The organism is Pectobacterium aroidearum (assembly GCF_015689195.1).
Classification (GTDB): Bacteria; Pseudomonadota; Gammaproteobacteria; order Enterobacterales; family Enterobacteriaceae; genus Pectobacterium; species Pectobacterium aroidearum.
In genome coordinates, this window is record NZ_CP065044.1 from 4,840,759 (window position 1) to 4,956,101 (window position 115,343).

The following is a 115,343-nucleotide window of genomic DNA, read 5'->3' on the forward strand; positions in this document are numbered from 1 at the left end:
GAAAATGTTAATCAGGATACACAAGCCACGGCGCTGATCATGCAGTGGGCGAATGAGGGAGCCGTAAATGCCGCTCCCTCCGATTCCGTCGATCACCGCTGAGTCAGCGACTCAGCGCAATATCAGAACGTTGTCCAGTTATCGCTGCCGTTATCCCGCGATGCGAGCGTTGGCAGACGAGCCGTTGTCTTATTGCCCGAGTTGCTATTACCGGTGCCCGAGCCTTGCAGTCGTGGCAGACCGGCAACATCCGTATCGGATATGCGGAAAACTGACATCAGTTTTGCCAGCTTCGAGGCCTGTTCCTGCAATGAGTTCGCCGCCACGGAGGATTCGCTCACCATAGCGGCATTCTGCTGAATGGTCGTGTCCATTTCAGCAACAGCACTGCCGATTTGTGCAATCCCGCGGCTCTGTTCATCCGATGCCGAAGAGATTTCCCCCATGATGTCATTCACGCGGCTCACGGAAGCCACAATGTCATCCATCGTCGTTCCCGCCTGAGAAACCAGATCCGTTCCGGCACCCACGCGAGAAACCGACTCTGAAATCAGGCTTTCGATTTCTTTTGCCGCCTGAGAGCTGCGCTGGGCAAGACTGCGCACCTCACTGGCAACCACCGCAAATCCCCGTCCTTGCTCTCCGGCACGCGCCGCTTCTACTGCCGCATTCAATGCCAAAATATTGGTCTGGAAAGCGATGCTATTAATGACGCTCGTAATATCAGAGATTTTCTTCGAACTCCCCGAAATATCGCTCATAGTGTTAATTACGCGGTTAATAATATCCCCACCGCGATTGGCATTGGTTGAGGCTTCTCCGGCAATCTGGCTGGCATGTCGGGCATTATCGGCGTTGTTCTTCACCGTAGCCGTTAACTCTTCCATACTGGCTGCGGTTTCTACAATCGCCGCCGATTGCTGCTCGGTACGTGATGACAAATCATTATTGCCTACGGCAATGTCAGAAGCAGCACTTTCAACGCTGTACACGCTTTGACGAATATCAGTCATTAAATGACGTAGTTTCTCCGTCATCACCATCATCGCCGTCGTGAGTTGCCCCAGTTCATCATGCCGTTCTATCGTGACATTGGCGGACAGATCACCACTCGCAATGCGTTCCGCCAGCTTCAGGTTGGTAATAATGGGTCGGGTAATTTGTCGCGTGACAGACCAGGCGATCAATAACCCGAATACGATGGCTATCGCCCCTAAAACCAGCGTTTGCAGTACGGAGCTATTGATAATGTCATCATTCTTCGCGCCGAGCTTTTGCAGAATATTGCCGATATCACTCGTCATTTTGTCTCCGGTTGCCCGGAATTTAACATCGGTGGTCTTTAGCTGCCCGAGTTGTACGTAATACTGCTCTGCCGTTTGATGATAATTTTCAAATGCTTGCCAAAACGAATCCACGACGCGACGACGATCGCCACTAACCGACGATGCCAGCGCATCGTAGGATGCCTTCGAGGCAGCATAGACCTGTTTCTGTGCATTAAACGCGGCTTCGCTGTTCTCTTTTTGTAAGATATAAGTGCTGTTGACCAGTTTCAGAAACAGCAGTGAGAACGCATCTTTCTGCATCGCCAACGCATCTTCATCCGCGCTGATGGGAAAGTTGGTCATAAATGCCGTTAATGCATCAGAGGCATTCATCTGGCCGATTTTTTTTGCTGTCGCGACGACCGCATTGGCGGCGGCTTTCAGGGTATTCAGATCGGTATCATAATCTTTAAAATCTTGATCAAGATTATTAAAATCAGAGAGGTAACCCTCTTCCCACGTTAGCGCTTTCGCTTTTTCTTTTTGCTGATTTGCCTGACTAATATAGGTATTCAGATTCTTGATATTGTCATCCGCAAAGGTGAATGAATATTTCACTCTCGCCATTTTTGACTGATCGAGATAGTGATTCATTTCATTCAAAATAGTCGTTTTAACATACAGATCGTGAATGATAAAAAACCGTACAGCGCCAACACCAGACGCCATCATCACTAACAGCAGGACAATACCAAACCCGCCATACAGCTTATGAGAAACCTTAAGGTTTCTCATAACTCTGGTAAAAAAATGCATTTCCGCCCCCGTAACAGCACCATTTCTAAAACATCCCCGTAAATAGGGTTATCGGTTTTTCACGGTAAGGCTTTATCTGAAAATGAGTGACAGCAATCACAAAGGAAATATATTAATCAAAAAATGAAAATCTCACGCTAAGCATCGGTCTGCGATCGTTCATCCTATCCATCGTGCAAATCCCCCATTAATTGCGATTAACCTTGGGCAGATGCAGGGGCGGTATCGCTTGCAGTCTCTCGCCAGCTACGCGATTATTCGAGGAGCTATTTCTACGTTAACTTCCTTAATCTGCTGGAGTTTGTGATGAAACCTAGCGTTATCCTGTATAAAAAAATTGCTGACGACCTACGCGCTCGTTTAGATCAACACTTCATCGTCACTGAACTTGACGCCTTTCCTTCACTCGACCACCCGGCTCTGGCAACGGCCGAAGGCATCATTGGTTCCGGTGGTAAAGTCGATAAAGACTTCCTGCAACACGCCCCACGCTTACGTGCGGCCTCCACCATTTCTGTCGGTTACGACACCTTTAACGTCGACGCACTGAATGAAAAAGGGGTGATTCTCATGCATACCCCAACCGTGCTGACAGAAACCGTGGCGGATACGGTTCTGGCGCTGATGCTCGCCAGTGCACGACGGGTCGTGGAAGTGGCCGAACGCGTTAAAGCAGGCGAATGGAAAGGTGGCGTTGACAGCGACTGGTTTGGCACTGACGTTCACCATAAGACCATCGGCATTCTGGGGATGGGGCGCATCGGTCTGGCCGTCGCACAACGCGCCCACTTTGGTTTTAGCATGCCGGTTCTGTACAACGCTCGCCGCCATCACGCCGAAGCAGAGCAGCGCTTTAATGCTCGCCATTGCGATCTCGATACGCTCCTGGCCGAGTCTGACTTCCTCTGTATTACGCTGCCACTCACGGCGGAAACGCATCATCTGATTGGGCGTGAGCAGCTGGCAAAAATGAAACCCAGCGCCATTTTGATTAATATCGGTCGTGGTGCTGTCGTGGATGAAGACGCGCTGACGGAAGCGCTGGTGAAAGGAACCATTCAGGGCGCAGGCTTGGACGTGTTTGTCAAAGAACCGCTGCCCGTCGATTCTCCGCTGCTGGATTTACCTAACGTCGTGGCGCTGCCACATATCGGTTCTGCCACGCACGAAACACGCTACGATATGGCCGCCTGTGCCGTTGACAACCTGATTGCCGCCCTAAGCGGCCAGGTGAAAGAAAACTGCGTGAATCCACAGGTTTTGAAATAGTCCCTAGGCGATCTTAGCGCTGCGGCAACATGCTCGCAGCGCTGCTGCCCTCCCACTCAATAAACCCGCCATCACACGCGAAACGCAGCTATTTTCCGCAAAAAACCGCTCTTTTCCCTACCTAAAAACTGGATAACCAATGCCAGTTTTGTTCTTTGCTGTTTCCTACTGCCTATGGAAGTATCGGCTGTAACGAACGGTTAACGTCCCCGCCATATTTCCCCGTTTCAGGACGCAACCGATCCGCACATTCACCTGATAAAACAGAACGTTAATAAAAACCATTACCTGTAGGAACAACCATCGTGGCGACTTTTTTGCATCCTCATCAGAAACTCACTATTTTTGCCTCGTTGCTCCTTCTGGGCGGTGCACTGAGCGCACAGGCAGCGAACGACACACCAAAAATCGGCGGCACGCTGATTTATCTGGAACAGCAAGCACACACCAATCTCTATACGCCCGCAGGCGGGTTTTACCCGAACGGCGGCATTCTCAACCAGATTACCGACAAACTGACGTACCAGAACCCGGAAACGCTGGAGATCGAGCCGTGGGTTGCGGAATCCTGGACCGTCAACGCGGATAACACCGAATACACGTTCAAGATTCGTCCCGGCATCAGCTTCTCTGATGGCACTCCACTGGATGCCAACGCGGTAGCGAAAAACTTTGATACCTACGGATTGGGGAACACAGCGCTCAACCAGCCGGTTTCAGAAGTCATCAATAACTACCTGCGCAGTGAAGTCATCGATCCGCTCACGGTGAAGTTTTACTTTAAGAAGCCCTCTCCAGGCTTTCTGCAAGGCACCTCAGCAATTGGTTCCGGTTTGGTATCTCTCAGTACGCTTGATCGCAATTTCAATCAGTTAGGCAATGCCAAAAACATTATTGGTTCCGGTCCATTCGTCGTGAGCAGTGAGAAACTGGGACGCGAACTAAAACTGACCGCCCGTAAGGATTACAACTGGGCACCGGTTAAATCGAAGCATCAGGGGCGCGCCTACCTGGACGGCATTACCTATCTGGTAACCCCGGAAGACAGCGTGCGTATTGGCGCGTTGGTATCCGGTCAGGCGGATTTCATTCGTCAGATTCAGGCCTACGATGAAAAGCGGGTGCAAAGTCAGAACTTCAATCTTTATGCCCCGCCTACGCGCGGCGTCAATAACAGCGTGGTTTTCCGCCCGGACAACCCGCTGGTCGCCGATATCCGCGTGCGTAAAGCGCTGCTGCACGCCACCAACACCAAAGAGATCATCAATACGCTGTTCTCTGACAACTACCCACAGGCTACGTCACCGCTGGCCAAAACCGCTGCAGGCTATGTCGATCTCTCTAGCAAGCTCACCTTCGATCCCGCGCAGGCTAACAAACTGTTAGATGAAGCGGGGTGGAAAACCGGTTCGCAGGGATTGCGGCAAAAAGACGGCAAAACACTGGAACTGACCGCTTATGAATCGCTGCCGCAGCCGCAGAACAAAGAAACCTTACAGTTGGTTTCCCAGCAGTGGGCAAAAGTCGGCGTGAAGCTGAACGTGTTGGCGGGCGATGCGGGCAGTAAAACCGTCGATAGCCTCGATCCGCTGAAAACCGGCGTTGCACCAGCGATGGTAGGCCGCGCCGACCCGGATGTGATGAAAAGCCAATATTACCCGACGGTACGTAACGTCCTGCTGCAAAAAGGTGGCTCCAGCGACAAGGTGAAGGACTTTGTTGATCCGCATCTGAATACGCTGCTGGATGGCATCGCCGCTGAAACCGACCGCAGCAAGCGGCTGGCGCTGGTCGGGGAGGTACAGAACTACCTGATCGATCAGGCCTACGTCATTCCCATTTTTGAAGAACCGCAGGTGTTTGCCGGCGCGCCCACGACAAAAGGCATCTCGTTTGAAGCCGTCGGTCGCCCGAGTTTCTACAACGCCTGGCTGGATAAGTAACGCGAAAGAAAGAGGGAAGCGATCATCATGAACCGATATCTGGCACTGCGCATCGGTCAGGCACTGCTCGTCTTGTGGGCGGCATTTACCCTGTCTTTTATCCTGCTTCAGGCGATGCCGGGTGATGCTGTACTGATCAAGTTCCAAAACCCGGAGCTCGGCCTGAGTGCCGAGCAGATCGCACAGTTGCGTTTGTCTTACGGTGCCGATACGCCGGTACTCACGCAATATTTTCATGCGATAGCCCAGATACTGCGTGGCGATCTCGGCCTCTCTCTTCAGGCGGGCGTGCCAGTCACCGAATTGATTGCCGCGAATCTGCCGCCCACGCTGCTGCTCGCGGTGCTGGGCTTCATCGCTGCTGGCCTGCTGGCGTTTGCTCTGGCGTTCTTATCGACGCTGACACCATTTCAGTGGCTGCGAAGCACGCTGCAATCGTTGCCGTCGCTGTTTATTTCCGTCCCGACCTTTTGGCTCGGTATCGTACTGATTCAGATTTTCTCTTTCCGTCTGGGGCTGATCCCGGTGATTAACCCAGGCGAATGGGAAGGGCTGATTTTACCGGTTCTCACACTGGCGCTACCGATCTCCGCCCCGCTGGCTCAGGTGCTGATGCGCAGCATCGATCAAGTACAAACCCAGCCGTTTGTTGCCGTCGCCCGCGCCAAAGGAGCCAGCCGCAGCGGCGTGCTGTGGCGACATATCGCCCGCAACGCGATGCTGCCCACGCTGACCATCGCTGGCCTGCTGTTGGGCGAACTGATTGCGGGAGCGCTGATTACCGAAACCGTGTTTGGCCGTAACGGACTCGGTCAGTTGACGCAGGAAGCTGTGAACTATCAGGACAGCAGCGTATTGCAGGCCATCGTACTGATTTCCGCTGCCGCCTTTGTTGTCGTCAATCTGGCCGTCGACCTGCTCTATCCCCTTCTCGATCCGCGCCTGAAAAAAACGCCAGGAGCCACGCTATGACTACCGTACAGCTGGAAAAAATCACCTTTCCTCTTCTGCGCAAGCGGCCTCTACTGCGTCGCTACGCCTTCCAACCGGGGCTATTGCTGGCCTGGCTGGTGATGCTGACCGTCGCGCTTTGGGCGCTGTTCCCCGGCTGGTTTACTGGCTATAGCCCGACAGAGGGCATCGCGGGCGCACAGCGGCTGGCACCCGACGCCGACTACTGGCTCGGCACCGACCAACTGGGACGTGATCTCTACGCGCGCATCGTTTATGGCGCCGTGCACTCGCTTTCCGGGGCCGTTATCGCCGTCGGACTGGGTCTGGTGCTCGGTAGCCTGTTCGGTCTCTTGGCGGGCGCGGTGGGCGGCTGGCTGGATAGCGTCGTGATGCGCAGCATTGATGTGTTACTGGCTATTCCCGGCCTGCTGCTGGCGCTGAGCGTCATCATTCTGTTGGGTTTCGGCACGGTTAATGCCGCGATTGCCGTGGGCGTCACCTCCGTCGCCAGCTTCACACGGCTGGTACGTTCAGAAGTGTTGCGCGTGCGCCACAGCGACTACGTCGAAGCCGCCTATGGCAGCGGCGGCACCTTTTTCAGCGTGTTATGGCGGCACATCCTGCCGAACTCACTGACCACCGTTTTCGCCTTTGCCGCGCTGCAATTCGGCAGTGCGATTCTGGCCATCTCCACGCTGAGCTTCCTCGGCTACGGCGCACCACCGCCCACGCCGGAATGGGGACTGCTGATCGCCGAAGGCCGCAACTACATTGCCACCGCGTGGTGGTTAACCACCTTCCCCGGTCTGGTTGTCGTACTCGTTGTGTTGTCCGCCAACCGCATCAGCCAATCGATCAGAAGGACGGAACGATGAGCCTGTCAGCCAGCTTACAAACCAGCGCGGCGGTGCCCGTACTGGCTCTGGAAAACGTCACGATTGCCTACCGCAGTGACGATCGCGAGCAGACCGTCGTGGAAGGCGTCTCTTTTCATATTCAGCCAGGTGAAGTCGTCGCACTGGTGGGGGAATCCGGTTCAGGGAAAACCACCACCGCACAGGCGGTTATCGGTTTGCTGGCCGAGAACGGACGGTTAACACGCGGTGCCATTCGGCTCAACGGCGTGGATATCAGCGACTGGTCGCAGAAGCGGTTGGACAGCGTGCGCGGTGCGCAGATCAGCCTGATCCCGCAGGATCCCACCAGTTCCCTGAATCCGGTGCAGACCATCGGCGAGCAAGTGGACGAAATTCTGCGTATTCATCAGCGGGAAGATCGCCAGACTATCCGCCAGAAAACGCTGGCGCTGCTGGAACGCGTGGGGCTAAACCAGCCGGAGCTGCGAGCGAAACAGTATCCGCACGAGCTGTCCGGCGGCATGAAACAGCGCGTCCTGATCGCGATTGCCATTGCGCTAAAACCTGCGCTGATTATTGCTGATGAGCCCACCAGCGCGCTGGATGTCACCGTGCAGAAACGTATTCTCGATCTGCTTGATGAACTGCGACGCGAAAATGGGACGGCGGTGCTGTTCGTTACGCACGACCTGGGGGTCGCGGCCGAGCGTGCCGATCGGCTGCTGGTCTTCCAGAATGGCTACATTCAGGAACAGGGGCCAACGCTTGAGGTGCTAAGCGCGCCCTCAAGCCACTATGCCCGCACACTGCTGGCGAACGTGCCGTCGCTTAACCCAACGCCGCGTCCACCGCGCAACCATGCATCCGACATCATTGTCTCGGTCGAAAATCTGGTACAGACCTTCCCCTTATCGGGCCGTAAAGGGGAACATTTTCGGGCCGTGGATGACGTCTCTTTCAGCGTGGCACGCGGCACAACGCACGCCATTGTCGGCGAATCCGGCTCGGGTAAAACCACCACAGCGCGTAGCCTGCTCGGGTTTCATCACCCCAGCGCCGGGCGCATTCTGATCGACGGCACCGATATCACTCACCTGAAAGGCGAAGCGCTACGGCAGTTCCGGCAGAAAATTCAGTTGGTCTACCAAAATCCCTTTGGTTCACTCGATCCCTCACAGCGGTTATACGACATCGTCGAGGAACCGCTGCGCAATTTTAATCGCCATACCGCCGCGCAGCGGGAGCGAAAAATTCATGAGATGTTCGAGCGCGTCGCCCTGCCCGCCGCGTTGCTGTCACGCAAGCCGCGTGAGCTGTCCGGCGGCCAGCGACAACGTGTCGCCATCGCCCGGGCGCTGGTGCTGGAACCGCAGGTACTGGTGCTGGACGAGGCTGTCTCAGCGCTGGATGTCACCGTGCAGGCGCAGATTCTACGTTTGCTGGCTGAATTACAGGAATCACTTGGGCTGACATACCTGTTCATTTCGCACGATTTGGCGGTCGTACGCCAGATCGCCGACACCGTTTCCGTGCTGTACCACGGCAAGCAGCTTGAATCCGGCCCGGTAGAGCAGATCTTCGCCCATCCCGAACATCGCTACACCCGTGAACTCATCGAGGCCATTCCCGGGCAGCAACACCCGGCTTTTGCCCGCCCGCATCACTCTGAAACCAAAGTGGCACTAAACCAAGGACAGTAGAATGACAACGAAACGTCTGGGATTTTTCACGCGGCTGCTGGATGACACCTCCGCCCAGCAGCGCTATCGGCTGGCGACGGAACAGATCGTCAAAGCCGAACAACTCGGATTCGACAGCGCCTGGGTCGCGCAGCACCACTTTCACGCTGATGAAGGCGGGCTACCTTCACCGCTGGTGTTTCTGGCGCTGGTCGCCGCGCGCACTCAGCGCATCCAACTCGGTACTGGCGTTATTACGCTGCCAATGGAAGAGCCGCTGCGCGTGGCGGAAGATACCGCCGTGCTTGATTTACTCAGCAACGGCAGACTGGAAATCGGCGTAGGTTCCGGCGGTACACCGTCCTCATTTGCCGCGTTTGGCCATGACAGCGCGCAACGCGGGCAGATCCTCGGGCGCTATCTGGAGAAACTGCGCGCCGCGTGGCGAGGAGAAGCCTTGAGCGAAGACGGTAATCAGCTTTACCCTGCCGCCCCACATTTGGATAAGCGCGTCTGGCAGGCCACGTTTTCTATCGAAGGCGCGGAGCGAGCCGGTAAAGCAGGTGATGGCCTGATGCTCTCTCGTACCCAGCCGCGCCCAGACCATTTCCCGGACGCCACGCTGGCTGACCTGCAAAACCCGATGATCGACGCCTACCTGGCCGCACTGCCTACGGGCGTCATACCGCGCATTCTCAGCTCACGCAGCGTTTTTGTGGCTGACGATCGTCAATTAGCGCTGAGTCTGGCAGAGAAAGGGCTTACTCGTTCCGCCGCCCGTTCCGGCACGTTCCGTGCGATCTCTCACGACTCGATAGAAGCGCTGATCGCCTCCTTTGATAGCCATGTCGGCACCGCGCAGGATGTCATCGCGTCACTTCGGGCAGACAGCTCGCTGGAGCGTGCGACCGATGTGACATTCCAGGTGCACTCCATCGATCCGCCGCATGCGCTAATTCTGCGCTCGCTTGAACTGATTGCCACTCAGGTGGCTCCCGCGTTGGGCTGGAGACCCGCCGTCAAACAGAAAAGCCCGATCGGGCAGGAGATTGCATGACGCACGCTAACACGTTACACACTCAGGACATCCTGGATACGCTGGCCGAAATTAGCCCGGACTCCGCCCTCGCGGCAGCCAGAAAAACCCGTGATGCGGCGACACGCCACACTCAGGGCAGCTACGAGGCGCTGTTTAACGCCAACGCCGTAGACGACGCGACGTTGCCGCTATCGCTGCGCTTCTGGTTCGCGACCAAGATCAGCGGCTGGCAGCAGGATGAGCAATTGCAGCGTTTTTATGCCGAGCGGCTGTCGGACTTCCCGGAACCCGCGTTGACACCCGCGCTACAGCTGGCGCTAGATCATGCCGAACGCCTGACGAAAACCCCCGTACACGCCTCGGCGTCCCACGTCAGCGCGCTGGAGCATGCGGGCTGGTCGGTAGACGATATCGTGACGCTGTCGCAGCTCATCGCGTTTGTGAATTTTCAAAGTCGGCTACTGCGTGGCTATCGCCTGATTGCCAGCCACCGCGTCGGCCAGCCGCATTCACAGGCTGCTGTTGCGGGTCAGTGGCATACCCAGCCGCAGACGCACAGCGGAAAATCCGCGCCGCAGGCGTTTACTCAGGCAGAACTGGGTTGGGAACCGTGGATCGCCCCCAAACCGCTGGCCGAATTCAATGCCGATGAGCAGGCGATTCTGGCGCGCTTCGGCCACACCGATTCCGACTATTTCCGTCTGCTAAGCCGCAATCTTCCGGTGCTGGAACAGCGCACGCTGACGGATAAAGGGATTTTCTATACCGCTGGTGGCCTGCCGCGCAAAGAACGCGAACTGATCGCCGCCGTCACCAGCAAGGTCAACGGCTGCATCTACTGCGCCTCTGTACACGCGCGTAAAGCCAGCCAGCTTTCCAAACAGGACAGCGATGTGCAGCGGCTGCTGGATGTCGTTCCCGGCGGTGATTTGAGTATCGGTCAAAGCCCACGCTGGCAGGCAATCATCGATTTCTCGGCTCGCCTTTCCGCCACGCCCGCGCAGGTCAACGCAAACGATCTGAAGCAACTGCAAGAGCAGGGGTTAGATACGCTGGAGATCGTCGATGTGGTGCAGTCAGCCGCCTTCTTCTCATGGGCCAACCGACTGATGCTGACGCTAGGCGAACCCTTCTGGCCAGAGCATTAATCCTCAGGCGGTCTGTTTTATTATGCTAGTAAACAGGCCGCCCTATCGCCGGGACAAAGCCAGACGCGCGGCGAATGCCAGAAAGAGAACGCCCGTCGTTCGGTCCATCCATTTCACGACCGCGCCGCGCCGTAGAAAACGCGACAGCGGGCGCGTAGCCGCAATCAGCGTAGACGACCACAGCGTGCCGATAACGACATGAATAAGAACGAGCAGGTAAGTCCACAACACGACCGAATGGCCGGCAGGGATAAATTGCGGCAGGAATGAAACATAGAACACGCCGATTTTCGGATTGAGTACGTTACCCAACATGCCACGGAGAAACCAGTTCTGATGCTTCGGTGCGTCTTGTGACGTCGCCATCACCAGCTCGGTTCTGGGCTTCAGGAGCATTTGCAAACCCAGCCAGCAGAGGTATGCCGCACCGCACCATTTCAGGATGTTATAGGCCAGCTCCGACGCCGCAATCAGCGTTCCCAGACCAAACGCCACCATCGCGCCCCAAATCAGGCAGCCGACTTGAATACCAAACGCGGCATGGAAGGCTTTTTTACTGCCTTCAACGGTCGCGGTGCGTAAAATCAAGGCCGTGTCCAAACCCGGCGTCAGGGTTAATATCGTCGCGGCAAACGTAAAAGCAATCAGCGATTCGGTCAACGTCACGGTAATTCATCACTCCAGCAGGGAAAACCACAAAACGCCTCATCCTTATCGAGAATGAGGCAAGTGAGCGGACGCGCTATCTTATAGTAATCTCTACCTCATAGACGATAGGGCATGGTTATATCCATCTCTTCAGTCAGGCCATGCAACTCAACATCACCCCACGACAGCGAAAAATGAGATGCACAGACTCGATGATCTAGAAAGCTGGTTAATCAATCAGTTACCTGAAGTAGTAGAAGACCTAAACCCCGGCGCAACGCAAAACGAGCTCGACGCGTTTATACAACACATCGGCGTGGCAGTGCCGGATGACTTTCTCGCGCTGTACCGCTGGCACAACGGGCAGCGTATGGAACAAAATACCGGCCTGTGGTATGGCATGAGCTTTTTACCGCTGGCTAGTGTCATGCAAGAAGTCGATGGATGGCGAGAAATTGTGAATACATCAAGCGATGACGATCTCACCAGCTTGAATTACGGTATGTCATCTACGCCTCCTCACTACGTGAAGCCCGTCTATGCCAATCCACTGTGGATTCCCTTCGCCTATGACTGGGGCGGCAACTATCTGGCGGTCGATCTGGATCCCGATGTACAAGGTACGCGTGGACAGGTAATCAACTGTGGACGCGACGAAGAAAGAAAAATAGCCATCGCCCCCAGCCTCAATGCCTTTCTCCAGTGGATGATGGGGGAACTCAACGCTGGCAACGTCAATATTCGTCTTGAGGATGACGGAGGCCGGAGTTTCAACACGCTGCGTCCAGAGAAATACCATTTCCTCGATGCATTGGCCGCCATTTTTGACGATGCGCCATCGCCAGCAAGCCCCCCAGCAACATCAGGAAAATCAATCTGGTCCTGGTTCAAGAAGCGTAAATAAGCTCCCTCAGTCGGTTACCTTCCGCTACGCTATCCGGCAGGCAATGATTCACGATACAGGTGCAATACCATGATAAAACGCGTCTTCCTCACGCTCTCCTTATTGACGCTTTCCGCATCGTCACTGGCGCAGGATGCCCTGCCGGACGCGGTGAAGAGTATCGAAAAACAGGGCATTACGATCATCAAACCGTTCACCGCACCCGGCGGCGTGCAAGGTTGGTTGGGCAGCTATCAGGGCGTGGGGGTGACCATCTACTTAACGCCGGATGGTAAGCATGCTATTTCGGGCTATATGTACGACGAACACGGCAACAACCTGAGCGAAGCGCTCATTCAGCAGGAAGTGTATGTGCCTGCCGGTCGGGAGATGTGGCAGAAATTACAGCAGGCGCCGTTTATCACCGAAGGCTCAAAGGATGCACCGCGTAAAATCATCGTCTTTGCCGACCCATTTTGCCCGTACTGCAAACAGTTCTGGCAGCAGGCACAGCCGTGGGTGAAAGCAGGAAAAGTGCAGTTGCAAACGCTGCTGGTCGGCGTCATCAAACCGGAAAGCGGACGTTATGCCGCAGCCATTCTTGCCGCCAGCGATCCAGCCAAAGCTTGGCATGAGTATGAACTATCGAATGGTAAAACGCTGCCTCCATTCCCCGAATCCTCATCACGCGACACCTGGAATAACATTCAGCACAATCAGCGGTTGATGGATGAACTAGGCGCAAACGTCACGCCCGCTATCTATTACCTGAATGATAAGAGTGAACTACAGCAGGTCGTCGGGCTACCAGATGAAAAGCAACTGGCGGAGATGATGGGGAAATAAACACAGGAGGGAATCTCCCTCCTGCCGTTGTCTCTTAACGATGCGACCAGTACGCCATAAAGTTGATCGTCTCTTTATCAAGGTGGCGCTCGTCGAGCAGATAGCGACGCAGCCGTTTGATAGCAGAAGACTCTCCCGCCACCCAAGCGTAAAACGGGCGATGCGCTGTTGCTCTTTCCCACAGCAGCTCGTCTTCCGGCGTCTCCTGCGCGATTTCATCGTGGTTGGTACAGGCGCTGGCGGGGATTTTCACGTCCTGTTGCACCGCTGCCAGCAGGCGTTCACCCCATACTGTACTGCCGGTTTCCTCACGCGGCAGCCAGTGAATCTGCGCAAACGGGAAATCGCCCGACGTTACGCAGTCAGCCGCTTTCGGCACTTCAAAAAAAGCCTGCACCGACGGTGGAGAAGACTGACTCGCCAATTGTTCAAGAATCCCCATCGCCGCTGGTAGCGCCGTTTCATCCGCAATCAGCAGTACCTGCTCAACGCCATCGTGCGGTGCCCATTCATAGCCGCCGCTGTCGCCATCAGCTTCCGCATTAGGCGCGACAATCTGTAGCGTATCGCCCGGCTTAGCGTGATTCGCCCAGCTTGAGGCAGGCCCGGCATCGCCGTGCAGCACAAAATCGATCGCCGCCTGCTGTGATTCCTGTGAGACGGAACGCAGCGTATAGGTACGCAAAATCGGGCGACGCTCACGCGGCAGCGCCAGATAGTCCTGATACCAGGTGTCGCTCACGGCCATCGGCGTCAGTTCCCCGCTTTCACTGGCGAACAGCAGCTTGATGCGCTGATCCGGCGCATCCAGTTTCATCTGGCGCACTTCCGGGCCGGTGAACACACAGCGAGCTAATGAAGGCGAGAGCAACGTCTTACTCTCGAGGCGTAAGTTGAACAATCGATAGGCTGAAGACGTTGTGCGGTTAGCTAAAGACATAGTGAGAAAGCCATATGTTTTGTAAGGGAAATTCGGTCAGCGGGATAAACCCCATTACCGCAACTTACCATAAACAAAATACTAACGATAATCATTATCACTATTCAGGTGAATGGCGTGATAAAAGCAGCATTTTCTCCCTTGCGTAGGCAGGAGGCCATGCTGTGCGAGCATAAAAAATTATCAAAAGACTTGTTAACAGGTCTTTGATTGATTAATTTAAAGACCTGTTAATCGGTCATAAAGGGTCTACCATGCCGAATATTATATTGAGTGATACCAGTGCCAGCGTCAGTGAATTGAAAAAGAACCCGATGGCGACGGTCAATGCTGGCGACGGTCTACCTGTCGCTATTTTGAACCGCAACCAGCCTGCGTTTTATTGCATTCCTGCGGATCTTTACGAAAAAATGCTGGATGCGCTGGACGACCAGGAACTGGTTAAGCTAATCGGTGAACGCAAAAACCAGCCGCTGGTTGACGTGGATTTGGATAGTTTCCTATGAGCTATAGCGTCAAATTCAGGGAAGATGCGCTGAAAGAATGGCTCAAGCTCGATAAAACCATCCAACAGCAATTTGCCAAAAAACTAAAAAAATGCTGCGAAAATCCTCATATTCCTTCGGCAAAGTTACGGGGGATGAAGGACTGCTACAAAATAAAGCTCCGAGCATCAGGCTTTCGTTTGGTTTATGAAGTCATTGACGACATCTTGATTATTGCCGTGGTGGCGGTAGGTAAACGTGAACGCAGCGGTGTTTATCATCTGGCGAGTGAGCGAATGAGATAACCGCATTAACCTGAGAATAAAAAATGCCGGCAAAATAGTTCACTATTCAGCCAGCATGTTTCCACTTTCCAGAAAAGCCGTCAGGCTCGCTTTCCTTCCCTACACCATTACCGCATTGTCACAAACTCTTCCGACGCAGTCGGATGGATGGCGACGGTGTTGTCGAAGTCTTTTTTAGTCGCGCCCATTTTGACGGCAACCGCGAAGCCTTGCAGCATCTCGTCCATACCAAAACCGATGCCGTGGATGCCGACGATTTTTTCTTCTTTGCCCACGCAGACCAGCTTCATGCGGCACGGCTGACGGTGCTGTGTGACGGCGGTGTACATCGCAGTAAAGGCAGATTTATACACTTTCACCTGATCGTCACCGTACTGCTCACGCGCCTGCGGTTCGGTCAGCCCAACGGTGCCAATCGGCGGATGGCTGAAGACGACGGTCGGGATATTGCTGTAGTCCAGATGCTCGTCCGGTTTGTTATTAAACAAACGTTCGGACAAACGACGCCCCGCCGCGACGGCAACCGGCGTAAGCTCGACGGCACCAGTGTTATCGCCAACAGCGTAAATACCAGGGACATTGGTGTTCTGGAACTTATCGACGTTGATGTAGCCTTTGTCGTTCAGCTCTACGCCGATGACGCTCAGGTTCAGGTTATCCGTCGCTGGTTCACGACCAATCGCCCAAATCAGGCAATCGACGGTTTGTGACTGACCGTTTTCCAGCTCCAGCGTCAGGCTACCATCCGTATTCTTCACAATCGCTTTCGGGATCGACTCGGTATGCAACGTCGGCCCTTCGGTGTTCATCACTTCCACAAGCGTGTCGACAATCAACGGATCAAAGCTGCGCAGCGGCGCGTGTTTGCGTACAAACAGGTGGGTTTCAGAACCCAGTCCGTTCAGCACGCCTGCAATTTCCACCGCGATATAGCCTGCACCGACAATCGCGGTACGCTTCGGCAACGCATCCAACTCAAAGAAGCCGTCGGAATCAATACCGTACTCCGCACCGGGAATATCAGGATGAACCGGACGACCACCCGTTGCGATCAGGATATGGTCAGCCGTAATTTTTTCGCCGTTCACTTCCACCGTGTGCGCATCGACAAAGCGGGCAAAACCGTGGATGACATCGACCTTATTCTTGCCCAGCACGTTATCATACGACTGGTGGATGCGATCGATGTAGGCGCTACGGTTCTTGACCAACGTGCCCCAGTTGAACTGGTTCACCGTGGTATCGAACCCGTAATCCGGCCCATACTGATGGATCGCTTCGGCAATCTGCGCCGCATGCCACATCACTTTCTTCGGCACGCAGCCGACATTGACGCAGGTGCCGCCCAGATATTTCGCTTCGATCAACGCACATTTTTGTCCATACATCGCCGCGCGGTTGATAGATGCGATACCGCCGCTGCCGCCGCCAATAGCAAGATAGTCATAGTGTTTGGTCATCAGTGTATCCATGCTTAAGTGAATAAAATTTGCCTAGAGTGTAACGCCAGAGCCCTATGCCGAATAAAGGTTATGCCTATGGTTGCGATAGGAAAAACCGACCGCGTCCCCCACCACAACCGTGTGCATTACTCCGGTACGATTTGCTCCACCAGCGTATGTCCGGTGCCTTCCGGTACCAGCACGCTATGCAGCCACGGCAGCACGCTTTTCATCTGCGATGCCAGCTTCCACGGCGGGTTAATCACAATCATGCCCGACGCCGTCATACCGTAGCGATCGCTATCCGGCAGCACCGCCAGCTCAATTTGCAGAATGTTGCGAATGCCCGTGGCTTCCAGCTCTTTCAGCATACGTTTGATATTCTGACGCAGCACCACCGGATACCACAGCGCAAAGACGCCAGTGGCAAAACGCTTATGCCCTTCCTGAATACCTTTCACCACAGCTTGATAGTCCGTTTTCAACTCATACGGTGGATCGATCAGTACGAAACCGCGACGAGAAAGCGGCGGCAACTGTGATTTCAACTGCTGGTAGCCATCGTCGCGCAGCACTTTGGTACGCGAATCTTTCTGGAACTCATTGCGCAGCAGCGGGAAATCGCTGGGGTGCAGCTCGGTCAGGTGAAGCTTGTCCTGCTCACGCAGCAATTGGCGCGCAATCAGCGGGGAACCGGGGTAATAGCGCAGTTGGCCGTTGTGGTTATAGGTGTGTACGGCCTGCATGTAAGGTTCGAGTTCAGCCGGAATGTCGTCACGTTGCCAGATTTTCGCGATGCCATCCAGATACTCGCCCGTGCGCTCGGCGTGTTCGCCGCTGAGCTGGTAGCGGCCGGCACCCGCGTGGGTATCCAGATACAGGAAAGGTTTTTCTTTCTCTTTCAGGGCAGTGATGATCAGGCTCTGAACGGTGTGCTTCAGCACGTCGGCGTGATTGCCGGCATGGAAACTGTGGCGGTAACTTAACATACTTGCTTTCCGGTGAAGTTTTTATAAATAACGTCGATTAGCTGACAGTATATACTCTAAATAATTCAAGTTTCAGGCAGGCGGCAAGAGAAGGAATCCCGATGAGCTTACTTAAGTAAGTGATTCGGGTGAGTGAACGCAGCCAACGTACATGCAACTTGAAGTATGACGAGTATAACCGTCTGAAGCGGAAAATATCCCCTCAATACCGAAACAACACCTCCCCCTGCGAACCGCTCCGCAAACTCGCCATTTTTATCGTATGAAATCAGTAAATTGTGAAACATGGCCATTTTTCGTTCGATTGAAAGCTACCGATATTCAGGTACATAAAGTACGATCGCAGGCTAACCATGATGGAATTGGACATTATTCTGATGGAACCTGAATATCAGCGCTGGCTGATGGCGCTTTCCGCCCCAATGGTCGCCCTCAATATCAAGTACGGCGCCCGCTTCTTCGACCCGACCTTTTATGAGCCCGGTGAAACCATCAGTCTGAGCAACAGCTGGGGTATCACTTCCCGCGAGGGGCTGATCTCAATGATTAACGATATGACAGACGGCGGCCATGCCGAGCGTCTGGCGTATTACTACCACCTTTGGCACCACCTGACGGCATCCGAATGGCAACAGCATTGCGCCAATCAATCTGAAGAAGCACAAGGTGCGCTCATGCTGGTGACCGAAACGGCCGCGCTATGCGGCGAAGGTGGAATACGCGCCTGGGATCTGGGGCGCATGAGTTTCCTGAGCCGCGTCGGGTTACTCAACGGCTGGATTAGTGAAAAAGAGAACCTGTGGATTCACACCCGTCTGGCCGACAGGGCGCGTTACTATTACCGCAGTTGGGAAAATTATTACGCCGCATTCTTGATCGGCCGCACCTACTGGCTTTCTTCGGATGAGGAAGACCCGGAATGCCAGCGCTACATTTTCAGCAACGCTAGCCAGAATCCTGACTACATTGACCAGATCGGCACGCTCTACACTCACCCAGACTGCCCGATTCATGACCTCGACTGGGATGTTGATCCGATAGAAATGGATAAGCCCGAGTCCTTACCAGAAGCGGAAATATAATGGACACACTGTGCTGGCAGCGATTAGGCATTGAGCCGACTCAGGATCTGGATGTTATCCGTCAGGCCTATCGTCAAAAAATACCGCAGTTTCACCCGGAAACCGACCCCGAGGGCTTTAAGCAGTTGCGCGAGGCGTACGATACCGCCTGCAAACTGGCGAAAAATCCTGTGTCGTTAGGTGATGAAGAACAGACCGCAACAGAATCGTGCGACACTCCCCAGACAACCGAGAATGCCTCTGCCGAACACGCCGATCCCCAGGCAGAAGCGCTGGTTAACGCGTTTGATCAGCTGCTAGGCAATCCGGCCGAACGCGTCGTTCCGCTGTACTGGGAACGTTACATTCAGCGACTGAACCAACACACTTTCGATGTGATCGATCGCATTCGCTGGCCGCTGCTCCAGCGCCTGATGAGCGAACCTTGCATCTCCATCCGCTGTGTTCGCACACTGGCCGAACGCCTGCGCTGGCAGCAGCGGCAGGGTGAACTGTCTGGCGACGGGGTGGAAGATGTCCGTCACTTCCTCGACTCGCTCGACTATGAAGATCTGTTCGATTTCTCCCTGCTCTCACACCTGAACCGGCCCGCACAGTTGGAAACCATCTTCTATTTCCAGCAGGCTAACGGAACGTACTGGAACCGTCCGGCATTTATGTTGGGCACGCTGCTGCGTAATCCGACCGCGATTTATTGGCCTGACAGCCCGGCGCTGATGCAAAAACTGGCGCGCTGGCACAGCCATGCCGGTGTCCCTAACGCCATACTGCGCGATTACTGTCTGCAGCAGTTGGACACAACACCGAACGACGCGGAATGGCTTGCGCTCAGTGCCAGCCTCTGTGCCCTGAGCGGAGAAGACGAACGCGCCTTCACGCTGTGGCTGACACTTTATCAGCACACTCACCATGCACAGGCGGAGCAATGGCTGATCGACTGGTGTAAACAGCACCAGCCGGATGCCCTTCCCTTACTGATTCAGTCGTTCAACTACACGCCAGCACCGGATCTGACGGGGTTAGCGCTGGACGATCCGCGCCAACGCTTCTTCATTTCACAGCACAACACCCAGATGCTGATACGCTGGGGAGAGGCGCTGAAACTGCCGCTGTCGCCGATGGCGGAAAGCTACGCCCGCTGGAAGCTGGGCAAGCAGGAGCTACGGGATATCTACCGACACCTGCTGCTACACAGCGGGGAGGCCATTCAGGATCGCCTGTATTGGCACGCCAGCATGTTAACCGTGGGTAATGAGCGCCTGTTGCAGGACATTCTGGCGCAACCGTTGCCCGACGAACCACTGTATGCGTTGATCTTACAGGGATTACAGTTTCAGGCAGCACAGCGCCTGTCCTGGCTGAATACCTCCGGCGCGATCCATGCTTTCACGGAATGGCTGTATTCGCCGTCAGAAGCGGAGTTGCCCAGTGTGTTCACCAACCAGAAATCATTCGCCTGGCTGCAAGCGCAAACCTGGCTGCGGCAATGGCGTCCGCTGTCGCTGAATCAGCTAAACAAACTGTATAGCAGCGGCATACACACGGAGGAAATCGACCCGATCAATGATTGTCTGGTCGAACTGTCCGCACGCTACGAGTGCGATGCGTCTCTGGCACCGCAAGGGGTGGAAAAGCCGCAGGATCTCAGCGCCAGAGAGGAACTGAGACAGGCAATTTTGATCGCATTAATGATGACCGATCCAACCTCGTGTCTGGGGTTACCGCGCCAGTCGGTGCTGCCTGAACTGGCCTTAACCCACCCAGCGCATTCACTCTCTCGACTCTTTCGCAAGGCGGAATGCCGTCATGACGATGCAGTAACACCGCTGAAAAAGCAGTTGGTGCTCAGCGACCCGCTGCACTATCACTGCTGGATGAACTTCCCCGTTTCTATTGAGGAGTATCTCAACAGCAGCGAGATGTACAGCGCGTCTGCGGCGAGCCATTTTTATCTTGCCGATGCGCGCTGGCAGGCAGAGTTGGCGACATCGCCCATTATCTACCAGATCTTTTTCCACACGTTCTATGCACTCATGGGGGAAGAAGAACAGACATCGCAGCACCTTGAACGGCTGGCCGCGCTCCCCGTAGAAATGGAACAGGAGGAAGCGATACGCACCGCCTTTACCGAAGGGTCGGACGAGTTGGAGAAACAGCTAAAACAGTTCTCCGATGACAAGCGGGTCACCCTCATCGGCAAGCTGATTCAGAGCTGTGCAAAAGATGACACATTCCTGTTCGATAACAGCGATCAGGGTTTCTTAGCCGAGCATGTGTCCTATCCGCACGAAGACGTCACGCTGCGGCTGGTCGCAAAAGTCCTGCTGCAATGTGCCGATCGGCGTGAACGCCTGTTCAAAGCCGCACCGGCTAAAAAGAGCTACTGGTGGCAGTTCTGGCGCACAAACGCCCGCATTGGCCGTCTCGGTTTTCTGATACAGGGCGGGTTGGGAAGCTATTTTCTCTATCGCGCGAGTGACTGGATAGGGTCGCCGCCGCCGTATATTGAAGGGCTGCTGATAGTGCTCATCGTGCTCAATCTGCTGGTTGCCACACGCCGACGCTATAACGACATCGGCTACAGTAAGCCGTGGGGGATGAGTTTCTTTAGCCTACTCATCCCGATATTTCTGCTGCTCCCCTTATTGGCACCGAGCATTAACCGCTGGAACCAATTCGGGCCGCCACCGGCTGGCAAGAAGACCGACACCGGCACCACATCGGCCTGACGAAAATAATTTGGGCGGCGTAGCCATTACACGCCGCCCAAACATCAGCGATAGACCTCATCCAGATACTGCTCAATACGCTGCCGCGTTTCGTCAATGGCGGGGGCATATTGCCCCGCCAGCACCTGTTCAAAATCCCGCAGCCAGAAGCCGATCTGCTCCCGCTCTTCCAGACGCGTCTGCGCCCAGGCTTTTTCCAGCCGCGCCAGCAGGTTGCGGTTCATCAGATTATCTCTGGGGTGAATCTTCAGCGCTTGCAGCTTATGGTGGCTTTTCTGTTGCTGCTCGGCACTTAGCCCCGTCGGACTGCGATCGATCACTTTCGTGAAGTTATCGCCGCTGTCCGGCAGGTTAACATCCACTTCCAGCAGCCCATTGATGTCATAACTGAAACGTACCTCAATAGATTGCTTATATGATTTCGCTTTTATCGGCATGGTGAATTCATCGATAAACACGTTGTTATCGACGTAAGGGCTTTCTCCCTGATAAATCGCGATGCAGATACTGTCCTGCCCAGGTGACCCAGTGGAAAACGTTTCAACCCTTGAGGTCGGCACCACCGTATTGCGCTCCAGTATGGGAGAAAACAGGCCGTTTTGTTTATCGTTGGCGGTCTTAATCCCGAGGGTATACGGACAAACGTCCGTCAGGATCACTTCTTCGATATCCTGCTCGCGTAGCCGGCAAGCGGCCTGCACCGCCGCACCTTTGGCGACAACGGTATCTGCATCCAGATGCTGGTAAGGTAATTTGCCAAACAGCCTGACCACCAGCTTCTGGATAATCGACATCTTTGATGCCCCGCCGACCAGCACCACATGGTCTAACTGCTCTGGTTTCAGGCGAGCATCATGCAGCGCCTGCTCTATCGGGGCTCGAATGCGGTTCATCAACGGCAGCCACGCTGCTTCGATATCTTCATCATTCAACACAATACGCCAGTCTTCCTCGCGCCAGTGCCACACCAGCTCATTCGATTGGGAAGGAAAACCGGGCTGACATTTCAGCGCTTCAGCCTGACTGTAAAGACGTGCCAGATCCGTCGCTGGAATCACCGTATCCTCAAGCTTCCACGCTTTCAGACAGCTTTTTACCATCGCCTGCGTGAAATCTTCGCCACCCAGATAGTTGTCACCCGCCGAACTGTGTACCTCGATCAGCGGAAACGCATACTCCAGCACGCTGACGTCGAAAGTGCCGCCGCCTAAGTCGAAGACCAGCGTACGCCCCAGCTCCTGTGTGTGTAAGCCGTAAGCCATAGAGGCGGCGGTAGGCTCATTGATTAAGCGAACCGCATTTAGCTCCGCCAGTTCCGCCGCAAAACGCGTCTGCTTGCGCTGTTCATCGCTGAAATAGGCTGGCACGGAAATCACGACATCCTTGATGGGATGCCCGAGATAACTTTCCGCATCGGCTTTGAGCGATTTCAGCACCATGGCTGACAGTTCGGCAGGAGAGAACGTTTTGTCCCCAAGTCTGAAGGTTTTCTTGCTCCCCATATAACGCTTAAACAGCGATGCCGACACCTGTGGATGCGTCGTTAAACGGGAAATCGCGGGTTTACCTACCAGAATGCTGCCGTCGTCATCAAGGCTGACGGCCGAGGGCGTGAAGTTATCATTTAGCGCATTCGGTATCAGGCGTGCCTCGCCATGTTGCCAAACGCTAATCAGGCTGTTTGTCGTGCCCAGATCGATACCAATCGCCGGAGAAGCGTCTTGCGGGTGCATCATGCTGTTATTCCTTGTTAACTATTCCGTATTCCCAGAGTGCCCATCAGGCGCAGACAACCAGCCCGTTCAGCAAGCAGGGCAATAGTATATGACCGCGTATGACGGATTCAGGAATATTTTTCAACAGATCTGGTGAGTGATAAATAAGCGTTATATCATTAAATATATAACGATCATTCACGGAGCATTATTATGGGAAACCATTTTGAGCGGGGTGTCCTCGCCGGGCTGAGATCCGCCAGCCCAAAATCCACCAACGACATCCACCCTTACTGCTACGATTATCGGCGCGGCTATATCTGCGGCTATGCTCACAATCTGGCGGAAACCAAAGGCGACCGTCAGCAGGCCGCCTTCGAAGCAGGGTTGTTGTCACGCCGCTACGGGCTGGAACGGGAGAGAATCGCAGAATTCTTTACTGAACAAGGCAACCCTTATGCGATTCGGTTTTTTTATGCGGGCTATGACGCCAACACGGCAAGCTAGCTGATGCCGACTAGCGGCGCACTTCCCGTAAATCGAAGCTAATGGGGATCGTGATGGCGAGCTGCGCATTATCCCCAATGACCTCTGCTGGTGGCGCCGGAAGCGGCTGAGCACGCTGCGGCAAGGCAACAGACTCCTTATCCAGCGGCATCACACCGCTGCTGCTGGCTAACGAGACGGCCAGCACCTTCCCCGTCCGATCCAACGTCACGCGAATCTGGGCGATGCCCTGCAACTGCTGCCGAACCGCCTGTGCCGGATACCGTTTATAGCGGCTCAGGTGCGCCAGTAGTTGGCTGCTCCAGTCAGCAACCCCTTTACGCATTTGCGCAGCATCGCTGTTATACGGTGCAGCAACCTGCTGGCTGCTACCCGGCAGCGGGGCGCTGGTGACGGGAGCTGGCGGTTTTTCCGACGGCGCAATCGGTTCCTGCGGCGTCGTCTCCTGCACCGGCTTTTCCATTTTTTTCTGTACTTTTTTCTGCGGCTGCGATTTTTCCTTTTGCGCCGCCGTAATCACCGGCTTCGGCGCAGGCGCGAGCGACGGCGCATCCTGCGTCATTTTTTCCGGTTGAGTCATCGCTTCCTGCGGCGTGGACAGCGTCTGTTGCGGGCCAACAGGCGCATCCTGAGGGCTGGGAGTCGACTGCACGCTATCCGCCACCATTAACATCATGGCGGGCGGCGGCGCTTCAATGGAGGAATCAAGCGCATGGTAGCTAATCCAGACGATCAGCCCCGCGTGTAGCGCCAGCGCCAGCAACGAGCCGCTCCCCCAGCGAACCGTTGTGGCGGGTCGAATCGTATTGTCTTTCAGCGTCTGTGCAATCATTAGCATACCGCCCCGCGCCATAGAGGCAGAGGAAACATGCTCAATGAATGGGGTTCCGGGAAGATCATCATGCGTTCTTCATCACATCGTTAGGCATAAAAAAGCAACTGATAATGGTAGGTCGCTTAGCCATGAGGATCGGGCAGAAAAAAAGTGAAAACAGCATAAATAGTAATGTTATTGGTTTTTGACAGGATATTTTATCGCGCAGCAATCTGAACCCAGTAGCGAGAGAAATAACGCACTTGCACAGGAAGCGCCTCCACCAGCGCAGCTAAGATATTATCGGTATCCGACAGCGGAAAGACACCGGAAAACCGCAGACTCTCAACCTCCGGCTGGCAACGAATCACACCGCTGCGATAGCGGCTCAGTTCATCAACAAAATCCACCAGACGCTGATTATCCGCCAGCAGCTGTCCTTTCACCCACGCGGGCTCGGCCTTCGCCGTCTCTATCTGACCACAGCGCTGCGTGGTGAACGTCGCGGTCTGCCCGCTTTTTACCACTTGTACGTCCTGACCGTTCTGTTGCGGATGAAGTTTCACCGCGCCGTCATACACCGTCACCCGCGTGTGTTCGTCCTGCACTCGCAGGCTAAAGCGCGTACCCAGCGCCTGCATCTTTCCCTGTGCCGTCGTCACAATGAAAGGGCGCGGATACAGCGCGGCCTTCTCCGCCTGGCCGGTTTCGATCATGACTTCACCGCTAATCAGCGTGAGATGGCGTAGATCGTCACCGTAGGCCACATTCAGCGCCGTCTGCGTATTCAGCAGCAGCGTGGTGCCATCGTCCAAAACGGCATGCTGCTGTTCGCCTACCTGCGTCTGGTAATCTGCCGTCAACGACTGCCAGAGATCGGTGCGCGATCCGGCCACGCCAGCGCCGCCGGTCAGGCAGAGGATCGCCAGCGCTTTAAGAACGCTGCGGCGCTGCATACCGTTCAGCGTCGACAGGCTCTGATGTGCCGCCCGTGCGTTAAGCTGGCTAAGATTGGCACACACGGATTCAATATGCTGCCATGCCTGTTCGTTATCCGACGAGGCTTCCCGCCAACGCTGCCACTCGCGGCGATCCTGCTCCGTCACGCTGTCGGACATCAGTTGCGTCAGCCACGCCACCGCTTCATGCGCACTGTCCGGCTGAATCGGCTGACCCTGTCTGTCACGATAAAAAGTGCGATCGTTCATAGCGGCAGCGCAAAGAAACACTGAAGGTTGGCGCGTTGCAGATACTGTTTCACCGAACTGCTGGAAACGCGTAAACGTTCGGCAATATCGCTGTAGCGCATGCCGTGGAGATGTGCCAGCAAAAACGCTTCCCTGACCGGCGCTGGCAGGCCGTCCAGCGCAGCGTCAAGCTGTTCAAGAATTTCGAGGGTAAGGAGACGCGTTTCCGGGGAGGGCATACAGGCATCCGGCTGTGAACTCAACACGTCCAGATAGGCATCTTCAATCTTTTTACGGCGGTAGTGATTGGCGACCAGACGGCGAGCCACAGTGGCCAGAAACGGGCGCGGTTGGCGAATTGTGAGCAACTCCGGGTTCATCAGCACGCTAAGGAACGTGTCCTGTGCCAAATCTTCCGCATGCTGGGCGCAGTCCAGTTTATGGCGCAGCCAGTTATACAACCAGCGATGGTGATCGAAATAGAGCTGCTGAGCAAAGTCATTAACGCTGGCCGTCGCTTTCCTCACCATCGAACTTTACTCCAGAGCGCCATTTAAATATAAGAATGATAATCGTTCTTATTTATGTTTTTTCCCTCTGACTGTCAAGTTCCTAAACGAAAATTATTCAAATTTGCTGAATTTGCATTACGCCCTTGCAACATCCTCTACTAACGGGGCGGAATCCTCTCCGCCCCGAACGCCGCGATCAGAAGCGTTGTAACACGCTGATTTTCACGTTACGCCCCACGCCGGAGACCGATTCGCCCAGATACGGGTAATAATCGGTATTCAGCAGGTTATCAACCGTCACACGGGCTTCAAATCCTTTTATCGCCTGTGGCTGCCAACTGGCGAACAGACCATGCAGCACATATCCCTTACTCTTCGGTAACGCCCAGATATCAGCCAGCGGGTCGCCATCAGCAGGTGAACGATCCTGTTTGCGCACAAAATCGCCCGTCCAGCCTACCGCCATGTCCAGACTCGGTATTTTGGTGCCCAACGTAGCGTGTGCGGTCGTCGGTGGGATTTCAGCAATCCAGGTTTTATTGCCCCACGGGTTACGCGGTGACGCATCGCGCTCGCCGCGAATCGAGGAGAAAGACAGGCTGCCAAACAGCCAGCGGCTGTCGTAGAAGGATTCAATTTCGACCCCTTCAATCGTATAGCCTGGCAGATTACGGTAGTTAGAGAGCGGCTGTCCGCAAGATGATGAAGTTCCGCTCTGGGTCTGCGCCTCACACAAGATACCGCGACGGTAGAAGATTTCGTTTTTCCCGCGGTTGCGGAACAGCGTGGTGCGGATTTGCAGGCTGTCCTCTTCCAGCATCAGGTTGTTGAAATCGAGTATCGCCCCCAGACGAAATGCTTTGATGCTTTCCACCTGCAGATTACGGCTGGTTCCCGGCACGCTGGATGCGGCAGACTGCACTTCATACTGTTCATCGACAACAGGTGCGCGCCAGGTGCGGCTGACATCGGCAAACAGCGACAGATTGTCCGTCGCCTTCCACAACGCCCCAATGCGCGGCGACCAGCCGGTGTAGGTCACGCTGCTGTAGTCATGCCCTGCAGCCGGGATGCTGCTGTTATAACGCGGCGCGAGGTTAGGTTTCCCTGTATTGGTAACATGGTCATAACGAACGCCCGGCGTGATCGTCACGCTACCCAGCGTCACCGCATCCTGTACATACAGGCTACGGGTTTCCTGTTCCCCAGCCGGCATATAGTAAGGCTGGAAATAGCCGTAGTTATACTCGGCGTTATTCTTACCGGATGGGTAGTAGATCAGCGTATCGCGCTTATGCTGGTGCCAGCGCATCCCCACCAGCAGCTTATGATCGAGCGGGCCGGTGGTGAACTGGCTTTCGTTACTGACCTCCGCCAACTGATCTTTATAGCTCACCCAGCTTTCATTCCCCAGCGATCCCAGATAGCTACTCTGTGAAGCCGAATCAGGGCGTCGGTCATGCTGTTCGGTTTTTGAGGTGGCAAATGACGCCGTCAGATTCAGCCACGGCTGATCCGCTGGCGCGATATTCCATTTCAGCGAGTAGTTCTTATCTACCTGATCGCGATAAACCAGCTTACGCCGCCAGGCCTCTTCCCAGCCGTAGAGGTCAACTTCCCTTTGTGTGGGGGACGCCATATCGTCACGCTTCGCGGCAAACGGCTGCCAGCCGTCAGATTCAGAACGCATCGCGGAGAGCGTCAGCGTCTGAGCATCCGTCAGATAGATGTTGGTCTTCAGTAAGTAGGACGCCATGTCGCTGGTCGAGTAAACAAAGCGTGTACCGTCAGGACGTTCGATGTTGTCGCCATCGCGCTTGCTCATGTAGAGCAGGCCGTCAGCCATCCCTTCTTCCGTTCGGCCATACAGCGCGCCGCTGTATATATTTTGTCGATCGTTAGTGTGATAGCTGTATTTGACCATCCCGCCGAAGTTTTCTCCCGGCAGCAGCAGATCGCTGGCGTCTTTGGTATCAACATGAATGGTGCCACCGAAGCCGCCGTTGCCGCTGCGAATATCATGTGGCCCTTTATCGACATCGATACGCTTAATCAGCTCAGGTTCAATAAACACCGAGCCCTGGCGGTATTTCTCAAAGCCTTTTGGCGCGCCGTCCAGCACGACTTTGACGTCTTCCATATCGCCCATGCCCCAGATGTTCAGGCTCTGGCCCCCCGGACGGGGAGAACCCGCCATCGACACGCCGGGAAGTTTATCGAGCAGGCTGGCAATATTATCGGCCTGCACGCGGTCAACGTCGGCCTGACGCAACACGGAACGTCCGGCGGCGGCGCTGTCCGACGTACCGCCAACGACCGAAAGCGTCGGGATCAGCAGGCTGCCGTCGCTTCCCTCAGCAGCAAGCATGGATTCCAGCCGATAGCCTGTGGCCGTCTGTACCGCACTCAGCCCCGTTCCCGCCAACGCGGCGGCAAAGGCTTCCTGAACGGTGTAGGTTCCCTGCACACTCCCGCTGGTTTTATTCTGTGTTTGATCGGGAGAAAACGTGAGAATGACATTGGCGCGGCTGGCAACGGCCTGCAACGTGGTTCCTAGCGGCCCAGCGGGGATAGAAAACGTCACTGTCGGCGCCGCGACAGCTGTCGTCGTTTCCGCCGCCAGCGCCGAACTGACCGTTCCGGCACTCAAGATCAATACGCCGGACAGTGCTAACTGCACCGCCCGCGTTACCGCCAAGGTAGGTTTATGTGCGATGCACCCACCCTTATGATTGTTTATCGCCATTGTCATTCCCCTGAAATATTGAAAAAAAAGACACATCAGGTAGGTCACGCGAAAAACAAAATCGGGCAGGAAAAGTGCAAAAATTTTCGGGAAAACCTCTTCAACGTGACGTTAGCTATCGTGTTCAGATGATAAACGAAGCTTTTCCGCTACCCAAAAACACACCTTTGGTCACGAACGGTCCTCCCTTCACCATTGATTTTCACGACGCTTGACCTCATCTTAGTTATTAATCTGCAGTCAATATCCGCCTTGCCGGCCTATATTCAACAGATTCCACTTACCGGCAACGAGATCACCTACAATTATCAGGACGGCACCATGACGAATCCATTACTGACTTCATTTACCCTGCCCCCGTTCTCCAGCATCAAAACGGAAGATATTGTCCCAGCGGTAAAATCCGCATTGGATGAATGCCGCGAGACGGTAGAACGTGTGGTGGCGCAAGCGGGGCCGTTTACATGGGATAATCTGTGTCAGCCGCTGGCGGACAGCGACGATCGTCTTAGCCGCATTTTTTCCCCCATCAGCCATTTGAACGCCGTGAAGAACAGCCCAGAGCTGCGCGGTGCTTATGAGCAATGTCTGCCGCTGCTGTCTGAACACAGCACCTGGGTCGGCCAACATGCTGGTCTCTATCAGGCCTATCGCAGCCTGCGCGACGGCGAGCACTACACCGCGCTGAGCGTAGCGCAGAAGAAATCCGTTGATAACGCGCTACGCGATTTTGAACTGTCCGGTATCGGCCTGTCGCCGGAAAAACAGAAACGCTACGGCGAAATTTCCGCCCGCCTGTCCGAACTTGGCTCGCAGTACAGCAACAACGTGCTGGATGCCACAATGGGCTGGAGCAAGCTGATTACCGACGTCACCGAACTGGATGGCATGCCGGAAAGCGCACTGGCGGCAGCCAAAGCGCAGGCTGAGGCCAAAGAACAAGATGGCTGGCTGCTGACGCTGGATATCCCAAGCTACCTGCCGGTAATGACCTACTGCACCAATCAGGCGCTGCGTGAAGAGATGTACCGCGCCTTTGGTACCCGTGCCTCCGATCAGGGGCCGAACGCGGGTAAATGGGACAACAGCGAGATCATGGCGGAGGAGTTGGCGCTGCGTCACGAGCTGGCACAGCTGCTGGGCTTCGATAGCTATGCGCACAAGTCGCTGGCGACCAAAATGGCGGAAAACCCGCAGCAGGTACTCGACTTCCTGACCGATCTGGCGAAGCGCGCCCGTCCACAGGCGGAAGAAGAACTCGCGCAGCTGCGCGCTTTCGCCAAAGAACACTACGGTGTGGAGGAGTTGCAGGCCTGGGATATCACCTATTACAGCGAGCAGCAAAAGCAGCACCTGTATTCCATCAGCGATGAGCAGCTTCGCCCATACTTCCCGGAAAACCGTGCGGTAAACGGCCTGTTTGAAGTGGTTAAACGCATCTACGGCATCACCGCGAAAGAACGTAAAGACGTCGATATCTGGCACCCGGATGTTCGCTTCTTCGATCTGTTCGATGAAAGCGGTGAGCTGCGCGGCAGCTTCTACCTCGATTTGTACGCTCGCGAGCACAAACGCGGCGGAGCCTGGATGGATGACTGCGCGGGTAAACTGCGTAAAGGCAACGGCGAACTGCAAAAACCGGTCGCCTATCTGGTGTGTAACTTCAACCGTCCGGTCAACGGCAAACCAGCTCTGTTTACCCACGACGAAGTCACCACGCTGTTCCACGAATTCGGCCACGGCCTGCACCACATGCTGACCCAGATCGATACCGCCGGTGTGGCGGGCATTAACGGCGTACCGTGGGATGCAGTCGAACTGCCGAGCCAGTTCATGGAAAACTGGTGCTGGGAACCGGAAGCGCTGGCCTTTATCTCCGGCCATCACGAAACCGGCGAACCGCTGCCGCAGGAACTGCTGGATAAAATGCTGGCGGCGAAGAACTATCAGGCCGCACTGTTCATTCTGCGTCAGCTGGAATTCGGCCTGTTCGATTTCCGTCTGCACGCCGAGTTTGACCCCGCGAAAGGCGCTCAGATTCTGCCAACACTGGCCGAAATCAAAGCACAGGTGGCCGTGGTGCCAAGCCCGAGCTGGGGCCGCTTCCCGCACGCATTCAGCCATATCTTCGCGGGCGGCTATGCCGCAGGCTATTACAGCTATCTGTGGGCCGACGTGCTGGCAGCCGATGCCTATTCCCGCTTTGAGGAAGAAGGGATCTTCAACCGTGAAACCGGCCAGTCGTTCCTGGACAACATCCTGACCCGCGGCGGTTCCGAAGAACCAATGGAGTTGTTCAAACGCTTCCGTGGCCGCGAACCGCAGTTGGACGCCATGCTCGCGCATTACGGCATCAAAGGATGAGCATCTGCTTAATCGCAGAAGAAGGCGCCGATAGTGGCGCCTTATCTTCTCTGGCCGCACGCTGGGGGCTGGTTTCCGATCCCGATGCGGTAATGGCGCTGGTGCTGACCGCGGAACGACTGGAATTGCGCAAGCAGGATGAACCGAAACTCGGGGCTATCTTCGTGGATTTCGTCGCCGGAACCATGGCGCACCGTCGTCGCTTTGGCGGCGGACGCGGCGAGGCGGTCGCTAAAGCGGTGGGTATCAAAAAAGATTACCTGCCGGATGTCGTGGATGCGACGGCCGGGCTGGGGCGTGATGCCTTTGTGCTGGCAGCATTAGGCTGTCGGGTACGCATGGTGGAACGCAATCCGGTGGTTGCGGCATTGCTGGACGACGGATTGCAGCGTGGCTATCGGGATGCGGAAATTGGCCCGTGGCTACAAGCGCGGCTCACGCTGCTGCACGCATCGAGCATGACCGCGCTACGCGACATCACGCCGCCGCCGGATGTGGTTTATCTCGATCCGATGTTTCCGCACAAACAAAAAAGCGCGCTGGTGAAGAAAGAGATGCGCGTGTTTCAATCGCTGGTCGGCGCGGATGACGACGCCGATGCGTTGCTGGAGCCCGCACGCGCGCTGGCGAAAAAACGCGTCGTGGTAAAACGACCAGACTATGCACCGCCGCTGGCCGGCGTACCGGCACAGTCCATGCTGGAAACCAAAAGCCACCGCTTCGATTTCTACCTCCCCGCCTGACACACCTCGCCGCTGCGCCGTTACACGCATCAGCGGCTAAAAACTTAGCCTGCTTCGCATTTCCTATGCTGTATTTGCAAAGTCTGTAGCACAAATGCGAAGCAAATCGCATAATTTCGCGCTATCCCCTTTTATGACACTAAGATGACATAATGAAAAAAACGCTTTTGTCACTTCTGCTTTGTTTGAGTACTTCTGCTATGGCCACTCAAGAACCGATAAATATTACGATTCTGGGGACATCCGACCTGCACGGCACCTTTGTTCCCTGGGATTACGCCACCGATACCGCCAACATGGCGGGCAGCCTGAGCCAGATCGCCACGCAGGTGCATAAAGTCCGCGCACAGCAGCCGAATGTCATTCTGGTTGATGCGGGCGACACGATTCAGGGCAACTTTGTCGAAACCTTCAAAAATGACAAAACCAGCCCGATGATCCTCGGTTTCAACGCCCTGAATTATGACGTTTGGGTAATGGGCAACCACGAGTTCGATTTCGGCCTGAACGTGCTCAACACCTCGCTTGACCAGTTCAAAGGCACCGCGCTGGCAGGCAACATTTTTTGGGAAAGCGGTAAACCTTACTTACCCGCCTATAAAATTGTCGAACGGCAGGGAGTGAAAATTGGCATCATCGGGATGGATACGCCGATGACCGCTGAATTCGCCAAAGGCACTGACCGCGTGAAAGGACTGAACTTCACCGATCCCGTCGGGGCGGTAAAAACCGTGATCCAGCAAATTCACGATAAGGTCGACGCCATCGTGCTGGTCGCCCATATGGGCATCGATAACGAGAACCAGCGGCCGGGCACTGGCGTGGGCGACATTGCTCGCGCGAACCCAGAACTAGCTGCAATTGTCGCGGGCCATATGCACGTAAAAGTGGATAAAGAGGTGATAAATGGTGTGATCGTCACCGAACCAGACAAATATGGCCGCGCACTGTCGCGCATCGATTTGCAGTTTGAACAGCAGAACGGCAAATACGTACTGATCAACAAAGACAGCTATACCTATTCAATTAAGGACGTGGATTCTGACCGCAAGATGGAAGATATCTACGAACCTTATCACAATACCCTGCGTGCCAACGCCAACCGTCCGATTGCTCAGCTCCTCGGGCACGATCTGGTACCGCAAGATGCCGTGAAAGGCATTCCTCAGGTACACGTACAGGACACGGGTATCAGCGCCCTGTTCCAGGAAGCCAGCCGCCATTACGCCCCCAAAGCGCAGGTTATCGCACTGCAAATTGATAACGATCGGCCCAAGCTGAACGTCGGCACCATCTCCGCAAAGGACATTGCCTTTAACTATCAATATGCTGGCGGTGAAATCACGGTTTATCAGCTCACAGGAAAAGAACTGAAGAAATATATGGAATGGTCAGCGGGTTATTTCAACCAGCAACAAGACGGCGATGTGACTTACAGTTTCAATCCACAGCGCCGCGCGTCCAAATATTCCACCAATGATTTCTTCGACGGCGTGACGTACACCATCGACCTGACAAAACCTGCCGGGCAACGCATTACCGACCTGAAAATGAATAACGGCACGCCGGTTACCGACGACATGCCGATTCGTCTGGGTATGAATAGCTACCGTATGGGCCACCTGACGCAAAAAGGCGGTGTGCTGGAAGGTAGGCAGTTCCCGGTACTGTCGGACACCAAAGCGGAATATGGCGAAGAAGCGGGCACAATTCGTAACCTGACCATCCGCTATCTGACCGAGGTGAAAAAAGGCCAATACGAAGGCACTGTGCCGCAGCGCTGGAAGCTGGCTGGATTGCAGGGCTATGAACGCGAACGCCACATCGTCGAATCGCTGCTCAACAGCGGAAAAATCAGCGTGCCAACCTCAGACGATGGCCGCTATAGCAATGTGCAATCCATCAACGTGAAGTCGCTGCTGCTGCCGGATACCGCGCAGAGGGAGAAACACGTGGCGGAGCTGACGCAACAGCGCGACAGCGCCACCAACGCGTTGACCAAACAGCGGCTGAACGATCAACTGACGATAATCGCGGCCATAAACTAACCGACGCTTCGCGGGAAGCCGAAATGGCTGACCGCGTGTGTCGAGCGGTGATAATGGAGAGATCGTAGAGATACTGCCTGCCAATGGCTGGCAGTATTATCTCTCGCTGCGGGCTTTCCAGCGTTCGCTCGTCAGGTAACCGTTCACCCCCACATCCAGGAAAGGGCGTGGCGGCAGGTAGTTCGCCTGCCCGAGCGATTGCATATCGCCAATCAGCGGGTTGTCTTCACCCAGTGCCAAATCCGCCAGAATATGTCCGGCAGCGGTTTGCTTCGACAGACCTGCCCCGTTACAGCCTGCTGACGCGTACACATTGTCGCTTAGCTGTCCCCAAATTGGTGCCCCGTTGCGTGTGACGCTAATCAGCCCTGACCAGGTATGCGCCATTTTCACATCACTCAACTGTGGGAACATGCGGGCAAAAATAGCCGCATGACGCCGCGCGTGGCGTCCGGTTTCTACCGCACTATTGACCAGCTCCGGGGCAAATTTCACATGCTCCCGAATCAGGAAACGATGGTCACGCGTATAGCGTAGTGTGGCACTGGCTAGCGCATTGACCGGCGTTAGCCCCCAGTCCGGCATGTCGCCCATACGTGCTATCTGTTCCGCATTCAGCGGTTCCGTCAGCGTCGCGAAAGTCGCCACGGCAAACACCCGACCATTGAACAACGGCAAGCCACGCGCCGCGCCGTTAATCGCCATCATCAGCTTATCCGCCTGAATCTCGCCATAGGGCGTTTCCACGCGAATGCGCGAACCTGTCTCGATATTCAGAGCCGGAGAATGGGCGTAAACCGTCACGTTCTTCGGCAGGTTCGCCACCAACCCGACCACTAGCGCCGCCGGGTTTAGCAGAATGCAATTGGGGGTATACACGGCGCGATGATAGAAAGATGTGCCGAGGCGACGAGCAAGCTCGTCTTTTTCCACCACCTGATAGGATTCACCCAGATCGTCCAATTCACGGACATAGGTATCGATCAGGCCGTTGAACGTCGAACTGACCGCGCAGTGATATTTACCCGCCACGCTCCAGTCGCACGCGATAGCATGGCGATCCACCTTCTCTTTCAGATGCGCCACGCCGGACTGCAACAGACGGCGATAAGCCGCCGCTTTTTCCAGCTCGGCCGTCGAGCTGCCGATATTGTGCGGCAAATCGATGACGAAACCAGAATTACGCCCAGAGGCATTGTCGCCAATCTCGCCCGCATCCAGCAGGATAATGTGTTTATCCGGGCGCTGTTCAGCCAGACGCTGTGCAAAGGCGATCCCCGCATAGCCTGCGCCGATCACCAGCCAGTCCGCGGTTATTTTTCCACGCTGCTGTGGGTAATTCGGTTTATCGATAAGATCTACCGACCAGCCATTACGATTCTGATCGAAAGGAAGGTGTTTGATTTTCACAATGGTGTAAGCCTTGAGGAGAACGGGTTGTACCGGAAGTCAGGAACAGAAACCCGACGATACGCAATGCTGATTAAGATAAAGAAAGGCAGGAAGCGGTGTCCAGCAAGAAATGTATATATTTTAAATAATTGGCGTGTACATACCCTAAATAATTCGAGTTACAGGAAGGCGGCAAGAGAGGAAATCCCGATGAGCTTACTCAAGTAAGTGATTCGGGTGACTGACAAACCTGCTAGAGGCTGGTTTGAACGCTGCTTGCAGCGGCTCCAACGGAGCGAGACACACGCAAGTGTGTCGAGTAGCGCAGCCAACACACCTGTAACTTGAAGTATGACGGGTAAGAGCGCCTGCGAATACAGGCGCTAAGAAGGACTAAGGCGTTACACCACACCCTGCGCCAGCATCGCGTCGGCCACTTTTACAAAGCCCGCCACGTTGGCACCGCGCACGTAGTTAGTCTGGTTGCCTTCGCCGCCGTACTGCACACATGCAGTGTGAATATCCAGCATAATGTGATGCAGACGCGCATCCACCTTCTCGGCTTTCCAGCCCAAACGCGCCGCGTTCTGCGCCATTTCCAGCCCGGATGTCGCTACGCCGCCCGCGTTAGCCGCTTTGCCCGGTGCAAACAGCACGCCCGCATCCAGGAACGCATCGGTCGCCGGGATCGTCGTTGGCATGTTCGCGCCTTCTGCCACGGCTTTCACTCCGTTAGCAATCAGGGTCTGCGCCGCTGGCAGGTCCAGCTCATTCTGCGTGGCGCACGGCAGTGCGATGTCTACCGGCACTTCCCACGGCGTTTTACCTGCAAGGTAAGTCAGCTTCGCTTCACGCGCATAATCTTCCACGCGGCCATAGCGTTTATTTTTGATCTCTTCCAGCAGCGCCAGTTTCTCTGGGGTAAACCCGTTCTCATCCACCACCGTGCCGTTGGAATCCGATGCCGTGACCACACGCGCACCCAGCTCCATCGCTTTTTCAATCGCATACTGCGCCACATTACCGGAGCCGGACACCGCAACGCGCATGCCTTCAAAGCTCAGACCGTGGCGTTTCAGCATCGCTTCCGTGAAGTAAATCAGGCCGTAGCCCGTCGCTTCAGGACGGATCAGACTGCCGCCGAACGACAGCCCTTTACCGGTGAATACACACGCGGTGTTGTTGGTCAGCTTCTTCATCATACCGGTCATGAAACCGACTTCGCGGCCACCCACGCCGATATCGCCCGCCGGAACGTCCGTATCCGCGCCCAGATGACGATACAGTTCCGTCATCAGCGCCTGACAGAAACGCATGATTTCGCCCTGGCTTTTCCCTTTCGGGTTAAAGTCCGAACCGCCTTTACCGCCGCCCATTGGCAGCGTCGTCAGCGCATTCTTGAACGTCTGTTCGAAGCCGAGGAATTTCAGAATCGACAGGTTAACGGACGGATGGAAACGCATGCCACCTTTGTACGGCCCGATCGCGGAGCTGAACTGGACACGCCAGGCGCGGTTCACCTGTACCTGACCTTTGTCGTCCGTCCACGCGACGCGAAACTGAATCACACGTTCCGGTTCTACCAATCGCTCCAGCAGGCTGTAATCCGCATAGTGAGGGTTCTGCTCCAGAAAAGGCCACAGAGTCGAAAGCACTTCATTAACGGCCTGTAGAAATTCAGGCTGATGCGGATCGCGTTGTTGAACAGAATCAAGAAAACTCGCCAGAGATACGATTTGTGCCATGAACAGCTCCTGATTGAACGAATAAGCTCCCTTCTGCTTCTTTATTTTTAGACACGCAGAAGCTTGTGGGATCGATGAAAATGATGTTGTGTCCTCTGGACTATAACACTGGCGATGGATATTTAAGCAAGCGTTTTCTTTTCAGATAAACGTTAGAATCCAATGAGATAGGAAGGGTTTTTCGGCAATTTAGGAAAGGAAATTTGACATAAGTTTTTGTTATATAACAAAAGGCACAGCCTGGAAGCCGTGCCTTTCGTCACTGAAAAAAAATGCAAAAAAAGCTAATTTTTATTCGTCTTCATCATCACGCAGCGGCACGATGAGCATGTCGACATGCACGGTATTAATCAGCTGGCGCGCCGAAGACATCAGTTTGCTCCAGAAGTCCTGATGGTGGCCGCACAGCACCAGATCGGCGTCGTATTTCTTAATCGCATCAACCAATACTTGTCCTAAATCGCCGCTGCCGCTCAGCGTCTCGCTGATGGGGTAGCCCGCGTTCTGTGACAGCTCGGTTAACGCGTTCTGGGTTTCTTCGGAGATACGCTGTTGCATGTCGCCCAGATTGACGTCGATAAGCCCCGTGTAGAGATCGGAGTAGTTCACATCAACGTGGATTAACGAAACTTTCGCATTGTACGGTCTCGCCATTGAAACGGCTTTTTCCACTAACACTTTGCTTTCTGGAGAAAGGTCAACAGCAATAAGGATGTGTTTGTAAGCCATAATAAGACTCCTTCCGTAAAGACTAATTAAGGGTTAGCAGCTATTTCTCCTGCCAATCTGATACTTAACAGCGGATTATAGGATAGCACTCATCCGCAGTATCGGACTGTTCAGTTGATCACAACCCGTTTTCAAACCTGTTAATTCTATTGATAAGTGTAGTAGAAACCGCTCCTTTTCACAGCTAAATCGCGCAGCTTCTCCTTTCAGAAAGGGTATTATCTCGCCGAAAATCGTCCTTCATGCCGATTGCGCCTGCCTCTCTGGCACAAAAGAACATTCTTCTTCTACACTACAAGTAGGGGGCGGTGCGCCTGTCCGCCGTCCTCTGGGATGAAAAACGAGAACGGGGCTAGCCGTGATGCTGTTGGCTATCCAAAATGACAATAAAATCGTGCGTAAGCACGTGGCATAACTATTCGTCGTCGAAAAACATCGCAGAAAAATGTCGTAGATAAGCGTCGCAGGTCATCGTAACGCTTGTCATCGGTCACAGGTGGGCAACGGGAATGTGTGGCTATCGTATCTGACGAATAGAACGACCGGGAGGGAAGCATGATTAGTACATTTGCGCTTTTCTGGGCTTTATGTATCGTCTGCATCATTAATATGGCGAGATACTACTCTTCATTGCGCGTGTTACTGCTGGTTTTGCGTGACTGTGACCCGCTACTTTACCAATACGTTGACGGAGGGGGATTCTTTACCTCGCACGGCCAGCCAAGCAAGCAAATCAGGCTGGTAGGCTATATCTACGCACAACGCTATCTTGATCATCACGACCCTGAGTTTATTCGCCGCTGCGAGCGGGTGCGGGGACAATTCCTGCTCACGACCGCCCTGTGTGGCCTTATTGTCATCAGCTTGATTGCCATGACGATATGGTATTAAAACATCGTACTTATATAATTATTGGTACTTACACACTCTCTGGTATTAACACCATGAACGTCGATAAAAAGTAAAAAGGCGATTCCCCACAGAATCGCCTTTTTTTATGACGAACATCCTTGTCCGTCCCCCTGTGGGCCGCCGCAAGCGGCGTTGAAAAACGTTCCCTACGTTTTTTTATGCGTGATGAATGACCGCAGTTAAATCAGCTTCAACGCCAGCCAGTACAGCGTCCCAGACATCAGCATCGAGATAGGCAACGTCAGCACCCAGGCCAGCAGGATACTTCTTATCGTTTTACCCTGTACGCCACCACCGTCAGCAATCATCGTCCCGGCAACCGCCGAAGACAATACGTGCGTGGTGGAAACCGGCATACCGGTGTAGCTGGCAACGCCAATCGACAGAGCCGCCGTCACCTGCGCCGAAACGCCCTGTGCGTAGGTCATGCCTTTCTTGCCAATCTTCTCGCCAATGGTCACAGCCACGCGTTTCCAGCCCACCATCGTGCCCAGAGACAGCGCCAGTGCGACAGCGACGATAATCCAGAGAGGCGCATACTCAACTGTCTGCAGCATGTCTTTACGCAGGTTGCTCAGGTAGCGTTTATCTTCACCCGACGTTTCTGGCAGCTTGATCACCCGATCCATCGTATCCGAGATACACATCAGCAGGCGACGCACTCTGCTACGATCGTCAGGGTTCAACTGGTCGTAACTTTTCAGGTTATTCAGCAGGCCCTGTGTACGTTCAATCGCAATCATCACGCGTGAACTGTCACAGTGAAACTCTTTCTGGCCGTTGCCGGGAATCGTGTTTTCCGGTGCAGGAATAACAGGCGGAGACAGATCGATAACGTGCGTCAACGCGTCGCCGTGCTGCTTGTAATATTCCTGCAAATTGACAACGGCATCGCGGGTACGACTGATGTCATAGCCAGATGCGTTCATGTTGACAATGAATCCGGCTGGCGCGACGCCAATCAGTACCAGCATAATCAAACCGATACCTTTCTGACCGTCGTTTGCCCCGTGAGAAAAGCTCACCCCAATCGCCGATAGAATCAGCGCGGTACGCGTCCAGAATGGCGGCTTGCGTTTGCCATCCTGCTTCTCGCGATCGACAGGCGTCAGGTGCACACGTTTACGCTTTTTACTGTTGTTCCAGAACCGACGCAGCACCAGCAGCATCAGACCCGCAACCACCATCCCCACAATCGGCGATAGCAACAGCGACAGGAAAATGCTGATCATTTTCGGCACATTCAACGCATCCACGACGGAAGTATTCGTCAGCAGCGCGTTGGTCAAACCAATACCGATAATAGAACCGATCAGCGTGTGAGAACTGGAGGCAGGAATACCGAAATACCAGGTACCCAGGTTCCAGATAATGGCGGCCAGCAGCATGGAAAACACCATTGCCAAGCCGTGCGCCGAACTCACGTTCAGCAGTAAATCCGTGGGGAGAAGGTGAACAATCGCATAGGCTACGCTCAGGCCGCCCAGCAGTACACCGAAGAAGTTAAAGATACCCGCCATAACAACGGCAAACTCTGCGCGCATAGCGCGGGTATAAATAACAGTGGCAACGGCATTCGCAGTATCGTGAAAACCGTTAATGGCTTCATACATGAGTACAAACAACAAAGCCAATATCAACATCAGGCCGGTGTAGTAATCCAGTCCGGCAAATAAATGTAGCATAAACGTTAGGCCATTTAGTGGTCATGAACGCGGCGCATTATCGGCGACAAGCAGGGGTCGGGAAAAGCAAAATATGACATTTTTTTGACTTAATATGTGATGGGGATCGACGGATAAATCACTTAATCAATAAAAATCAAATAATTATATATTATTACTAAAATACGCAAATTGTTACGCTGGTATCGAACAAAAACCAACACTACAATTTGCCGCCCCGTGGCTTATGCTTGCGGCCATCCAAGAAAATCTATTCACTCATCGGAGAAATGCATTGTGGAACAGTTTGACGCTGTCATCATCGGTGCCGGTGCAGCAGGCATGTTTTGCGCAGCGCAGGCGGGACAACGCGGACTGCGTGTGCTATTGCTCGATAACGGCAAGAAGGCTGGCCGGAAAATATTGATGTCCGGCGGCGGTCGCTGCAACTTTACCAATATGTATGCAGAACCAGCGGCGTACCTGTCCCACAATCCTCACTTTTGCAAATCGGCACTAGCGCGTTATACCCAATGGGATTTCATCAGTCTGGTCAACAGCCACCGCATCGCTTACCACGAGAAAACGCTCGGCCAGCTATTCTGCGATGATTCCGCACAGCAAATCGTGGACATGCTGGTAACAGAGTGCGAACGAGCTAACGTCACTCTCCGTCTGCGTAGTGAAGTCACCTCGGTAGAGAAATCAGACGATCTATTCACCATCCAGCTAAACAACGGCACATCATTCCAAAGCGCATCGCTGATTGTTGCCTGCGGCGGCCTGTCGATGCCGGGCCTGGGCGCGACGCCGTTCGGCTACCAGCTTGCTGCACAGTTCGATATCAACGTGCTCCCCACTCGCGCCGCGTTAGTGCCTTTCACATTGCATAAGCCGCTGCTCGAACAGCTGCAAACGCTCTCCGGCGTCTCTGTGCCTACCGTTGTCACCGCAGAAAATGGCGTGACGTTCCGTGAAAACATTCTGTTCACGCACCGTGGGCTCTCTGGCCCCGCTATTTTGCAGATCTCCAGCTACTGGCAGGCCGGGGAATTCGTCACCATCAATCTGCTGCCCGACCGCGATCTCACCCAGCTCATTAATGACGAACGCACCGCTCACCCAAACCAAAGTCTGAAAAACACGCTGGCGCAGTGGCTGCCTAAACGACTGGTTGAATGTCTGCAAGCGTTAGGACAACTGCCGGACGTCACATTGAAACAGCTCAACAGCGCACAGCAAACACAGATGGAACAGAGCCTGCAACAGTGGCGCGTACAGCCAAACGGCACGGAGGGCTACCGCACTGCCGAAGTCACCATCGGCGGCGTTGACACCCGCGCGCTGTCCTCCAAAACCATGGAAGCCAACGCGGTGCCGGGGCTGTATTTCATCGGTGAAGTGGTCGATGTGACCGGCTGGCTCGGCGGCTATAATTTCCAATGGGCATGGAGCTCCGCATGGGCGTGTGCGCAGGCGCTGCCTTTTAGTAAATAGGCACTATAATAACCATTCAGTGATCTCCTTTAATGCATGGACATGGAGAAAAGGACGTCTCTACATAGGCCTCCGCTGCCAGAAAGGAAATGTGGATGAGTCCCAGACTTAACAAACATAAAATCAACCTCTTGCAGCTACTGGTTGCTGGCATACTGCCGCTGCTGCTTGGGTTGTTGTTCACTTTTGTTGAGTCCAGATTAATGGTAAAGCGGGATTTGGAATCCACTGCGCAAATCGCGATGAATCATGCCGAGAATATTTCGGCACAGGCATGGAAGATGGTAGATCGTCTCCAGCGCTTCCATGGTCAGCCCTGCAACATTATCGGCGATGAATTGCAGCGCCTCGGTTCGGTCTTTTCTTACTTTCGTGCCATTGGCGTTATCCATAATACCAATGTCTATTGCTCTTCAACGTTTGGCAGCACACTGACGCCAATCAGCCGCGTCATTCAACAACCGCTGCCAGAGACGTATTCTGAACGCTGGAGCCTGTCGATTGCTGGTTCAGACAACGTGAAAGAACGGCCGGCGCTGATTTTCGTCCAGATGCCTCTTACGGGTGACGGCGCTTATGCCATGGTCGATGCGCAATATCTGATCGACCTCATGATTGCGATTAGCAAAATACGCGGCTACCAACTTACCCTGAAAATGGATAACGGCCATCCGATTCAAACTGGCCCGGCGATTACGCCCCGCATCGGCCTATTTTCTACCTCTGCGCTTGAAATCAGGTCGAGCCGATTCCCGATTACGCTCAATATCACCGCCCCAGCTTCTCAGGAAATAGCGAACTGGAAGCAGGCTTTCTTCACGTTTCTGCCACTGGCGATTATTCTCTCTCTGCTTTTCACTACAGCGATCTGGTACTGGCAAAAACGTAAATTATTATTCCGCGACGAAATCCGCAAAGGCATCGCTAACGGCGAGTTTTCCGTCTATTACCAGCCCATCTATGATGCAGAATCGCAAACCTGCACCGGCGTTGAGACGTTACTGCGCTGGCGACGTAGCAACGGGAAGTGGATCAGACCTGATATATTTATCTCTGCCGCCGAAGCTGAAAGTATGATTATTCCCATCACTCGGCACTTATTTGATCTGGTGGCATCAGATATTGCCAGTTGGCAGGTAAAGCCGGGGTTTCATCTGGGGCTCAACGTTGCAGCCGAACACTTGCATCATCCCGGTTTTGTATCAGACGTACACCGTTTCGCAGAGAAGGTCGCTTCTCATTCATTAAGCATTTCTCTGGAACTGACGGAACGTAACCTCATCAGCAACGGTCCTGAAATCATACAGCGCCTGCATCAGCTACGTGAAGATGGCTTTATGATTACCATTGATGACTTTGGTACCGGACACTGTTCACTCTCTTATCTGCAAAACTTTCCGCTAGATTGCCTGAAAATAGACCAGGGATTCGTTAGCGCAATTTCATCACCAGATGAAGAAGCGCCAATTCTTGATGCCATTATTAATTTGAGCCATCGCATCAATCTTCAATCCGTCGCGGAAGGCGTAGAAACCAAACAGCAGCTCATGTATTTACAACAGCACGGCGTCAAATATATACAGGGATTCCTTTACGCTAAGCCGATGGATAATGAATCGTTTCTCGTCTGGCTTCACTACAATGGCAATAAATCGATAGAGAGCTTTATGATGAAAAATGAAGAAGGGAAGAAGAACGACTAACCGGCGGAAACGTGTCCACCGGTTTTCGATATCAGATAAATCAGAAACGATAGCCGACGCCAATATTAAAGGCATCGACACGCGTTTCATAAATTTTCGTGCCTTCGTAGCCAATATCAATCGCCCAGTTTGCTACTGGCGTAATTTGAATACCGGCACCGTAAGCAAAGCGGGTTTCTTTCTCGCTGCCTGAATCGACAAAATTGCCGTAATCGTATTTCCAATCTGCTTTTCCATGACCAACACCCGCTAGACCATAAACACTAACGACATCGTTAAAACGGTAGGATGGTCCAGCCATTAAGGAATAGTATTTAAGTTTGGTCGTATCATTGGAATTGAAGTCACGATCATAATAATCTTCTTTTGCCCCCAGGTAAGTGAAAGAGCCAATAATGCCGAGATCGGAATCACCTTGATAATGGTATTTTGCGGTAATCCCTTTTGGATCTTTAAAGTCATCGACTTTCGCCTGAGCATAACCCAAAGATACCGTTTGTGTTGCCTGAGCAACAGACATTCCCATGGCACAAGCAATTAAAGTGGAAAGCAGCAGTGTTGTTTTTTTCATGATCGAAACATCTTCCATGTTTGAATAAAAAAGACGATTCCAACAAAGCGAATATATAACTATCGCGAATGTTGACCGCACATAAACTTACATTTAAATACGGTTAGGTAAAGTCAGCCTTATTTTTAAACAACGAGGATAATTCTGAATTTAATTATTAAAAAACAAAAAGATAAATAACGAAGAGGATAATTAACCCACTATTTATCGTTCGGTTTTTGGGAACATTCTGAACTAAAAACACGGAAAATATAGCAATGCATGACATCAGAAAGCGCCAGAATAAAACCCTATTTTTATAAAGGATTAGTATGGCAAAGGGCAATTCTTATAATCGAACAGTTTTATAAACGAACGGTCTTATAAACGAATAGTGTGAATAGACGATATCGAACAGGGGAAAAATTGAGAATGGCTTACGGAGGAAGAAAGGTGGTCGGCGAGAGAGGATTCGAACCTCCGACCCACTGGTCCCAAACCAGTTGCGCTACCAAGCTGCGCTACTCGCCGAATGCGGGCGCATCTTACTGCTACCCTATTGGAGCGTCAATACCTTTTTAGCAAAAGGATTTCGGCTGCCGCTAAAGTGTCCATCTCTTGCATTGGCAGCCTGAAACCGACGTCCTTGTCCGTGATTCATGTCAATTATACCCGTCATACTTCAAGTTGCATGTGCGTTGGCGACGTTCAGTCACCCGAATCACTTACCTGAGTAAGCTCATCGGGATTCCTTCCCTTGCCGCCTTCCTGAAACTCGAATTATTTAGGGTATAGCAGGTTTCTGACACCAGTTATTTTTAGGGTTAATACCGCCGTCAGGCGATGTGTATCCCAGGCATCCAAGAATCGTATCAAACAGCTCTTCATGGCGATGTGTTTTACCAACGCGCTGCTGAGCTTTCAACTGCTCAAACGCTTGCAGATTATCGGTATCAGCCAGAAACTTATCCGACGTCCACACCATCATCGGTGAACGGAACTGCTCAGGCGGCGCCATCTGACGCGGCGTGCCGTGCAGATGATAGTTTTCATCAATCGATTCACCGTGATCGGAAGCATAAAACACGATCGCTTTCTTATCCCGAACCTGATCGATCACGCTATCAATAAAGCTATCGGTATAGAGCACGCTATTATCGAAAGCATTAATCAACTGCTCACGCGAACAGGAGGCATCAACGCCCATACACTCCGGCTGATAACGCGCATAGCTGCGAGGATAGCGCATGGAATACAGATAATGGGAACCTTTGGTATGCAGCACGATCAGGTGTTTCCCCTTTGGATAGCGCTCTAGTGAATTTTTGACTTCATCAACCAACAGCATGTCATCGACAGGCTTCCCATCATTACGCTTCTCAGAGGCAATCATTTCTCGGAAAGCGTAGTTATTGGCCTCAATACTATTGTAAAACCAGACTTCACTTTGCATGGCGAACAGCTCTGAGGTAAAGCCCAGCTCTTTCAATACCGCGAAGATGTTCTGCTCTTTCAGCGTCCTCTGTGGGTTATCTTCCGTGCCCCCCTCACGCACAAACATACAACGCATGGACAGCTTGGTAGAGGTATCACACGACTGGCCACGCAATGCGATCAGGTTTTTCTCTTTTGATAATTTGGGTGTCGTGTCTCGTTCATAACCCATTAATCCCATATGATCCCAACGTGTTGTTTCTCCGATGATAAAAACCACGTAGGTATCATCAATACTTTTTGGTGCCTCGTAGGTAAATGCCTTAGCAGGGTCAAAAAGGTTTGAAGAATCCTGACTTTCATCGTATTTCGTGTAAGCAAACAAGCCGAGAGCGGATAACCAGTTAGAGGGGAGATAAGAATGGGCAACCAATCCGCCATAACTTGGCAAGTCGATATTCGAGGCTTTTTCGGACAATGATTGAATATTATCCATGTACCGAATCGGCAACCAGACGATCCCCACAACCACGGCTAAGGTCAGCAGGGGCATGAGACGTTGACCTGATGATTTTACCTGTTCAAGTAACGTTCCACGTAACGCACTCATCCAGATCAAAAACAAAGGCAAAACACTTATACCCACAACCCATAAGATAAAGTCAGCACCCACAACTTCTTTGGATAAATCGATATCGGTAGTCATGACCGCAGCAATAATGCCGTAACCAATCACGACATTAAAAAATGTCATGTAATAACTCGCCGCTACGGATATCAAGACCAATAACGACGAAATGATTCGGAAGAATAAACGCCCACCAAGTGAGAAAATCCGCAATAAGAGAAAGGTTAACAATATACTTGCGACAGATTCAATAATCGCAGGAATAAACCACGGGATCTGATCGCCAGTAGAGAGAGATAGGTTACCAATACGGCGATAAAAGATCGGTATGTTGAGTAAAAAACCGACATAAAACGCAATGAGTAAAGAAACTTTAGTGTGAGAAAGCGTGGATACATACTTCATTACGACAAATGCTCCGGTGTTCTGTTTTATTATCTGAAGCTATACGACACTCCGAGTATTACGGAGTTCATGCCGTAAAACAGGACGGGAGCGGCTCTGGTTTCATCAGATTACGCGATTCGCATTAGCTATACCGGAAAACATAAATTAAAATTATCAAAAATGTAAAAAATCTTTATTTTTCTCCGCCAAACCAAAGAAAAACGCAGAAATTCATAAATGTTACGAATCAGGCAGTATAGCGCAAAGAACTGTAAATCATTCACGAATTCCCACCTTACGTAATCTGACCACCCATTCGACAACGATGGGGTGGCGCAAAAAGGCCATAATTTCTTGCGCGCGTTTCGCACCTATCCCTGTAAATTGAGTCCACTGCTCGGCAGTTCGTCGTTGTAACGTCATCCAATCCGTTTTATCCAATGCATTAAGCGCTGAACGAGGGATGGGAATCCCCAAGGCAAGTAGCCAGCGGGATAACGGCATCTGTCGTGCCGACTGCAAGCTCTTATAGATATCTCGCGCCCGTTTATCGCCCATGCCAGTGACTGCATTAAGCTGTGCCTCCGTCAGAGATAACCACGACAGCACGTCTTCCAGCAAACCATGTTGCATCAAGCGCAGCCACATTCCGTCACGCACTCCCGTCAGGTTTAACCCATGTTCTCCACTCAACCAGACCAAGCGCGCCAGAAATTGCTGTTGGCAAACCGTACTATACCGAAAACAGCTAAAAGCATGGAAATCATGTTCACTGGGGGAAACGATGGCAAGCCGCTCAGTGCTACGCCATACCACGTTATCCAGACGTGGGATCCCCTGACCCGCCAGACTGACGCTCACCCGATCGCCGGGCAACACGTCCCACTGTTTCCAACGAGACAGCGAACCCACATTCACCCTGCTGACCGATTTATCATCCAGTTTCATAGGATTAAGTTTTAACACCACGGCGAGCTTACCCGTCCGCCCGACAGAAAATACAACATCAATGACTTCCGCAACCTGATGAACAGGCGGATATTTCCACGCTATCGCCCAGTCGGCGGATGTATTACGCCAATAGCGCCCCTGCGGCTCTTTAGTCTGACGGAGAACCACGCCATCCGTCACGAAGGGCAGCGGGTTGTGATACCAATAATGGCGCCATTTTTCCGCGTCGGCGAATGACCCAATAGCATGGGTATAGTCCGCCGTCATGGTAAACCCCATTTCCGTTAATTTCTCCAGGCGTTCAGGCATCGTCTTTGGGCCATCCGGCCATTCCCAGATAAACAGGCCAATCTGCGACAACACGGGAGATGGCTGATGACGGCGCATTTCACCTGCCACCACCGAGCGCGCATTCACACCGCCCTGAATATGCTGGCGATGATCGGTCATCTTCAGGAAAAGCTCTCCCTGTAATACCAATAAGGAAGGTACATTGGTTAATAAATGAGGGATTCCTGGAATCAGACGAACTTTTTCCGTCCAGTCTTCGCCTTGCAGGCCGTTACCCCGGCTAACCGCAGATTCGAGCTTGCCGTGCTGATAGACCAGCGTAACGGCCACACCATCAACTTTTGGCTGAATCCATACATCCTCACGCTGAGTGATCCATTGCACCAATTGCTCGCGATCGGACAATTTCTTCAAGCCCGTATGAGCAACGGGATGAAGCTGCTTGCCATGATCGGGTAACTGAACAGGAGCAACGCTTTGGGGCTGAAAACAGCCTAGCCACTGGTTTAACTGCTCTCGCAGTTGATCATAAACATCATCTGCTACCGGGCTTTTCCCTTCGGTGTAGTACACGTCATCCCACTGTTCTAACTGCTGACGTAATGCATCCATTTCTTTGCTGGAGCGGGTATTATCCCAATCGGGGCAGACCCCGGCCGCAGCCGAAAAACCGCTGATTCCCCCAACAATGATGATCAAAAATGCGCAAACCCTGAGCCACATAATCCCTCCAGCCATCCAGTAGCGAATGGCCGCAGTACATAGCAACAAAGGGGAGAATACGAGGTGAAAAAAGGAGAATTGCCAAACGCGCCGCAAGATGATTTATCGTTTGCAGAACCAGTAAAAAAGACAGGAACACGCGTCGCAATCTCAAAAAGACACGTTGGCAAAAGATTTATCCGATGACATAACGAAAAAACAGTCAGCGGAGAATTTATCGCAGCGCGACTGATGACATATTGGCGTGTATAATGCGGGGATATGCGCATTCTCCTGCCGCATATCTACATTCACCATCGTAACCATGAATAAAACTTCATTATGGCTCAAGGCACGTTATATATCGTTTCTGCTCCCAGTGGAGCCGGGAAATCCAGCCTGATTCAGGCGTTATTAAAAACCCAGCCGCTTTACGACACTCAGGTATCGATTTCGCATACCACTCGGGCTAAACGACCGGGAGAAAACCACGGCGAACACTATTTCTTCGTCGAAGTCGATGAATTTAAGCGTATGATTCAGGATAACGAGTTTCTGGAACACGCTGAAGTCTTTGGCAATTACTACGGTACATCCCGACCAGCCATTGAGCAGGTATTAGCGACGGGTGTTGATGTCTTTCTGGATATCGACTGGCAAGGCGCTCAGCAAATCCGTGCACAGATGCCGCACGCGCGCAGTATTTTCATTCTGCCGCCGTCAAAAGAAGAACTGGCTCGCCGCCTGCGTGGCCGTGGACAAGACAGCGATGACGTCATTGCCCGCCGTATGTCTCAGGCTGTGGCTGAAATGACGCACTACGGCGAGTATGATTACCTAATTGTGAATGATGATTTCGATTTGGCGTTGCTCGATCTGAAAACCATTATTCGCGCCGAACGTCTGCGTTTGAGCAGACAACAGGTTCGGCATGATGCATTAATCACCAAACTATTGGCAGACTGACGCCTCTTTCAGTATGATGCCCAGTCATTTTATTTCCTGTGGAGTAGCACATTATGGCACGCGTAACTGTTCAAGACGCTGTAGAGAAAATTGGTAACCGTTTTGACCTGGTGTTGGTCGCTGCTCGTCGCGCCCGTCAAATCCAGACTGGCGGCAAAGATCCGCTGGTTCCTGAAGAAAACGATAAGTACACCGTGATCGCACTGCGTGAAATCGAAGAAGGTCTGATCAACAACCAGATTCTGGATGTTCGTGACCGTCAGGAACAGCAAGAGCAGGAAGCCGCAGAGATTCAGGCGGTTACCGCGATTGCTGAAGGCCGTCGTTAATCACACCACGAGTCGCCCTTGTACATTTTTGAAAGCCTTAATCTGCTGATTCAACGTTATCTGCCAGAAGATCAGATCAAACGTTTACAGCAGGCTTACTTAGTTGCACGTGATGCTCACGAGGGGCAGACTCGCTCCAGCGGTGAACCCTATATCACACACCCTGTTGCCGTCGCCTGTATTCTGGCGGAGATGCGTCTCGATTACGAAACGCTGATGGCAGCACTGCTGCATGATGTCATAGAAGACACCCCCGCCACCTATCAGGACATGGAACAGCTTTTTGGTAAAAGCGTTGCTGAACTGGTAGAGGGCGTGTCCAAGCTGGATAAACTGAAGTTCCGCGATAAGAAAGAAGCGCAGGCTGAAAACTTTCGCAAAATGATCATGGCGATGGTGCAGGACATTCGCGTCATCCTGATCAAACTCGCAGACCGTACCCATAACATGCGTACATTGGGCTCATTACGCCCAGACAAACGTCGCCGCATTGCCCGCGAAACACTGGAAATATACAGTCCGCTGGCACACCGACTGGGTATCCATCACCTCAAAACCGAGTTGGAAGAACTGGGTTTTGAGGCGCTGTATCCGAACCGTTATCGCGTCATTAAAGAGGTCGTCAAGGCCGCGCGCGGTAACCGCAAGGAAATGATCCAGAAAATCCTGTCGGAAATCGAAGGGCGTTTGACGGAAGCCGGGATTGCCTGCCGCGTCAGCGGCCGCGAAAAACACCTGTACTCCATCTACTGCAAAATGCACCTGAAAGAGCAGCGTTTTCATTCCATCATGGATATCTACGCGTTTCGGGTCATCGTCAAAGAGCTGGACACCTGCTATCGCGTGCTCGGTCAGGTTCACAGCCTGTATAAGCCGCGCCCGGGTCGGGTGAAAGACTATATCGCTATTCCCAAAGCCAACGGTTATCAATCGCTGCACACGTCGCTGATTGGTCCGCACGGCGTGCCGGTTGAAGTACAAATCCGCACCGACGACATGGATCAAATGGCGGAAATGGGTGTCGCCGCGCACTGGGCTTATAAAGAAGGCGAGAGCAGTACTACTGCTCAAGTACGCGCCCAACGCTGGATGCAGAGCCTGCTGGAACTTCAGCAGAGCGCCGGTAGCTCATTCGAATTTATCGAAAGCGTGAAGTCCGATCTCTTCCCTGACGAGATGTACGTCTTCACGCCGGAAGGCCGTATTGTGGAACTCCCCGCAGGTGCGACGCCCGTCGATTTCGCCTACGCGGTACACACCGATATCGGCCATGCGTGCGTCGGCGCACGCGTCGATCGTCAGCCTTACCCGCTATCACAGTCGCTCACCAGCGGCCAAACCGTTGAAATCATCACCGCACCAGGCGCCAGACCCAACGCCGCATGGCTTAACTTTGTCGTGAGCTCCAGAGCGCGTTCTAAAATCCGCCAGATGCTGAAAAACCTCAAGCGTGATGATTCCGTGAGCCTCGGCCGCCGTTTACTGAACCACGCGTTGGGCAATGGTCGTAAACTTTCCGATATCCCTGAGAAATCTATTCAGCTTGAGCTCGATCGCATGAAGCTCGCTACGCTGGACGATCTGATGGCGGAAATTGGTATGGGTAATGCCATGAGCGTCGTGGTGGCGAAAAATCTGCTGAACGAACAGTCTGAGCTGGGAACCACCGGGCTGCGCAAGTTGCCGATCAAAGGCGCAGATGGCGTCATGATCTCATTTGCCAAATGCTGCCGCCCTATCCCCGGCGACCCGATCATCGCCCACGTCAGCCCCGGTAAAGGGCTGGTTATCCACCATGAATCCTGTCGCAACATTCGCGGCTATCAGAAAGAACCTGAAAAATTCATGGCAGTAGAGTGGGATAAGGTGACGGAACAAGAGTTCATCGCTGAAATCAAAGTCGATATGTTCAACCATCAGGGCGCATTGGCGAACCTGACGGCAGCGATCAATGCCGCGAATTCCAATATTCAGAGCATCAACACGGAAGAGAGAGACGGCCGCGTATACAGCGCCTTTATCCGTCTCACTACCCTCGATCGCGTTCATCTGGCCAATATTATGCGTAAAATTCGCGTGATGCCGGATGTCATCAAAGTTAACCGTAACCGAAATTAATCGTCATGACCCCTCAACGTTATGCACGCATAAAAGAAATGCTCAACTGCCGTCAGCCCGATCTGACGATTTGCATGGAGCAGGTGCATAAGCCCCACAACATTTCTGCCGTTATCCGTACCGCAGATGCCGTCGGCGTGCATCAGGTTCATGCGATTTGGCCCACCAGCCGGATGAAAACGCTGGTTTCCTCCGCCGCAGGCAGCAATAGCTGGGTTCAGGTGAAAACTCATCGCAATATCGGTGATGCAGTCGGCCACCTGAAAGCAGAAGGCATGCAGGTTCTGGCGACCAATTTGTCTGAACACGCGGTCGATTTTCGGGAAATTGATTACACCCGCCCGACCTGCATTCTGCTCGGACAAGAAAAAACCGGGATTACTGCCGAAGCGCTCAAGCTGGCCGATCGGGACATCATTATTCCGATGACCGGCATGGTGCAATCGCTGAATGTCTCCGTAGCCTCGGCGTTGATCCTGTATGAAGCGCAACGTCAGCGCCAGATCGCCGGCATGTACCAGCGTGAAGACAGCCCGCTGGATGAAGAAGAGCAACAGCGCCTGCTGTTTGAAGGGGGCTATCCGGTACTGGCACGCGTCGCGAAGCGCAAAGGGCTCCCTCGACCTTATATTGACCATCAGGGTCAGATTGTAGCGGATACCCCGTGGTGGGCCGCGATGCAATCGTCGGAGTGCTGATGAAAGGCCGCCTGCTAAACACCCAACCGCTGAGTACACTCGCCGGCGTGGGTGCGAGTCAGGCAGCGAAGCTCGCGCGACTTGGGCTGGAAACCGTGCAGGACCTCCTGCTACATCTGCCTTTACGCTACGAAGACCGCACGCACCTTTACCCTATTGGCGATCTCCTTCCCGGCATGTATGCCACCGTGGAAGGTGAAATCCTACGCAACGACATCACCTTTGGCAGCCGTCGCATGTTGACCTGCCAAATCAGTGATGGCAGCGGCATGCTGACCATGCGCTTCTTCAATTTCAATGCGGCGATGAAAAACAGTCTCGCACCGGGACAGCGCGTTACGGCTTATGGCGAAATCAAGCGCGGCAAAATCGGCGCGGAAATCATCCATCCTGAATACCGTGTTCAAGGGGATAATACGCAGGTCGAGCTACAGGAATCACTCACGCCGGTTTATCCCTCCACAGAGGGTATTCGTCAGGCAACGCTACGCAAACTCACCGATCAGGCGCTGGAGTTGCTCGCCGCCAACCACATCGATGAGTTACTGCCTGAATCCCTGAGCCGTTCCCTCATTAGCCTGCCGGATGCGCTGCGCACGTTACATCGTCCCCCACCGGATATGCAGCTCAGCGAGCTGGAACACGGGAAACACCCGGCGCAGCAGCGGCTGATTATGGAAGAACTGCTGGCGCATAACCTGAGTATGCTCGCCGTACGGGCCGGTGAGCAGCGACATAAAGCCTCGCCGCTACAGGCTCAAGACGGCCTTAAGCAACGCCTGCTCGCCGCGCTGCCGTTCAACCCTACTCAGGCACAAGAACGTGTCGTGGCGGAAATTGAAGTGGATATGGCAAAAGATTTCCCGATGATGCGTCTGGTGCAGGGCGATGTGGGCTCAGGGAAAACGCTGGTCGCCGCGCTGGCTGCATTGCGTGCCATTGCTAACGGCAAACAGGTCGCACTGATGGCGCCCACAGAGCTATTGGCCGAACAGCACGCCCATAATTTCCGTCAGTGGTTTGAACCGCTGGGGCTTGAAGTGGGCTGGCTGGCTGGCAAACAGAAAGGAAAAGCGCGTCAGGCACAGCAGGACGCTATCGCTAACGGTCAGGTTTCCATGGTGGTCGGGACGCACGCTATTTTCCAGCAGCAGGTGAAATTCAACGGGCTGGCATTGGTTATCATTGACGAACAGCACCGCTTTGGCGTGCATCAACGCCTGGCGCTGTGGGAAAAAGGCGAAGAACAGGGCTTTCACCCTCATCAATTGATTATGACCGCCACACCAATTCCCCGCACGCTGGCGATGACGGCCTATGCCGATCTGGATACGTCCGTCATTGATGAACTGCCGCCGGGCAGAACGCCCGTCACCACGGTCGCCATACCGGATTCACGTCGCAACGATATCATCGAGCGCGTGAATAGCGCCTGCCAGCAGGAAGGGCGGCAGGCCTATTGGGTGTGTACGCTGATCGAAGAATCCGATCTACTGGAAGCACAGGCGGCAGAAGCCACCAGCGAAGAGCTAAAGGCTGCGCTGCCGAATCTCAAGGTCGGATTGGTTCATGGCCGCATGAAAGCACAGGAAAAACAGGCGGTGATGCAGGCTTTCAAACAGGGCGAACTACAACTGCTGGTGGCGACCACCGTCATCGAGGTGGGCGTGGATGTCCCCAACGCCAGTCTGATGATCATTGAGAACCCGGAGCGTTTGGGTCTGGCGCAACTGCACCAGTTGCGCGGGCGCGTCGGACGCGGCGCGGTGGCATCCCACTGCGTACTGCTCTACAAAACGCCAATGAGCAAAACCGCACAGAAACGGCTTCAGGTTCTACGCGATAGCAACGATGGTTTTGTGATCGCTCAGCGCGATCTGGAAATTCGCGGACCGGGCGAATTATTAGGTACGCGGCAAACGGGCAATGCCGAGTTCAAAGTGGCCGACCTCCTGCGCGATCAGGACTTGATTCCGCAGGTGCAGCGCGTTGCGCGCCATCTCCATGAACACTACCCCGAACATGCCATTGCGCTAATTGAACGCTGGCTACCCGAGCGTGCACGCTACACCAACGCCTAATCGCGGCAGCGCATTCTTCATTTTTTTAAAAATACACTAAATAATTCAAGTTGCAGGAAGGCGGCAAGCGAAGGAATCCCGATGAGCTTACTCAAGTAAGTGATTCGGGTGAGTGAACGCGACCAACGCACATGCAGCTTGAAGTATGACGGGTATATCCTCTTAAATAATAAGGCTTTGCTTATCAGACAAAATTCATATCGAAAAGATGCGTTAGCAAACGTTTGCTTTCGACAAAGAGATCATTAAAATGCGCTCTTTGTCGTTTCAGGAACGCCAACTTACATCATGACTACCACCACGGAAACGTCCCAAACAGAAGCCGCTGCCGCACCTCAGCGCAGTGAACTCATCTATCGTCTTGAAGACAGGCCGCCGCTGCCGCAAACGCTGTTCGCCGCCAGCCAGCACCTGTTGGCCATGTTTGTTGCGGTGATTACCCCCGCGCTACTGATCTGTCAGGCATTGGGTTTACCCGCTCATGATACGCAGCGCATCATCAGCATGTCGCTTTTCGCTTCCGGTCTGGCCTCTATTCTACAAATTAAAACCTGGGGCCCCGTCGGTTCTGGCCTGCTGTCTATTCAGGGCACCAGCTTTAACTTCGTGACGCCACTGATTATGGGTGGATTGGCACTAAAGAATGGTGGCGCAGATGTTCCCACCATGATGGCGGCGCTGTTCGGTACGCTGATGGTCGCATCCTTCACTGAAATCATTCTTTCACGCTTCCTGCATTTAACCCGCCGCATCATTACCCCGCTGGTTTCCGGCATTGTGGTGATGATCATTGGTCTGTCGCTGATTCAGGTCGGCCTGACTTCTATCGGCGGCGGTTATGCCGCTATGGGTAATAACACCTTCGGTGCGCCTAAGAACTTATTGCTGGCAGGTGTGGTATTGCTGGTTATTATTCTGCTGAACCGCCAGCGTAACCCCTACCTGCGCGTCGCCTCGCTGGTGATTGCCATGGCGGTGGGCTATCTGGGTGCCTGGCTAATGGGTATGCTGCCGGAAAACACATCCTCGCAACACGATACAGCGATCATGATGCCAACACCGCTGTATTACGGTTTAGGCTTTGACTGGAACCTGTTAATCCCGCTGATGCTGGTCTTCATGGTAACGTCGTTGGAAACCATCGGTGACATCACGGCGACCTCTGACGTTTCTGAGCAGCCAGTCAGAGGCCCGCTGTACATGAAACGTTTAAAAGGCGGCGTGCTGGCCAATGGCCTGAACTCTTGCCTTTCCGCCGTATTCAATACCTTCCCTAACTCTTGCTTCGGCCAGAATAACGGCGTCATCCAGCTTACCGGTGTTGCCAGTCGCTATGTGGGTTTCGTGGTTTCGCTGATGCTGATCGCACTGGGGTTGTTCCCTGCCGTTAGCGGATTTGTGCAGCATATTCCAGAGCCGGTTCTGGGCGGCGCCACTATCGTAATGTTTGGTACGATCGCGGCGTCCGGTGTGCGCATTGTGTCCCGTGAGCCGTTGAACCGTCGCGCAATCATGATTATTGCGCTATCGCTGGCCGTTGGCCTTGGCGTGTCTCAGCAGCCGCTGATTCTGCAATTTGCGCCGGATTGGATTAAAACGTTACTGTCTTCCGGTATTGCCGCTGGCGGGATTACCGCAATCGTGCTGAATTTGGTTTTCCCACACGAAGAAAAATAGCGCCAGCCCGCAATAATTTCTGTTCAGTTCATGTAAAAGCGAGCGGTGATGCAACACCGCTCGCTTTTTACTGTCTGTAACAGCATTACCTATTGAGCCTTCAGGGAAATTGCGGCATAAGAACAGTTCTCCCTGACGATTGGCATGGACTGACACGATGAAATTTATCGGGAAATTATTGCTGACCCTACTGCTGCTAGCCTTTTTAGCGCTGGTAGTCGTATACGTATTACTGCAAACCAGTTGGGCGGCAGGCTGGGTAAGTAATTGGGTAAACCAGAACACCGACTACCAGTTGTCACTGGGAAAAATCAATCATGATTGGTCAACAGCCGATCACATCCAACTCACCGATGTCAGTTTTGGTCAGAAAAACCAGCCGCCGACGCTCACCGCCAAGCAGGTTTCAGCCGGGTTTAGCGTGCGTCAACTTACCGAACCACGTCATTTTGCCAGTCTGGAGCTAGAAGGCGGTACGTTAAACCTTTCTTCACAGGCCGCCACACTCCCTATCGAAGCCGATGTGCTACAGCTACGTACGATGGCACTGCAGGCAAAGGACGGTGATTGGCGCCTGAATGGCCAGCAGATCAACGGCGGGATGACGCCGTGGCAACCCGAGGCGGGCTATCTACTGGGCAAGCAGGGGCAGTTCCAGCTCAGCGCCCGCTCACTCGAACTTAACGATATTCCCGCCAGCCAGGTCTTGGTTCAGGGTGAAATCAACCATAACCAGCTGATTTTGAGCAATTTTGGTGCCGATGTTGCTCAAGGGCAGCTAACGGGCAACGCCAGCCGCGCGGAAGACGGCAGTTGGCAGATCGGTAACCTCCGACTCAGCAATGTCCGTTTGCAAACACAGAGAACGCCGGAAGCCTTCTGGCAACCAGTGACCGAACTGCCTTCCGTTACGGTCAACCGCTTTGATCTGATTGATGCCCGTATTGAAGGGCCGGGATGGGCGTTTATCGATCTGGATGTTGCCCTGCAAAATGTCACGTTTAAGCAGAATGACTGGCAGAGCGAAGGGGGAACGCTGTCGTTCAATGCGACCGATATTGTGAACGGCAACATGCACCTGATCGACCCTATCGTGAATCTGGATTTGTCACCGGCAGGCGTTAACATCAAACAGTTTTCCACACGCTGGGAAGGCGGTTTACTGCGCACTAACGGCAACTGGCAACGTAGTAATCGGCGCTTACAGCTGAACGAATTTGTTGTCGCAGGGATGGAGTACACACTCCCCGGCGACTGGCGTCAGCGGTGGCAAGCGACGCTGCCATCATGGCTGGCAGAAGTGAATGTGCGAAAATTCACGGCCAATCGCAACCTGCTGATCGATATCAACCCGGATTTCCCGTTCCAGCTCACCGCGCTGGATGGCTACGGCAGTGATTTGCTGTTAGCACGCGACCACCAGTGGGGAGTCTGGACAGGATCGTTGAATCTTAATGCCAGCGACGCGACGTTCAATAAAGTCGATGTGCGCCGCCCTTCACTGGCGCTGGTAGCCAACGATAACCAGATCGCCATTAACGAACTCAGCGCATTTACGCAAAATGGCATGCTGGAGGCCAAGGCGACCATCAGCCAGCAACCGGCACGTAATTTCTCCCTGTCGCTGACGGGGCGCGCCGTGCCGCTGGATGTTCTGACGCGCTGGGGATGGCCAGAACCCGCAACCGCACCGACAGGCAACACGAATCTGCAATTACAGTTGAATGGGCGGCTTGCCGCCAATACACCGCTGAAGCCAACGCTAAACGGTACGCTGCAGGGTGTGGATAGCAACGATCGCCCAATCAGACAGCAAATGCATCAGGGAACCGTGGCAGAAACGCAAGAATGATTGCGCTTTCAATACACGGGGCCAGGCTGTTGGCAAATCTATTTACCAAATGGAAACGGGAGTAACGGAATAGAAGAGTAAAGCGTTTGCGCCAGGGACAAAAACGTCAGGAACGTTTTTGAACGTCGCTAGCGACGGCCCTGCAAGGGTGAATCTCAGGGATGAGATTCATATTCGCGCAAGCCGAGCTTACATGGATGTACTTGCAGCGTCTTTACGATCTATCCGTTACTCCCGCTCTACGGACTTTGTCAGCAACATCACACAGTCAGAATCACGTGTATTATTATGGCGAAATGCTGCTGGCTAACATGCAACGTGATGTTCCGATAGGAAGGCCATCATAATATGGTCACTGCGAGTTAATCTACTTCCGAACCGCCTTCTTCCAGTGGTGCATCCGGCTGGGCAGGCAGCACGATATACACCCCTTCAAATAGCGCCCCTTTATTGTCATCACCGAACAGCTCGACATTTAACTGCACGCGTGCCTTACGCCCACGCGCCAGACGATCAAGATCGCCACTCAGCGACCCTAAATCAGCAACTGCGCTCGGTCGGCCACTCACTGGCGTGCTGTAACGAATGTGCGCATCCGCCAGAATAATCGTTCCGCCGAGGTGCCGTTCACGCAGTAACAGCCAGATTAGCCCCCAACCGGTGAGCGTCGCGAGAGAAAACATGCTGCCGGCAAAAAGCGTGTGGTGTGGGTTTTGGTTGCCCGTTTCAGGCATGGTGGTGATAAATTTCTTCCCGGTGTACTGGCTTATCCGCACCCCCATCTTTTCACTCAAAGGGATGTGATCGTACCAGGCCTGTTGTAGCTGTCCGCACCAGTCAGGGCGGTGCAAAATATCATCCAGCGTCGCCACCGGTTTAATCATCAGAAAGTGTCGCACAGGCGTCGTTTGTGGTGCGGTGATTTCGCCCTGGTTAACAAAACCCAGCTTGGAGAAGAAATCCATTGCGTCTTCACGGGCGCTACAGACCACGCGCTTGACGCCTTCCTGACGCGCCACGGACTCCAGAGTAATCGCAAGCAACGTGCCTAACCCTTTCCCACGCACGTCGGGATGAACCGCTAAAAAGCGAATTGCCGCTTCATTATCTGCATTGATAGAAAGACGGCCTATCGCGACCAGCCTTCCCTGTTCATCCACCACGGTTTGGTGATGTGCCAGAGCATCGTAGGCATCGCGCTCGGAGCCTAACGGCTGACGCAGAGGTTTACGCAGCATTTCCCAGCGGAATTGATAGTACGCATCCAGTTCTTCTGCGCTTTCAGGTACTCTCAGATGATACATAACCCTTCCTCTATACCGAGATGCCTTATTGCATCGGGGTTCATAAGATCAGACCGCTGACAAACGGATACACAGCGCGATAGCGGCAACGGCGCCTGCAACGTTATGTCTGTAGCCAAAACGTCACCGGGCCGTCATTCACCAATGCCACTTTCATATCTGCCGCAAACTGCCCCGTTTCCGTGTGAACGCCTTGCTCACGACACTGTCCGACAAAATACTGATAGAGGCGATCGGCCTCCGAGGGATGTGCACCGCGAGAAAACCCAGGCCGCATGCCACGCTGCGTATCGGCCACCAGCGTAAACTGCGAAACCACCAGCACATTGCCGCCAGCCTGACGAACATTGAGATTCATTTTCCCGTCATCGTCACCGAATATGCGGTAGCCCAACACGCGCTCACAGAGTCGCGTGGCTTTTTGTTCGTCATCGCCCTGCTCAACGCCCAGCAAGATCAGCAAACCTTTATCGATCTCCCCAATGACCTTGCCTTCCACCGTAACGCTGGCGCTGGAAACCCGCTGAATTAGCGCAATCATAAAACCCAACAACTCCTGATGTCGTCATTCCCAATAGGGGCTGTGTCCGCCCCTGCGATATAAATCATGCTTTAGCTGTCGCCGCCTGCATAGCAAAAAAATCCGGCACCACCTGACGATCGGTCACCAGAATGCTGTGAATGCCCAAACTCTGTGCAGCATCGACGTTCGCGGCATTATCGTCAAAAAAGACAGCCTGCGCTGGCGTAACGCCTTCCTGCGTCAGGACATACTGATAAATCGCCAATTCCGGCTTACGCAATCCAATATCTTGCGACAGATAGACCCTGTCAGCCGTTGCCCCCACTTCCGGGAATAACACCGGCCAGTGTGAACAATGAAGGCGGTTGGTGTTCGACAGAATCACCACGCGGTGCCCTTCCTGACGCAGGCGCTGCATGATGTCGATAACCTCGGGACGCAACGCGACAAAGATAGCCTGCCAGCCTGCGGTGAATTGCTCGAAGCTCAGGGCGATACCCATTTCCTGACACAGTCTGGTCGCAAATTCTTCATCGCTGATCTCACCCCGCTCATGCTGTTCAAACGCCTCGCCCATAACGAAACGTTCTTGCAACGTCGCGAGCGGCGCGCTACTCAGATTACTCCAGACGCCTAATACTCTTTTGAAATCAATATCGATGACGACATTACCCAAATCAAAGATATACAGCATGGCAGCCACCTCCTGACGTAATCGTAGGATTTTCACTGTAGCGGGAAATGGAGAAACTGAACAGGGTGGAAATATAAGGAAAGGTTAAAGTGGAAGAAAGTGCATAAAATTCAGGGCACCCGAAGGTGCCCTGTTGCGTAACCATACAAATCTGTCTGAAATTAGACGTCTTTGCTGCCGCGGCTAGCGCGTTTACGATCGTTTTCGGTCAGGTGACGTTTACGAATACGGATAGACTGTGGCGTAACTTCAACCAGTTCGTCGTCATCAATGAACTCCAGCGCTTGTTCCAGAGACATTTTGATCGCCGGAACCAGCGTGGTTGCTTCGTCAGTACCTGATGCACGCATGTTGGTCAGTTTCTTACCGGTCAGACAGTTTACTGTCAGATCGTTAGAACGTGAGTGAATACCAATGATTTGGCCTTCATACACTTCTGCACCGTGTCCGAGGAACAGCTTACCGCGATCCTGCAGGCTGAACAGCGCAAACGCGACGGCTTTACCCTGACCGTTAGAGATCAGTACGCCGTTCTGACGCTGGCCGATTTCACCCGGACGCACATCATCGTAGTGGCTGAACGTGGAGTACAGCAGACCTGTACCAGACGTCATGGTCATGAATTCGGTACGGAAACCGATCAGACCACGAGCTGGGATCAGGTAATCCAGACGGATACGACCTTTACCATCTGGAATCATGTCTTTCACATCACCTTTACGCTCACCCATGGCTTGCATGACTGAACCCTGGTGCTGTTCTTCGATGTCCAGCGTCACGTTTTCAAACGGCTCTTGGTTACGGCCATCGATAACGCGGTTAATAACTTTCGGACGTGACACGGCCAGTTCAAAGCCTTCACGACGCATGTTTTCGATCAGAACCGACAGGTGCAATTCACCACGGCCAGAAACGCGGAACGCATCGGCATCTTCGGTTTCGTCAACGCGCAGGGCAACGTTGTGCACCAGCTCTTTGTTCAGACGCTCCAGAATCTGGCGCGACGTAACATACTTACCTTCTTTACCACAGAACGGTGAAGTGTTGACGTTGAAGAACATGGTAACTGTAGGTTCATCGACGCTCAGTGCTGGCAGCGCTTCGACATTCTGCGGATCGCAGATGGTGTCGGAAATGTTCAGCTCGCCCAGACCGGTGATCGCGATGATATCGCCTGCTTCCGCTTCGGTTGCGTCAATACGCTCCAGACCCAGGTGAGTCAGAACTTTACCGACTTTACCGTTACGGGTTTTGCCTTCGCTATCAACAATAGTCACTTGTTGGTTAGGCTTCACTTTACCGCGCTTGATACGGCCGATACCGATAACGCCAACATAGTTGTTGTAGTCCAGCTGAGAGATCTGCATCTGGAACGGCGCATTCATCTCAACCTGAGGCGGAGACACGTGATCGACAATCGCCTGATACAGCGGGGTCATATCTTCCGCCATGTCGGTATGGTCAAGACCCGCGATACCATTCAGCGCAGAAGCATAAATGATCGGGAAATCCAGCTGTTCGTCAGTCGCATCCAGGTTCACGAACAGGTCGAATACCTGATCGACAACCCAGTCAGGACGCGCGCCAGGACGGTCAACTTTGTTGATAACCACAATCGGCTTCAGACCGTTGGCAAATGCTTTTTTGGTCACGAAACGCGTTTGCGGCATCGGGCCATCCATCGCATCAACAACCAGCAGTACCGAGTCAACCATCGACATTACACGCTCAACCTCGCCGCCGAAGTCGGCGTGTCCCGGGGTATCTACGATGTTAATGCGGTAGTCTTTCCAATTAATGGCGGTATTTTTTGCGAGGATGGTAATTCCACGCTCTTTCTCCAAATCGTTGGAGTCCATTACACGCTCGGTTGCTTCGACACGTTCACCGAACGTTCCGGATTGTTGCAACAGCTTGTCGACCAGGGTGGTTTTCCCATGGTCAACGTGCGCAATAATGGCGATGTTACGCAAATTTTCGATCACAGCTTTGCCTCAGGCATTTAGAAATAGCGCGCTATTGTACACGTATTAATCGAGGGACTAAACAAGATCACAAGCATCTATGATAAACAACCTAGAGCTGCCTGCTTTGTGATCCCTTTCACGGTGCAAAAGCGCTACAAGCGAACACGAATGCACTAAATAAGTGCAATAATTCACACATGAAGCACCATTTTGGTGCTTTAGACTATAATGGTGCAGTGGATTTCTATGAGAAAGTCCCAAGTAGCAACACATTGCACACATTTAAAAAGTTGGCACACTTTTAGCTTTAGTCTACTCACGGCAACAACATCAATCCACAACGATATTCGTTCCACGACGATAAATGACCAATCGGGAGAACCAAGTATGTCCGCAGAACATGTTTTGACGATGCTGAATGAGCACGAAGTGAAGTTTGTTGATTTACGCTTCACGGATACTAAAGGTAAAGAGCAGCACGTCACCATTCCGGCTCATCAAGTCAATGCCGACTTCTTCGAAGAAGGTAAAATGTTTGATGGTTCCTCGATTGGCGGCTGGAAAGGTATTAACGAGTCAGACATGGTTCTGATGCCAGATGCCAGCACCGCGATGATCGATCCGTTCTTCGAAGATTCCACGCTGATCATTCGTTGTGACATCCTTGAGCCAGGCACCATGCAGGGCTACGATCGTGACCCACGTTCTATCGCAAAACGTGCGGAAGATTTCCTGCGTTCTTCCGGCATTGCCGATACCGTCCTGTTCGGGCCAGAGCCAGAATTCTTCCTGTTCGATGACATTCGTTTCGGCAGCAGCACTTCTGGTTCTCACGTTGCTATCGACGACGTCGAAGCTTACTGGAACTCCGGTAAAGAATACGAAGGCGGTAACAAAGGTCACCGTCCAGGTCTGAAAGGCGGCTACTTCCCAGTTCCACCAGTCGATTCATCACAGGACATCCGTTCTGCTATGTGTCTGACCATGGAGCAAATGGGTCTGGTTGTTGAAGCTCACCACCACGAAGTGGCAACTGCTGGTCAGAACGAAGTGGCTACCCGCTTCAACACTATGACCAAAAAAGCGGACGAAATTCAGATCTACAAATATGTCGTGCATAACGTAGCTCACGCTTACGGTAAAACCGCGACCTTCATGCCAAAACCTATGTTCGGTGATAACGGTTCTGGTATGCACTGCCACATGTCTCTGTCTAAAGACGGTACTAACCTGTTCGCTGGCGACAAATACGGCGGCCTGTCTGAACTGGCTCTGTTCTACATCGGCGGTGTTATCAAGCACGCTAAAGCCATCAACGCCCTGGCGAACCCGACCACCAACTCTTACAAGCGTCTGGTCCCTGGCTACGAAGCCCCAGTTATGCTGGCTTACTCTGCCCGTAACCGTTCTGCTTCAATCCGTATCCCGGTTGTTGCCAGCCCGAAAGCACGTCGTATTGAAGCGCGCTTCCCGGATCCAGCAGCTAACCCATACCTGTGCTTCGCTGCACTGCTGATGGCTGGCCTCGACGGCATCATCAACAAAATCCACCCTGGCGATGCTATGGACAAAAACCTGTACGACCTGCCGCCAGAAGAAGAAGCAGAGATTCCAAAAGTTGCAGGTTCTCTGGACGAGGCCCTGGCTGCACTGAACGAAGACCGCGAGTTCCTGACCCGTGGTGGCGTGTTCACCGACGACGCTATCGAAGCGTATATCGAACTGCGTAAATCTGAGATTGACCGCGTTCGTATGACGCCGCACCCAGTTGAGTTCGAACTGTACTACAGCGTTTAATCTCTACCTCGGTGTGGTTGGGTGTGCTGATACCCGACCATCACCGATAAACAACAGAATACTAAGAAGTTTGTTCTTGTTGCCGTGGAAACGCTTCAGCCCATCTTCGGATGGGCTTTTTTCACCGCCGGCATTGGCCGTTGCGACGTAACATCCATCATCCACACTACAATGCACCATGCTGGTGCGGGAGTCTGCGTTATGGCAACAGGCACGCTGCCCGATGCTGGGCAGATCCTAAATTCCCTGATAAACAGCATCTTATTGCTGGATAACGATCTGGCTATTCACTATTCCAACCCGGCAGCACAGCAATTACTGGCACAAAGCTCGCGTAAATTATCTGGCACACCGCTGCCCGATTTGCTGGGATACTTTTCTCTGAATATCGATTTACTGCGTGAAAGTCTGGATTCAGGGCAAGGTTTTACGGATAACGAAGTCACTCTCGTCGTAGATGGTAAAGCGCACATCATGTCGCTCACCGCTCAGCGGGTACAAAACGATTTTATCCTACTGGAAATGGCGCCGATGGATAACCAGCGCCGTCTCAGTCAGGAACAGCTTCAACATGCACAACAGCAGGCTGCCCGTGATTTAGTCCGGGGTCTGGCGCATGAGATAAAAAATCCGCTTGGCGGATTACGCGGTGCCGCACAGTTGCTTGCTAAAGCCTTGCCCGATCCGGCATTGACAGAATATACCAAGGTCATCATCGAACAGGCGGACCGCCTGCGTAATTTGGTCGATCGCCTGCTCGGGCCTCAGCAGCCCGGCCTGCACGTCACCCAAAGTATCCATCAGGTCGCCGAACGCGTTTGTCAGCTCGTGTCACTGGAAAAGCCAGACAATGTAACGCTGGTGAAAGACTATGATCCCAGCCTGCCAGAGCTGACACACGACCCTGACCAGATTGAACAGGTACTGCTGAATATTACCCGCAATGCGCTACAGGCGCTGGGCGAGGAAGGCGGAACGATTACGATACGTACCCGCACGGCTTTTCAGCTTACATTACACGGCGTGCGCTATCGCCTCGCCGCACGTATTGACGTGGAAGATGACGGCCCCGGCGTACCGGCTCAACTTCAGGACACACTGTTTTACCCGATGGTGAGCGGGCGCGAAGGGGGAACCGGTTTAGGGCTTTCCATCGCCCGCAGTCTTATCGACCAGCACTCCGGTAAAATTGAATTTAACAGTTGGCCAGGACACACCGAATTCTCGGTTTACCTGCCCATTCGCCAGTGAGGTTCACAATGCAACGAGGGATAGTCTGGATTGTCGATGACGATAGCTCCATCCGTTGGGTGCTTGAGCGCGCGCTTGCTGGTGCGGGTTTAACCTGCGCAACGTTTGAGAACGGAAATCAGGTATTGCATGCGCTAGCAACACAAACGCCCGACGTTCTGCTGTCCGACATCCGCATGCCAGGGATGGATGGATTAGCGCTCTTACAGCAAATCAAACAGCGCCACCCGATGCTTCCGGTCATCATTATGACGGCGCATTCCGATTTGGATGCCGCCGTCAGTGCTTATCAACAGGGTGCGTTCGACTATTTGCCGAAGCCGTTCGATATTGATGAAGCCGTTGCGCTGGTTGAGCGCGCGATCAGCCATTATCTGGAACAGCAGCAGCCGGTACGCAGCCAACCGATCAATGGCCCGACAACAGATATTATCGGCGAAGCGCCCGCGATGCAGGATGTCTTTCGCATCATCGGCCGCCTGTCTCGCTCGTCAATCAGCGTGCTGATTAACGGCGAATCGGGAACCGGTAAAGAGCTGGTGGCACACGCCCTGCATCGCCACAGCCCGCGTACCAAAGCCCCTTTTATCGCGCTGAATATGGCCGCCATACCCAAAGATCTGATCGAATCAGAACTGTTCGGCCATGAAAAAGGCGCGTTTACGGGCGCCAACCAAATTCGTCAGGGCCGCTTTGAGCAGGCCGATGGTGGGACGTTGTTTCTGGATGAAATCGGCGACATGCCGCTAGACGTGCAAACACGTCTGTTGCGCGTATTGGCAGACGGACAGTTTTATCGCGTTGGCGGCTACGCGGCGGTGAAAGTGGATGTCCGCATTATCGCGGCAACGCACCAAAATCTTGAACAGCGCGTGCAGGAAGGCAAGTTCCGTGAGGATCTGTTTCACCGCCTGAACGTGATCCGGGTTCATCTACCGCCGCTGCGTGAACGCCGGGAAGATATCCCTCGTCTGGCACGTTATTTCTTACAGGCCACGGCCAAAGAGCTGGGCGTCGAGCCGAAGAATCTGCATCCAGAAGCGGAAACAGCGCTGACCCGTTTACCGTGGCCCGGCAACGTGCGCCAATTGGAAAATACCTGCCGCTGGTTGACGGTCATGGCCGCCGGTCAGGAAGTATTGATTCAGGATCTGCCGCCTGAACTGTTCGAGACCACAGCACCGGATTCCACCGTGCATATTCTGCCGGACAGTTGGGCTACGCTGTTAGCACAATGGGCCGATCGCGCGCTGCGTTCCGGTCATCAAAACCTGCTGGCGGAAGCACAGCCAGAAATGGAAAGGACGTTGCTGACGACAGCACTGCGACATACGCAGGGGCATAAACAGGAAGCGGCAAGATTGCTGGGATGGGGCAGAAATACCCTGACGCGTAAATTAAAAGAGCTGGGAATGGAGTAGCAAGATTGCTTTTTTATTGCTCAATTGTTAATAAACAAACTGGTGATAAAAAATACAATCTGGCGCACGAAATTGTCATTAATTTGTCCTTTACTTGCCTCGAGTCAGCAGTATGATCGTGTCGCTGATTCGGGAGGAATACCATGCTGGACTCATTGATTTCCGTAGCAACACACGGTGCTGAAATTGGCTCCGCGGCGAGCCACTCGCCGCAGGCTGCTATTGCCGCCGTTCTGTGTGCTGCACTGATTAACTTCTTTAGTTGATCATCGAAAAATTAGAGAACAGCCAGTCGGAGATAACATCGACTGGCTGTTTTTTATTTAAATCACGCGGGAAAATTGCTGCGTTCTGAGCTTGTTACGCAGGTAGACGTCAAAGCACATACAGATATTGCGGATCAGCAGACGCCCTTTCGGCGTCACCACCAGCCCGTCTTCCAGACTATCGACCAGCCCATCAGCCACCAGTGGAGCCAACAACACTAAATCCTGCTCAAAGTAGGTTTTAAAATCGATCGCATATTCTGCTTCAATCGGCGCATAGCTGAGCTGGAAATTACAGATTAACGTCTTAATCACATCGCGACGAAGGCAATCGTCACGCGTCAGCTGTAACCCGCGCCACAGGCCATTTCCTTTGTCTTTGACCTGCGCATAATACTGCTTCAGCTCCTTCTGGTTCTGAGCATAGCTATCACCGATCATACTAATCGCCGAAACGCCCATCCCAAGCAGATCGCTATCGCCCTGTGTCGTATAGCCTTGGAAATTGCGGTGCAGTTTCCCTTCTCGCTGTGCTACCGCCAGCTCATCGTCCGGGCGAGCAAAGTGATCCATACCGATAAACTGATAGCCCGATTGCGTCAGCGACCCAATCGTCTGTTGCAGAATATCCAGCTTTTGCTCCGCGCTCGGTAAATCCGCTTCTTTAATCTTGCGCTGTGCCGCGAACAGACTGGGTAGATGCGCATAGTTAAAAACGCTCAGCCGGTGCGGGCTTAATTCCGCAACGCGCTGTAGCGTAAAGGCGAAGCTTTCCGGCGTTTGCTTCGGCAGGCCATAAATCAAATCGATGTTAGTTGAAGTGAAGCCCAGCGCTTTTGCTCGCTCAATGAGGGCAAAAATAAAGTCTTCATCCTGCTCGCGATTAACCAGCTTCTGAACGTCTTTATTAAAATCCTGCACACCCATGCTCAGGCGATTAAACCCTTCGGCACGCAAATGATCGAGGACATCCAGCTCAATTTCTCGCGGATCGACTTCAAGCGACAGCTCAGCCAGCTCGGAAAAAGAGAACAGCTCGCGCAGCAGCGACATCAGTCGGCTGATTTGTACTTTATTCAGGTAAGTTGGCGTACCGCCGCCCCAATGTAACTGCGTCACCGTTCGTCCAGCGAATAGCGGCGCACGCTGGCGAATTTCCTGCTCCAGCACATCAAGATATTCATCCGCTTTATGCTGCTGACGCGTAACCAGCTTATTACAGCCACAGAAATAGCACAGCCGATGGCAAAAAGGGATGTGGATGTACAGCGACAGCGGTCGCTGAGGATAACGGGCGATGGCCTGCTGAAACGCTGGCTCATCGTAAGCTTCACTGAATTCTAACGCTGTGGGATAAGACGTATAACGCGGCCCGGAATAGTTATATTTTTGAATCAGGGCCAGATCCCAGTCAACGGACGGTATCGACATATTCGCTCACTCCTTCCAGTTTTTACTCGGTGGGTTATCCTTCCCCTCCTTTAGATCGCCGACAATGGCGTTCAAAAACGCTCCCGGCGTTTTGTTACTCGCCTCATCCTTGAGACTCGCCCTAAAGGGCCGTCACGTTGTGACGTTCAAAAACGCTCCCGGCGTTTTTGTCTGGGGCGTCGAACCTGATTTACGCGCCCGTTAAATAGGGCGCGGTGCAATCGGTGCTTACGCTTCGACAATAGCCATAGTTTACTGAACAGATAGAGCAGATAAAACGTAACCAGCAATATCAGGAACAGAAACAGCCATTTCATTGATTAGAACGCGTCTTTCGGGTTATTACGTTTCAAAAGCTGCAACATATCTTCCTGCGGCTCTTCTTCGTCATCATCACCTAGCTCAATGCCAAGCTCTTCCATCAGGATATCGATACGATCCAGCGTTTCATCTACCCATGATTGATCTTTGGCGCTCAGCGTTTCACCGCTATCTAGACGATCCAACAAGGCATCCAGACGTGAATCGTTTTCTAACATTTCCAGCTCTTCTTCCGGAGACATTGTCGGCTTGGCAGCAACGACGTTCTCCACAGGCGCAGAAGACTTCGACTTAGGCTTAGGTTTCGCAACAGCGCTATCTAACACGCCAAGCGGTACAGGCTTTTTACTACCAATACGCGGATCGGCGGCTTTACGCTGACCAGAACGCTGATCGGTAGACGCTTTTTCCTGAGTTCGGCTTCCCGCCACGTGACCACGATGCTTTTTATCTTTCTTCCGCTCACGCGCTTCACGCTCTAACTCTTCACGAGTCTTTCTTTTTACTTTGGGTTTTCCTGCCTTATCGGCAGCCCCTTTGACAGGTCGGTTCATAATGTTGTTCTCAGGTACACAGATATAAGGGAAGTGCGGCGGAATCTAGCAGAAAGCTGAGTAATAAAAAAGCGTACACATCAGACGGCTGAGCTTTTCTTTTCACATCAGTCTGCTGCACTTTAAGGCAGATAAACCCGCCTTTATTGTCAGTTACAGGTATAATCCCCAACCAGACAGAGATCCAGATAGAGATAACCATCGTGACCCAGCAATATAACTACCACATGACGCGTTTTATCATCAGCGCCCCGGATATTCGCCATCTGGCAACAGATAGCGGTATTGAAGTGGCCTTTGCTGGGCGCTCTAACGCCGGAAAATCCAGCGCGCTGAACACGCTGACCAACCAGAAGAACCTGGCTCGAACCAGTAAAACACCAGGCCGTACCCAGTTGATCAACCTGTTCGAGGTGACCGACGGCGTGCGTTTGGTCGATCTCCCCGGCTATGGCTATGCCGAAGTGCCGGAGCAAATGAAGATCAAATGGCAACGTGCGCTCGGTGAATACCTGCAAAAGCGCAACAGCCTGAAAGGCCTGGTTGTGCTAATGGATATTCGTCATCCGCTAAAAGATCTCGATCAGCAAATGATTCAGTGGGCAGTCGATGTCGAACTTCCAGTTTTAGTGCTGCTGACCAAAGCCGATAAGCTGGCTTCAGGTGCACGTAAGGCACAGTTGAATATGGTTCGCGAGGCTGTCTTGCCATTTATGGGTGATATTCAGGTCGAAGCGTTTTCATCACTGAAAAAACTCGGTGTCGATAAACTACGACAGAAGTTAGACAACTGGTTCAGCACGTTGGAACACGCTGAAGAAGAACAAGAAGCAGAATAATCCTTTCGCGTGGTGCTGAGAATCATCACTCGCATCACGCCCCTACGTTCCCGCAATGATCACCCACCAGAGGCGTTCTTTTCACACTCGAATTCGTGAAGACACCTTGCTACCCGTCACGTAGCTATCGCCGTTTTGAGGGTAAAAACCTGAATAAAGCCCATAAAAAACGCCCCGCTCAAAACTGAGCGGGGCGGCTAATATTCAGCCAAATCCGATTACGTGAAGTAAAAGGTCTGAAAGATAGAACATCTTACCTCTGTACCCTACGTCTTTAACTCTACCCTATTTTTTCACGGGAACAAAGGATTTTTTGTTGTTTACTTTCATAGAAAATGGTTATCGATTACACAAAGTTAAACCAGGTCACACAATACTGTTATTTAATTACAGAAATAGCACAAAAATCGGCCATTAATGTGCTTCATCCCAGTTCATGCCCGTACCAATGTCAACCTGCAACGGGACATTCAATTCCATGCAACCTTCCATTAATGCTTTGATTTTACTAATGGATTCTTCAATAACAGAATCATGGATCTCGAAAACCAGCTCATCGTGAACCTGCATGATCATTTTCACCTGCGGCGCGTCTTTCTGTAGCCAATCGTCAATCGCGATCATTGCTTTCTTAATAATGTCAGCAGCAGTGCCCTGCATCGGGGCGTTAATCGCCGCACGTTCCGCACCTTTACGCGCCATCGCATTACGAGAATGGATGTCTGGCAGGTAGAGACGGCGACCATCCAATGTAGACACATAGCCATGTTCCGCGGCCTGTTGGCGCGTGCGCTCCATGTAATCCTGCACGCCTGGATAGCGCTCAAAATACAGGTTCATGTATTTCTGCGATTCGCTACGGGGAATATTCAACTGACGCGACAGACCAAACGCGCTCATGCCGTAGATCAAACCAAAGTTGATCGCTTTCGCACTGCGACGCTGTTCTGATGTCACCTTATCCAGCGCGGTGCCAAACACTTCTGACGCCGTTGCCCGGTGGATATCTAGCCCGTTCGCAAACGCGTTCAACAGCCCTTTATCACCGGATAAGTGCGCCATGATACGCAGTTCGATTTGCGAGTAGTCCGCCGCTACAATGCTGTAGCCCTTCGGCGCAATGAATGCCTGACGAATACGACGCCCTTCGTCATTACGCACCGGGATGTTTTGCAGGTTAGGATCGCTGGAAGACAAACGCCCGGTCGCAGTGACAGCCTGGTGATAAGACGTATGCACACGCTTCGTCGCCGGATTGATCATCAGCGGTAACTTGTCAGTGTAAGTAGATTTCAGCTTGGCCAAGCCACGATATTCCAGAATCAGCTTTGGCAGAGGGTAATCCAGCGCCAGTTCAGCCAACACTTCTTCATTAGTTGACGGTGCACCTTTTGGCGTTTTCTTCAGAATCGGCAGCTTTTGCTTTTCATACAGAATACCCTGTAGCTGCTTGGTCGATGAGAGATTGAACTCTTCGCCCGCCAGCTCATACGCTTGTGTTTCCAGCTCCGCCAGACGGGTTGTCAGCTCTTTTGAATGCTCCGCCAGAATCGCAGGATCGATCAGCACGCCTGTACGCTCGATGCGGGATAAAACTGGCACCAGCGGCATATCGATAGTCTGGAAGACCTGACACAGGTCGGCATGCGGTTGCAGTTTCCCCCACAGCTTCTGATGCAGATGCAGCGTGACGTCCGCATCCTCGGCCGCATAAGGCCCAGCCTGTTCCAGTGCGATCTGATTAAACGTCAGCTGATTTTTCCCCTTACCCGCGATCTCTTCAAAGGTAATGGTTTTGTGGTTCAGATAGCGTTCGGCCAGACTATCCATATCGTGGCGACCCGCCACACTGTCGAGCACGTAGGATTCCAACATGGTATCAAACGCGATACCGCGCAAATCAATGTCGTACCGCTGCATCACGCCTTTATCAAATTTGAGATTCTGACCAATCTTAAGCAGCTTCTCATCTTCCAGTAGCGGCTTGAACAAGGCCAGTACCTTGGCGCGATCCAACTGTTCCGGCGCATCCAGATAGTCATGCGCTAATGGCAAATAAGCCGCTTCACCTGGCTTAATCGCAAATGACAAACCAATCAGATTGGCGGTGAGCGTATCCAGCCCGTCGGTTTCCGTATCAAAAGCGAAAACCTCAGCCTGTTTTAGACGCTCAATCCAATCGAGCAGCGTTTCTTCATCAAGAATCGTGACATAACCGTCGGCAGAAAGCGCTGGCGCGTTGCTCTCTTCAGCAACCTGCTCAACAACCACTTTGCTCACAGCCGGAACAGGCTGACTGCTTTTTTTACCTTCCAGCCAGGTACCGGATTCAACATCTGATAACCAGCGTTTAAATTCATAACGGGAAAAGAGACGATGCAGCTCATCCACGTCCGGTTCATTAACGGTAAGCTGCTCGCTGCTAAGATCCAACTCAACATCCGTTTTAATGGTGGCGAGCTGATAAGAGAGGTAGGCCACGTCTTTATGCTGTTCCAGCTTCGGCGCCATGGTTTTCGCACCACGGAAAGAGAGCTCGGCAATTTTATCCAGATTGGCATACAACGAATCCAGCCCACCAAGACCTTGCAATAGCGCCTGCGCCGTTTTTTCACCCACGCCGGGTACGCCGGGAATGTTATCCGACGCATCTCCCATCAGCGCAAGGAAATCGATAATCAGCTCTGGAGGAATACCGTATTTATCACACACTTCCTGTGGGCCAAGAATGCTGTTATTCATGGTATTAATGAGCGTCACACTTGGCGTCACCAGCTGTGCCATATCTTTATCGCCGGTACTGATCAGCACTGGCTTACCTGCTTTTTCCGCCTGAACAGCAAGCGTGCCGATCACATCATCCGCTTCTACACCGGAAACCGCCAAAAGCGGCAGCCCCATCGCTTTCACCATATTATGCAGAGGCTCTATCTGTTCGCGCAGATCCTCCGGCATAGGTGGGCGATGAGCCTTATAGTTTTCGAACAGCTCATCGCGAAACGTTTTCCCTTTCGCATCAAAAACAACGGCAACATGGCTGGGCTGATATTGCAGCAGCAAACTGCGTAGCATATTCAGTACGCCATACATTGCACCGGTGGCTTCTCCCGCGCTATTTGTTAACGGTGGAAAAGCGTGATAAGCACGATACAAATAGGATGAACCGTCTACCAGTATTAAAGGGTTTTCTGCAATCTGAGCCATAGCCTGCCGTGATCGTTGTTGTCTGTCATGGCGCTAAGCATGCCATAGGTCAGGGAAAGAGACGATCCTTAACGTAAGATATTGGCTGATTTTGCATGGATCTTCGCAAGATCTTCCTGTGGATAACTTTGTGAATAATTTTATCCCGTTAATTATTAATTTCTTCTGTTATCTTACGTCTTTTTTTTATATTCATTAATTTCATGTAGTTATAATATAAATTGTTTATTTTTGAGGCATGATAAACCGTCATCCAATTTGTGGATATAAACAAAGAGATAAATAGCTATTGAGGTTATGGAGATATAAAGATAAGAAGGTGAGCAGCGAAAAGGTATACAGTCATGCGGTTTTACCCGCATGACTTATTAAATAATTACTTCTTGGTAACGAGGAACTTCACTACCTCAGCGTACTGTTTTACATATCCGTCCATTGAACTGGTATCAAGACCATCATTCTTGATCATATATTTACCGTTAACGAACATGGCCGGAACGCCGCGTAATTGTAAATCTGCGGCCGCTTTTTCCTGCTGGGCAACCAGAGATTTCACAACAAAGCTATTCAGCGCACCATCAAACTCTTCCGCACTCACGCCGGCTTTAACAAAGACGTCGCGAATATCTTCCGGCTTTTGTACGGTCTGTGTTTTCTGAACCGCATCAAACATCAGAGGGGTAATTTTATCTTCTACACCCAGCGCCATGGCCACAGCCCAGGCTTGAGTCAGGTTTTTACCCAATGGGCCCAGGAAGTCCACGTGATAACGTGTCATCTTCGTCCCTTCTGGCAGCGCTTTTTTTACTGCATCTGGAACATGGTAAACCTGCTCAAATTGATAGCAGTGCGGGCAATAGAATGAGAAAAACTCGAGGACCTGAGGTTCTTGAGTCGCAGGTTTATCTAATTCTACATATTGTTTGCCGTCAGAAAACTCTGCAGCAGAAGCACTAAATGCCAGAACCATGCCAATCAGCGCAAGCCATAATCTTTTCATAAATTTCACTCTCTCCATTTAATTTCAGTACATTGGCATTAGCTGTAGAGGAGGCTCCTGCAACAGCTGAGTTTGCCCAATAAATATTGCCGTTTGCTTCAACCAAAAATCAGCATCCGTCATCCAGGGGAAATTTTTCGGAAAAGCGGGGTCTTCCCAGCGACGAGCAACCCAAGCCAGATAATAAATCTGTCGCATTGCACGAAGTGGTTCAATCAGCGCGAGTTCTTTCTCCTGAAATTCTGCAAATTCGCTATAGGCTTCGAGCAGGATATCCAATTGAATGCGTTGTTCACGGCGATCGCCATGCAACAACATCCATAAATCCTGTATTGCCGGACCATTACGGGCATCATCCAAGTCAACAAATAGCGGGCCATCACGCCACAAAATATTTCCAGGATGGCAATCCCCATGTAAACGCAGTGGTCGCCAGTCGTTGTGCCAATAAGTTTCAACTGTATCAATCAGTTGACGGGTTACCTGTAAAAAATCATGTCGATGTATTTGCGGTATGAGCGGACATGTCTCCAACAGCCGATAAGGTTCATGCAGATATTCATTTACCCCAATAGTTGGACGCTCGGTAAATAACGATTTTTGCCCCGTTTGATGAATCCTTCCGAGAAAACGGCCGACCCACTCTAGCTGGTCTTCATTATCCATTTCATACTGCCGACCACCTACGCTAGGGAATACGGCAAAATGAAATCCTTCGTAGACGTTCAGAGTCTGCCCATTAAGCAAAATGGGCGCGACAATAGGGACTTCATCTTCTGCTAATTGCTGGGCAAAAATATGCTCTTCCTGAATCTGTGCCGTACTCCACCGTTCAGGGCGATAAAATTTCACCACGAATCGTTTACGATCTTCATCCGCAAACTGATACACCCGATTTTCATAGCTGTTTAACGCCGTCAGGCCAGAATCAACACGCAGCCCAACATCCAGCAAGGCATCCATGATCAGATCAGGGAACAGCGTCTGGAAATTAAATACCGGACTATTCATCACAGCCACAACGGGTCAGAGACAACATAAAAGATACGCGTGCAATAGTTAGCATCATGAACGTGTTATTCCTTTCCACTAGTCTTTAATCACTCCCCGGGCACGAAGCAAAGCGGTCTTAAAATCCTCTTCATAGTCTTTCTTCAAACCGGGAATGACTTGTTCTTTATCTGCATCACGCATTTTTAGGTGGTAAATAAGGATATCATCAGTCAGTTCATTTAACTGCCCCTCGAACCCCGCCTCCTGTGCAAGGTTTTGTAAAAATTGCACCAGATTTAAATCGGGTTCTTTTTGCCAGGCTGGGTGCAGTAACTCAATCAACTCATTAACACGATGACATTTCATTTTTTTCTCCTTAAAAACGATTTGTACTCAATAAATTTCAATATGCAGAAAGCTACTTGATCGATATTGAGCATATAGTGATAAAAATAACAGCCTTGTGTACATGAGGAAAGAACTTGGTCTTCTACGAAAGTTTTCAGAGAATAGCGTGGAACTTATCCCTCAAAAACTTTCAGAATAAAGGAAAGTGGGTATAGATACTTGGAAAGTAAAATGATTACAGGCGTTATTCTTGCAGGCGGACGTGCAACGCGCATGGGTGGAAACGATAAGGGGCTGATAACACTGAACGGTCAGCCACTATACCAACACGTTCTCTCTCGGCTTAAAGCACAGGTCGACGAGGTTATTATCAGTGCCAACCGCAATCAGGCTATCTATGCACAAAGTGGATGCCAAATTATTGGCGACTTTGATACAAGCTTTCCTGGCCCGCTGGCAGGTATTCTAAGCGGGTTACATGCCTCTACGTCCGAATGGGTGGTATTCGTCCCCTGCGATGTACCAACTTTCCCTCTCGATCTAGTACACCGTTTGTGGCAAGCACGAGGGGAAGCAAATGCAGCTTATGCCACTGACGGAGAGCGCCCACATCCCACATTACTCTTAATCAATAAAAATCTTATTGAACCACTAGAAACCTACCTGCATGTCGGAAATCGTAAGCTGATGCTGTTTATGGAACAGGTTGGAGCAAAAGTCGTTTCATTTAACGATCAGCCTGAGGCCTTTCGTAATCTGAATTCACCTGAAGACTTATCCAATTGGGAGGATCAACGCGGTGCATTCTAATCATCTCCCATTACTTGCCGTTGCTGCTTATAGCGGTACAGGTAAAACAACATTACTTAAACACGTCATCCCTCTGCTGATTAATCATGGCGTTAGAATCGGATTAATTAAGCATACGCATCACCAAATGGATATTGATACGCCCGGCAAAGACAGCTATGAACTGCGTAAAGCGGGCGCGGCACAAACCATTGTTGCCAGCAATCAAAGATGGGCATTAATGACGGAGACCCCAGAACAGGAAGAACCCAATATTTACGAGTTGGTAGGGAAAATGGATGCCTCGACCCTCGATCTGATACTGGTTGAGGGCTTTAAACATGAAAAGATCGCTAAAATAGCCTTATTTCGCCAATCGTTGGGCAGAGAATTAAGTGACTTGATCGATGAATATGTTATCGCAATCGCAGCGGATACTGAGATAAACACTGTACTTCCGGTACTTGATATCAATCAGGCAGAGCAGGTTGCTAATTTTATTCACCAATGGCTTCAAAATGGCCGTCGATAACCTGTTTATCGGCGGTCTTTCGCCACGGGATACACGTAAAGAAATACTCTCCGCAACGCACACAGCAAAAAGCCCCTGTCTTCCGACAGGGGCTTTCCACTTGTTTGATGCCTGGCAGTTCCCTACTCTCACATGGGGAAACCCCACACTACCATCGGCGCTACGGCGTTTCACTTCTGAGTTCGGCATGGGGTCAGGTGGGACCACCGCGCTATCGCCGCCAGGCAAATTCTGTTTCATTCCGACCGTTACTTAACATGACCTTATTTCTTTGTCATCTCCGTAACCACCAGAACCAATCTTCGAACAAGCTGAATATCGTTCTCTATGAGTCATCTCACAAAACACCTTCGGTGTTGTAAGGTTAAGCCTCTCGGGTCATTAGTACTGGTTAGCTCAACGTATCGCTACGCTTACACACCCAGCCTATCTACGTCGTCGTCTTCAACGGCCCTTCAGGGACATCTAGTGTCCAGGGAAGACTCATCTCGAGGCAAGTTTCCCGCTTAGATGCTTTCAGCGGTTATCTCTTCCGCACTTAGCTACCGGGCAATGCAATTGGCATCACAACCCGTACACCAGTGGTGCGTTCACTCCGGTCCTCTCGTACTAGGAGCAACCCCTCTCAATCTTCCAACGCCCACGGCAGATAGGGACCGAACTGTCTCACGACGTTCTAAACCCAGCTCGCGTACCACTTTAAATGGCGAACAGCCATACCCTTGGGACCTACTTCAGCCCCAGGATGTGATGAGCCGACATCGAGGTGCCAAACACCGCCGTCGATATGAACTCTTGGGCGGTATCAGCCTGTTATCCCCGGAGTACCTTTTATCCGTTGAGCGATGGCCCTTCCATTCAGAACCACCGGATCACTAAGACCTGCTTTCGCACCTGCTCGAGCTGTCACTCTCGCAGTCAAGCTAGCTTATGCCTTTGCACTAACCTCCTGATGTCCGACCAGGATTAGCTAACCTTCGTGCTCCTCCGTTACGCTTTGGGAGGAGACCGCCCCAGTCAAACTACCCACCAGACACTGTCCGCAACCCGGATTACGGGTCTACGTTAGAACATCAAACATTAAAGGGTGGTATTTCAAGGTTGGCTCCATGCAGACTGGCGTCCACACTTCAAAGCCTCCCACCTATCCTACACATCAAGGCTCAAGGTTCAGTGTCAAGCTATAGTAAAGGTTCACGGGGTCTTTCCGTCTTGCCGCGGGTACACTGCATCTTCACAGCGAGTTCAATTTCACTGAGTCTCGGGTGGAGACAGCCTGGCCATCATTACGCCATTCGTGCAGGTCGGAACTTACCCGACAAGGAATTTCGCTACCTTAGGACCGTTATAGTTACGGCCGCCGTTTACCGGGGCTTCGATCAAGAGCTTCGCCTTGCGGCTGACCCCATCAATTAACCTTCCGGCACCGGGCAGGCGTCACACCGTATACGTCCACTTTCGTGTTTGCACAGTGCTGTGTTTTTATTAAACAGTTGCAGCCAGCTGGTATCTTCGACTGATTTCAGCTCCATGAGCAAGTCACTTCACTTACCATCAGCGTGCCTTCTCCCGAAGTTACGGCACCATTTTGCCTAGTTCCTTCACCCGAGTTCTCTCAAGCGCCTGAGTATTCTCTACCTGACCACCTGTGTCGGTTTGGGGTACGATTCGGTGTTACCTGGAGCTTAGAGGCTTTTCCTGGAAGCGTAGCATCAGTTACTTCATCACCGTAGTGACTCGTCATCACGCCTCAGTGTTAACGATGACCCGGATTTACCAAAGTCACCCACCTTCACGCTTAAACCGGGACAACCGTCGCCCGGATAACCTAGCTTTCTCCGTCCCCCCTTCGCAGTAACACCCAGTACAGGAATATTAACCTGTTTCCCATCGACTACGCTTTTCAGCCTCGCCTTAGGGGTCGACTCACCCTGCCCCGATTAACGTTGGACAGGAACCCTTGGTCTTCCGGCGTGCGGGTTTTTCACCCGCATTATCGTTACTTATGTCAGCATTCGCACTTCTGATACCTCCAGCAACCCTCACAGGCCACCTTCGCAGGCTTACAGAACGCTCCCCTACCCAACAACACTAAGTGTCGCTGCCGCAGCTTCGGTGCATGGTTTAGCCCCGTTACATCTTCCGCGCAGGCCGACTCGACCAGTGAGCTATTACGCTTTCTTTAAATGATGGCTGCTTCTAAGCCAACATCCTGGCTGTCTATGCCTTCCCACATCGTTTCCCACTTAACCATGACTTTGGGACCTTAGCTGGCGGTCTGGGTTGTTTCCCTCTTCACGACGAACGTTAGCACCCGCCGTGTGTCTCCCGTGATAACATTCTTCGGTATTCGTAGTTTGCATCGGGTTGGTAAGTCGGGATGACCCCCTAGCCGAAACAGTGCTCTACCCCCGAAGATGAATTCACGAGGCGCTACCTAAATAGCTTTCGGGGAGAACCAGCTATCTCCCGGTTTGATTGGCCTTTCACCCCCAGCCACAAGTCATCCGCTAATTTTTCAACATTAGTCGGTTCGGTCCTCCAGTTAGTGTTACCCAACCTTCAACCTGCCCATGGCTAGATCACCGGGTTTCGGGTCTATACCCTGCAACTTAACGCCCAGTTAAGACTCGGTTTCCCTGCGGCTCCCCTATTCGGTTAACCTTGCTACAGAATATAAGTCGCTGACCCATTATACAAAAGGTACGCAGTCACACCCCGAAGGATGCTCCCACTGCTTGTACGTACACGGTTTCAGGTTCTATTTCACTCCCCTCGCCGGGGTTCTTTTCGCCTTTCCCTCACGGTACTGGTTCACTATCGGTCAGTCAGGAGTATTTAGCCTTGGAGGATGGTCCCCCCATATTCAGACAGGATGTCACGTGTCCCGCCCTACTCATCGAACTCACAGCCTGTGCATTTTTGTGTACGGGACTATCACCCTTTACTGTGCGACTTTCCAGACGCTTCCACTAACACACAAACTGATTCAGGTTCTGGGCTCTTCCCCGTTCGCTCGCCGCTACTGGGGGAATCTCGGTTGATTTCTTTTCCTCGGGGTACTGAGATGTTTCAGTTCCCCCGGTTCGCCTCATTACGCTATGGATTCACATAATGATAGTGTGTCGAAACACACTGGGTTTCCCCATTCGGGTATCGTCGGGTATAACGCTTCATATCAGCTTACCGACGCTTATCGCAGATTAGCACGCCCTTCATCGCCTCTGACTGCCTAGGCATCCACCGTGTACGCTTAGTCGCTTAACCTCACAACCCGAAGGTGTCTTTGATAAATCAAAGTCACTGTCGCGCTGCGATTATTTGAGAGACTCATTGACAGACTGCATCGTCATCGACACCCGAAGGTATCAACGCACGTTCAGCTGTCATGTTTCAATTTTCAGCTTGTTCCAGATTGTTAAAGAGCAATATCTTAAACCCTGACTATTACTAATCAGTTTTAAGATATGAGGTAAGTGGTTGACTTACTGAAGACCCCCGCTTTCACCGGAATGGTCGGATGCGCTGGCGTCCCCTAGGGGATTCGAACCCCTGTTACCGCCGTGAAAGGGCGGTGTCCTAGGCCTCTAGACGAAGGGGACACGACACCGTACTTTGTTGACGCTTTTGCTCATTATTTTCATCAGACAATCTGTGTGAGCACTTCACTCAACGCACATCTTCTTGGTAAGGAGGTGATCCAACCGCAGGTTCCCCTACGGTTACCTTGTTACGACTTCACCCCAGTCATGAATCACAAAGTGGTAAGCGCCCTCCCGAAGGTTAAGCTACCTACTTCTTTTGCAACCCACTCCCATGGTGTGACGGGCGGTGTGTACAAGGCCCGGGAACGTATTCACCGTAGCATTCTGATCTACGATTACTAGCGATTCCGACTTCATGGAGTCGAGTTGCAGACTCCAATCCGGACTACGACGTACTTTATGAGGTCCGCTTGCTCTCGCGAGGTCGCTTCTCTTTGTATACGCCATTGTAGCACGTGTGTAGCCCTACTCGTAAGGGCCATGATGACTTGACGTCATCCCCACCTTCCTCCAGTTTATCACTGGCAGTCTCCTTTGAGTTCCCGGCCGAACCGCTGGCAACAAAGGATAAGGGTTGCGCTCGTTGCGGGACTTAACCCAACATTTCACAACACGAGCTGACGACAGCCATGCAGCACCTGTCTCACAGTTCCCGAAGGCACTAAGGTATCTCTACCGAATTCTGTGGATGTCAAGAGTAGGTAAGGTTCTTCGCGTTGCATCGAATTAAACCACATGCTCCACCGCTTGTGCGGGCCCCCGTCAATTCATTTGAGTTTTAACCTTGCGGCCGTACTCCCCAGGCGGTCGATTTAACGCGTTAGCTCCGGAAGCCACGCCTCAAGGGCACAACCTCCAAATCGACATCGTTTACAGCGTGGACTACCAGGGTATCTAATCCTGTTTGCTCCCCACGCTTTCGCACCTGAGCGTCAGTCTTTGTCCAGGGGGCCGCCTTCGCCACCGGTATTCCTCCAGATCTCTACGCATTTCACCGCTACACCTGGAATTCTACCCCCCTCTACAAGACTCTAGCTTGCCAGTTTCAAATGCAGTTCCCAAGTTAAGCTCGGGGATTTCACATCTGACTTAACAAACCGCCTGCGTGCGCTTTACGCCCAGTCATTCCGATTAACGCTTGCACCCTCCGTATTACCGCGGCTGCTGGCACGGAGTTAGCCGGTGCTTCTTCTGCGGGTAACGTCAATCGGTGAGAGTATTAATCTCACCGCCTTCCTCCCCGCTGAAAGTGCTTTACAACCCGAAGGCCTTCTTCACACACGCGGCATGGCTGCATCAGGCTTGCGCCCATTGTGCAATATTCCCCACTGCTGCCTCCCGTAGGAGTCTGGACCGTGTCTCAGTTCCAGTGTGGCTGGTCATCCTCTCAGACCAGCTAGGGATCGTCGCCTAGGTGAGCCATTACCTCACCTACTAGCTAATCCCATCTGGGCACATCTGATGGCAAGAGGCCCGAAGGTCCCCCTCTTTGGTCCGAAGACGTTATGCGGTATTAGCTACCGTTTCCAGTAGTTATCCCCCTCCATCAGGCAGTTTCCCAGACATTACTCACCCGTCCGCCGCTCGTCACCCGAAGAGCAAGCTCTTCTGTGCTACCGCTCGACTTGCATGTGTTAGGCCTGCCGCCAGCGTTCAATCTGAGCCATGATCAAACTCTTCAATTTAAGATTTGTTTGATTTGCTGAACTCGTCAGCGATGCTCAAAGAATTAAAACTGTTTATTCGTAATGAATTTACTGTTGTTCACTCTTCAAGACTTTTCATATCGTTAAGATACGGTCTTGTGAGTGCCCACACAGATTGTCTGATTAAATTGTTAAAGAGCAGTACCACATCTTCCGTGGCGCGGGCCGCATATATTATGCTTTTCCGCTGTGAAGTCAAGTCATTACTGACCGCCTTCGTTGAATCTTTTTCTGTCACACCAACTTCGTAAGTCGCTGTTGCCGTGTCAGTGGAGGCGCATTATAGGGACTTCTCACCGCCTGACAAGCGCTAAATGCAAAATAATTTTCGAGTGAGGATTTTTTCAGCAAAGCGCAGTAAAAGACGCCGTTATGCGGAATTTTTCAGCGTTTTCTTAGCTAAAACTTCACCGTACAGACTGACGTACCATTAATTCCGGCGTCAGCACCAACACATTCGGTTCAGTATTAGGATGTTCCAGGCGATACAAGAGTGTATCAATCGCCAGTTCACCAAGTTCATCCTTCGGTTGATGAACCGTAGTAAGAGGTGGGGACATATAGCGAGCCAGTTCAATGTCATCGTAACCCACAACTGCCATGTCCTGAGGGATCGAAAGCCCAGCCTGATAAAGTGCATGATAAACGCCGACGGCCATCGCATCATTACTGGTGAACACCGCTTCAGGTTTATCTTCCAGCGCTAACAACTGCTGCATAGCGCGATAACCTGCTTCAAATTCAAAATCACCAAAAATTTCATAGTCCACGGGAACAGAGAGCCCGGCGAGCTGCATTGCCTGCCGATAGCCTTCCAGTCGGTTATAAGCTGTCGTCTTATCTTTCGGACCCGCAATACAGGCTATCTTCTTATAACCACGCGAGATGAGGTAATTCGTTGCGATCTCTCCACCGAGCAGAGAGTTATCTTTAATGACGTCCATGACGCCTTCAAAGGGGGCCCAATCCATCATGACCATAGGAATAGAAGGATAGCGGCTCATCATTTCGGGCAAAGGGCGATGGCTTTCAGTACACATCAGCAGTACGCCGTCGACCCGCTTTTGCAGCAGCGTTTCAAGGCTATGGCTCATTCTGTCGCGATCGCCTTCGGTGTTACACAGAATCAGGCTATAGCCCCGCTCATAGCAACAACGCTCAACGCCACGTACCACTTCGGCATAAAACGGGTTATTACTGGCTGTGAGCAACATGCCGATGGTGCGGGTCTGGTTTATCTTCAGACTTCTGGCCAGCGCCGACGGCGCATAGTTGAGATCCTCAACGGCCTTCATCACTTTTTCGCGAATGGTATCGCTGACAAAGCGATTGTTATTAATAACGTGGGATACAGTAGAAGTAGAAACGCCCGCAAGACGGGCGACATCTTTCATGGTGGCCAAAGATCACCCCTGAGTTTGCAAAAATTCGTCGATCTCTTCACGCCACGGGACAGAAGGCTGAGCACCCCGGCGAGTAACCGCTATCGCCGCTGCTGCATGGGCAAATTTTACGGCGGAGGACATCGGTTTATTTTCCAGCAACGCGGTAACAAGCGCGCCATTAAACGTGTCTCCGGCAGCGATAGTATCCACGGCTTTTACACGATATCCCGGTATACGCTGCCCCTGGCCGTTTTCACTTAACCATACGCCACGGCTACCCAATGTGATGAGAACCGTTTCAATGCCTTTATCGTGAAGAACCTGTGCTGCGCGAGCTGCATCGTCTTCCGTCTCGACGGTAATTCCCGTCAGGAACTGCGCTTCTGTTTCATTCGGCGTGATCATATCGATCAGCGACAACAATTCATCAGGCAGTTCACGCGCAGGGGCGGGATTAAGAATCACTTTCGTCTGGTGTTCATGCGCCAGTTTGGCTGCCGCGATGACCGTTTCCAGCGGCGACTCAAGCTGCATAAGCAACGCCGAGGCATCAATGATGTGCTGCTGATGACGACGGAGATAATCAGGCGTCACGGCCGCATTCGCGCCTGCGTTAATCGCGATCATGTTCTCAGCGTCAGCGTTAACAAAAATCAACGCAACGCCGGTCGTTTCCCCGGAGATAGCCTCAACGGAGGAAACATCAATATTGTCTTTGGATAGCTGCTGGCAAATACGGGCACCAATATCATCGTCTCCGACGCAGGCAATGAAGGCAATGTCTGCACCGCTTCGGCCAGCGGCAACGGCCTGATTGGCACCTTTCCCACCGAAAGCAACGCTATATTGCTCACCGATCACCGTTTCACCCGGGCGGGGAAATTGCTCAAGATTGAGAATATGGTCAGCATTAATACTGCCCAGCACCACCAGCTTACCCATTTTCATTATGTCGAATCCCGCTACTACGTTAATAATGCGCCACCACAAACGGGTGGCGCGAGCCCTGCTTTATACACGTCATACTTCAAGTTGCTTGTGCGTTGGTTGCCCTTACTCACCCCAGTCACTTACTGGTGTAAGCTCCTGGGGATTCGTGCGGTTACCGCCTTCATGCAACTCGAATTATTTAGGGTATATTTCTACTTATTTAGCTACCAGCTTCAGGTCAACCGGAATGATGGCCTGCGTTTTTTCGCCTTTCAGCACTTTCGCCGCCGTCTCGATGCCGATCACACCGATCTGATCGGGACGCTGAGCAACCGTTGCCGCCAGCTTGCCTGATTCAACAGCCTTCACGCCATCCTGCGTACCGTCAAAACCGACGACCAGCACATCAGTCTTGCCTGCAGTTTGCAGCGCACGCAGTGCGCCCAACGCCATTTCATCGTTCTGAGCAAATACCGCCTGAACGTCAGGGTGCGCGGTCAGCAGGTTCTGCATCACGTTCAGCCCTTTAGTACGATCGAAGTCGGCCGGTTGGCTGGCCAGCATAGCGAATTTATTTTTCTCAGCAGATTTCATGAAGCCCGCACCACGCTCACGCGCGGCAGACGTTCCGGCAATCCCTTCCAGTTGAATCACTTTCGCGCCTTCACCCAGTTTCTTGGCGATGAAGTCACCAGCCACTTTACCACCGAAGGCGTTATCAGAAGCAACGTGGCTCACCACTTCGCCACTGCTGGCAACGCGGTCCAGCGTAATAACAGGGATCTTGGCCTGGTTTGCCATTTTAATCGCATTACCGACCGCGTCAGAATCGGTCGGGTTGATCAGCAGAACTTTAGTTCCACGTACCGTCAAATCCTGAACGTTAGCCAGTTCTTTCGCTGGGTTATTCTGGGAATCCAGCACGATCAGCTCGTAACCCAGTTTGTCAGCTTCTTTCTGCGCACCCTCTTTCATTGAAACAAAGAACGGGTTATTCAGCGTAGAAACCACCAGAGCAACCGTATCTTTGGCCAAGGCATTAGCACTGACAGTCGCGCTCAGCGCAACAGCGGAAACCAGAGTAGCCAGCTTTTTCATATTCATAACTCAATTCCTGTGTGAATGAAGGTTATTTACTGCTTTTGTTATCTACCAGAACCGCCAGCAAAATGACGACTGCTTTAACGATCATTTGGTAGTAAGAAGAAACACCTAATAAATTCAGTCCGTTGTTGAGGAAACCAAGGATAAGTGCGCCGATCAGCGTGCCAACGATACGCCCTTTTCCTCCAGCCAGACTGGTGCCGCCCAATACCACCGCCGCGATGGCATCCAGTTCATAGCCTGTCCCCGCCGTAGGTTGTGCAGAGGACAAACGTGCAACTTCGATAATTCCCGCCAGAGCAGACAGCAGCCCACACAGGGAATAGACAATAATCTTGATTTTATCAACGCTGATACCGGACAAACGGGTAGCAGATTCATTGCCGCCCAGCGCATAGATATAGCGTCCCAGACGCGTATGGTGCAGCATGTACCAGGCCGCTGCGAACACGATAGCCATGATCCAGATTGGCGTCGGAATCCCCAGCGGACGGCCGATGCCGAACCAGCCAAAAGCATCCGCCACATCGGAAAAGCCGGTATTAATCGGGCTGCCGTTGGTATAAACCATCGTCACACCGCGCAGTAACAGCATCATGACCAGCGTGGCAATAAATGCCTGCACTTTACCTTTCGAAACAATGACGCCAGTGCCCGCACCAATCAGCGCCCCCAGCGCCAGCGCGCCAAATACAGCCACCAGCGCATTGACCTCAAGCCCGACGATAGAAGCCGCTACCGCACCGGTCAGCGCCAGCAGCGACCCCACTGACAAATCGATGCCCGAGGTCAGAATCACCAACGTCATGCCGACGGCCATAATGGCGTTCACTGACGTCTGCTGAAGAATATTGAACAGGTTGTTCAGGGTGAAAAAGTTAGGGCTCATGGCGGAAACAATCGCAATAAGGATCAGGAGCGCGATCAGCGATTTCTGCTCCAGTAACCACTCTTTGCTGAACCAGCGTTTTGCCGCGATAGATTGAGAACTCATGTCTGACTTACTCCTGCTTTGCGCCGTATTGCTTACCAACGGCCGCAGCCATCAGTACTTCCTGGGTTGCTTGCTCAATCGCGAAATCACCGCTCAAGCGCCCCTCGTGCATCACAATGATGCGATCGCTCATTCCCAAGACTTCGGGCATTTCGGATGACACCAATATGATACTCAGCCCTTCTTCTTTGAATTGATTGATTAACTGATAAATTTCTTTCTTCGCCCCGACATCGACACCACGCGTCGGTTCATCGAGGATCAGGACATTCGGACGCGTCATCAGGCCGCGGGCAATCGCCACTTTTTGCTGATTACCACCGGAAAGCAGGCCGATAGGCTGCTCCATTGACGGCGTTTTAACGTTGAACAGGCGAATAAAGTCGGCAACCGTTAATTGCTCTTCGGCATGTTTCAGACGACCGCCCGCATGGCTGAAATAGCGCAGTGCGGTTAACGACATGTTTTCCTTTACCGACATGCCCAACACCAGGCCATCACGCTTACGGTCTTCCGATATATAAACGATGCCGTTCGCTAAACCATCCTGCGGTTTCCGGGTCACCACATCACGGCCATCAAGCGTCACATTGCCGCCAGTGCGCGGCAGTGCGCCGTAAAGAATCTTCATCAGTTCGGTACGACCCGCGCCCATCAGCCCAGCGACGCCCAGAATTTCGCCTTTCCGCACTGTAAAGCTGACGCTGTCGACGCCCGGCCCGGACAGGTTTTGCACCTTAAGGCGAACCTCTCCTGGCGCTTTACTCGAACGTGGGTACTGATCTTCCAGCTTGCGGCCCACCATCATTTCAATCAGCGTATCTTCCTGTAGGTCACTGACCGGGCGCTCGCCGATAAACTGACCATCGCGGAAAACGGTAATGTCATCGCAGATTTCAAAGATTTCTTTCAGACGGTGGGAAATATAGACAATGCCGCATCCTTGAGATTGCAGCTCTTTGATCACGCTGAATAGCGAAGCGGTTTCGGTATCCGTCAGAGCATCGGTAGGCTCATCCATGATGATGACTTTCGATTCAAAGCTCAGCACCTTGGCAATTTCCACCATTTGCTGATCGCCAATCGATAAATCCCCGACCATACGACGGCTGTCGTAGCGCAGATTAAGGCGCTTCAGCAGCTTGTCGGCTTCCGCATACATCTTATTCCAGTCGAGGCGGCCAAAACGGTTGGTAAACTCACGCCCGAGAAAAATATTCTCGGCAATCGTAAGCTGGGGAATCAGGTTAAGTTCCTGATGGATGATACCGATACCAGCTTCCTGAGACGCTTTCGGCCCGTTGAAATCCACCTCCTGCCCCAGAAAATGGATGCTGCCGGCATCTTTACGGTAGATCCCGGTCAGGACTTTCATCATGGTGGACTTGCCCGCACCGTTCTCGCCCACCAGCGCCATCACTTTTCCCGGATAGACGTTGAGCGCCGCACCGGACAGCGCCTTAACGCCGGGAAAAGATTTCGTGATGCCTTGCAGTTGCAGTAAAGGTTGCATGGATGCCTCAGAACGTTACGCCAGCACAAAGGATGACATTGGCGTACGGAGAGCACTCTCCGCTGCGAATGATGGCCCGGCTTTTGCCGCTTTGGGTTTTAAATTCTTCATGGCTGACATAGTGCAATGCAATTGAGTTTCCCTGGTGTTGTTCAAGTTGCTTCAATTGATCGAGTAATGCGTCATGGACTGCGGGGTTTTTTTCAATAATCTCTTCCGCCAGAATAGCGGCCTCGACCTGCATTTCACTGGTGACAACACTCACTACCTGCAAAAACGTCGGCACGTTATGTGTCAAAGCCAGATCGATACGCGTCGTCGTTTCAGGAATCGGCAAACCCGCATCACCAATAACCAGGCTATCGGTATGCCCCAGTCGAGAAACCACGGAAGAAATATCTGAATTCAATAATGCTGCTTTTTTCATCTTCTCACCCCACCAGCGAAACGTTTCGCTAATAACATTCTAGAAAAAGAAGAGAGAAAGGCAACGAAGAGATAAAAAAAATGTGATCGTTATCGAAACGTTTCGCTAACAAAAAAACAAAGATAACAAGAGGCCGTTATATGCCCTAAATAATTCGAGTTTCAGGAAGGCGGCAAGGGAAGGAATCCCGATGAGCTTACACAGGTAAGTGATTCGGGTGAGTGAACGCAGCCAACGCACATGCAACTTGAAGTATGACGGGTATAGCTGACTGATAAATAGAGAAATGGCGGGCACCGGCCCGCCAATAGGGAATAGAGGATAACGATTTAGAGTTTACGAATCTGCTTCACATCCAGTTCGACGGAATTGAAGTCTTTATCCAGTTCCCCCTGAATTTCCACTTTATCGGTGGGTGAAATCATCTGGCCATTCCAGCGCTTGTGATCAATCTCGACTTCCATCGTGCCCGTCGCATCGCGGAACAGATAGTTCTCATCACCGATCCGTTTTTCAATATTGCCGCTCAGCGTAACCCAACTATCGTCACGCAGATCTTTAGCCTTATCTACCGTGGTGAGGGAATTCTGGGGATCAACAAATCCCCCTTTATGTGTACCAACCGCTGGCGTTTCAGGATTGACGAAACCACCGCCGCTTTGCGCGGCAAATACCGGTGCAGAAACCAGAGCGGTAATGGCGAGTAACGCAGCTGCTTTTTTCATATTTTACCTTCCTTATTTTGCCTGTCGTTTCACAGTCAACTATTTCGCAGTCAACCTGCGGGAGTAATCGGTCTTCGGGAAGGATTAAAACAAACCGTTCTTAACAGAATCTTAAGGAATCAGCTTCTGCATTTTTATTTTTTTATATTGCCGAAATCGCCCGCTTTCAGCGATTTGTCCTGTACACGTCGCCCCCCGATTTCGTATAAAACCGGAAAAGGCGCAAACGCGACAGCGACACATTCCTTGCGAGGCAGCCATGAGAATATTGTTAATTGAAGACGATCGCCTGATTGGCGACGGCCTGAAAGCAGGGCTTAACAAACTGGGTTTTAATATTGACTGGTTTACGGAAGGTAAAGCCGGTGCCGCTGCCTTGAAGGCAGCCCCCTATGATGCGGTGGTGCTCGATCTTAGCCTGCCGGGCATGGATGGGATGGATATCCTGCGCCAGTGGCGTCAGGCTGGGCATGACGAACCGGTGCTGATTCTGACCGCTCGCGATGCGCTGGAACAGCGTGTTGAAGGTCTGCACCAAGGTGCCGATGATTATTTATGTAAGCCCTTTGCGCTAACGGAGGTTGCCGCTCGTCTGCAGGCGCTGATTCGCCGTCGTCACGGCCAGCTTCAACCAGCATTAACGCACGGTGCGGTTTCCCTTGAGCCGGGTTCACGAAGCGTCACGCTAAACAATGAACCGTTGATACTAAAATCCCGCGAACTGGCGTTGCTGGAGCTGTTTTTGCTCAACCCGAACCGCGTGCTCACGCGCGCGCAGTTGGAAGAAAAGCTCTACGGCTGGGACGATGATGTCTCCAGCAATGCAGTAGAAGTACACATCCACCATCTGCGCAAAAAGCTGGGCAGCGGGTTTATCCGCACCGTGCATGGCGTTGGCTATATTCTGGGAGACGCACCATGAACCGACTCAGCCTGCGCCTACGTCTGATTACCGGTTTTACGCTGCTGACCTTGATCTGCTGGTGCGTAGCCAGCCTGCTTTCGTGGTATCAAACACGCCATAATATCAATGAGCTATTTGATACCCAGCAAATGCTGTTCGCCAAACGTCTGGCCACCATGAATCCTGATGAATTGCGAATCCAGCCAGTGTCCCTGCCCAAAACCAAGAGTCTGGTACATAAGAACCGCGGCAAGCAGGACGATGATGCGCTGGCCTTCGCTATTTTTACCCGCGATGGGAAAATGGTGTTGAACGATGGTGATAACGGCAAAGATTTCATTTTTGACTATACGCGCAACGGCTTCATCGACGGCAAATTACGCGACGATAACGACGCATGGCGCATCGTCTGGCTGACGACGGCGGACAATCGTTACGTGATTGCTGTGGGTCAGGAATGGGAATACCGTCAGGATATGACACTGGATATTGTAAAAACCAACCTGATGCCCTGGCTATTTGCACTACCGATCATGTTAGCACTGCTGTTCTGGCTGGTGACGCGTGAACTCTCACCGCTAAAACGCATTACCGCCGAGCTTCAGCAGCGTTCCCCCGATGACAGCACCCCGCTGGCAACGCAGAACATCCCGCAAGAAGTTCGCCCGCTGATTAACGCATTAAACCATCTGTTTTCCCGCATCAGCGACATGCTGGTTCGTGAGCGCCGTTTTACCTCCGATGCGGCTCACGAATTGCGTAGCCCGCTGGCGGCGTTGAAAGTTCAAACCGAAGTCGCCCAGTTGGCACGTGACGATGAAGCTATGAGGCACCATGCTCTACTCAATCTGGACAAAGGTATCGATCGCGCCACGCGGCTGGTGGATCAGCTCCTGACGCTGTCGCGGCTGGATGCCGAATCGTCCCCCGAGGGGATGCAACCCATTCAGTTCAATGATTTACTGCAACAGGCGGTGATCGCGCATTACCACACAGCACAAACAGCAGGTATCGAACTGACGCTGGATTTACCGGACACCCCGGTTATTCGGCAGGGTCATCCGTTGCTGTTGACTTTGCTGGTGCGCAATCTGTTGGATAACGCCATTCGCTACAGCAATGCAGGGGGGACAGTAAGTCTGACGCTGACAGAAAATAGCTTTAAGGTCGCCGACAACGGGCCGGGCATCAGCAATGAAGCGCTGGCAAGAATCGGCGAGCGCTTTTATCGCCCACCGGGGCAGGAGAAATCCGGCAGCGGTCTAGGGATTTCCATCGTGAATAACATCGCCAAACTGCACCAGATGCGGGTGACATTCACCAACCAGCCCGAAGGGGGGCTGATCGTGTCAGTGAATTGGTAAAATAGTTAACGTACTAGCAGCAACTCGGTGTCTGTTATTAGGGAAACACGAGGATGAGGTTCCCGCAGGGATGCCTCGCCTCGTGGTCGACCGTATATCTCGATCTTATCCCAACATAAGATCATCTATTTGGTTCACTTAAATCTCGACCTGTATCCCCAGCTCAATCAGCCTGTTCGGCGGTATTTCAAACTGATCCGCCGCTCGCAGCGCATTGCGGCTGAGCATCATGAATAGCTTACCGCGCAGGCGCAGATACCACGGGCGTTCGCCGATAATCAGCGATTCATTGGACATAAAGAAAGACGTTTCCATCATTTGGCAGGTTAACCCATCTTGCCAACAGCGCTGAAAGACCTCTTCCACATCCGGCGTTTCACGCCAGCCATAGTTAGCAATCACGCGCCAGAACGTCGGCGAAAGCTGTTCAACCGTCACGCGGCGAGCGTTCAGCACATAAGGCGCATCCTCCGTTCGCATGGTCAACAGCACCACACGCTCGTGCAGGATTTTATTGTGTTTAAGGTTATGCAGCAGCGCAAACGGGATCACGCGAGTCGCACGCGAGAAATAGACGGCAGTTCCCGGTACACGTGTCGGCGGCGATTTCTCCAGCGACGCAATCATGGCATCCAGCGAGTTACCGTGTTCATGCAACCGACGCAGCAGCCTGAAGCGCTCGCTTTTCCACGTCGTCATGATAATAAACATCACCATGCCCAGCGCTAGCGGCAACCAGCCGCCGGACAGAATTTTGACCACGTTCGCCAAAAACATCGGTACATCAATAACCAGTAACCCCGCCAGCAATACCCACGCCAGATAGCGGTTCCAGAGCCAGTTCTTCACCGCCACCGTACAGAACAGAATACTGGTAATCACCATCGTGCCCGTTACCGCAATCCCGTAAGCCGCAGCCAGATTGCTCGAATGCTCAAAGCTGACAATCACGATGACGACTGCGATATACAGCATCCAGTTAATGGCAGGAATATAAATCTGACCGGATTCCATATCTGACGTGTGTACGATACGCATCGGCGGCAAATAGCCCAGCCGCACCGCCTGACGCGTCAGGGAGAAAACACCGGAAATCACCGCCTGCGAAGCAATGATTGTCGCCAGCGTCGCCAATATCATCAGTGGAATCAGCGCCCAATCTGGCGCCAGCAGGAAGAAGGGGTTCTTGATCGCCTCCGGGTTCTTCAACAGCAGCGCGCCCTGTCCGAAGTAATTTAACACCAGCGACGGCAGCACCACCGTAAACCAGGCCAGACGAATCGGGAATTTACCGAAGTGCCCCATATCGGCATACAGCGCCTCAACCCCGGTAATCGCCAGCACCACCGCTCCCAGCGCGAAGAACGATACCGCTTTATATTCGATAAAGAAGCGAACGGCGTACATCGGGTTCAACGCCTGCAAGACTTCAGGGTTAGCGATAATACTTCGCGCCCCCAGCACGCCGAGCGTTAAAAACCAAATCAGCATCACAGGCGCAAACAGCTTACCAACACTGCCTGTACCGTGTTTTTGAATGATAAAGAGTAATGTCAGAACGACAATAGATAGCGGGACGATATAGCTGTCCATCGACGGCGCGGCAATTTCCAGCCCTTCCATCGCCGACATCACCGAGATGGCTGGCGTAATGACCACTTCCCCATAGAAGAAGCTGCCGCCAATCAACCCCATGATGACCAGCACGGACGTCATGCGATCGGAAGTATTGCGCCCGGCTAGCGACATAAGGGTGAGAATCCCACCTTCGCCAGCGTTGTCAGCACGCATCACATACGTCAGGTATTTCAGCGAAACAACGAGAACCAACAGCCAAAAGATCAGTGAAAGAAAACCAAAGACCGAATCAGGCTCGACCCCAAAACCAAACTGCCCTGATAAACATTCCCTTAACGTATAAAGAGGGCTGGTTCCTATATCTCCATAAACCACCCCGATGGCCGCCAGCGTGACAGCCGGAAGCGAACGTTTATGTTCTGAGCTCATAAACCTATCTTCTGTTATTAATCAGTCCGCGAAGCGCGTCATTCACAGCAACTCGTCCAAGAGCGCACAGTATGCACAAATCAGGCTAAAAACCCATTTTTATTGTGCGATCCACCTGTACACGAAACATCCTGTAAAAAGTGGTTTATTGCTTACTCACCCCGTTAGGGTGTAATAATCCGTAAAAGTATTCTAATAAAAATCTGTGATCTGCCGTTTATTATTACTATTGTCTTTCTGAAAGTAGGGTTTTTCTGAGAGACCGCTTTCCGCGAAGTAATCGGGTTGAGACATAAACGATTTCAATACATCACATCATGGGACTAACGGATTAATTATGCGTCAAACTGCGGCATTGGCTGAAAGAATTTCTCGTCTCAGCCATGCGCTAGAACACGGACTCTACGAAAGACAACACGCCATTCGCCTCTGTCTGCTGGCAGCGCTAAGCGGGGAAAGTGTTTTTCTGCTGGGGCCGCCAGGTATAGCTAAAAGTATGATCGCCCGGCGTCTTAAATTCGCGTTTCGTCATGCGAATGCGTTTGAGTACCTGATGACCCGCTTTTCCACCCCGGAAGAAGTATTCGGTCCCCTTTCCATTCAGGCGTTAAAAGATGAAGGCCGCTATCAGCGCCTCACCGCTGGCTACCTGCCAGAAGCCGAAATCGTGTTTCTGGATGAAATCTGGAAAGCGGGTCCCGCCATTTTGAACACCCTGCTGACGGCCATTAACGAGCGACGTTTCCGTAACGGCAACAGCGAAGATACCATCCCAATGCGCCTGCTGGTCGCAGCCTCGAATGAGTTACCAGAAGCGGATGGCGGTTTGGAAGCGCTTTACGACCGCATGCTTATCCGCCTGTGGCTCGATCGTGTCCAGGAAAAACAGAATTTCCGAGCGCTACTAGTGAACAACAGCAGCGAACGCGATAACCCGGTTCCGCCCGCTCTCAGCGTCAGCGATGAAGAGTACCAACAGTGGCAGAAGGACATTGAACACATCGCATTGCCGGAAGCCGGCTTCGAGCTGATTTACACACTGCGCCAACAGCTCGATGCGCTGGAGCAGGCCCCTTACATTTCCGATCGACGCTGGAAAAAAGCCCTTCGTCTGCTTCAGGCCAGCGCATTTTTCTGCGGCCGGGATGCCATTACGCCGGTTGATATCATTCTGCTGAAAGACTGTCTCTGGCATGACCAAAGCACCTTGACGCTTATCGAACACCAGCTTGAACTGCTGATTACCGAACACGCCTACCAGCAAAAAAGCCTGTTGTTCCGTTTGCAGCAGGTAAATACCAAACGCCAGCAATACCAGCGTGAGCAAAGCGAATTACAGGCCTTTTCGGTAGAGAAACAAGGGCATTTCCTCGGCCGGAAATTCCATTATGCCTTACCTGACACCATCGACGCTGAAACATTGGAACTGGTGCTGCAACGCCCGTTGATCCTGCACGATATTGAAGTTAACCACCTGATCATTGACAAGAATGCCCTGCAAGGCTGGCTACAAAAAGGCGGGGAAATCCGGGGTAAGCTCAACGGTATTGGTTTTACCCAGCGCCTCGATCTGCTGGTGGACGATCGCCAGCATCTGGCCATTCGCGATATTAGCCTGCAATCCTCTATTCTTTCTCTGCCGGAAAAGCGCGACATTGCGCTTCCTGCCGAAATTACCGATGAATATGAAAAACTGAACATGCAGCTGCGTGAACAACGCCGCTTATTCAGCCAGCATCAGCCTTGCCTGTTCGTTCCGAGCGAGTGGTTGGCCAAAATAGAGGCCAGCCTGCAGCAGGTTGCCGAGCAAATCCAGCAATCAGAGCAACAGGATTAACGCCGATGATCACGCTGGAATCACTGGAAATGCTGCTGTCTATCGATGAAAACGAGCTGCTGGACGATCTTGTCGTCACGCTGCTGGCGACGCCTCAGCTCGCTTTCTTCTTTGAAAAGTACCCCAGCCTGAAGTCAGCGTTACTCAATGATCTTCCTCACTGGAAAGAAACCTTAAAGCAGCGCTTACGTACCACTCAGGTACCGCCAGATTTGGAAAAAGAATTTAGCTGCTACCAACGTTCACAATCGATCGACAATCAGGCCTTTCAGACACGCCTGCCTGCGATTATGGATACGCTGAGCAACGTGGAGTCACCGTTTCTGACGCAGGCCTCACAGCTTATCACTGCCCCTGAGAGAACCTTAGGACAGAAGGTAACGAGTGGGCTCCACGCACTCTTTCTTCAACGCTGGCGGTTGAGCCTCACACTGCAAACCGTTTCACTGCATCAGCAGTTAATGGAACAAGAACGGGAAATCCTGTTGGATGAGCTGCAACAACGCCTGACGCTCAGCGGCAAGCTCGAACCGATTTTGGCCGAAAATGAAAATGCGGCCGGGCGACTCTGGGATCTCAGCGCCGCACAGCGTATTCAAACCGATCCCCGCCCGTTATTGGATTTTGGCGCCTTCCTACAGCGCCAACCCGCATTGCAAAAACTGGCGGAACGTCTGGGACGCAGCCGGGAAACCAAATCGATCCTCACACAGGAAGCCCCGAAAGAAGCTTTCCGGGTAAGCGTACGGGAACCAGCCACCGTACCTGAGCAAGTGAGCGGTGTGCATCAGAGCGACGATATTTTGCGCTTGATGCCGACAGAGCTGGTCACGCTGGGCATCAGCGAGCTGGAATACGAATTTTATCGTCGTCTTCTGGAACATCGGCTGCTGACGTATCGCTTACAAGGTGAGAGCTGGAGAGAAAAAATCACGGAACGCCCAGTGGTTCATCAGCAAAATGAACAGCAGCCGCGCGGCCCGTTTATCGTCTGCGTCGATACGTCAGGCTCGATGGGCGGCTTTAATGAACGTTGTGCCAAAGCCTTCTGTCTGGCGCTGATGCGCATCGCGCTCGCCGATAACCGCCGCTGCTATATCATGCTGTTTTCTACCGGCGTGGTGAAATATGAGCTCACGTCTGCGGATGGATTAGAGCAGGCAATACGTTTTCTCAGCCAGTCCTTCCGCGGCGGCACGGATATGAGTGCCTGCCTGTCAGCGCTGCTAGATAAAATGGATGACGCGCTTTGGCATGATGCCGACGCCGTGGTGATTTCAGATTTTATCGCCCAACGATTGCCGGATGAGGTGGTAAATAAGGTGAAAAGTCGCCAGACGCAGCTACAGCATCGTTTCCATGCTGTAGCGATGTCCGATCATGGCAAACCCGGCATCATGCACATCTTTGACCATATCTGGCGCTTTGATACCGGGTTAAAAAGCCGCTTAATGCGCCGCTGGCAGCACGGCAAAGCGTACTAAAGCAGGCCGGAAACCGACTCACGCAGCGGCTGTGGCCACACGCCGCACTGAACCTGGCCAATGTGCGACAATTGCAGCAACAGCATGACCAGGCGAGACTGACCGATTCCCCCACCGATCGTTTGCGGCATCTCACCGCGCAGCAGCGCCTGATGCCATTCCAGCTTCAGACGTTCTTCATCCTGCGTCAGCGCCAGCTGGCGTGTTAACGCTTCAGCATCCACGCGGATACCCATGGATGAAATCTCAAACGCATCGTTCAGTACCGGGTTCCATACGACGATATCGCCGTTCAGACCCGCCAGTTCCTGCTCACCTGGCGTCGTCCAGTCATCATAATCCGGTGCGCGCACATCGTGAGATTGCCCGCTGGACAGCTTACCGCCAATCCCAATCAGGAAAACGGCACCCAATTCTTTGGCAATCGCTCGCTCACGCCCTTTAGCATCCAGTTCGGGATAGCGCTTCAGCAGCGTTTCGGTATGCACAAAATGAATCTGTTCCGGCAGGAAAGGCTGAATGCCAAATGCCTGATGTACCGCAGCCTCTGTCGCTTTGATTCCCTGATAAATACGCGTAACCGTCGATTTCAGGTACTCCGCATGACGCTCGCCGTCTCCCATCACGCGTTCCCAGTCCCACTGATCGACATAAACCGAGTGGATCGGGCTCAGACGATCTTCGTCCGGGCGCAATGCTTTCATATGGGTATAAATACCTTCACCGCTGCTAAAATCGTACGCGCCCAGCGTCTTACGTTTCCATTTAGCCAGTGAGTGCACGACTTCAAATGTGGCATCTGGCAGCGCTTTAACCTTAACCTGTACCGCTTTTTCCGTACCGGACAAGTTATCCTGCGTACCATCACCGATACGGCTAAGAATCGGTGCCTGGACTTCAATCAATCCCAGAAGTTGCTCCAGCTGGCTGGAGAAGAAAGATTTAACGAAGCTGATTTGCTGCTGTTTTTCGATGTACTGCTTTTTCATTGCCGCGTCTCTTATTCATCGTATTTAGTTATTCATTAAGCAATAAAAAGCGCTAGCCATTCAATAATCTTATGGATAAATTGCTCTTGTGCTTTTAATCCGTCATTTTATAGCGGTATAAAATCATTATTCGCTAAAATAGGAGGCTCAAAGTGGCAGAAATTTATCAGATCGATAATCTCGATCGCGGCATTCTTTCCGCCTTAATGGAAAATGCACGCACCCCTTATGCCGAACTGGCAAAACAGTTTTCCGTCAGTCCAGGAACAATCCACGTTCGAGTGGAAAAAATGAAACAGGCAGGCATCATTGTCGGTACGCGTCTGGACGTGAATCCAAAACAGCTGGGCTATGACGTGTGCTGCTTTATCGGCATCATTCTAAAAAGCGCCAAAGATTATCCTTCGGCGCTGGAGAAGCTAAACAATCTGGAAGAAGTGGTTGAGGCTTACTACACCACTGGGCATTACAGTATCTTTATTAAGGTCATGTGTCGTTCGATCGAGGCGTTGCAACACGTACTTATCAACAAGATCCAAACAATTGATGAAATTCAGTCCACCGAAACGCTCATCTCCCTGCAAAACCCCATTATGCGGACGATCGCGCCGTAACACTTTTTTCCTATACCCATATTATCCACAGGTAGATCCCAGCCAGATCACAGCGTACAATGTCCCGTCTTTTATCGGATGGGATCGCTATGGCAGACATTACCTTGATCAGTGGCAGTACCCTTGGCAGCGCCGAATACGTCGCAGAGCATTTGGCTGAACTGCTGGAGAAGGATGATTTTTCCACTGAGCTTCTGCACGGTCCTGAGCTCGATGCATTGCCTGAAAGCGGTGTATGGCTGTTGGTGACATCCACCCACGGTGCAGGAGAATTTCCTGATAACCTGAAAGCGCTGTTTGAGCAGTTGGAACAGCAAAAGCCCGATCTTTCTCAGGTGAGTTTCGGTGCGGTGGGGATCGGTAGTAAAGAGTACGACACATTCTGTGGCGCGATCCAAACAGCGGATCGTGTGCTAACCCAATTAGGGGCTAAACGGATCGGTGAAGTCCTCGAGATCGACATCACTCAGCATCAGGTTCCTGAAGATCCGGCTGAAGAATGGCTAGGATCGTGGGTTAATTTACTCAAGTAAGGTTAAATATTCGGCAGTTGAATGTGGATAACTATGCTTAATTCTGGTGTAAAAGCCGTAGTTATCCCAATAACAACCCGAGTGCGTTTTTTGTCCTGTGTATAAACCCACATTAAGATCCCAGCTTATACTGGCTAGGATCACCGATCATTCACAGGTAAGGATCAACGCCATTCTCTTGATCTTTAATATGAATAATCACTTATCCACACAACACGACGATCCTAATAAGAGATCTAATAAAGAGATCTTTAAATAAAAAGATCTTTCTTTAATTAACGAGGATCCAACGGACTTGGTCGTTGGCTCAAAGTTGAGTAGAATCCCCCACCCCAGGGCAAATAACGATCGTTCGCCACTTATCATTCGCAATAATGCGAGGAGCAGTACCATGTTTTATCCAGATCCATTTGACGTCATCGTGATCGGTGGCGGTCATGCCGGAACAGAAGCTGCGATGGCTTCTGCCCGAATGGGCCAACAGACGCTTTTACTCACACACAATATCGATACGCTAGGACAAATGTCTTGTAACCCGGCGATTGGCGGTATTGGAAAAGGTCATCTGGTTAAAGAGATCGATGCCATGGGAGGGTTGATGGCGCGTGCTGTCGACCAGGCAGGGATACAGTTTAGGATACTAAACAGCAGTAAAGGCCCAGCGGTCAGAGCCACTCGCGCACAAGCAGATCGTGTACTCTATCGTCAGGCAATTCGCACTGCTCTGGAGAATCAGCCAAACCTGACGATCTTCCAGCAAGCAGTTGACGATCTGATTGTAGAAAACGATCGTGTCGTCGGCGCCGTTACTCAGATGGGACTAAAGTTTCGTGCAAAAGCCGTTGTATTAACGGTAGGCACTTTCCTCGACGGCAAGATTCACATTGGCCTGGATAACTACAGCGGTGGGCGTGCAGGCGATCCGCCTTCTATTCCGCTGGCGCGTCGCCTTCGTGAACTACCTCTGCGCGTTAACCGCCTGAAGACCGGTACTCCGCCGCGTATTGACGCCAGAACGATCGATTTTAGCGTGCTGGCTCAACAGCACGGTGACAACCCAATGCCAGTTTTCTCGTTCCTGGGGAATGCGAGCCAGCATCCGGCACAAATGCCGTGCTACATCACGCACACTAACGAGAAAACCCATGACGTGATCCGTAATAATCTGGATCGTAGCCCGATGTATGCCGGGATCATCGAAGGGATCGGCCCGCGTTATTGCCCCTCGATCGAAGACAAAGTCATGCGTTTCGCCGATCGAAACACACATCAGATCTTTCTTGAGCCAGAAGGACTGACCAGCAATGAAATTTATCCTAACGGGATCTCAACCAGTTTGCCGTTTGACGTTCAGTGGCAGATTGTTCGTTCAATGACGGGAATGGAAAATGCACGCATTGTCCGCCCTGGCTATGCCATTGAGTACGATTTCTTCGATCCGCGCGATCTGAAGCCAACGCTGGAAAACAAATTTGTTCATGGTTTGTTCTTCGCTGGACAAATCAACGGTACCACAGGGTATGAAGAAGCCGCTGCACAGGGCATGCTGGCAGGGCTGAATGCGGCTCGATTGGCCGCCGATAAGGAAGGCTGGTCACCGCGTCGCGATCAGGCCTATCTCGGCGTGCTGGTTGACGATCTCTGTACGCTGGGGACGAAAGAACCCTACCGTATGTTTACGTCGCGTGCCGAATATCGTCTGATGCTGCGCGAAGATAACGCCGATCTGCGTTTGACTGAAATCGGTCGCGAACTAGGGATGGTCGACGATCATCGCTGGGCACGTTTCAACGAGAAACTTGAGAGTATTGAAAAAGAGCGTCAGCGCCTGCGCGATATTCACATTCACCCGCAGTCTGAGCTGTTAGATCAAGTTAACTCACTGCTGAAAACACCGTTGTCCCGTGAAGCGAACGGTGAAGAACTGCTGCGTCGTCCGGAAGTGGATTACGTACAACTTACTGCGCTACCGCTGTTCGCTCCGGGATTAACCGACGAGCAGGCTGCCGAGCAGGTTGAAATTCAGGTCAAATACGAAGGGTATATTGCTCGTCAACAGGATGAAATCGAGAAACAGTTGCGTAATGAAAATACGTTGCTGCCTGCCGATCTGGATTACAAGCAGGTTAACGGGTTGTCCAACGAGGTTATTGCCAAACTGAACGATCACAAACCTTCGTCTATCGGTCAGGCATCGCGTATTTCCGGCATAACGCCTGCGGCAATCTCCATTTTGCTAATCTGGCTTAAAAAACAGGGTCTGCTGCGCCGCAGCGCCTGATTTAAGGTAAACTTATCCCCTAAATAGCCGGTTATCCGGCTATTTTTATTATTAACCTTATATTTTTCATCGGGATCTTATAGTGCGCAACACACTCGATAATCTGCTCAATGCGGCTGGTATTGTGATTTCAGATAAGCAAAAAAATCTTCTGATACAGTATGTTGACATGCTGAATAAGTGGAACAAGGCTTATAACCTGACGTCTGTTCGCGACCCGCAGCAAATGCTTGTCCGCCATATCATGGACAGTATCGTGGTTGAACCGCATTTACACGGTCAGCGTTTTATCGATGTGGGAACGGGGCCTGGATTACCGGGGATTCCATTGGCGATTGTTCGCCCTGATTCGCATTTTACCTTGCTGGATAGTCTGGGTAAGCGTGTACGTTTCCTGCGTCAGGTTCAGCATGAACTGCAGCTTGAAAACATCACTCCGGTGCAAAGTCGCGTTGAAGAATTTCCAGCGGAGCCGCCTTTTGATGGTGTAATCAGTCGTGCATTTGCCTCTCTGCATGACATGATTAGCTGGTGCAATCATCTTCCAGCCAGACCTGCAGGGCGATTTTATGCCCTAAAAGGCGTACTTCCAGAGGATGAATTGTCATCTTTGCCACAAGGTGTCTCATTAGATCAGGTTGTCCGTTTATCTGTTCCTGATCTGGAAGGTGAACGCCATTTGGTCGTGCTTAAACCAAACTAATTTTGTCTTTTATCAAAAAAATTATAACTAAATATTGCGTATCAGCCAGCCATCTCGTTTACGAAGGGCATCGCTCCAGAACGCATTGCGATCACTGAAATTTTACATCTTGGTTTTTTCAGCGCGGCTCTTTTACTTTCGTGCTGAATAATAACGAGCGAAAATAAATCATCAGTATCAAAATTTAGTTATTTTTGTGTTAATTGAGTAAAAAAACGATATCAATAATGTCAATAGGTCGTTGAAACGTTGTTTGTTGCATTTTTGGAATGGTTTTTTTTGTAACTTATTGAAGTTAAATAAAATAAATAGCTTATTTTGCTAAAGACAAAAAAAAACACGTTCTGTTATAAATAGTCGCAAAGCCTTTTATGTGAGTCACATCACAGATTGGGGGGCTTTAGAAATTAATTACACTAGGTATGAACAAGGATGATTGTTAGCAAAAACGGGGCTTCAGAAAGAAATTTAAATAATTGTTCACCTTTTCGCTACTTATCGATTGAATTCGCAGGTATGACCCGTATAATTTGCTAGTTTTTTGCTGCTTGACTCAGTGGTGTAAAGGCAGTTTTATACGTCATTCGGTATACCTCTGAAAAGGTACGGAGAGAGCAAACGTCATGCCTGTATCCCTTTACAGCGGAAAAGTGGCCTTCAGGCTGCTGTTGTTACAGTTAGTGACTTTTGCTTTGTTGAGTGCTGCTTTCAGCCTCAATAGCGTCAATGCTGCCGCTTCTGCATTAGGTGGGGGATTGGCAGCCTGGTTGCCGAATGTTTTGTTTGTGCTCTTCGCCTTGCGTCATCAGTCGCATAAGCCTGCTGATGGGCGTGTGGCCTGGTCATTCGCGATTGGTGAAGCGCTTAAGGTATTTATCACCATTGCACTGCTAGTGGTGGCGTTGGGCGTATTTAAAGCGGCATTTTTTCCGCTTGGCCTGACTTATTTATCGGTGCTGGTTATGCAGATCGTGGCACCGGCCGTAATTAATCGTTACCGTAGTTAACAACAAAAGGGTAAGGGACATCATGGCTGCTGGAGAAATCTCTACTCCGCAAGAGTATATCAGTCACCACTTGCACCATTTGCAGGTAGGGACGGGTTTTTGGTCGATCAACGTCGATTCGATGTTTTTCTCCATCGCTCTTGGGATCCTCTTTCTGGTTATCTTTCACCGTGTCACTAAGCGCGCCACCAGCGGTGTGCCAGGTAAGCTGCAAACGGCCGTCGAACTGATTATCGGTTTCGTTGATGGTACCGTGCGCGATATGTTCCATGGCAAAAGCAAACTGATTGCTCCTTTGGCGCTGACCATTTTCGTCTGGGTTTTCCTGATGAACCTGATGGACTTGCTGCCTATCGATCTGTTGCCGCAAGCCTGGGCAGGTATCTATAGTCTGCTGGGATACGATCCGGCGCATGCGTATCTGCGTGCGGTTCCGACAGCTGACGTTAATATTACGCTGTCGATGGCGCTTGGGGTGTTTATCCTGGTTCTGTTCTACAGCATCAAAATGAAGGGTCTCGGTGGTTTTGTTAAAGAACTGACCATGCAGCCGTTCAACCATCCAGTATTTATTCCTATTAACCTGATTCTTGAAGGTGTCAGCCTGCTGTCCAAACCTATTTCCTTAGGCTTGCGACTGTTTGGCAATATGTATGCGGGTGAGTTGATCTTCATCCTGATTGCCGGTCTGTTGCCGTGGTGGTCACAATGGCTGTTAAATGTGCCTTGGGCTATTTTCCACATTTTGATTATTACGCTTCAGGCTTTTATTTTCATGGTTCTGACGGTTGTTTATCTCTCGATGGCATCTGAAGAGCATTGATTTTCTTTCAACAAATAACGTTTTTAACTGAAACAAACTGGAGACTGTCATGGAAAACCTGAGTGTGGATCTGCTGTACATGGCTGCCGCGTTAATGATGGGTTTGGCGGCAATCGGTGCTGCGATCGGTATCGGCATTCTGGGTGGTAAATTCTTGGAAGGTGCTGCTCGCCAGCCTGACCTGATTCCTTTACTGCGTACACAGTTCTTTATCGTCATGGGTCTGGTTGACGCCATCCCGATGATCGCTGTTGGTCTGGGGCTGTATGTGATGTTTGCGGTGGCCTAAGCAGAATGTTTTCTGCTGAGGTTAAAACATCAACTTATTTAACTTTGAAAGAGGCATTGTGCTGTGAATATTAATGCAACAATCCTCGGCCAGGCCATTGCGTTCGTCCTGTTTGTCTGGTTCTGCATGAAGTATGTATGGCCGCCGATGATGGCAGCCATCGAGAAACGTCAGAAAGAAATTGCTGACGGTCTGGCTTCTGCTGAACGTGCCAAAAAAGATTTGAACTTGGCTCAGGCCAATGCGACAGATCAACTGAAGAAAGCCAAAGCGGATGCTCAGGTTATCATCGAGCAGGCGAACAAACGCCGTGCTCAGATCCTGGATGAGGCGAAAGCTGAAGCGGAAGCTGAACGTAACAAGATTGTGGCGCAGGCGCAGGCTGAAATCGAAGCCGAACGTAAACGCGCTCGTGAAGAGCTGCGTAAGCAAGTTGCCGTATTGGCGATTGCCGGTGCCGAGAAAATTATTGAACGTTCCGTGGATGAAGCTGCTAACAGCGACATCGTTGATAAACTGGTCGCTGAACTGTAAGGAGGGAGGGGCTGATGTCTGAATTTGTCACGGTAGCTCGCCCCTACGCCAAAGCAGCTTTTGACTTTGCGGTTGAGAATCAGGCCTTGGATCGCTGGCAGAACATGCTGGCGTTTTCGGCCGAAGTAGCGCGCAATGAACAAATTGCCGAATTGCTTTCTGGTGCAGTAGCACCGATTGAGCTGGCGAAAACGTTCATTGCCGTTTGTGGTGATCAACTTGATGAAGCCGGTCAGAACCTGATTAAGGTGATGGCCGAGAACGGACGTTTACCAGTGCTTCCTGAAGTACTGGAACAATTTATTCAACTGCGGGCAGCACTGGAATCGACGGTTGACGTCGATGTGATTTCTGCCAACACGTTGAGTGAGCAGCAGCTGTCGAAGATCGCTGCCGCTATGGAAAAACGTCTGTCACGCAAAGTGAAGCTGAATTGCAAAATTGATAAGTCTGTCATGGCCGGCGTGGTTATCCGCGCGGGCGACATGGTGATAGATGGCAGCATTCGCGGTCGTCTGGAACGTCTGGCAGACGTCTTGCAGTCTTAAGGGGACTGGAGCATGCAACTGAATTCCACCGAAATCAGCGAACTGATCAAGCAGCGCATTGCTCAGTTCAATGTGGTGAGCGAAGCTCACAATGAAGGTACTATTGTTTCCGTCAGTGACGGAATCATCCGCGTCCACGGTCTGGCAGACGTGATGCAGGGGGAGATGATCTCTCTGCCGGGTAACCGTTATGCGATCGCATTGAACCTGGAGCGCGACTCCGTTGGTGCGGTAGTCATGGGCCCGTATGCGGATCTGGCTGAAGGCATGAAAGTAAAATGCACCGGCCGTATTCTTGAAGTTCCGGTTGGCCGTGGCCTGTTAGGTCGTGTGGTCAACACGCTGGGCGCACCGATTGACGGTAAAGGCGCACTGGATCACGACGGTTTCTCTGCGGTTGAAGCGATTGCGCCTGGCGTTATCGAACGTCAATCCGTTGATGAGCCGGTACAAACGGGCTATAAGTCCGTTGACGCCATGATTCCAATCGGTCGTGGTCAGCGTGAGCTGATTATCGGTGACCGTCAGACGGGTAAAACCGCTCTGGCTATCGACGCCATCATCAACCAGCGTGATTCCGGCATCAAATGTGTGTACGTCGCTATCGGCCAGAAAGCCTCCACGATTTCTAACGTGGTGCGTAAACTGGAAGAGCATGGCGCACTGGAAAACACCATTGTTGTCGTTGCTACCGCGTCTGAGTCTGCTGCTCTGCAATATCTGGCGCCATACGCCGGTTGTGCAATGGGCGAGTACTTCCGCGACCGCGGTGAAGATGCGCTGATTATTTATGATGACCTGTCCAAACAGGCCGTTGCTTATCGTCAGATTTCTCTGCTGCTCCGTCGTCCGCCAGGCCGTGAAGCTTATCCTGGTGACGTTTTCTATCTCCACTCCCGTTTGCTGGAGCGTGCATCGCGTGTTAACGCTGATTACGTTGAAGCATTCACCAAGGGTGAAGTGAAGGGGAAAACCGGTTCGTTGACCGCTCTGCCGATCATCGAAACGCAAGCGGGTGATGTTTCTGCGTTCGTTCCGACCAACGTAATTTCTATTACCGATGGTCAGATCTTCCTGGAATCCAACCTGTTTAACGCCGGTATTCGTCCTGCGGTTAACCCAGGGATCTCCGTATCCCGTGTGGGTGGTGCAGCACAGACCAAGATCATGAAGAAACTGTCCGGTGGTATTCGTACCGCACTGGCACAGTACCGCGAGCTGGCAGCATTCTCTCAGTTTGCGTCCGATCTTGATGATGCAACCCGTAAGCAGTTGAGCCACGGTCAGAAAGTGACCGAGCTGTTGAAACAGAAACAGTATGCGCCGATGTCTGTCGCACAGCAGTCTCTGGTTCTGTTTGCGGCAGAACGTGGTTATCTGGAAGATGTTGAGCTGTCGAAAGTCGGTAGCTTTGAAGCGGCACTGCTGGCTTACGCCGATCGTGAGCATGGCGAACTTCTGCAACAAATCGACCAGACTGGCGCTTATAACGATGAGATCGAGGGCAAATTTAAAGGCATCCTCGATACTTTTAAGGCAACCCAGTCCTGGTAACGCCCGGTGGCCTGCTGTAAAGCAGGCCGCAAGGCTTTGAGGAGAAGCAAAGATGGCCGGCGCAAAAGAGATACGTAGTAAGATCGCAAGCGTCCAAAATACGCAGAAGATCACCAAAGCAATGGAAATGGTCGCCGCTTCCAAAATGCGTAAATCGCAGGATCGTATGGCGGCCAGCCGTCCTTATGCGGAAACCATACGCAATGTGATTGGTCACCTTGCGTTAGGAAATCTGGAATATAAACACCCGTACCTGGAAGAACGCGATGTTAAGCGCGTTGGGTATCTGGTGGTGTCTACTGACCGTGGCCTGTGCGGTGGTTTGAACATTAACCTGTTCAAGAAGCTGCTGGCTGATATGAAATCCTGGAGTGACAAAGGCGTTGAAACTGATTTAGCGCTGATTGGTTCCAAAGCGGTTTCTTTCTTCGGTTCGGTAGGCGGAAACATTGTTGCTCAGGTTACCGGTATGGGAGACAACCCTTCCGTATCAGAATTGATCGGTCCGGTTAAAGTTATGCTGCAAGCCTACGACGAAGGTCGTCTGGACAAGCTGTATATCGTAAGCAACAAGTTTATCAATACCATGTCTCAGGAACCGCTTGTTGTTCAAGTGTTACCGTTACCGCCTTCGGATGACGGTGAGTTGAAGAAGAAATCCTGGGATTACCTGTATGAACCCGATCCTAAGTCGCTGCTGGATACCCTGCTGCGCCGTTATGTGGAATCTCAGGTTTATCAGGGCGTCGTAGAAAATCTGGCTAGTGAGCAGGCCGCGCGAATGGTTGCGATGAAAGCCGCGACCGATAACGGCGGTAGCCTGATCAAAGAGCTGCAGTTGGTATACAACAAAGCTCGTCAGGCCAGCATTACTCAGGAACTCACCGAAATCGTCGGGGGAGCCTCCGCGGTTTAAAGCAGGTTTACGAATTACGTATTGTCGAATTACGTAGAGGATTCAAGATGGCTACTGGAAAGATTATCCAGGTAATCGGCGCCGTGGTGGACGTCGAGTTCCCGCAAGATGCCGTACCAAAGGTGTACGATGCGCTTGAGGTAGAGAACGGCGCTGAGAAACTGGTGCTGGAAGTGCAGCAGCAGTTGGGCGGCGGTATTGTTCGCTGTATCGCAATGGGTTCTTCTGACGGTCTGCGTCGCGGGTTGAACGTGAATAACCTGGACCACCCGATCGAAGTGCCGGTAGGTAAAGCAACGCTGGGTCGTATCATGAACGTCTTGGGTGAACCCATCGACATGAAAGGCGACATCGGCGAAGAAGAGCGTTGGGCTATTCACCGCGCTGCTCCGAGCTATGAAGAGCTGTCAAACTCACAAGAGCTGCTGGAAACCGGCATCAAGGTTATCGACCTGATGTGTCCGTTTGCCAAGGGCGGTAAAGTGGGTCTGTTCGGTGGTGCGGGCGTAGGTAAAACCGTAAACATGATGGAGCTGATCCGTAACATCGCGATCGAGCACTCCGGTTACTCCGTGTTTGCAGGCGTGGGTGAACGTACCCGTGAAGGTAACGACTTCTACCACGAAATGACCGATTCCAACGTAATCGACAAAGTATCACTGGTTTATGGCCAGATGAATGAGCCACCAGGTAACCGTCTGCGCGTAGCACTGACCGGTCTGACCATGGCGGAAAAATTCCGTGATGAAGGTCGTGACGTACTGCTGTTCGTCGATAACATCTACCGTTATACCCTGGCCGGTACGGAAGTATCCGCACTGCTGGGTCGTATGCCTTCTGCGGTAGGTTATCAGCCGACGCTGGCGGAAGAGATGGGCGTTCTGCAAGAACGTATCACTTCAACCAAAACCGGTTCTATCACCTCCGTTCAGGCTGTTTACGTTCCTGCGGATGACTTGACTGACCCATCTCCAGCCACCACCTTTGCTCACTTGGATGCAACCGTGGTACTGAGCCGTCAGATCGCTTCTCTGGGTATCTACCCGGCCGTTGACCCACTGGATTCCACCAGCCGTCAGTTGGATCCGTTGGTTGTTGGTCAGGAACACTATGATGTTGCCCGTGGCGTGCAGTCTATTCTGCAGCGTTATCAGGAACTGAAAGACATCATCGCGATTCTGGGTATGGACGAGCTGTCTGAAGAAGACAAGCTGGTGGTATCTCGTGCACGTAAAATTCAGCGCTTCCTGTCACAGCCGTTCTTCGTAGCGGAAGTATTTACCGGTTCTCCGGGTAAATACGTTGCCCTGAAAGACACCATCCGTGGCTTTAAAGGGATTATGGAAGGCGAATACGACCACCTGCCAGAGCAGGCGTTCTACATGGTTGGTTCCATTGACGAAGTCGTGGAAAAAGCCAAGAAACTGTAACGCCTTGTAGGAGGGTGACATGGCTATGACTTACCATCTGGATGTCGTGAGTGCAGAACAGCAAATGTTCTCCGGTCTGGTGCAGAAGATCCAGGTAACGGGGAGCGAAGGCGAACTGGGTATTTATCCGGGACATGCCCCTCTGCTTACTGCCATTAAACCTGGTATGGTTCGTATCGTTAAGCAGCACGGTGAGGAAGAGTATATTTATCTTTCTGGCGGCATCCTTGAGGTGCAGCCGAATACCGTTACCGTACTGTCTGATACCGCAATCCGTGGGCAGGATCTGGATGAAGCTCGTGCGCTGGAAGCGAAACGCAAAGCTGAAGATCATATCCGTAATTCGCATGGTGATGTGGATTATGCTCAGGCTTCAGCAGAGCTGAGCAAAGCGATTGCGAAGCTGCGCGTTATCGAGCTGACCAGAAAAGCGATGTAACAGATAAGCTTGCAATAATTGAAGGCCAGTCAGTTCATACTGACTGGCCTTTTTGCATTTAAGTCTATGTTACATATAAAAATGCCTGCGAGAGCAGGCATTAAGATCGCGGATAAATCCATTTACTACTGCTCGATATGCTTTGTCAGCCCCTACCTTGTTAGGCGGGGGCTTGAAGCCCTTATTTTTTCTTCAGGAAGTCGCCAAGTACCAGATTGCCTTTGGCATCACGTGTAAACGTTTCAGGGATGGTTACCGACACGAAATTATTTACTGTGATTTCCTTACCTTGCGCGTTAACAGAGCGGTCGCCTTTGATGAAGTAGTTGGTGTTATCGATATTGCCGACAACCGCATCATCATATTTACCCGCTTTGGTTTTCAGCGACATGTTGTTCTTGAAGACGCCTTGTTTTTCCGGGCCAGAGTAAGGGCTTGGGCGGAAAATAAAGTTAAAGCGTTCGTTATCTAACGCGATGTTGTTTTCAACAATCAAGGCGCCAGGGTTGAAATTGTCGGTGAAACCATCAAGTTTGTTACCCACAGCAATGCTGTTTTTAACCTGATGCGCCACTGGCTGACCTTCTCCACCCATTTTGAAGCCGTTGCTGGTGTTGTTCATGGCAATTGAATTCTCGATCACCACAACGCCGTTTGCGCCGTCTTCGATTTTGTTAAACAGGTCGAAGCCGTCATCGATGTTGTTGTGTGAGAATGCGCCGCGAATCACGTTGCCTTCACCGATACGCATTTTCACCGCGAAACCGTCGGCGTTAATTTTGCCTGGGTCCTGATTGCTGTGAGATTCTGAGTTCAGGATCAGGTTATGGCTGGCCCACAGCGGTCTGCCTACATCGGCCGTCGAGGTCACCTGAATACCAGTATCGTCAGCGTGGTGCGCTATAACGCGTTCGATGGTGTTGTAGCTCCCCTCGATACGGAACGGTTTCTCGGTGATTTCAATCCCTTTAACATGCCAATGGCTCGCTTTCAGTTGCAGGCCGTGAATGACGGCTTTATTGCCGACAGCAAACAGATTCTTGACGGCTTTTTGCTGACCGCTGGCGCTGACAGGGATTTCAGACGCGCTGTAATCGCCATCGTTGAGCCAAATCGTGCCGCCTGCTGGTAGAGCGGCGACGGCGCTGGCTAAATCGAGCGGGGCATTTTTACTGCCGTCATTGCTGGCTGAACCTTGTGGCGAAACATACAGATTTTTAGCGTCTGCGTAAGCCACTCTTTCAACTTTCAATGTGCTCTCTTTTACCGCTTTATCATCCCCTTCCACAGGCTGGTAGGCTATCTTGAACTCAGCACCGTTGCCGGCAATTTTCGCTGGCAGAGAGAAGGTCTCTCCCGCTTTTATCTGCTTGGCATCACCCAGAGATTTACCGTCTTGTGAAACCGCGATCGTGCCGTTGTAATTGGCTTTGGCCTGCACGACATAGTGTTCGCTGGTGGTTTTAGGCGATGACATCACCTGAAGTAAAGGATCGTAGTCCTTAGCTTTAAACGCCGGTGAAGCTTTGGTTTGTGCTGGTGTGGTGGTCAACTGTGCATTACTGACGGTGATTTTGGCATTACGGGAGGCAAAGAAACCGACGTAGTAGTGGTCTTTATCCAGCTTGGTGACGACGTCCGCGCCTTTGACTTCTTTCGACACCCAGTTATCCGTGCCTTTCGGTGCATAAGAGGTGATGAAGCCATCGTTGGTACGCTCCAGTTTCAGGCGGAACGTCGGCGTTTGCTCCAGATTCACATTTTCCTGATAGCTGGTTTTGGTAATTTTCGCGCCCGCATTACCCCACGGCTGCGTCACGCCATTGCGCAAAATAGCCTGTAGTTTAATTTCGGTATGAGACTTTTTATCCTGCGTCATGATGGCGTTCATCACCATGTTGGACGCGGCAGGGAACTCTTCATACCCTTCTTTCAGCGGATCCTGACGCGGTACGCCGATAATATCGCGCACCAGAATCCCAGCCCCTTCCTGAGCCGCAGGCTTGGCGCCGTTTTCTGGCCCAAACTGTTCCACGGTAATATCAGACTGAAGCGTAAAATTCACATTGGCAGGCAGTTGCGTATAGAAGAACGTCAGCCCGTCATGGGTGTTGGCAATCTTTCCGCCACGGCTCTCAATCGTGATGGGGGCGGACAAATCAGCGTTATCCCCTGGGGCTAATTTCTTGCCGTTAATGGTGACATCGTTGACACCAATTTTTTCCGGCAGGACATTGGATGAAAAGTTTACGTCTGTTGACTGACCAAAGGCGATACCGTGCCAGACTGGCGTTGATTCTGTCGCGGCGTGTGTGCTGAAGCTGAAAAGTAATGCATTCGTCAACGCGACGGCTGCGAGGCGTGAAGAACGGTGTTTCCGTAAAGAATGACATTTTGGTGAAGAACAACGTTTCATTGTGTCTCCTTCGTTATTGAATTATTCGCCCGCGTATATTGCTATAAATGAAACGCTGTTTCTTTTGTGTGTGTCACAAATGGAAATACTTAAAAATAAAGTCTGTTTTTTATGAAACCCTGTGCCATTTCTGTTGTTGGGGACATCACACTCTCGCCATGGGTATTCATCGTCTTGTGCGAGATTTTCAGAAAAAACTCACCAAAAAGTATCCGCGTTATGCATGAGTTTCGGTAAACTCTGGTTATTCATGCCGTAACAGGCTAGCCATTTTTATTCTTGCGGAGCGATGGCTTCGCACTGTCAGGATGCTTATGTCAAATAGTGCTATGAGTGTGGTGATCCTTGCTGCGGGTAAGGGAACCCGTATGTATTCCGACCTTCCTAAGGTGTTACACAAACTGGCAGGTAAGCCGATGGTTCAGCACGTCATTGATGCCGCAATGACGACAGGCGCACAACACGTTCATTTGGTATATGGCCACGGCGGTGATTTACTAAAACGCGAATTGACCGATCCGGCATTGAATTGGGTGCTACAGGCAGAGCAGTTAGGAACTGGCCATGCGATGCAGCAAGCTGCCCCTTATTTTGCCGATGATGAAGATATCCTGATGCTATATGGTGATGTGCCGCTAATTTCGTCGCAAACGCTGGGGCGTTTACGTCAAGCTAAGCCGCAGGGCGGTATCGGTCTGTTGACGGTGAAATTGGACGATCCAACGGGCTATGGGCGGATTGTGCGTGAAAACGGTGCTGTAGTCGGGATCGTTGAGCACAAAGATGCCAGTGAAGAACAGCGCCAAATTAACGAGATCAATACCGGCATTTTGATTGCGAACGGTAAGGATCTGAAGCGTTGGTTAAGCCAATTGAATAACAACAACGCACAGGGCGAGTTTTATATCACCGATATCATTGCGATGGCAGCGGAAGAAGGCCAGCGTGTTGAGGCGGTTCATCCTGAGCGGTTGAGCGAAGTGGAAGGTGTTAATAATCGCCTGCAACTGTCGGCCTTGGAGCGGGTTTATCAGCGTGAACAGGCGGATAGACTGCTGCTGGCTGGTGTCATGCTGCTCGATCCGGCACGGTTTGATCTGCGTGGCGAACTGACTCATGGTCGTGATGTGGTGATTGATGTCAATGTTGTCGTGGAAGGCAATGTTAAGCTAGGCAACCGGGTGAAAATCGGTGCGGGCTGTGTGATCAAAAACAGTATTATTGGCGACGACTGCGAGATCAGCCCTTACTCTGTGTTGGAAGACGCTGTATTAGACGCTGAGTGTACCGTTGGTCCGTTTGCCCGCTTGCGTCCTGGGTCGGAACTGGCTGAAGGTGCGCATGTTGGCAATTTTGTCGAACTGAAAAAGGCGCGCTTGGGCAAAGGATCAAAAGCCGGTCATCTTAGCTATTTGGGGGATGCGGATATCGGTTCCGGTGTTAATATTGGCGCGGGAACGATCACCTGCAATTATGACGGTGCGAATAAACACAAGACGGTAATTGGTGATGACGTGTTTGTCGGCTCGGATAGTCAATTGGTGGCGCCCGTTAGCGTAGCCAACGGCGCGACAATCGGCGCGGGAACGACCGTCACGCACGATGTGGCGGAGAATGAGCTGGTGGTCGGCCGTGTGAAACAGCGGCATATTTCCGGCTGGCAGCGTCCGGTGAAGAAGAAATAGTTATGCCTCCGCACACGGCGGAGGCGGTTTTGTCCTGTACGTTGACCGCTCCCCTGTATTGGTCGAGCCCAGAGTACAGAACAAAACATAATAATCCCCAACTCTCTACAAGGCTCGGGGAACCCGGAAAAACCGGAACAATCAGGTCTAAGACATCCCTGGTGACACAATATGTCACTTTTATAGGAATACCATCGATGTGTGGAATTGTAGGCGCAGTTGCGCAACGTGATGTTGCTGAAATTTTGTTGGAAGGTTTACGTCGTCTTGAGTATCGCGGCTATGACTCTGCGGGGTTAGCGGTTGTTGATAGCGAAGGCAACGTCGCCCGTTTACGCCGTCTGGGGAAAGTACAGGTACTGTCTCAGGCTGCTGAAGAAAGCGATCTGCACGGCGGTACGGGTATTGCCCATACCCGTTGGGCAACGCACGGCGAACCTTCTGAAGAGAACGCTCACCCTCATGTTTCTGAACATATCACCATCGTCCATAACGGCATTATCGAAAATCACGAACCGCTGCGCGAACTGATGATCGGCCGCGGCTATCGTTTTGTTTCTGAAACCGATACGGAAGTGGTCGCCCATTTGGTTCATTTTGAACAAGCGCAGAACGGTGGAACGCTGGTTGAGGTGGTTAAGCGTGTGATCCCACAGCTGCGCGGTGCGTATGGCATGGTGGTGTTGGATAACCGCGATCCAAGCGTACTGGTTGCTGCTCGCTCTGGTAGCCCGCTGGTGATTGGCCGTGGTGTTGGTGAGAACTTCATTGCTTCCGATCAGCTGGCGCTGCTGCCCGTGACGCGTCGCTTTATGTTCCTGGAAGAAGGCGACGTGGCGGAAATCACCCGCCGTGACGTGCGCGTGTTTGATAAATCCGGCCAACTTGCCACACGCGAAGAAATCGAATCAAAAGTGAATTACGATGCCGGTGACAAAGGCGCGTATCGTCACTACATGCAGAAAGAGATCTACGAACAGCCGATGGCAATCAAGAACACCCTTGAAGGGCGTTTCAGTCACGGCGAGATCAATCTTTCTGAATTAGGCCCGAAAGCGGATGAACTGCTGGCGAAGGTTGAGCACGTTCAGATTATCGCCTGTGGGACGTCCTACAACTCCGGTATGGTTTCCCGCTACTGGTTTGAAGCGCTGGCGGG

92 protein-coding genes, 2 tRNA genes and 3 rRNA genes (2 of these 97 only partly in view) are annotated in these 115,343 nt (G+C 52.1%); 54 read left to right on the top strand and 43 right to left on the bottom strand.

Annotation, left to right across the window (positions count from 1 at the left end):
* A protein-coding gene (locus I2D83_RS21615) for an N-acetyltransferase (RefSeq protein ID WP_181830113.1) crosses the window boundary here: on the top strand, positions 1 to 102 show its 3' end. The gene continues 372 nt to the left of window position 1, outside the view; 102 of the gene's 474 nt are visible here — the last part of the coding sequence; the start codon falls outside the window, past its left edge; it ends in the stop codon at positions 100 to 102.
* Positions 103 to 122: 20 nt separating this feature from the next.
* Here the strand turns inward: I2D83_RS21615 and I2D83_RS21620 are convergent, their stop codons facing one another.
* Complete coding sequence (locus I2D83_RS21620; protein ID WP_205947282.1) at positions 123 to 2,084, bottom strand: methyl-accepting chemotaxis protein; 1,962 nt, start codon at positions 2,082 to 2,084, stop codon at positions 123 to 125.
* A gap of 306 nt (positions 2,085 to 2,390) precedes the next feature.
* Here I2D83_RS21620 and ghrB point away from each other — a divergent pair, with 306 nt between their 5' ends.
* From ghrB to I2D83_RS21655, 7 genes are all read left to right on the top strand, one after another.
* Positions 2,391 to 3,353: a glyoxylate/hydroxypyruvate reductase GhrB gene (gene ghrB / locus I2D83_RS21625; protein ID WP_205947283.1), complete on the top strand. Its 963-nt coding sequence runs from the start codon at positions 2,391 to 2,393 to the stop codon at positions 3,351 to 3,353.
* A gap of 305 nt (positions 3,354 to 3,658) precedes the next feature.
* Positions 3,659 to 5,296: a TIGR04028 family ABC transporter substrate-binding protein gene (locus I2D83_RS21630; protein ID WP_205947284.1), complete on the top strand. Its 1,638-nt coding sequence runs from the start codon at positions 3,659 to 3,661 to the stop codon at positions 5,294 to 5,296.
* A 27-nt stretch (positions 5,297 to 5,323) separates the two neighbouring features.
* Positions 5,324 to 6,268, top strand: coding sequence for an ABC transporter permease (locus I2D83_RS21635; RefSeq protein WP_015842260.1), 945 nt, complete (start codon positions 5,324 to 5,326; stop codon positions 6,266 to 6,268).
* Positions 6,265 to 7,125, top strand: a complete 861-nt coding sequence (locus tag I2D83_RS21640; RefSeq protein ID WP_181830108.1) for an ABC transporter permease — start codon at positions 6,265 to 6,267, stop codon at positions 7,123 to 7,125. Before I2D83_RS21635 ends, I2D83_RS21640 begins: the two co-directional genes overlap by 4 nt.
* On the top strand, positions 7,122 to 8,807 hold the full coding sequence (locus I2D83_RS21645) for a dipeptide ABC transporter ATP-binding protein (RefSeq protein ID WP_205947285.1): 1,686 nt from the start codon (positions 7,122 to 7,124) through the stop codon (positions 8,805 to 8,807). The genes I2D83_RS21640 and I2D83_RS21645 overlap by 4 nt, the downstream gene beginning before the upstream one ends.
* A 1-nt stretch (position 8,808) precedes the next feature.
* The gene (locus I2D83_RS21650) at positions 8,809 to 9,843 is read left to right on the top strand and encodes a putative FMN-dependent luciferase-like monooxygenase (RefSeq protein ID WP_182100910.1); all 1,035 of its coding nucleotides are present in this window, start codon (positions 8,809 to 8,811) and stop codon (positions 9,841 to 9,843) included.
* Entirely contained in the window at positions 9,840 to 10,973 is a 1,134-nt protein-coding gene (locus I2D83_RS21655) for an alkylhydroperoxidase domain protein (RefSeq protein WP_205947286.1), read from the top strand. Before I2D83_RS21650 ends, I2D83_RS21655 begins: the two co-directional genes overlap by 4 nt.
* Positions 10,974 to 11,015: 42 nt before the next feature.
* On the opposite strand, the gene I2D83_RS21660 is transcribed toward I2D83_RS21655, so the two are convergent.
* Positions 11,016 to 11,639, bottom strand: coding sequence for a LysE family translocator (locus I2D83_RS21660; RefSeq protein WP_194431385.1), 624 nt, complete (start codon positions 11,637 to 11,639; stop codon positions 11,016 to 11,018).
* A gap of 181 nt (positions 11,640 to 11,820) precedes the next feature.
* On the opposite strand from I2D83_RS21660, the gene I2D83_RS21665 reads away from it, so the two are divergent.
* Positions 11,821 to 12,525 carry an SMI1/KNR4 family protein gene (locus I2D83_RS21665; protein WP_205947287.1) on the top strand — a complete coding sequence of 235 codons (705 nt, stop codon included), beginning with the start codon at positions 11,821 to 11,823 and terminating at the stop codon, positions 12,523 to 12,525.
* A 69-nt stretch (positions 12,526 to 12,594) separates the two neighbouring features.
* Complete coding sequence (gene dsbG / locus I2D83_RS21670) at positions 12,595 to 13,350, top strand: thiol:disulfide interchange protein DsbG (protein WP_205947288.1); 756 nt, start codon at positions 12,595 to 12,597, stop codon at positions 13,348 to 13,350.
* 34 nt (positions 13,351 to 13,384) lie between these two features.
* On the opposite strand, the gene I2D83_RS21675 is transcribed toward dsbG, so the two are convergent.
* Entirely contained in the window at positions 13,385 to 14,290 is a 906-nt protein-coding gene (locus tag I2D83_RS21675) for a siderophore-interacting protein (protein ID WP_205947289.1), read from the bottom strand.
* A 254-nt stretch (positions 14,291 to 14,544) separates the two neighbouring features.
* On the opposite strand from I2D83_RS21675, the gene I2D83_RS21680 reads away from it, so the two are divergent.
* A complete protein-coding gene (locus I2D83_RS21680) occupies positions 14,545 to 14,796 on the top strand; it encodes a type II toxin-antitoxin system Phd/YefM family antitoxin (protein WP_010281712.1) in 252 nt (83 codons plus the stop codon).
* Positions 14,793 to 15,080, top strand: a complete 288-nt coding sequence (locus I2D83_RS21685) for a type II toxin-antitoxin system RelE family toxin (protein WP_039284929.1) — start codon at positions 14,793 to 14,795, stop codon at positions 15,078 to 15,080. The genes I2D83_RS21680 and I2D83_RS21685 overlap by 4 nt, the downstream gene beginning before the upstream one ends.
* Positions 15,081 to 15,187: 107 nt before the next feature.
* Here I2D83_RS21685 and gorA read toward each other — a convergent pair whose 3' ends face one another.
* Positions 15,188 to 16,540, bottom strand: a complete 1,353-nt coding sequence (gene gorA / locus I2D83_RS21690; protein ID WP_181848045.1) for a glutathione-disulfide reductase — start codon at positions 16,538 to 16,540, stop codon at positions 15,188 to 15,190.
* A gap of 128 nt (positions 16,541 to 16,668) precedes the next feature.
* Positions 16,669 to 17,511 (bottom strand): 23S rRNA (adenine(2030)-N(6))-methyltransferase RlmJ, encoded by an 843-nt coding sequence (locus I2D83_RS21695; protein WP_015842271.1) that lies wholly within the window; start codon positions 17,509 to 17,511, stop codon positions 16,669 to 16,671.
* A 353-nt stretch (positions 17,512 to 17,864) separates the two neighbouring features.
* Between I2D83_RS21695 and I2D83_RS21700 the strand changes: the two genes are divergently transcribed.
* The gene (locus I2D83_RS21700; RefSeq protein ID WP_043881851.1) at positions 17,865 to 18,593 is read left to right on the top strand and encodes a DUF1266 domain-containing protein; all 729 of its coding nucleotides are present in this window, start codon (positions 17,865 to 17,867) and stop codon (positions 18,591 to 18,593) included.
* Positions 18,593 to 21,322, top strand: a complete 2,730-nt coding sequence (locus tag I2D83_RS21705) for a J domain-containing protein (protein WP_205947290.1) — start codon at positions 18,593 to 18,595, stop codon at positions 21,320 to 21,322. Before I2D83_RS21700 ends, I2D83_RS21705 begins: the two co-directional genes overlap by 1 nt.
* Before the next feature lie 44 nt (positions 21,323 to 21,366).
* Here I2D83_RS21705 and I2D83_RS21710 read toward each other — a convergent pair whose 3' ends face one another.
* The gene (locus I2D83_RS21710) at positions 21,367 to 23,058 is read right to left on the bottom strand and encodes a molecular chaperone HscC (protein WP_205947291.1); all 1,692 of its coding nucleotides are present in this window, start codon (positions 23,056 to 23,058) and stop codon (positions 21,367 to 21,369) included.
* Between the two features lie 192 nt (positions 23,059 to 23,250).
* On the opposite strand from I2D83_RS21710, the gene I2D83_RS21715 reads away from it, so the two are divergent.
* A complete protein-coding gene (locus tag I2D83_RS21715) occupies positions 23,251 to 23,544 on the top strand; it encodes a DUF2623 family protein (protein ID WP_015842275.1) in 294 nt (97 codons plus the stop codon).
* Positions 23,545 to 23,554: 10 nt separating this feature from the next.
* Here I2D83_RS21715 and I2D83_RS21720 read toward each other — a convergent pair whose 3' ends face one another.
* The 4 genes from I2D83_RS21720 to I2D83_RS21735 all read right to left on the bottom strand — a co-directional run bounded on the left by I2D83_RS21720 (position 23,555) and on the right by I2D83_RS21735 (position 28,803).
* Complete coding sequence (locus I2D83_RS21720; RefSeq protein ID WP_241007251.1) at positions 23,555 to 24,382, bottom strand: energy transducer TonB; 828 nt, start codon at positions 24,380 to 24,382, stop codon at positions 23,555 to 23,557.
* A 194-nt stretch (positions 24,383 to 24,576) separates the two neighbouring features.
* The gene (locus tag I2D83_RS21725; RefSeq protein WP_205947292.1) at positions 24,577 to 25,566 is read right to left on the bottom strand and encodes a FecR domain-containing protein; all 990 of its coding nucleotides are present in this window, start codon (positions 25,564 to 25,566) and stop codon (positions 24,577 to 24,579) included.
* On the bottom strand, positions 25,563 to 26,075 hold the full coding sequence (locus tag I2D83_RS21730) for a sigma-70 family RNA polymerase sigma factor (RefSeq protein ID WP_015842278.1): 513 nt from the start codon (positions 26,073 to 26,075) through the stop codon (positions 25,563 to 25,565). Before I2D83_RS21730 ends, I2D83_RS21725 begins: the two co-directional genes overlap by 4 nt.
* Before the next feature lie 178 nt (positions 26,076 to 26,253).
* Positions 26,254 to 28,803: a TonB-dependent receptor gene (locus I2D83_RS21735; protein WP_205947293.1), complete on the bottom strand. Its 2,550-nt coding sequence runs from the start codon at positions 28,801 to 28,803 to the stop codon at positions 26,254 to 26,256.
* A 321-nt stretch (positions 28,804 to 29,124) separates the two neighbouring features.
* Here I2D83_RS21735 and prlC point away from each other — a divergent pair, with 321 nt between their 5' ends.
* The 3 genes from prlC to I2D83_RS21750 all read left to right on the top strand — a co-directional run bounded on the left by prlC (position 29,125) and on the right by I2D83_RS21750 (position 33,958).
* The gene (prlC, locus tag I2D83_RS21740) at positions 29,125 to 31,167 is read left to right on the top strand and encodes an oligopeptidase A (RefSeq protein WP_181845549.1); all 2,043 of its coding nucleotides are present in this window, start codon (positions 29,125 to 29,127) and stop codon (positions 31,165 to 31,167) included.
* On the top strand, positions 31,164 to 31,910 hold the full coding sequence (gene rsmJ / locus I2D83_RS21745) for a 16S rRNA (guanine(1516)-N(2))-methyltransferase RsmJ (protein WP_015842281.1): 747 nt from the start codon (positions 31,164 to 31,166) through the stop codon (positions 31,908 to 31,910). Before prlC ends, rsmJ begins: the two co-directional genes overlap by 4 nt.
* 152 nt (positions 31,911 to 32,062) lie before the next feature.
* Positions 32,063 to 33,958: a bifunctional metallophosphatase/5'-nucleotidase gene (locus I2D83_RS21750; RefSeq protein WP_205947294.1), complete on the top strand. Its 1,896-nt coding sequence runs from the start codon at positions 32,063 to 32,065 to the stop codon at positions 33,956 to 33,958.
* A gap of 96 nt (positions 33,959 to 34,054) precedes the next feature.
* On the opposite strand, the gene I2D83_RS21755 is transcribed toward I2D83_RS21750, so the two are convergent.
* From I2D83_RS21755 to uspA, 3 genes are all read right to left on the bottom strand, one after another.
* On the bottom strand, positions 34,055 to 35,368 hold the full coding sequence (locus I2D83_RS21755; RefSeq protein ID WP_205947295.1) for an NAD(P)/FAD-dependent oxidoreductase: 1,314 nt from the start codon (positions 35,366 to 35,368) through the stop codon (positions 34,055 to 34,057).
* 383 nt (positions 35,369 to 35,751) lie between these two features.
* Positions 35,752 to 37,095: an NADP-specific glutamate dehydrogenase gene (gdhA, locus tag I2D83_RS21760; protein WP_015842284.1), complete on the bottom strand. Its 1,344-nt coding sequence runs from the start codon at positions 37,093 to 37,095 to the stop codon at positions 35,752 to 35,754.
* 291 nt (positions 37,096 to 37,386) lie between these two features.
* The gene (uspA, locus tag I2D83_RS21765) at positions 37,387 to 37,824 is read right to left on the bottom strand and encodes a universal stress protein UspA (protein WP_015842285.1); all 438 of its coding nucleotides are present in this window, start codon (positions 37,822 to 37,824) and stop codon (positions 37,387 to 37,389) included.
* A 555-nt stretch (positions 37,825 to 38,379) separates the two neighbouring features.
* Between uspA and uspB the strand changes: the two genes are divergently transcribed.
* Positions 38,380 to 38,715, top strand: a complete 336-nt coding sequence (uspB, locus tag I2D83_RS21770; protein WP_181830092.1) for a universal stress protein UspB — start codon at positions 38,380 to 38,382, stop codon at positions 38,713 to 38,715.
* A gap of 200 nt (positions 38,716 to 38,915) precedes the next feature.
* Here uspB and pitA read toward each other — a convergent pair whose 3' ends face one another.
* The gene (gene pitA / locus I2D83_RS21775; protein ID WP_181830091.1) at positions 38,916 to 40,421 is read right to left on the bottom strand and encodes an inorganic phosphate transporter PitA; all 1,506 of its coding nucleotides are present in this window, start codon (positions 40,419 to 40,421) and stop codon (positions 38,916 to 38,918) included.
* A gap of 276 nt (positions 40,422 to 40,697) precedes the next feature.
* Between pitA and I2D83_RS21780 the strand changes: the two genes are divergently transcribed.
* A complete protein-coding gene (locus I2D83_RS21780; RefSeq protein WP_194431376.1) occupies positions 40,698 to 41,897 on the top strand; it encodes a BaiN/RdsA family NAD(P)/FAD-dependent oxidoreductase in 1,200 nt (399 codons plus the stop codon).
* Positions 41,898 to 41,992: 95 nt separating this feature from the next.
* A complete protein-coding gene (locus tag I2D83_RS21785; RefSeq protein ID WP_194431375.1) occupies positions 41,993 to 43,600 on the top strand; it encodes an EAL domain-containing protein in 1,608 nt (535 codons plus the stop codon).
* 40 nt (positions 43,601 to 43,640) lie between these two features.
* On the opposite strand, the gene I2D83_RS21790 is transcribed toward I2D83_RS21785, so the two are convergent.
* The 4 genes from I2D83_RS21790 to ligB all read right to left on the bottom strand — a co-directional run bounded on the left by I2D83_RS21790 (position 43,641) and on the right by ligB (position 48,564).
* Positions 43,641 to 44,171 carry an Ail/Lom family outer membrane beta-barrel protein gene (locus I2D83_RS21790; RefSeq protein WP_043882008.1) on the bottom strand — a complete coding sequence of 177 codons (531 nt, stop codon included), beginning with the start codon at positions 44,169 to 44,171 and terminating at the stop codon, positions 43,641 to 43,643.
* Between the two features lie 433 nt (positions 44,172 to 44,604).
* A tRNA-Pro gene (locus tag I2D83_RS21795) sits at positions 44,605 to 44,681 on the bottom strand.
* A gap of 253 nt (positions 44,682 to 44,934) precedes the next feature.
* Positions 44,935 to 46,617 (bottom strand): kdo(2)-lipid A phosphoethanolamine 7''-transferase, encoded by a 1,683-nt coding sequence (gene eptB / locus I2D83_RS21800; RefSeq protein ID WP_194431374.1) that lies wholly within the window; start codon positions 46,615 to 46,617, stop codon positions 44,935 to 44,937.
* Between the two features lie 258 nt (positions 46,618 to 46,875).
* The gene (gene ligB / locus I2D83_RS21805; RefSeq protein ID WP_205947296.1) at positions 46,876 to 48,564 is read right to left on the bottom strand and encodes an NAD-dependent DNA ligase LigB; all 1,689 of its coding nucleotides are present in this window, start codon (positions 48,562 to 48,564) and stop codon (positions 46,876 to 46,878) included.
* A gap of 321 nt (positions 48,565 to 48,885) precedes the next feature.
* On the opposite strand from ligB, the gene gmk reads away from it, so the two are divergent.
* The 7 genes from gmk (at position 48,886) to I2D83_RS21840 (ending at position 58,264) form a co-directional block, all read left to right on the top strand.
* A complete protein-coding gene (gmk, locus tag I2D83_RS21810) occupies positions 48,886 to 49,509 on the top strand; it encodes a guanylate kinase (protein WP_015842292.1) in 624 nt (207 codons plus the stop codon).
* Between the two features lie 53 nt (positions 49,510 to 49,562).
* Positions 49,563 to 49,838 (top strand): DNA-directed RNA polymerase subunit omega, encoded by a 276-nt coding sequence (gene rpoZ / locus I2D83_RS21815; RefSeq protein WP_005968230.1) that lies wholly within the window; start codon positions 49,563 to 49,565, stop codon positions 49,836 to 49,838.
* An 18-nt stretch (positions 49,839 to 49,856) separates the two neighbouring features.
* Positions 49,857 to 51,956 carry a bifunctional GTP diphosphokinase/guanosine-3',5'-bis pyrophosphate 3'-pyrophosphohydrolase gene (gene spoT, locus I2D83_RS21820; RefSeq protein WP_015842293.1) on the top strand — a complete coding sequence of 700 codons (2,100 nt, stop codon included), beginning with the start codon at positions 49,857 to 49,859 and terminating at the stop codon, positions 51,954 to 51,956.
* Positions 51,957 to 51,961: 5 nt separating this feature from the next.
* A complete protein-coding gene (gene trmH / locus I2D83_RS21825) occupies positions 51,962 to 52,654 on the top strand; it encodes a tRNA (guanosine(18)-2'-O)-methyltransferase TrmH (RefSeq protein WP_014913643.1) in 693 nt (230 codons plus the stop codon).
* Positions 52,654 to 54,735: an ATP-dependent DNA helicase RecG gene (recG, locus tag I2D83_RS21830; protein ID WP_205948228.1), complete on the top strand. Its 2,082-nt coding sequence runs from the start codon at positions 52,654 to 52,656 to the stop codon at positions 54,733 to 54,735. The genes trmH and recG overlap by 1 nt, the downstream gene beginning before the upstream one ends.
* Positions 54,736 to 55,023: 288 nt before the next feature.
* Positions 55,024 to 56,412, top strand: a complete 1,389-nt coding sequence (locus tag I2D83_RS21835; protein WP_181830085.1) for a nucleobase:cation symporter-2 family protein — start codon at positions 55,024 to 55,026, stop codon at positions 56,410 to 56,412.
* A gap of 157 nt (positions 56,413 to 56,569) precedes the next feature.
* The gene (locus I2D83_RS21840) at positions 56,570 to 58,264 is read left to right on the top strand and encodes an AsmA family protein (protein WP_205947297.1); all 1,695 of its coding nucleotides are present in this window, start codon (positions 56,570 to 56,572) and stop codon (positions 58,262 to 58,264) included.
* Between the two features lie 362 nt (positions 58,265 to 58,626).
* Here the strand turns inward: I2D83_RS21840 and fabY are convergent, their stop codons facing one another.
* The 4 genes from fabY to typA all read right to left on the bottom strand — a co-directional run bounded on the left by fabY (position 58,627) and on the right by typA (position 62,770).
* Entirely contained in the window at positions 58,627 to 59,568 is a 942-nt protein-coding gene (gene fabY, locus I2D83_RS21845) for a fatty acid biosynthesis protein FabY (protein ID WP_015842297.1), read from the bottom strand.
* A gap of 103 nt (positions 59,569 to 59,671) precedes the next feature.
* Positions 59,672 to 60,109 carry a D-aminoacyl-tRNA deacylase gene (dtd, locus tag I2D83_RS21850; protein WP_015842298.1) on the bottom strand — a complete coding sequence of 146 codons (438 nt, stop codon included), beginning with the start codon at positions 60,107 to 60,109 and terminating at the stop codon, positions 59,672 to 59,674.
* 64 nt (positions 60,110 to 60,173) lie between these two features.
* Complete coding sequence (yihX, locus tag I2D83_RS21855) at positions 60,174 to 60,785, bottom strand: glucose-1-phosphatase (RefSeq protein WP_180778761.1); 612 nt, start codon at positions 60,783 to 60,785, stop codon at positions 60,174 to 60,176.
* A gap of 161 nt (positions 60,786 to 60,946) precedes the next feature.
* On the bottom strand, positions 60,947 to 62,770 hold the full coding sequence (gene typA, locus I2D83_RS21860; RefSeq protein WP_010281652.1) for a ribosome-dependent GTPase TypA: 1,824 nt from the start codon (positions 62,768 to 62,770) through the stop codon (positions 60,947 to 60,949).
* A 369-nt stretch (positions 62,771 to 63,139) separates the two neighbouring features.
* Here typA and glnA point away from each other — a divergent pair, with 369 nt between their 5' ends.
* The 4 genes from glnA (at position 63,140) to I2D83_RS21880 (ending at position 67,487) form a co-directional block, all read left to right on the top strand.
* The gene (gene glnA, locus I2D83_RS21865; RefSeq protein ID WP_015842300.1) at positions 63,140 to 64,549 is read left to right on the top strand and encodes a glutamate--ammonia ligase; all 1,410 of its coding nucleotides are present in this window, start codon (positions 63,140 to 63,142) and stop codon (positions 64,547 to 64,549) included.
* A gap of 201 nt (positions 64,550 to 64,750) precedes the next feature.
* Entirely contained in the window at positions 64,751 to 65,800 is a 1,050-nt protein-coding gene (glnL, locus tag I2D83_RS21870; RefSeq protein WP_005968247.1) for a nitrogen regulation protein NR(II), read from the top strand.
* An 8-nt stretch (positions 65,801 to 65,808) separates the two neighbouring features.
* Positions 65,809 to 67,221: a nitrogen regulation protein NR(I) gene (gene glnG / locus I2D83_RS21875; RefSeq protein ID WP_010281648.1), complete on the top strand. Its 1,413-nt coding sequence runs from the start codon at positions 65,809 to 65,811 to the stop codon at positions 67,219 to 67,221.
* A gap of 143 nt (positions 67,222 to 67,364) precedes the next feature.
* Entirely contained in the window at positions 67,365 to 67,487 is a 123-nt protein-coding gene (locus I2D83_RS21880; RefSeq protein WP_015842303.1) for a YshB family small membrane protein, read from the top strand.
* 57 nt (positions 67,488 to 67,544) lie between these two features.
* Here I2D83_RS21880 and hemN read toward each other — a convergent pair whose 3' ends face one another.
* Both hemN and yihI read right to left on the bottom strand, forming a co-directional pair.
* Positions 67,545 to 68,918 (bottom strand): oxygen-independent coproporphyrinogen III oxidase, encoded by a 1,374-nt coding sequence (gene hemN / locus I2D83_RS21885; protein ID WP_205947298.1) that lies wholly within the window; start codon positions 68,916 to 68,918, stop codon positions 67,545 to 67,547.
* Between the two features lie 320 nt (positions 68,919 to 69,238).
* Entirely contained in the window at positions 69,239 to 69,793 is a 555-nt protein-coding gene (gene yihI, locus I2D83_RS21890; RefSeq protein ID WP_205947299.1) for a Der GTPase-activating protein YihI, read from the bottom strand.
* 203 nt (positions 69,794 to 69,996) lie between these two features.
* Here yihI and yihA point away from each other — a divergent pair, with 203 nt between their 5' ends.
* On the top strand, positions 69,997 to 70,632 hold the full coding sequence (gene yihA, locus I2D83_RS21895; protein WP_015842306.1) for a ribosome biogenesis GTP-binding protein YihA/YsxC: 636 nt from the start codon (positions 69,997 to 69,999) through the stop codon (positions 70,630 to 70,632).
* A gap of 204 nt (positions 70,633 to 70,836) precedes the next feature.
* On the opposite strand, the gene spfP is transcribed toward yihA, so the two are convergent.
* The 5 genes from spfP to I2D83_RS21915 all read right to left on the bottom strand — a co-directional run bounded on the left by spfP (position 70,837) and on the right by I2D83_RS21915 (position 76,195).
* Positions 70,837 to 70,884, bottom strand: coding sequence for a small protein SpfP (gene spfP / locus I2D83_RS22620; RefSeq protein ID WP_071892919.1), 48 nt, complete (start codon positions 70,882 to 70,884; stop codon positions 70,837 to 70,839).
* A gap of 162 nt (positions 70,885 to 71,046) precedes the next feature.
* Positions 71,047 to 73,836, bottom strand: coding sequence for a DNA polymerase I (polA, locus tag I2D83_RS21900; RefSeq protein ID WP_181845559.1), 2,790 nt, complete (start codon positions 73,834 to 73,836; stop codon positions 71,047 to 71,049).
* A gap of 376 nt (positions 73,837 to 74,212) precedes the next feature.
* Positions 74,213 to 74,836 carry a thiol:disulfide interchange protein DsbA gene (gene dsbA, locus I2D83_RS21905; RefSeq protein WP_015842308.1) on the bottom strand — a complete coding sequence of 208 codons (624 nt, stop codon included), beginning with the start codon at positions 74,834 to 74,836 and terminating at the stop codon, positions 74,213 to 74,215.
* Positions 74,837 to 74,860: 24 nt separating this feature from the next.
* Positions 74,861 to 75,847 (bottom strand): serine/threonine protein kinase, encoded by a 987-nt coding sequence (locus I2D83_RS21910; protein WP_205947300.1) that lies wholly within the window; start codon positions 75,845 to 75,847, stop codon positions 74,861 to 74,863.
* Positions 75,848 to 75,925: 78 nt separating this feature from the next.
* Complete coding sequence (locus I2D83_RS21915) at positions 75,926 to 76,195, bottom strand: YihD family protein (RefSeq protein ID WP_005968263.1); 270 nt, start codon at positions 76,193 to 76,195, stop codon at positions 75,926 to 75,928.
* 213 nt (positions 76,196 to 76,408) lie between these two features.
* Between I2D83_RS21915 and mobA the strand changes: the two genes are divergently transcribed.
* Complete coding sequence (mobA, locus tag I2D83_RS21920) at positions 76,409 to 76,987, top strand: molybdenum cofactor guanylyltransferase MobA (RefSeq protein ID WP_181845560.1); 579 nt, start codon at positions 76,409 to 76,411, stop codon at positions 76,985 to 76,987.
* Positions 76,977 to 77,498, top strand: a complete 522-nt coding sequence (gene mobB / locus I2D83_RS21925; RefSeq protein WP_205947301.1) for a molybdopterin-guanine dinucleotide biosynthesis protein MobB — start codon at positions 76,977 to 76,979, stop codon at positions 77,496 to 77,498. Before mobA ends, mobB begins: the two co-directional genes overlap by 11 nt.
* A 109-nt stretch (positions 77,499 to 77,607) precedes the next feature.
* Here mobB and rrf read toward each other — a convergent pair.
* The 11 genes from rrf to I2D83_RS21980 form a co-directional block, all read right to left on the bottom strand.
* Positions 77,608 to 77,723: ribosomal RNA gene (rrf, locus tag I2D83_RS21930) — 5S ribosomal RNA — on the bottom strand.
* 135 nt (positions 77,724 to 77,858) lie between these two features.
* Positions 77,859 to 80,765, bottom strand: a 23S ribosomal RNA gene (locus I2D83_RS21935).
* A gap of 259 nt (positions 80,766 to 81,024) precedes the next feature.
* Positions 81,025 to 81,100, bottom strand: a tRNA-Glu gene (locus tag I2D83_RS21940).
* An 86-nt stretch (positions 81,101 to 81,186) separates the two neighbouring features.
* Positions 81,187 to 82,728, bottom strand: a 16S ribosomal RNA gene (locus I2D83_RS21945).
* Together the 16S, 23S and 5S rRNA genes with 1 tRNA gene alongside form the textbook arrangement of a ribosomal RNA operon.
* Before the next feature lie 428 nt (positions 82,729 to 83,156).
* Positions 83,157 to 84,152 carry a ribose operon transcriptional repressor RbsR gene (gene rbsR, locus I2D83_RS21950; protein WP_205947302.1) on the bottom strand — a complete coding sequence of 332 codons (996 nt, stop codon included), beginning with the start codon at positions 84,150 to 84,152 and terminating at the stop codon, positions 83,157 to 83,159.
* A 3-nt stretch (positions 84,153 to 84,155) separates the two neighbouring features.
* A complete protein-coding gene (rbsK, locus tag I2D83_RS21955) occupies positions 84,156 to 85,082 on the bottom strand; it encodes a ribokinase (RefSeq protein WP_205947303.1) in 927 nt (308 codons plus the stop codon).
* A 198-nt stretch (positions 85,083 to 85,280) separates the two neighbouring features.
* On the bottom strand, positions 85,281 to 86,168 hold the full coding sequence (rbsB, locus tag I2D83_RS21960; protein ID WP_005976509.1) for a ribose ABC transporter substrate-binding protein RbsB: 888 nt from the start codon (positions 86,166 to 86,168) through the stop codon (positions 85,281 to 85,283).
* A 25-nt stretch (positions 86,169 to 86,193) separates the two neighbouring features.
* Positions 86,194 to 87,162, bottom strand: a complete 969-nt coding sequence (rbsC, locus tag I2D83_RS21965; protein WP_015842315.1) for a ribose ABC transporter permease — start codon at positions 87,160 to 87,162, stop codon at positions 86,194 to 86,196.
* Between the two features lie 7 nt (positions 87,163 to 87,169).
* Positions 87,170 to 88,675, bottom strand: coding sequence for a ribose ABC transporter ATP-binding protein RbsA (rbsA, locus tag I2D83_RS21970; protein ID WP_180779465.1), 1,506 nt, complete (start codon positions 88,673 to 88,675; stop codon positions 87,170 to 87,172).
* A 7-nt stretch (positions 88,676 to 88,682) separates the two neighbouring features.
* Positions 88,683 to 89,102: a D-ribose pyranase gene (gene rbsD / locus I2D83_RS21975; protein WP_015842317.1), complete on the bottom strand. Its 420-nt coding sequence runs from the start codon at positions 89,100 to 89,102 to the stop codon at positions 88,683 to 88,685.
* Between the two features lie 329 nt (positions 89,103 to 89,431).
* On the bottom strand, positions 89,432 to 89,827 hold the full coding sequence (locus I2D83_RS21980; RefSeq protein ID WP_180779464.1) for a YgiW/YdeI family stress tolerance OB fold protein: 396 nt from the start codon (positions 89,825 to 89,827) through the stop codon (positions 89,432 to 89,434).
* A gap of 259 nt (positions 89,828 to 90,086) precedes the next feature.
* Here I2D83_RS21980 and qseB point away from each other — a divergent pair, with 259 nt between their 5' ends.
* Together qseB and qseC are read left to right on the top strand one after the other, a co-directional pair.
* On the top strand, positions 90,087 to 90,749 hold the full coding sequence (gene qseB / locus I2D83_RS21985) for a quorum sensing response regulator transcription factor QseB (protein WP_181830421.1): 663 nt from the start codon (positions 90,087 to 90,089) through the stop codon (positions 90,747 to 90,749).
* On the top strand, positions 90,746 to 92,095 hold the full coding sequence (gene qseC / locus I2D83_RS21990; protein ID WP_205947304.1) for a quorum sensing histidine kinase QseC: 1,350 nt from the start codon (positions 90,746 to 90,748) through the stop codon (positions 92,093 to 92,095). The genes qseB and qseC overlap by 4 nt, the downstream gene beginning before the upstream one ends.
* Positions 92,096 to 92,233: 138 nt before the next feature.
* On the opposite strand, the gene kup is transcribed toward qseC, so the two are convergent.
* Positions 92,234 to 94,102, bottom strand: a complete 1,869-nt coding sequence (gene kup, locus I2D83_RS21995) for a low affinity potassium transporter Kup (protein ID WP_015842321.1) — start codon at positions 94,100 to 94,102, stop codon at positions 92,234 to 92,236.
* Between the two features lie 337 nt (positions 94,103 to 94,439).
* On the opposite strand from kup, the gene ravA reads away from it, so the two are divergent.
* Both ravA and viaA read left to right on the top strand, forming a co-directional pair.
* Positions 94,440 to 95,939 carry an ATPase RavA gene (ravA, locus tag I2D83_RS22000; RefSeq protein WP_181830423.1) on the top strand — a complete coding sequence of 500 codons (1,500 nt, stop codon included), beginning with the start codon at positions 94,440 to 94,442 and terminating at the stop codon, positions 95,937 to 95,939.
* Between the two features lie 5 nt (positions 95,940 to 95,944).
* A complete protein-coding gene (viaA, locus tag I2D83_RS22005; RefSeq protein WP_015842323.1) occupies positions 95,945 to 97,423 on the top strand; it encodes an ATPase RavA stimulator ViaA in 1,479 nt (492 codons plus the stop codon).
* On the opposite strand, the gene asnA is transcribed toward viaA, so the two are convergent.
* Positions 97,420 to 98,412, bottom strand: a complete 993-nt coding sequence (gene asnA, locus I2D83_RS22010; protein WP_015842324.1) for an aspartate--ammonia ligase — start codon at positions 98,410 to 98,412, stop codon at positions 97,420 to 97,422. The two genes, viaA and asnA, sit on opposite strands and share 4 nt — an antisense overlap.
* 206 nt (positions 98,413 to 98,618) lie before the next feature.
* Between asnA and asnC the strand changes: the two genes are divergently transcribed.
* The 13 genes from asnC to I2D83_RS22075 all read left to right on the top strand — a co-directional run bounded on the left by asnC (position 98,619) and on the right by I2D83_RS22075 (position 110,083).
* Positions 98,619 to 99,026, top strand: coding sequence for a transcriptional regulator AsnC (gene asnC / locus I2D83_RS22015; RefSeq protein ID WP_226373290.1), 408 nt, complete (start codon positions 98,619 to 98,621; stop codon positions 99,024 to 99,026).
* 89 nt (positions 99,027 to 99,115) lie between these two features.
* Entirely contained in the window at positions 99,116 to 99,559 is a 444-nt protein-coding gene (mioC, locus tag I2D83_RS22020) for an FMN-binding protein MioC (RefSeq protein WP_181830426.1), read from the top strand.
* 391 nt (positions 99,560 to 99,950) lie between these two features.
* Positions 99,951 to 101,840 carry a tRNA uridine-5-carboxymethylaminomethyl(34) synthesis enzyme MnmG gene (gene mnmG / locus I2D83_RS22025; protein ID WP_015842326.1) on the top strand — a complete coding sequence of 630 codons (1,890 nt, stop codon included), beginning with the start codon at positions 99,951 to 99,953 and terminating at the stop codon, positions 101,838 to 101,840.
* Positions 101,841 to 101,922: 82 nt separating this feature from the next.
* Positions 101,923 to 102,543, top strand: a complete 621-nt coding sequence (gene rsmG, locus I2D83_RS22030) for a 16S rRNA (guanine(527)-N(7))-methyltransferase RsmG (protein WP_180779459.1) — start codon at positions 101,923 to 101,925, stop codon at positions 102,541 to 102,543.
* Positions 102,544 to 103,166: 623 nt separating this feature from the next.
* Positions 103,167 to 103,550, top strand: a complete 384-nt coding sequence (gene atpI, locus I2D83_RS22035) for a F0F1 ATP synthase subunit I (RefSeq protein ID WP_180779458.1) — start codon at positions 103,167 to 103,169, stop codon at positions 103,548 to 103,550.
* A gap of 22 nt (positions 103,551 to 103,572) precedes the next feature.
* On the top strand, positions 103,573 to 104,373 hold the full coding sequence (gene atpB, locus I2D83_RS22040) for a F0F1 ATP synthase subunit A (protein ID WP_205947305.1): 801 nt from the start codon (positions 103,573 to 103,575) through the stop codon (positions 104,371 to 104,373).
* 49 nt (positions 104,374 to 104,422) lie between these two features.
* A complete protein-coding gene (gene atpE / locus I2D83_RS22045; protein WP_005976545.1) occupies positions 104,423 to 104,662 on the top strand; it encodes a F0F1 ATP synthase subunit C in 240 nt (79 codons plus the stop codon).
* Between the two features lie 63 nt (positions 104,663 to 104,725).
* Complete coding sequence (gene atpF, locus I2D83_RS22050; RefSeq protein WP_010681466.1) at positions 104,726 to 105,196, top strand: F0F1 ATP synthase subunit B; 471 nt, start codon at positions 104,726 to 104,728, stop codon at positions 105,194 to 105,196.
* Positions 105,197 to 105,210: 14 nt separating this feature from the next.
* Positions 105,211 to 105,744, top strand: a complete 534-nt coding sequence (gene atpH / locus I2D83_RS22055) for a F0F1 ATP synthase subunit delta (protein ID WP_014917153.1) — start codon at positions 105,211 to 105,213, stop codon at positions 105,742 to 105,744.
* 12 nt (positions 105,745 to 105,756) lie between these two features.
* A complete protein-coding gene (gene atpA, locus I2D83_RS22060) occupies positions 105,757 to 107,298 on the top strand; it encodes a F0F1 ATP synthase subunit alpha (protein WP_005976551.1) in 1,542 nt (513 codons plus the stop codon).
* A gap of 52 nt (positions 107,299 to 107,350) precedes the next feature.
* Positions 107,351 to 108,214 (top strand): F0F1 ATP synthase subunit gamma, encoded by an 864-nt coding sequence (gene atpG / locus I2D83_RS22065; RefSeq protein WP_015842330.1) that lies wholly within the window; start codon positions 107,351 to 107,353, stop codon positions 108,212 to 108,214.
* A 47-nt stretch (positions 108,215 to 108,261) separates the two neighbouring features.
* On the top strand, positions 108,262 to 109,644 hold the full coding sequence (gene atpD, locus I2D83_RS22070) for a F0F1 ATP synthase subunit beta (RefSeq protein ID WP_015842331.1): 1,383 nt from the start codon (positions 108,262 to 108,264) through the stop codon (positions 109,642 to 109,644).
* Positions 109,645 to 109,663: 19 nt separating this feature from the next.
* Positions 109,664 to 110,083, top strand: coding sequence for a F0F1 ATP synthase subunit epsilon (locus I2D83_RS22075; RefSeq protein WP_015842332.1), 420 nt, complete (start codon positions 109,664 to 109,666; stop codon positions 110,081 to 110,083).
* Positions 110,084 to 110,264: 181 nt separating this feature from the next.
* On the opposite strand, the gene pelX is transcribed toward I2D83_RS22075, so the two are convergent.
* Entirely contained in the window at positions 110,265 to 112,499 is a 2,235-nt protein-coding gene (gene pelX / locus I2D83_RS22080) for a pectate disaccharide-lyase PelX (protein ID WP_205947306.1), read from the bottom strand.
* 314 nt (positions 112,500 to 112,813) lie between these two features.
* On the opposite strand from pelX, the gene glmU reads away from it, so the two are divergent.
* On the top strand, positions 112,814 to 114,184 hold the full coding sequence (gene glmU, locus I2D83_RS22085; protein ID WP_205947307.1) for a bifunctional UDP-N-acetylglucosamine diphosphorylase/glucosamine-1-phosphate N-acetyltransferase GlmU: 1,371 nt from the start codon (positions 112,814 to 112,816) through the stop codon (positions 114,182 to 114,184).
* Positions 114,185 to 114,381: 197 nt separating this feature from the next.
* Positions 114,382 to 115,343: the 5' portion of a glutamine--fructose-6-phosphate transaminase (isomerizing) gene (glmS, locus tag I2D83_RS22090; RefSeq protein ID WP_181830430.1), read on the top strand. 871 nt of this gene lie beyond the right edge of the window; 962 of the gene's 1,833 nt are visible here — the first part of the coding sequence; its start codon is at positions 114,382 to 114,384; its stop codon lies off the right edge, out of view.

Bases quoted from the DNA above. Each gene is read 5' to 3' on its own strand.
- I2D83_RS21620 (WP_205947282.1), bottom strand. From the start codon at position 2,084: ATGCATTTTTTTACCAGAGTTATGAGAAACCTTAAGGTTTCTCATAAG.
- ghrB (WP_205947283.1), top strand. From the start codon at position 2,391: ATGAAACCTAGCGTTATCCTGTATAAAAAAATTGCTGACGACCTACGC.
- I2D83_RS21635 (WP_015842260.1), top strand. From the start codon at position 5,324: ATGAACCGATATCTGGCACTGCGCATCGGTCAGGCACTGCTCGTCTTG.
- I2D83_RS21640 (WP_181830108.1), top strand. From the start codon at position 6,265: ATGACTACCGTACAGCTGGAAAAAATCACCTTTCCTCTTCTGCGCAAG.
- I2D83_RS21645 (WP_205947285.1), top strand. From the start codon at position 7,122: ATGAGCCTGTCAGCCAGCTTACAAACCAGCGCGGCGGTGCCCGTACTG.
- I2D83_RS21650 (WP_182100910.1), top strand. From the start codon at position 8,809: ATGACAACGAAACGTCTGGGATTTTTCACGCGGCTGCTGGATGACACC.
- I2D83_RS21655 (WP_205947286.1), top strand. From the start codon at position 9,840: ATGACGCACGCTAACACGTTACACACTCAGGACATCCTGGATACGCTG.
- I2D83_RS21665 (WP_205947287.1), top strand. From the start codon at position 11,821: ATGCACAGACTCGATGATCTAGAAAGCTGGTTAATCAATCAGTTACCT.
- dsbG (WP_205947288.1), top strand. From the start codon at position 12,595: ATGATAAAACGCGTCTTCCTCACGCTCTCCTTATTGACGCTTTCCGCA.
- I2D83_RS21675 (WP_205947289.1), bottom strand. From the start codon at position 14,290: ATGTCTTTAGCTAACCGCACAACGTCTTCAGCCTATCGATTGTTCAAC.
- I2D83_RS21680 (WP_010281712.1), top strand. From the start codon at position 14,545: ATGCCGAATATTATATTGAGTGATACCAGTGCCAGCGTCAGTGAATTG.
- I2D83_RS21685 (WP_039284929.1), top strand. From the start codon at position 14,793: ATGAGCTATAGCGTCAAATTCAGGGAAGATGCGCTGAAAGAATGGCTC.
- gorA (WP_181848045.1), bottom strand. From the start codon at position 16,540: ATGACCAAACACTATGACTATCTTGCTATTGGCGGCGGCAGCGGCGGT.
- I2D83_RS21695 (WP_015842271.1), bottom strand. From the start codon at position 17,511: ATGTTAAGTTACCGCCACAGTTTCCATGCCGGCAATCACGCCGACGTG.
- I2D83_RS21700 (WP_043881851.1), top strand. From the start codon at position 17,865: ATGATGGAATTGGACATTATTCTGATGGAACCTGAATATCAGCGCTGG.
- I2D83_RS21705 (WP_205947290.1), top strand. From the start codon at position 18,593: ATGGACACACTGTGCTGGCAGCGATTAGGCATTGAGCCGACTCAGGAT.
- I2D83_RS21710 (WP_205947291.1), bottom strand. From the start codon at position 23,058: ATGATGCACCCGCAAGACGCTTCTCCGGCGATTGGTATCGATCTGGGC.
- I2D83_RS21715 (WP_015842275.1), top strand. From the start codon at position 23,251: ATGGGAAACCATTTTGAGCGGGGTGTCCTCGCCGGGCTGAGATCCGCC.
- I2D83_RS21720 (WP_241007251.1), bottom strand. From the start codon at position 24,382: ATGCTAATGATTGCACAGACGCTGAAAGACAATACGATTCGACCCGCC.
- I2D83_RS21725 (WP_205947292.1), bottom strand. From the start codon at position 25,566: ATGAACGATCGCACTTTTTATCGTGACAGACAGGGTCAGCCGATTCAG.
- I2D83_RS21730 (WP_015842278.1), bottom strand. From the start codon at position 26,075: ATGGTGAGGAAAGCGACGGCCAGCGTTAATGACTTTGCTCAGCAGCTC.
- I2D83_RS21735 (WP_205947293.1), bottom strand. From the start codon at position 28,803: ATGGCGATAAACAATCATAAGGGTGGGTGCATCGCACATAAACCTACC.
- prlC (WP_181845549.1), top strand. From the start codon at position 29,125: ATGACGAATCCATTACTGACTTCATTTACCCTGCCCCCGTTCTCCAGC.
- rsmJ (WP_015842281.1), top strand. From the start codon at position 31,164: ATGAGCATCTGCTTAATCGCAGAAGAAGGCGCCGATAGTGGCGCCTTA.
- I2D83_RS21750 (WP_205947294.1), top strand. From the start codon at position 32,063: ATGAAAAAAACGCTTTTGTCACTTCTGCTTTGTTTGAGTACTTCTGCT.
- gdhA (WP_015842284.1), bottom strand. From the start codon at position 37,095: ATGGCACAAATCGTATCTCTGGCGAGTTTTCTTGATTCTGTTCAACAA.
- uspA (WP_015842285.1), bottom strand. From the start codon at position 37,824: ATGGCTTACAAACACATCCTTATTGCTGTTGACCTTTCTCCAGAAAGC.
- uspB (WP_181830092.1), top strand. From the start codon at position 38,380: ATGATTAGTACATTTGCGCTTTTCTGGGCTTTATGTATCGTCTGCATC.
- pitA (WP_181830091.1), bottom strand. From the start codon at position 40,421: ATGCTACATTTATTTGCCGGACTGGATTACTACACCGGCCTGATGTTG.
- I2D83_RS21785 (WP_194431375.1), top strand. From the start codon at position 41,993: ATGAGTCCCAGACTTAACAAACATAAAATCAACCTCTTGCAGCTACTG.
- I2D83_RS21790 (WP_043882008.1), bottom strand. From the start codon at position 44,171: ATGAAAAAAACAACACTGCTGCTTTCCACTTTAATTGCTTGTGCCATG.
- eptB (WP_194431374.1), bottom strand. From the start codon at position 46,617: ATGAAGTATGTATCCACGCTTTCTCACACTAAAGTTTCTTTACTCATT.
- ligB (WP_205947296.1), bottom strand. From the start codon at position 48,564: ATGTGGCTCAGGGTTTGCGCATTTTTGATCATCATTGTTGGGGGAATC.
- gmk (WP_015842292.1), top strand. From the start codon at position 48,886: ATGGCTCAAGGCACGTTATATATCGTTTCTGCTCCCAGTGGAGCCGGG.
- rpoZ (WP_005968230.1), top strand. From the start codon at position 49,563: ATGGCACGCGTAACTGTTCAAGACGCTGTAGAGAAAATTGGTAACCGT.
- trmH (WP_014913643.1), top strand. From the start codon at position 51,962: ATGACCCCTCAACGTTATGCACGCATAAAAGAAATGCTCAACTGCCGT.
- recG (WP_205948228.1), top strand. From the start codon at position 52,654: ATGAAAGGCCGCCTGCTAAACACCCAACCGCTGAGTACACTCGCCGGC.
- I2D83_RS21835 (WP_181830085.1), top strand. From the start codon at position 55,024: ATGACTACCACCACGGAAACGTCCCAAACAGAAGCCGCTGCCGCACCT.
- I2D83_RS21840 (WP_205947297.1), top strand. From the start codon at position 56,570: ATGAAATTTATCGGGAAATTATTGCTGACCCTACTGCTGCTAGCCTTT.
- fabY (WP_015842297.1), bottom strand. From the start codon at position 59,568: ATGTATCATCTGAGAGTACCTGAAAGCGCAGAAGAACTGGATGCGTAC.
- dtd (WP_015842298.1), bottom strand. From the start codon at position 60,109: ATGATTGCGCTAATTCAGCGGGTTTCCAGCGCCAGCGTTACGGTGGAA.
- yihX (WP_180778761.1), bottom strand. From the start codon at position 60,785: ATGCTGTATATCTTTGATTTGGGTAATGTCGTCATCGATATTGATTTC.
- glnA (WP_015842300.1), top strand. From the start codon at position 63,140: ATGTCCGCAGAACATGTTTTGACGATGCTGAATGAGCACGAAGTGAAG.
- glnL (WP_005968247.1), top strand. From the start codon at position 64,751: ATGGCAACAGGCACGCTGCCCGATGCTGGGCAGATCCTAAATTCCCTG.
- glnG (WP_010281648.1), top strand. From the start codon at position 65,809: ATGCAACGAGGGATAGTCTGGATTGTCGATGACGATAGCTCCATCCGT.
- I2D83_RS21880 (WP_015842303.1), top strand. From the start codon at position 67,365: ATGCTGGACTCATTGATTTCCGTAGCAACACACGGTGCTGAAATTGGC.
- hemN (WP_205947298.1), bottom strand. From the start codon at position 68,918: ATGTCGATACCGTCCGTTGACTGGGATCTGGCCCTGATTCAAAAATAT.
- yihI (WP_205947299.1), bottom strand. From the start codon at position 69,793: ATGAACCGACCTGTCAAAGGGGCTGCCGATAAGGCAGGAAAACCCAAA.
- polA (WP_181845559.1), bottom strand. From the start codon at position 73,836: ATGGCTCAGATTGCAGAAAACCCTTTAATACTGGTAGACGGTTCATCC.
- dsbA (WP_015842308.1), bottom strand. From the start codon at position 74,836: ATGAAAAGATTATGGCTTGCGCTGATTGGCATGGTTCTGGCATTTAGT.
- I2D83_RS21910 (WP_205947300.1), bottom strand. From the start codon at position 75,847: ATGAATAGTCCGGTATTTAATTTCCAGACGCTGTTCCCTGATCTGATC.
- I2D83_RS21915 (WP_005968263.1), bottom strand. From the start codon at position 76,195: ATGAAATGTCATCGTGTTAATGAGTTGATTGAGTTACTGCACCCAGCC.
- mobA (WP_181845560.1), top strand. From the start codon at position 76,409: ATGATTACAGGCGTTATTCTTGCAGGCGGACGTGCAACGCGCATGGGT.
- rbsK (WP_205947303.1), bottom strand. From the start codon at position 85,082: ATGAAAATGGGTAAGCTGGTGGTGCTGGGCAGTATTAATGCTGACCAT.
- rbsB (WP_005976509.1), bottom strand. From the start codon at position 86,168: ATGAATATGAAAAAGCTGGCTACTCTGGTTTCCGCTGTTGCGCTGAGC.
- rbsC (WP_015842315.1), bottom strand. From the start codon at position 87,162: ATGAGTTCTCAATCTATCGCGGCAAAACGCTGGTTCAGCAAAGAGTGG.
- rbsA (WP_180779465.1), bottom strand. From the start codon at position 88,675: ATGCAACCTTTACTGCAACTGCAAGGCATCACGAAATCTTTTCCCGGC.
- rbsD (WP_015842317.1), bottom strand. From the start codon at position 89,102: ATGAAAAAAGCAGCATTATTGAATTCAGATATTTCTTCCGTGGTTTCT.
- I2D83_RS21980 (WP_180779464.1), bottom strand. From the start codon at position 89,827: ATGAAAAAAGCAGCTGCGTTACTCGCCATTACCGCTCTGGTTTCTGCA.
- qseB (WP_181830421.1), top strand. From the start codon at position 90,087: ATGAGAATATTGTTAATTGAAGACGATCGCCTGATTGGCGACGGCCTG.
- qseC (WP_205947304.1), top strand. From the start codon at position 90,746: ATGAACCGACTCAGCCTGCGCCTACGTCTGATTACCGGTTTTACGCTG.
- kup (WP_015842321.1), bottom strand. From the start codon at position 94,102: ATGAGCTCAGAACATAAACGTTCGCTTCCGGCTGTCACGCTGGCGGCC.
- ravA (WP_181830423.1), top strand. From the start codon at position 94,440: ATGCGTCAAACTGCGGCATTGGCTGAAAGAATTTCTCGTCTCAGCCAT.
- viaA (WP_015842323.1), top strand. From the start codon at position 95,945: ATGATCACGCTGGAATCACTGGAAATGCTGCTGTCTATCGATGAAAAC.
- asnA (WP_015842324.1), bottom strand. From the start codon at position 98,412: ATGAAAAAGCAGTACATCGAAAAACAGCAGCAAATCAGCTTCGTTAAA.
- asnC (WP_226373290.1), top strand. From the start codon at position 98,619: ATGGAAAATGCACGCACCCCTTATGCCGAACTGGCAAAACAGTTTTCC.
- mioC (WP_181830426.1), top strand. From the start codon at position 99,116: ATGGCAGACATTACCTTGATCAGTGGCAGTACCCTTGGCAGCGCCGAA.
- mnmG (WP_015842326.1), top strand. From the start codon at position 99,951: ATGTTTTATCCAGATCCATTTGACGTCATCGTGATCGGTGGCGGTCAT.
- atpI (WP_180779458.1), top strand. From the start codon at position 103,167: ATGCCTGTATCCCTTTACAGCGGAAAAGTGGCCTTCAGGCTGCTGTTG.
- atpB (WP_205947305.1), top strand. From the start codon at position 103,573: ATGGCTGCTGGAGAAATCTCTACTCCGCAAGAGTATATCAGTCACCAC.
- atpE (WP_005976545.1), top strand. From the start codon at position 104,423: ATGGAAAACCTGAGTGTGGATCTGCTGTACATGGCTGCCGCGTTAATG.
- atpH (WP_014917153.1), top strand. From the start codon at position 105,211: ATGTCTGAATTTGTCACGGTAGCTCGCCCCTACGCCAAAGCAGCTTTT.
- atpA (WP_005976551.1), top strand. From the start codon at position 105,757: ATGCAACTGAATTCCACCGAAATCAGCGAACTGATCAAGCAGCGCATT.
- atpG (WP_015842330.1), top strand. From the start codon at position 107,351: ATGGCCGGCGCAAAAGAGATACGTAGTAAGATCGCAAGCGTCCAAAAT.
- atpD (WP_015842331.1), top strand. From the start codon at position 108,262: ATGGCTACTGGAAAGATTATCCAGGTAATCGGCGCCGTGGTGGACGTC.
- I2D83_RS22075 (WP_015842332.1), top strand. From the start codon at position 109,664: ATGGCTATGACTTACCATCTGGATGTCGTGAGTGCAGAACAGCAAATG.
- pelX (WP_205947306.1), bottom strand. From the start codon at position 112,499: ATGAAACGTTGTTCTTCACCAAAATGTCATTCTTTACGGAAACACCGT.
- glmU (WP_205947307.1), top strand. From the start codon at position 112,814: ATGTCAAATAGTGCTATGAGTGTGGTGATCCTTGCTGCGGGTAAGGGA.